Below are 115343 nucleotides of genomic sequence, written 5' to 3' on the forward strand. Positions count from 1 at the left end.
TCGGTCAGCTCGCCCCTGCGGGCCGCGAGGAGGGCCAGGCGCAGCGCCGCCCGGCCGTGCCCCGCGCGGGCCGCACGAGCCCACCACAGGGCCGCCTCGCGCTCATTTCCCTCGCGGGCCAGGAGCAGCCCGAGGTTGAAAGCGCCGTTGCGGCTGCCCGCCTCGGCGGCCTCCCGGTACCAGCGTGCGGCATCCGCCATGTCTCCGCGAGTCGCGGCGAGCATTCCCACCCGTACCTGGGCACGCCGGTGCCCCTGCTCTGCGGCACGCTCGTACCACTCCTCGCACTCGCTCTTCTCCGCCATCGGCTCACCGAGCGCGGGCGGGCCCGGCGGCGGCTGGCGGGAGTCGAGCACGGTGGCGAGCCGGAACGCGGCCTCGGCGCTGCCGCCTCCCGCCGCGCACCGCAGATGACGCTCGGCGGCCCGCTCGTCGCCGTCCCTGAGCAGCGCGATACCGACCTGGAGGGCTGCCTCGGTGTGCCCGGCGGCCGCTGCCCGCTCGTACCAGGACAGGGCCGTACGGTCGTCGTCCCGGCCGACGTAGAGGATGCCCAGGTTGAAGGCGGCGTCGACGCTTCCCGCCTCGGCGGCCTTGGAGAACCAGGGCTCGGCGCCGGTCGCGTCCCCGGCCTGCAGCAGCAGAACGGCAAGCGCGTTGGCGGCCTCGCGGTGGCCCGCGTAAGCGGCGCGGCGGTACCACTGCTCGGCCTGCGGCGTGCGGTCCTGCGCAGCGCAGAGCAGCCCCAGGTTGTACGCGCCGTTGACGTCACCCGCGTCCATGGCGGCGCGGTACCAGCGCTCGGCGGTCTGCTGCTCACCGCGGGCGGCGTGCAGCGCGCCGAGGGCGTTGGCGGCATTGCCGTCACCGTCCTGCGCGGCGCGCAGCCACCAGACGGCGGCGCTCTCCTCGTCACCGGCGTCGCGCAGCAGGAATCCGAGCGCGCAGGCGGCGCGGGCCTCACCGTCCTTGGCGGAGGTGAGGTACCAGCGACCGGCCTCCTTGAGCTCGCCGCGCTTCTCCAGGATCGCGCCGAGGTGCAGCGCGGCCCGCTGATGCCCACGCGCGGCGGCCTGCTGGTACCACTGAGCGGCCTCGTCGAGTACGGAGAGTTCTCCGCCCTCGCCCCCGGCGACGGGCGCGGCGACAGCGGATGCCGGGGCACCCGCAGCGGGACCGCCTGCGCCGCCGCCGACACCCGACGTGGCCGGCGTGGCCGGCGTGGCCGGCGTGGCCGGCGTGGCCGGCGTGGCCGGCGTGGCCGAAAGCGCGCCGACAGCCGGGACCGCGTCCCCGCCGCCCGCACGACCCTGCGCCTGCACGCGCGCCGCGTTCTCCGTGCGGCCCAGAACCAGGCCCATGTCCCCGCCCGCGCGTGCCTCTTCCGCCGCGCGGCGCTCCAACGCGCGGGCAAGCCGGTAGGCGGCCTCACGGTGTCCCTGCTCGGCCGCAGCGCGCAGCCAGCGCTCCGCGCCCACGTCGCTGCGGTGCTCCAGCAGGTCGGCGAGGGCGTAGGCCCCCAGCGCGTGCCCCTGCTCGGCGGACTGGCGCAGCCAGTACTCCGCGGCCGGCTCGTCGCCGCGCTCACGGAAGTGGCGCCCCAGCGCATGTGCCGCGGCCGCGGAACCGGCGACGGCGGCGATACGCCACCATCCGGCCGCCTCGTCGGCGTACCCGCGCTGGTGGAGCAGGACACCCAGGTTGTTGGCGGCGGCGCGGTCGCCCTCGGCAGTCGCGGCACGCAGGTACGGCTCGGCGCCGTCGAGGTCGCCCCGGCGCAGCAGCAGTGCGCCGAGCACGCTCATCGACGCGGTGTCGCCGCTTTCGGCCGCGCGCCGGTGCCGTGCCTCGGCCCCGGCGGTCTCCACCGAGTCGGCACTTCCACCACTGCCGGCACCGTCAACGTTGTCAGCGGCTACGGCAGAACTGGTCGCATCCGCCACGTCTCCGGCATGCCGCTGCACAAACCGCCCTGTCTCCAACAGAGTTGCCCTGTCCCCCATAAATTCCATCGTCGCACCACCTGCAACCCGCGTACACCTGGTATACCGCAGCCAGTGAGGTCACTTCAGCGTTTTGTCGACATGCCCACAGAGAGATAAGTCAAACACGCCGAACCTCAACTCGCGCCACGCGGCACACACTTCTCACCGGCAGCACATACGCACGAAGAGGGCCCGGATCCTCAAAGGATCCGGGCCCTCTTCATTTCAGTAGCGGGGACAGGATTTGAACCTGCGACCTCTGGGTTATGAGCCCAGCGAGCTACCGAGCTGCTCCACCCCGCGCCGTTGTGTTGCAACCGTACCACGGCGCGGGATGGTGCCTGCTCAGCCGCCTTCAGCCACGGTCAGCCACCCTTGGGCGGGGTGGCCGTCGGGCTGGGCTTGGACTGCGCCTCGGAGAGCCTGCGCAGCGCGTCGTCAAGAGCCTCCTGGGCCTTGCCGTACGCCTCCCAGTCCTTCGGGTCCTTCGACAGCGCCGCCTCGGCGTCCTGATGCGCCTTCAGGGCATCCGCGATGGCAGCCTTCGTCGCGGCGTCACCGGTCGCCGGTGGCTTGGTGCCCGGTGGCGGTGTCGTCGTCGGCGGTGGCTGCTCGGTACTGACCTGTCCGAAGGCCGCGTCAAGTGCTTCGGAGAGGCTGTCCTTGAAGACCGGCTTGCCTCCGCCGTAGGCGGCGGCAACCTTCTTCAGCAGCGGGTAGTTCGCGCTGCCGCCGCGTGCGTACACCGGCTCGATGTAGAGGAAGCCGCCGTCGAGCGGCACCGTGAGCAGGTTGCCGTACTCGATGTCCGAGTCGGTGCCTCTGAGGTTTCTCACGAACTCGGCGACATCGTCATTGCCGTTGAGCTCACTCTGCACCTGTTGTGGACCTTGAACGGTCTCGGTGACTCTCAACAGCCTTATCGTGCCGTACTTGTCGCTGTTGGCATCGGCGTCGACCGCCATGAACGCACCCAGGTTGGGGCGTCCGGCCGGCGTGAACGTCGTCGTCAGCGAGAACTTCTGCGTCTGATCGCCGGGCATCTTCAGGCTCAGGTAGTACGGCGGGACGGCGCTGGTGTCCTTGTTCGTCGGGTCGTCCGGCACCTGCCAGGCGTCCGAGCCGCTGTAGAACTGCTCGGGCTCGGTGACGTGGTACCGGGTGAGCAGCTCGCGCTGCACCTTGAACATGTCCTGCGGGTACCGCAGATGGGCCTTGAGCGAGGGCGAGATCTCGTTCTTCGCCTTCACCGTGCCCGGGAACGCCTTCATCCAGGTCTTGAGCACCGGGTCCTGAGTGTCCCACTGGTACAGGTTGACGGTGCCGTCGTACGCGTCGACGGTCGCCTTCACCGAATTGCGGATGTAGTTGACCTGGTTCTGCTGGGCGACGACCGCGCGCTGGTTGGTGGTCAGCGAGTCGGCAGTGGTCTCGCCCAGCGTCGTACGCGAGGCGTAGGGGTAGCCGTTGGTCGTGGTGTACGCGTCGACGATCCACTGGATCCGGCCGTCGACGACCGCCGGATAGGCGTCGCCGTCAATGGTCAGCCAGGGGGCGACCGCCTCGACGCGTTCCTTGGGCGTGCGGTTGTACAGAATCCGCGAGCCCTCGCCGACGGCTCCCGAATACAGTATCTGCGGCTCACTGAAGGCGACGGCGTATGCCGCGCGGTTGAGCGGGTTGGAGAGGTTGACCCCGCTCTTGCCCTTGTAGCTCGTGTACTTGGTGGGCCCGACGCTCGCCTCGTAGTCGAGCTCCTTCTGCGGGCCGCCGACGATGGAGTACTGCTCCGTCTTCTCGCCGTAGTAGATCCGCTGCTCGTACTTGCCGAGCTGACCGCCGGTCGGCATTCCGGCCTCGGTGAAGTCGGGCGAGCCGACGGTGCCCTTGTCCGGGTCCGTGATGGTGTTCGTGCCCTTGGCCGCGATCGCGCCGTAGCCATGGGTGTAGGTGAAGTGGTCGTTGATCCAGTTGCGCTTCTGGATGCCCTTGATGTTGAGCTCGCGCAGACCGATGACCGTGTCCTGCGGCTTGCCGTCGGGGCCGGTGTACCGGTCCACGTCGAGGGTCGCGGGGAACTGGTAGTACTTGCGCTCCTGTTGGAGCTGCTGGAAGGCGGGCGAGACCACGTTCGAGTCGACAAGTCGGTAACTCGCCGCCGAAGGCGCGGCAGCGCGCTGCTGGGCCTTCCGCTTGGGGTCACCCTTGCCGGAGTAGTCCTCAGGGTTGGCCTTGTCGATGCCGTACGCGTGACGCGTGGCCTCGATGTTCTTCTTGATGTACGGGCTTTCCTTGGCCTGCTCGTTCGGCTGGACCTGGAACTTCTGCACGATCGCCGGGTAGAGGCCGCCGATGAGGATCGCGGACAGGACCATCAGGCCGAAGCCGATCACCGGGAGCTGCCAGGTGCGGCGCCACAGCGTCGCGAAGAACAGCAGAGCGCAGATGACGGCGATGCAGAAAAGGATCGTTTTCGCCGGGAGATAGGCGTTGGCGTCGACGTACCGCAGGCCCGTCCAGTTGCCGGTGGCCTTGAAGTCGCTGGACTTCACCGCGAGGCCGTACCGGTCGAGCCAGTACGCCACGGCCTTGAGCGAGACGAAGACGCCCAGCAGCACCGACAGATGCCCGGTCGCCGCACCGGTGGCCCGCGCGCCGGGGCTGGTGATGCGCAGCCCGCCGTACAGGTAGTGCGTCAGGGCGGCGGCGATCAGCGAGAGCACGGCGGCCGCGAAGCCGAAGCCGAGCAGGAACCTGTACCAGGGCAGATCGAACGCGTAGAACGACACGTCCATGTGGAACTGCGGGTCCTTCTGGCCGAAGGGCACGCCATTGACCCACATCAGCCAGGTGCGCCACTGACCGGTGGCGGAGGCTCCGGAGATCAGCCCGACGAGAGCGGTGATCCCGAGGAGCACCCACTTCTTGTACGGCGCGATGCCCATCCGGTAGCGGTCGAGGCTCTGCTGCTCCAGCGACATCGCGCTCAGCGGCGGGCGCAGCCGGTGAGCGAGCCAGATGTTGACGCCGACGGCCGCGGCCATCAGCAGCCCGAAGACGGCGAACAGTCCGACCTTGGTCCACAGGGTGGTGGTGAAGACGGAGGAGTAGTGCACCGATCGGTACCAGAGCCAGTCGGTCCAGAACCCGGCGAACATGACGAACGCCATGGCCAGCACGGCCAGGACGCCCAGCGTCATGAGCAGGGTGCGGACCCGCCGGGACGGCCGGCCCACTCTGATCCGTGGCCCTGTCGGGCCTCCGCCGCGGTCCGGCATCTGGAAAGCCAACGTGCGCACCTCGAAGTTCGCGGTCGTGTGAAACGGGCCCCGCGATCGTAGAGCCCACTACTGCAACTTACTGAGGCTTTACCTAGTTCCCGTCTTGGGGCCGGAAGGAGGCAGGATATTGGCCATGCCCAACGTTTCCCCCTCCGGCCCCCCGATGGCCGCCAGCCCGCTGACCCGCGCCGTGCTCGAAATCGACGAGTACGCGTCCGGCCTCGGCTGGGACCAGCCGGCCAGGCTCTTCGCGCTCGTCGACACCGCACACCTGCGCTCCCACGAACCGGGCCTCGCGGCCCAGCTCGGCCTCGACGCCGACGAGGCGGCCGCGCCGCTGACACCGATCGAGCAGGACGAGATCCCGGCCGGCACGCCGCTGGACGAGTTCCTCGCAACGATCGCCTGGCCGGACGCGGTGGCGGGCTGCGCGCTGACGGTGGAGCGCCAGATGCTCCCGCCCTCGGCCGAGTCCTCGGTCCCGGCCGGCCTCGACGACAAAGCCCTCACCAAGTGGGTCTCGTCCCACCCCGACCGCCAGGAGGTCCGCATGACAGTCGCGGTGCTTCGCGACGGCACTCGCGAATCGGCGCTGCGCCTGCGCGAAAAGGACTCCCCGAAGGAGGTCCTGACGGGCTCCGCCCTGGTCCCGGGCCTGGCGGAGGCGCTCGCGGCGACGTTCGAGGCGTAATCAGCTCTGCGACACCGCCGTACCGGATCCCGGGGTCCGGATACGGCGGTGTCCCTCGTTGCGTGACGGGTCGGCGGCGACTCGAAGCGAGCGGGCGCTGGGGCCTCCCGTTTAGGGAAGGGGCGGGCCTGGGGGACAAACCCCCCGCTCAGCCCGCCGCGCAGCCCACCAACCCCGCCGTGTCCCCCGACCGAATCTTCTCCAGCGACTTCGTCGCATCGGCGATCGTGTTCACCTTCACCAGCGTCAGCCCGTCCGGAATGTCCGACGCCGCCGCCGCGCAGTTCTCGCTCGGCGTCAGGAAGTACTGCGCCCCAGCGTTCCGCGCCCCCACCAGCTTCATCTCGATCCCCCCGATCGGACCGACCTTCCCCCTGTCGTCGATCGTCCCGGTGCCCGCCACGAACTTCCCGCCCGTCAGGTCCGCCGGTGTCAGCTTGTCGACGATCCCGAGGGCGAACATCAGCCCCGCACTGGGTCCCCCGACATCCGCCAGGTTGATGTCGATGCTGAACGGAAACGTGTGGTCGGTACCCGCCTGGATGCCGACGATCGCCCGGTCGTCCTTGTCCGCCTTGACCGTGGTGATCGTGACCTTCTCCGTGGCGTCCGGCTCCTTGCCCGCCTTCTCCGCCGCGGCCGCCGCCTTCGCGGGCACGATCGTGAACACCACGTCCTGGCCGGGCTTGTGCTTCACGACCAGCTTCGCGACGTCGCCCGGCTCCTTCACCGCCGTACCGTCCACCGCGCGGATCACATCCCCCGCGTGCAGCCGGTTCTCCGAAGGCGTGTTCTTGAGAACCGTGGAGACCACGACCCGCGACTTCACCGGGATCTTCAGCTGCTGGAGTGCCGCGACCTTGGCGCTCTCCTGCGACTGGGAGAACTCCTCGGCGTTCTCCTGCGTCGACTGCTCTTCGGTCTTCCCGTCCGGGTAGAGCGTGTCGTGCGGCACCACCACGTTGTCGTGGGCCAGCCAGCCGTACACCGCCTCGACGAGGTTCATCTTGTAGTCCGCGCCGGTGACCCTGACCGTCGTCATATTGAGATGGCCACTCGTCGGGTACGTCTTGCGGCCGGAGATCTGCAGGACCGGCTCACCACCGGCCGCGCCGAGCGTGTTGACCGTCGGCCCGGGCGACATCTCCGAATACGGCACTGTAATGAACACCCCGGCGCAGAGCAGCGCGATGAAAATCAGGGTGGAAGCGAGCATCGTCGCGGTGCGGCGTGGCATGGAACGACAGTACGGGACGGGTCTGTCAGTGCACCGCCGGGGCCAGTCCGTACGTGGCATCTTGGCAACTGCGTACGGTCAGCGGCCGGGTCCCCCGGGTTACGCGGCGTCAGGCGGCGTCGGTACCGGAGCCCGCTCTCTCCATCGCATCGCGGAACCGCGCATATCCGGCAAGCTCGGCGACATCCCCCGACGTCCGGTTTCGTGAAGCCCAGCTTCCCCATATCGCAGCACCCACGGCAGCGAAAAACGGAATCAGCAGCCAAGCGAGTGCCGCCATCGCGACCCCCTTACCCCATGAACGTACGCAACTGAGTGATCAGCAGATTAGTGTCTGCGAGTTCAACACTCGTGGCAGGGGGGTGGTTACGCAAATCAGGCGCTTGGTAACGCTCCGGGTTTCAGCCGATCGCGCCTCAGCAGGCGCCGACCCACTCCTCCGTGCCGTCGGAAAACTTCTGGTGCTTCCAGATAGGCACTTCGTGCTTGAGGTCGTCGATCAGCTTCCGGCAGGCCTCGAAGGCCTCTCCCCGGTGCGGGCACGACACGGCGACAACGACCGCCAGATCGCCGACGGCCAGGTCACCCACACGATGGACAGCGGCAAGCGCCCGTACGGGAAAATCCGCCGTCACCTTCTCGGCGATACGGCGCATCTCCGCCTCCGCCGTGGGATGACAGGAGTACCCCAGCGTGTCCACATCCGCGCCGCCGTCGTGATTGCGCACGGTGCCGACGAAGAGCGCGGTGCCACCCGCCGCGTCGTCGCCGACGGCCGCGAAGACCTCGTCGACGGAGAGCGGGGTGTCGCGAATGGCGAGCAGACGGATGGGGTCCTGAGCCGCCTGTTCACCGGGGTGGTCGTACGTGCTTCCCATGCCGTCCATCGTGCCGTACGGCACTGACATCGCGAAATAGCCCATTCGACCGGCCGGGGCGGCATCGCCTTGGAGCCTCCTACATACGGCGCCTGGCCTTGCGCGCACGCCGCACCAGCGCGGCCGTGCCGAGCAGCGCCACCGTCGCACCCGCGGCGCCGGCCGCGGTCGCGTCCTTGCGGCCGAGGCGGCGGCCCGCGACCGTGTGGCGGCCCTCCACCTCCTCCAGCAGCGCAGCCAGGACCTCCTCGTTGGTCCACTGAGGACGCCAGCCCGCATCGTGGAGCCGGCTCACACTGACCACCCAGGGGTGCATCGTGTACGCCAGATCCCCGGCCGGAGACGGGGTGAGGCCGATCCGGTGGAGCCGAGCCGCAGCGCCCAGGGCGACGGCCGAGGGCAGCTCCATCCGGCGGATGCCGCTGAGCTCCTCGACCTCCTCCTGTTCGAGCCAGCCGTCGCAGCCGACCGCCAGCTCGCCGTCGACCTTCTCCAGCGCGGCGTACTCCAGGGCAGTCACCAGGTCCTCGACATGGCAGAACTGCCAGGTGGGACGGGATCCGGCGACCACGAGGAGGCGCGGCGACTCGAAGTAGCGGGTCAGCGCGGTGTCAGTACCGCCCACCAGGACAGCGGGCCTTACCACCGTGACGTTCAGACCTGGGTGGGCGCGCGGCGCACGGCGGCCCAGACGTTCGATCTCCAGCAGGTCACCGACGCCCGTGGCTTCGGCGGTGGCGCGCAGCTCCGCGTCCTCCGAGAGGGGGATGTCGTTCTCGGGCAGCGCCCCGTAGACCATTGCCGAGGTGCACAGGACGACCCGGTGGACGCCCGCCGCCGCGGCGGCGGTCAGCACAGTCTGTGTACCGCGCACGTTGTATGCCGTCCGGGCGGCCGAGTCGGTCTCCAGGTCGAGGTCGAGCGCCAGGTGCACGACCACGTCCGCGCCCCGCAGCTTCTCGGCGATGGCCGGGTCGCGTACGTCGAGAATGTGCCACTGCGCCTCGGAGACCTCGCCCCGGCGCTCGTCGATCGCGATGACCTGCTTGATCTCGTCGGACCCGGCGAGGCGCCGGGTGAGCAGGTCACCGACGCCCGTGGCGGCACCGGTGATCGCGACCACGGGGCCACGGCCGGCCGACCCGCGGCCCGCGGCCGAGGTCTGGGTTGAGTGGTTTCGCGCTGCGCGAACCTGCGGATCTGGGGAACTCACCAGGCGTCTCCAGCGGTTGTCTTCAGTACGTGAGCGAATGAACGCCTACGTACCAGGTGCGTCCATCCTGCCGCAGGCCAAAGGTCGGCGGAGCACTGAGCCCATATGCGACCCGCATGTCTACGCTGGGTGTGTAGTCGGGCAGCCGCCGCCGGCAGGAAGCCGGCGGCCCTACGAGCCGAGGAAACCCGTGAGTGACACCCCATTCGGATTCGGCCTTCCGCCGGAGGAGCCGGAGAACGGCGACGAGGGCAAGAAGAAGGATCCCGCCGGAGGTGGCCAGGGCTCCGGCGGGCCTTCGCCTGCCAATCCTTTCGGTTTTGGCTTTGGGGACGGCGCGGACAATCCGTTCGCCGCGATGTTCGGCTCCCTGAACCCGAACGACCTGGGTGCGGCCTTCCAGCAGCTCGGCCAGATGCTGAGCTACGAGGGCGGTCCCGTGAACTGGGACATGGCCAAGCAGATCGCGCGCCAGACGGTCTCCCAGGGCACGCCGGACGGCACCAAGGACCAGAGCGTCGGCCCGGCCGAGCGCACCGCGGTCGAGGAGGCCGTGCGCCTCGCCGACCTGTGGCTGGACGGAGCGACCTCGCTCCCCTCCGGCGCCGGCTCCGCCGTGGCGTGGAGCCGTGCCGAGTGGGTCGAGGCGACCCTCCCCGCGTGGCAGCAGCTCGTCGACCCGGTCGCCGAGCGCGTCGGTCTGGCCATGGGCGATGTGCTGCCCGAGGAGATGCAGGCCATGGCAGGCCCGCTGATCGGCATGATGCGTTCCATGGGCGGCGCAATGTTCGGCCAGCAGATCGGGCAGGCCGTGGGCGTGCTGGCGGGCGAAGTGGTCGGCTCGACCGACATCGGTCTGCCGCTCGGCCCGGCCGGCAAGGCCGCGCTCCTGCCGCTCAACGTCGAGGCGCTCGGCAAGGACCTTGGGGTGCCCAAGGAGGAGGTGCGGCTGTATCTCGCGCTGCGCGAGGCCGCCCACCAGCGACTCTTCGCGCATGTGCCGTGGCTGCGCTCGCATCTGTTCGGCGCGGTCGAGGCGTACGCACGCGGGATCAAGGTCGACACGTCCAAGCTTGAGGACGTGGTCGGCCAGTTCGACCCGCAGAATCCCGAGCAGCTTCAGGAAGCCCTCCAGCAGGGCATGTTCCAGCCGGAGGACACCCCCGAGCAGAAGGCGTCGCTGGCCCGTCTGGAGACCGCGCTCGCGCTCGTCGAGGGCTGGGTGGACGCGGTGGTCCACGAGGCCGCATCGACGCGGCTGACCTCCGCGGACGCCTTGCGCGAGACGCTGCGCCGGCGGCGGGCATCAGGCGGTCCCGCCGAGCAGACGTTCGCGACGCTGATCGGCCTTCAGCTCCGTCCGCGGCGGCTGCGGGACGCCTCGCGGCTGTGGGCATCGCTCACCGACGCCCGGGGCGTGGACGGGCGTGACGGCCTGTGGGCGCACCCGGACATGCTGCCGACGGCAAGCGATCTCGACGACCCCGACGGCTTCGTCCACCGTGAGCAGCTCGACTTCTCCGAGCTGGACAAGATGCTCGGCGAGGCCGCGGGCAGCAGCAGGCCGAGTCTCGACAAGGACCTCGGCAAGGACGACGACGAGGGCGACAAGGACAAGTGAGCCTGCACGACGACGCGGTCCTCGTACTGACGAGCTACGAGGAGCAGGAGGAGCTGCGCCGTCTCTATCTGGACCATCTGGCAGCGCATCCCGACGGAATGTGGAAGGCCTGCGGGGCGGGGCATGTCACGGCGAGCGCGCTGGTCGTCGACCCCGAGCGCGGGCGGGTGCTGCTGACCCTGCACAGGAAGCTGGGCATGTGGCTCCAGATGGGCGGGCACTGCGAGCCGGACGACACGACGTTGGCGGCCGCCGCGCTGCGCGAGGCCACGGAGGAGTCCGGGATCAGGGGCCTGACGCTGCTGCCCGGCGGCCCCGTACGGCTGGACCGGCATCCGATTCCGGCACCCTGCCACTGGCATCTCGATGTGCAGTACGCGGCGCTGGCTCCGTCCGGAGCGGTCGAGGAAATCAGCGAGGAGTCTCTGGATCTGCGCTGGTTCGCGTACGACGAGGTGGCGGAGGTGGCCGACAAGTCGGTCGTACGACTGCTTGAGATGACGCGCGCGGCTCTCTAGCGAGCCAAAATACGCAGCGAAGCGTAAGGGGCGGCCTCCATGGAGGCCGCCCCTTACCTGTGCTCTGTGGCGTCAGCTCCAGGCGTTGTTCTGGTTCTGGGCGTGGGCGCCGTGCTGGCCCATGCCGTACTGCGCACGCAGGCCCTGTCCGATCTCCGCGCTCTGCGGCGGCATGACCTCACTGGGCTGCACCAGCGCGAAGCCCTGGCCCAGGAAGCTCAGCTCCCAGCCCTCGCCTGTGTTTCCACGCCTGCGCCGTACACCGGAGGAGTGCGTCTGCGCCTGCATCTGCACCCGCAGCGCGGACGACCAGGCGACGATCGCATCGGCGTCGACATTGACGTACTTGTCGGGCGTCACCTGCATCATCAGCGGCTGGCCGGAGGTCATCAGCGCGACCTTGCCCCGGCCGGAGATATTGAGCTGGTACTTCCCGGAGCCGGAGATTCCGTACTGGCTGTCCACCGCGATGACTTCGGTGTGCAGCGTGGAGTCGAGCGCCAGGACATAGGCGCTGTCGACCGTCATGCCCTCCTGGTCGACGTCCACGACATGGATGTACTGCGCGAGGTTGGCGAAGTAGACGGTGCCCTGCCCGGAGCAGCGCATCAGATCGAGGCCCTCGCCGGTGTTGGCGCGGGCACGGCGCTGATTGCTCGTCTGGTACTCGCCGTCGAAGTCGACAAGGCCCTGGTACGCGACCATGGCGCCCTTGCGGGCGAGGACGTCGTCGTGGCCGGTGAGAGCGACCCGCAGGAGCTGCGGGTTCTGCACGACGTACCGGTCCTGGGACTGCTGTTCCGTGTTGCTGAAAAGCGGACTCTGCATGGTGTGTTCTCGCTCCCCCTCAGTTCCGGATCCGCAGGCGGTCGGTACTGTCCTCGCTCGGCTGTACGACGACGATGCCCTGGCCCGAGAAGGCCATCTGGTACGCCTCGCCGCTGCCCCGCCCGATCAGCGAGGAAGCCTTGAAGCTGCGCTTGCCCTTCACCTTCAGGTTCGGGGACCAGGCGACAAGGGCGTCCGGGTCGACATAGGTCTCGTCCTCGCCACGGCCGCAGTCGACGACGATCGGCGTGCCGCGCGACGTGAGGGCCACCCAGCCGGTGCCCGCCACCTCGACGTTCCACAGGCCCTGGCCGGCGAACTTGGCCAGGCCCTTGACCCGCTCGACGCCCCACTGGAGATGCGCGTCGAAGGCGAGCAGGTTGGTGCCGTTGACCGAGAGCGAGTCGTTGTTGAGGTTGATGACGACGACATCCGCGCCGTAGTCGGCGAGGTAGAGCAGTCCGTCGCCGGAGCACTTCATGATGGGCGCGCCCTCGCCGGTCACCCACTGGGAGGCGATCTGGCGGACGGCGGGCGGGTTCGGCTCGTACTGCACGAAGCCTTCGTAGGCGACCATCGAGCCGGTGCGCGCGTACAGGTCCTGGCCGCTGGACATGGCGACCTTGAGCATGGCGCGGCCGTGGTTCTCCATCCGGGCCGCCATCGGTGTCGGGGCGAAGCCCGCGAGTTGCTGGTTCATTTCTTCGGGCTCCCTCAGACCTCGTACGGCTGGACGACGATGAAGTTGCCGGGTGCGCCCCGGAACTGGAGGTTGACGGTCTCTCCGCTGTGTCCCGGGTACGCGTTGCGGCGAAGCCGGACCTGGCTGGAGAGGATCACCTGGGACGCTGCCGACCAGGCGACGACCGCGTTGCAGTCGGCGAAGGTCGTCGGCGTGACCGGGAGGACCACGGGGACGCCTTGGGTCTTCACGACGACCGTGCCGGTGCCCTGGAACATCATCGTGAACAGCGCGCCGCCGGGTATGCCGTGACCCTCGATCCTGCGGACTTCGTGCTGCAGGGACTCGTCGAAGGCGAGGACGTTCTCGGCGGAGACGCAAATGCCGTCGCCCTGCAGCTCGATGGAGTGCAGATGCGCGCCGTTCTCGGCGAGGAAGACCTGGCCGCGGCCGGAGCAGCGCATCAGCTGCATCTCCTGGCCGGTGGCGTTGCCGACGATGCGGCCGGCGAAACCGGCGCCCTTGTAGCTGAAGTCGACCTTGCCCTGGTACATCACCATGCTGCCCTGACGGGCCAGCACGGGCATGCCCCCCATGGTCAGATCGACCCGCATGAGCTGCTGATTCTGCGGGGTCCAGCGCTGGCCGGTGGCGGTCTCGCGGTACGGCTGGAGGGCGGCCTGGAGACCGGCCCCTGCCTGCGGGACGCCCTGGGGGACGCCCTGCGGAACCCCTTGCGGCATGCCCGGAGGCTGCTGTCCGTACGGGGTGGGTGCCTGTTGTCCGTACGGCGAGGGCGCACCCGGCGGGACCTGGCCGGGGACCTGACCCGGCATCTGTCCCGGGACCTGGCCGTACTGCGGCTGCTGGGGCGGCTGTCCGTACGGAGCCGGCGCAGGCGGCGGCACAGTGCCCGCGGGCGGGCTCATCGGGGCCGCGATGGTGGGCGCGGCGTGCATCTGCGGGTTCGGCTGAAGGGCCGGGGCAGGTGCCGGGGCCGCAGGGGCGCCGAACGAGGGCGCGGGCTGCGGGGCCTGAGGCGCCTGCGGTGCGGCCGGTGCGCCGAACGCCGGAGGCGCGGTGGCCTGCGGGGGCGGCGCGAACGACGGCCCGGCACCCTGGGGCTGCTGCGCAGCCGGCTGCTCCTCGGCGACCTCGCCGCCGAAGTTCTTGAGCAGTGCGTCGAGTCCGCCGTCGAAGCCCTGGCCGATGGCGGCGAAGCGCCAGACGTCCTTCAGATAGAAGTCGCCCAGCATCACCGCGCGCTCGGTGGTGAACTCCGAGCCGGTGAAGGCGTACCTGACGACCTCCTCGCCACCCGCGACGATTCGGATGTATCCGGGGCCGACCTGCGACATCTGTCCGGCGCCGTCGATCGTCGCGGTGAAAGAGAGCCGGTGGATGTTCGCCGGAATGCGGTCCAGAGTGACGCGGAATGACTCGGTGTCACCGGACTGCGCGCCAAGCAGCTGGATGGACTCCTCGGGTGACTTCGGCTGGTTGAAGAAGATGAAGTACCGGTCGTCCGAAAGCTGCTCGTTGGCGTCGAGTCCGAAGCAGCTGATGTCGAAGGTCAGCCCAGGAGCGGCAATCTGCACACCTACGTACAGATCCGTTCCCGGCGTGAGATCACTGATCTTGGCCTTGTGGCCGCGTTGGAATTCCCTGGCCATGCGTAACGACCGTCCCCCATCCCGAAATGTGAATCCGTCGCGCCAGGCTAACGGCTCAGTACGACATTGAGCCAAGCCGGTACAGATTCGGTACAGGAGGGCCGCCGGTCACTCTCCGCGTGCGGCCGGAAGGTGCGGCAGCCGGTCGGCCGCGACGACGCCCTCGAGGTAGCCCCGCGCGCGCTCGGTGCGCGGATACGCCTCAAGGAGTCGCCAGAAGCGCGGTCCGTGTCCCGGCACGAGGAGATGGGCCAGTTCATGGACGAGCACATAGTCGACGACGTACTCGGGCATCCCCTGCAGGCGGTGCGACAGGCGGATACTGCCTTCCGCCGGGGTGCAGGAGCCCCAGCGGGTGTTCTGATTCGTCACCCATCGCACGGATGTCGGTCTTGCGCGTCCGTCGAAGTACTGGGCGGACAAACGCTCGGCGCGCTCGGCCAGTTCACTGTCCCCGAGGATGCGCTTGCTCTCCTGAGCGGCGAGCTTGTCCAGCATCACGGTGACCCAGCGCCGCTCCTCCGCCTCGGACATCCGGGCGGGGATGAGGACAATGGTGCGGTCACCCTCGCGGTAGGCCGAGACCGTTCTGCTGCGCCGGGTGCTCCTTCGGACCTCGACCGCACTCGTCCCCGATCCGCGGGACGGTCGGCTTTTCGTGCTGCGCTGTGGGGTCTCCCCAGCGAAGCGAGGGGACGGGTCGACGGACACGCCCCGACGTTACCCGCTGTCAGTGGGGGAAGTCCCGCCTCCGGGACGGTTCGAGCTTGATCCACTCCATGGCTGCACCATTTGAACGACTAATACCCCATGCCTGTGGATAACTTTTCACATCCCGCGGAGCGGCCGTGCATTCTGACAACAGATCAGCGGAGAGATCCGACAGGACTTCAACGGGGAAGTGGGGAACGGGGGACGTGGAAATGCATCCGATGGTGAAGCCTGCCCTGAAGCGGGCATGGCGGGAGCGGCAAACGGTGCAGTTCGGGACGATGCCCGCGCATGCGGTGATGGTCGGCCCGGTGGACACGGCGACGGGAGCCCTGCTCGAGCTCTTCGACGGGACGCGAGGGCTGCCGCTGCTGCGTCAGGAGGCTCGGGAGATAGGGCTCCCGGAAGGACAAGTGGACGCGCTGGTGAAGCGCTTGACATCGGCCGGACTGCTCGACGATCCGACGGCGGGCGGGCCCGCGGCCGACGCCTTACGGAAACGGACGGGCGCGTTCGACCGGCTGCGCCCCGATCTGGCATCGCTGTCCGTGGTCGATCCGGAACCGGGCGGTGGGATACGGCGCCTGGCGGCCCGGCGCGCGATGCGCGTCCAGGTCCGGGGCGCGGGCCGTGTGGGTGCGACGGTCGCCGCGGTGCTGTCGGCCTCGGGGGTGGGCCGGGTCGAAGTGCTCGACGGCGGGTGCACAGAGCCATGGGACGTGGCGCCCGGCGGGCTGCCGGCCGAGGCTGTCGGTGAGCGGCGGGAGGCGTCGGCCCGGCAGCTGGTGCGGCGGACCGCTCCCGACCGCCCGCCGCGCGCGTCCGAGTACGCGACGGCACCGGGCTGCGGTGAGCCAGGTCTCTCTCTGGTTGTGGTGGCCCCACGGGACGGTCTCGCGGCATACGCACCCGACCCGGCCGGCGCCGCGGACTGGATCGTCGGCGGAACACCTCATATTTACGCGGGAGTTGTCGAAGCAACCGGCGTCGTCGGCCCGCTGGTGCTGCCCGGCGGCACGGCGTGCGCGAGCTGCCTGGAGCTGGACGGCGTGGAGCGGGATCCGGGCAGGGCGAGGCTGCTCGCGCAGTGGCGGTCGGGCCGCCGCGCACTACCGGCGTGCGATGTCGCCCTCGCCACCGCCGTTGCGGGGATGACGGCAGCGCACGCGCTGTCCTTGCTCGACGGGGAGCTGCCCACGAGCACGGGAGCGCGCTGGGAGGTTTCACTGCCGCTGCTGGAGTGGCGCTCGGAGACAATCACGCCGCATCTTCACTGTGCCTGCGGAGCGGGAGGGAAGAGTGAGGGGGGACACACCTCAGAGTTCGGGTCGCCGCACGAGACAATGGCCGGGTAACGGCCGTCAACGGAGCAATGCCGTAAGGCACACGCGGCACGGCTGTCTGGGATTTGGAGGGGCACATGTCTGATCTTCCCCGGAAAGCGGTCACCCGGACCGCCAAGCTGGCCGCGCTGCCACTGGGCTTCGCCGGGCGGGCCACTTGGGGTCTGGGAAAGCGGATCGGCGGGAAGTCCGCGGAGATCGTGGCCAGGGAACTGCAACAGCGCACGGCGGAGCAGCTGTTCAAGGTGCTCGGCGAGCTGAAGGGCGGTGCGATGAAGTTCGGGCAGGCCATGTCCGTCTTCGAGTCCGCCCTTCCCGAGGAGGTCGCGGGCCCTTACCGCGCGGCCCTCACCAAGCTCCAGGACGCCGCGCCCCCGATGCCGACGCGTACGGTCCACGCGGTCCTCGCCGAGCGGCTGGGCGAGGACTGGCGGGAGCTGTTCCTGAACTTCGAGGACAAGCCGTCGGCCGCCGCGTCCATCGGCCAGGTGCACCGGGCGGTGTGGCACGACGGGCGTGAGGTCGCGGTGAAGGTGCAGTACCCGGGGGCGGGCGACGCGTTGCTGTCCGACCTCACTCAGCTCAGCCGCTTCGCCCGGCTGCTCGGGCCGCTGATCCCGGGCATGGACATCAAGCCTCTGATCTCGGAACTCCGCGACCGGGTCTCGGAGGAGCTGGACTACGAGCTGGAGGCGCAGGCACAGCGGGAGCACGCCGCCGAGTTCGCCGACGATCCCGATGTGGTGGTGCCGGATGTGGTGCACCAGAGCGATCAGGTGCTGGTGACGGAGTGGATCGACGGGATCCCGCTGGCCGAGGTGATCGCCGACGGCACCGAGGAGCAGCGGAACCGCGCGGGGCAGCTGCTTGCCCGCTTCCTCTTCTCCGGCCCGGCGCGCACGGGACTGTTGCACGCCGATCCCCACCCGGGGAACTTCCGGCTGCTTCCGGAGGAGGACGGCAAGGGCTGGCGGCTCGGCGTACTGGACTTCGGCACGGTGGACAGGCTGCCCGGCGGGCTGCCGCAGACCATCGGCGACTGTCTGCGGATGACGCTGGAGGGCGAGGCCGAGGCGGTCTACGAGCTGCTGCGCGAGGCGGGCTTCGTCAAGGAGTCGATAGAGCTGGACCCGGACGCGGTGCTCGAGTATCTTCTGCCGATCATCGAGCCCGCCGAGGTCGGGGAGTTCACGTTCAGCCGCAGCTGGATGCGCAACCAGGCGGCCCGGATCGCCGACATCCGATCCCCCGCGCATCAGCTGGGCAAGCAGCTCAATCTGCCGCCCTCGTATCTGCTGATACACCGGGTGACGCTGAGCACGATCGGGGTGCTCTGCCAGCTGAACGCGGCGGTGCGGCTGCGGGACGAACTCGAGTCGTGGCTGCCCGGATTCCTGCCCGAGGACGAGGAGGACGGCACGGCGGTCGAGGCGGGGGCGTGAACGATCGCCGCCGGGCGCTCCGCCACCAGTAGCTCCGGCGGCCCGGTGTCAGGCGGCGTTCACCACCAGGCGGAGTCGAGCCTGCCCTCGATCGCCCTGATGTTGGCGCGTGCGCAGTCGTCGCAGAAGTAGTGACGGGTGCCGTTCTCCACGGAGCAGGTCCAGGTCGGCGGTGGTCCCTCGGCGACGGTGCCGCAGTGGGAACACACGATGCTCTCGGCACCCGCCTGCGCAGGGTGAGGAGTCTGCTGCTGGTCCACCTCGTGACGATAACCCCGTAACGGACGTGCCGCAGGGACAACGCACCGCGGGGCCCGGTCCGTTCGGACCGGGCCCCGCGGGTTCAGTGCCTACGTGGCGGAGCGCTTGCGCGATCAGTGCATGACGGCCATGGCCAGCGCGCGGCGGGCACGCAGCGAGGCGCGCTCGGCGCGGCGCTGCATCCGCCGGGCGGCGACCAGGCGCACGGCCTGGCTTTCGGCCTCGGCCTCGCGCAGGCGCTCGTGCATATGCGCACGAGCCATGGCTTCTGGGATGAGTTGCATTTCACGGGTCCTGTTCTGACGCGAGGCGTTCGCGCCGGTGGTGGTGACGTCTGGGGTGGCGGAGCCGGACGGCTCGCTGGTGGAAGAGGTCATGGGGGCCAGCTTCTGGGGATCGTGCGTGATGGGGCGGTCGATGGTTCCGATGACGGTCATGCCGCGACCGGGTTCTTGCGCGGGCGGCCACGCGGCCGCTTGCGGGCGACGACCACGCCCTGGACGAAGAGCTCTCCGCCCCAGACGCCCCACGGCTCACGCCGCTCCTTGGCGCCGGCGAGGCAGGCCTCCATCAGCGGGCAGGTGCGGCAGAGGGACTTGGCGTACTCGACGTCGGCCGGGGACTCGGCGAAGAAGACCTCCGGGTCGTAAGCACGGCAGGGGACGGGTACGCCGAGGTTCTCGATGGCGTCGTCGAGCGCGGAGAGCGCGGTGAGCGGAGTCAAGGTGGAGTCCTCCGTGAGGGCGGGCGGGGGGATCGTCTCGGAAGGCGGTACGGACGGGGCGTGCGCTTCGAGTTGCACGGTGGTGTCTTCCTCGTCTGGTCGGTTCCGGCCTGTTGGCCGGGTGTCGGCTGGTACCGGGTGTTGCTTGTCCCGAGGCCCCTTCGCTCTGTGGTCCCCGTTCGGGGAAAACAGAAGGGCCGCGGATCCCGGGTGGGGTTCCGCGGCCCTGAAGGCGCCGGCCTGATCTGGATCAGGCTGGATCACTCCAGGGTTCGAGCCCACGGAAGGCCCACATCGTGTGGTGCTGCGTCGTCTGCTTCTGGGTTTCGGCACTGGCCGCCGCAATGGCATAGGCCCGAGCCTCTGCCGCTGCTACTCCTGCTTCCAGTGCCTTGGTCGGTCGCTCATTGCGCTCCAGGACGGGGAGACCGCCCAGGCCGGACACCGGAAGCACGGCGGAGAAGCCGGACAGACCGGTGCCGTTGAACGCCGCGGAGAAGCCGAGCGTGCAGGCGGAGACGACCGAGCGATCGGTCACTTTGGTGCTGGTGAAGCGGGTCTTGGTGCTGATCACTGGAATCGCCTCCTCTCGGCGTCTAGAGGACCGGCCGGGGCCGATCGCGCGTATTCGGATAAGTACAGCACGAGGACAGGGCTTCAGAGAAGTCGCTGTTCCCGTGGTTAAGAACCTATGGGGCTGGCTGGGGCGCGCGCAAACTATTTTCTCGACGAGTTTGTATCAGTCCTCCTCGTCGCCCTCTCCAACTTCCTGACCTGCGCAGATGACCAGCACATCGGCTCCAAAGCGCTCAAGTTTGCGTCCGCCGACGCCGGAGATCTGGGCCAACTCCCCCTCGCTGCCCGGCACGGCCTCGGCGATCGCCATCAGCGTCTTGTCGGTGAACACGCAGTACGCGGGCTGGCCCAGCTCCTTCGCCTGCTCCGAGCGCCACTCCCGAAGGCGCTCGTACAGCGCCTCGTCCATGTCGGAGGGGCAGTCCTCACAGCGCATCAGCTTCATCTCGCCCGCGTCGGTGAGCGTCTTGCCGCAGACACGGCACAACACGGGTCCACGCCGCTTGCGCCGGCCGGCGCCGCGCTCGATGCCGCCTGAGCCGCCCGCGCCACGGGCGCCAGGGGCGCCAGGGGCGACCGATCCCGGGCGCATCCCGTTGAGGAAGCGCGTGGGGCGGCGGGAGGCGCGGCCGCCAGGGGAACGCGACAGCGCCCAGGACAGCGAGAGATGGAGCCGGGCCCGGGTCACGCCGACATAGAGCAGCCGGCGCTCCTCCTCGACCTGCTCGTCGGTCTTGGCGTAGGTGATCGGCATCATGCCCTCGGTGAGGCCGACCAGGAACACGGCGTCCCACTCCAGGCCCTTCGCCGAGTGGAGCGAGGCCAGGGTGACGCCCTGGACGGTGGGGGCGTGCTGGGCGGCGGCGCGTTCGTCGAGCTCGGCCACCAGATCGGAGAGGGTCGCCTCCGGCTTGACCCGCACATAGTCCTCGGCGAGGCGGACCAGCGCGGCCAGGGACTCCCAGCGGTCGCGCACCGCGCCCGATCCGGCGGGCGGCTCGGTGGTCCAGCCCTTCGTCGAGAGCACGGCCCGGACCTGGGACGGCAGATCCCCGGCGTCGTCGAGCAGGGCGTCATTGCCGCCGGCTCGGGCGGCGCCGCGCAGGGCGATGCCCGCCTCCCTGACCTCCTGGCGTTCGAAGAAGCGCTCGGCGCCACGCAACTGGTAGGGGACTCCGGCATCTGCCAGGGCCTGTTCGTAGACCTCCGACTGGGCGTTGACGCGGTAGAGCACGGCGATCTCCCCGGCCGGGACGCCCGCGGCGATGAGGTCGCGGATACGGCGGGCGGTGCCCTCGGCCTCGGCCGGTTCGTCGGCGTACTCGGTGTAGGCGGGCTCGGGGCCTGCCTCGCGCTGCGAGATCAGTTCGAGACGGTGCTCGGCGGCGCGGCCGTGGGCCTGGCTCAGCAGACCATTGGCGAGATGGACGACCTGTGGCGTGGAGCGGTAGTCGCGGACGAGCTTGACGACGGTCGCGCCGGGGTGGCGGGTGCGGAAGTTCAGCAGATGGTCGGGGGTCGCGCCGGTGAAGGAGTAGATCGTCTGGCTGGCGTCGCCGACGACACAGAGGCTGTCCCGGTCGCCCAGCCACAGATCGAGCAGTCGCTGCTGGAGAGGGCTGACGTCCTGGTACTCATCCACCACGAAGTGCTGGTACTGGCTGCGGATCTGGTCGGCGATGTCGTGCCGGTCCTGGAGGATGCCGACCGCGAGGAGCAGGACATCCTCGAAGTCGATCACCGAGCGGTCCCGCTTGAGCTGCTCGTACATCGCGTAGATCTGACTGATCTCCGCAGTGTCGCGAGGGGCGTCGCGATGCGATTTGGCGACCTCGGCCGGGTAGTCGGCGGGGACGGTCTGGGTGACCTTGGCCCACTCGATCTCGCTCGTCACATCCCGCAGCTCATTGCGGTCGAGCCGGATACGGCAGCGCGCGGCGGACTCGGCGACCAGCTGGATCTTGCGCTCGAGCAGCCGGGGCAGATCACCGCCGACCGCCTTCGGCCAGAAGTACTGGAGCTGGCGCAGCGCGGCGGAGTGGAAGGTGCGTGCCTGCACACCGCCCGCGCCGAGCTGGCGCAGCCGCCCGCGCATCTCGCCCGCGGCGCGGTTGGTGAAGGTGACGGCCAGCACACTGGCGGGCTGGAGTATGCCGGCGCGCACGCCGTACGCGATGCGGTGCGTGATCGCGCGTGTCTTGCCCGTGCCGGCGCCTGCCAGCACACACACCGGACCGTGCAGGGCCGTCGCCACTTCGCGCTGCTCGGGGTCGAGCCCGTCGAGCACCGCGTCCGCCGACTCGGGGACCTGCGGGAAAAGGGAGGAGTGCGTTGCTGCTGTCACACCGCCATGCTGCCAGGTCGCACGAGGCTGCCGTTGCCGTTGTCCACAGGGGCCCCTGGGCAGTCGTACTAATGCGGGAATGGTGGACAGGTCGCGTACGTTCAAGTACCCGGTGCGAAGACGCATCGAGCAAAGGGACCGGACTGCGAGACAGAGGAGCACGAGAGACGATGCAGGGCACTGTGACGATGTACAGCACCACGTGGTGTGGCTACTGCCGTCGGCTGAAGAGCCAGATGGACCGCGAGGGCATCGCGTACACCGAGATCAACATCGAGCAGGACCCGCAGTCCGCGGCCTTTGTCGAGAAGGCCAACGGGGGCAATCAGACCGTCCCCACCGTGCTCTTCCCGGACGGATCGACGCTGACCAACCCCTCGCTGGCGCAGGTCAAGCAGAAGATCGGCGTCTGAGCCGCAAGGCCTCTCAGCCGACATCACCGGGCTTGGGCAACGGCTTTCCGTACCAGAGCTCGATCAGGCGGGCCGCAATCGAGATCCCGTAGGGAGGCAGCACCTCCCCGGACTCGAAGGCGGCCCGCAGGTCGTCCCGGGAGAACCAGCGCGCCTCGTGGATCTCCTCGCCGTCCACGTTGATCTCCGCGGACGTCGCCCGCGCCACGAAGCCGAGCATCAGGCTGGAGGGGAAGGGCCAGGGCTGGCTGGCGATGTACTCGACGTCGCCGACCGTGACACCCGCCTCCTCGAAGACCTCCCGGCGCACCGACTGCTCGATCGACTCGCCCGGCTCGACGAAGCCCGCGAGCGTGGAGAAGCGTCCCTCCGGCCAGTGGACCTGGCGGCCCAGCAGCGCGCGGTCCTGCTCGTCGGTGACGAGCATGATCACGGCAGGGTCGGTACGGGGGTAGTGCTCGGCGCCGCAGGCGGGGCAGCGGCGGATGTGGCCCGCGGCCGCGATGACCGTGCGCTCGCCGCAGCGTGAGCAGAAGCGGTGCAGCCGCTGCCAGTTCTCCAGCGCGACGGCGTGCACCAGCAGCCCCGCGTCGCGCGGAGAAAGCAGCAGTCCGGCCTCGCGCAGGCCCGCGGGACGGGCCGACTGGTCCATACGCCCGGGAAGGGCGTCCTTCTGGAGCGCGAAGTAGCGCACGCCCTCTTCGTCCGTACCAAGGAAGTAGCGGTGGGTCTCGGTGACCGGGGCCTCGAAGGCCGGGATCATCACCAGTTCGGTACGGCCGTCGGGGGTGTCGTCGATCAGCGCCTGGCCCCCACAGACCACGAAGACCCGGGTCGTCGGGTGACTCCAGGCCGCCGCGAGCCATGCCTCGTCGAGGCGATGGTGCGCCTCGCGGTCGATGCCGGTCGGCGCGGTGAGAACGATCGGGCGGTCCGCGGTGGCGTAGCTGTTGGTGCTCACGGTATTTCCAACTCCCCCGGGTGGATTGGGTGTCGTGTCAGCGGAGTTCAGCGCAGGGCTTGGGCGAGGTCGCCCCACAGGTGGGCGGTGGTCTCGACGCCCTTGACGAGCAGGTCCAGTTCGACCTTCTCGTTCGGGGCGTGCCAGCCGTCGGACGGTACGGAGATGCCGAGGAACAGCACCGGGGCCGCCAGGACGTCCTGCAGGTCCGCAGCAGGTCCCGAGCCGCCCTCGCGCGTGAAACGGATCTTCTGCCCGTCGAAGGCGCGGCTCATGGCCCGCACGACCGACTGCAGGGCGGGGTGGTCCAGCGGGGTCAGACAGGGGCGGGTCGAGGCGCCGAAGCGGATCTCGTGGCGGATCCCGGCCGGAACGCGATCCGTGACCCATGCGTCGACGATCTTCTCGATGGTGTCCGGATCCTGTCCCGCGACAAGCCGGAACGTAAGCTTCAGCTGCGCCGACGACGGAATGATCGTCTTGCCGCCGGGGCCCTGGTAGCCGCCGCCGACGCCGTTGAGCTCGGCGGTCGGGCGGGCCCAGACGCGCTCCAGGGTCGTGTATCCGGCCTCGCCCAGGGTGCCGTGCGAATTGGCGGTTTTCAGCCAGGACGCCTCGTCGAAGGGAAGCTCGGCGAGCAGTTCGCGCTCGGCGCCGGTGAGCGGCGCGATGCCGTCGTAGAAGCCCGGGATCGTCACCTGCTCGTCGGCGTCGTGCAGCGCCGCGACGAGGCGGGCGGCGACGGTGGCCGGGTTCGGGACCGCGCCGCCGAAGGAGCCGGAGTGGATGTCCTGGTCCGGGCCGTACAGATCGATCTCGCAGTCCACCAGGCCGCGCATGCCGGTGCAGACGGTGGGGGTCGTCTCGGACCACATTCCGGTGTCCGAGACGATCACGGCGTCGGAGGCGAGACGTCCTGCGTTGGCTTCGACGAGTGCGCGGAAGTTCGGCGAACCCGACTCCTCCTCGCCCTCGATGAGCAGCTTGAGGTTGACCGCGGGGGCGGTACGGCCGGTGGCGGCGAGATGGGCCCGTACACCCAGGGTGTGGAAGAACACCTGGCCCTTGTCGTCGGCCGCGCCCCGCCCGTACATCCGGCCGTCGGCGATCAGCGGCTCGAACGGGTCGCTGTGCCAGCCATCCTCGCGGGCGGCGGGCTGGACGTCGTGGTGACCGTAGACGAGCACAGTGGGCGCGTCCGGGTCGCCGGAGGGCCACTCGGCGAAGACCGCGGGTGCGCCGGGCGTGGGCCAGACCTCGGTGACCGGGAAGCCGGTCTCCTTGAGCTTGGCCGCGAGCCAGTCGGCGCTGCGCCGTACGTCCGCGGCGTGATCGGGCTGGGCCGACACGGACGGGATACGCAGCCAGTCGGCGAGATCGTCGAGGAAGGCGGCGCGGTGCTGCTCGATGTACGTACGGACGGCGCTGTCCGGGGTGTCGCTCATGCAGGTGAGCCTAACGGGCCCCGGCTGCTCTCTCGTCGGCCGTCTCGCCCAGCAGGATGCGCTCAAGATCGGCCCGGCCGGGGAGGGCGGTGGGGCGCGCGATCTCGCCGCTGCGGACGTAGACGAACGCTGCTTTGACGGCTTCCGGAGGGAGGTCGTGCTGCTCGGCCCAGGCAAGGCGGTAGATGGCGAGCTGCAGCGGGTCCGCGGTGCGCGTGCGGCTGGTCTTCCAGTCGACGATCTCGTACGTGCCGTCCTCGTCGTCGCGGTAGACGGCGTCGATACGGCCCCGGATCACGCGGCCCGCGAGGGTGAGCTGGAACGGCGACTCGACGCGGTAGGGGGTGCGGCGGGCGTACGGGGTGCGCTCGAAGGCCTCCTTGAGTGCGGTCAGGTCGCGCTCGTCCACGATCCCGGGGTCGTCGGCGTCGCCCCCGGGGAGCTCGTCCGGGCCGAGCATCGGCAGCGGCAGCTCCTCGAACCGGGACTCCACCCAGGCGTGGAACCGGGTACCCCGGCGGGCGGCAGGCTGCGGAGGGCGGGGCATGGGGCGGGCCAGCTCATGGGCGAAGCCGTCGGGGTCGGCGGCGAGGCGCATGAGCTGGGAGGCGGACAGGGCGGGCGGCAGGGGTACGTCGCGGACGGTGGCGCGGGTACGGCGGAGTTCGCCGGTGAGGGCGGTGAGGTCGCGGTCCCAGGAGGCGATGGTGCGGATGTCCTCGGGCGTTGCCCCCACTCCCCCGGGAGCGCCGGTCTCGCGAGGCACGGACGGCTCGCTGCGCTGGTGCGGCAGGTCCGCCGACGGGGCGGCCTGTTCCCACTCCGGCTCCGGGGCGTCCTCGTCCCAGGGCGGCTCGTCGTCCCACAGCGGCTCGTCGTCCCCGGGCTCCGGCCCCTGTGGCTCGGCCGGGAGCAGCGTCAGCGCGTCCAGGTGCGACAGCACCGTGTCCGCCGCCTCACGGCGGCGGGACAGCGACACCGGGTCCAGCGGAAGCGGCCAGGCGTGGTCCTGCGCCGACTCCCGCAAGGACGGGTTCTGCGCGTCCTGTTCCGGTTCTTCCGCCCAGATCTCGATCTCGCCGAAGCCCTCCACGCAGTGGTCGTACAGCTCCTGCAGGAACGCCGACGGGCCCCGTCGGCGTTTCTGGCTCGGCCCCCACCAGTGGCCCGAGCCCAGGAGCAGGGAGCGGGGGCGCGTGAAGGTGACGTAGCCCAGGCGTAGTTCCTCCGTGTGCTGGTGGTCCTTCATGGCGTCCTTGAAGGCCTTGAGGCCCCTCGCGTCCCAGGACGGCACGTCGGGAAGCGTGCCCGCGTCGCCGCGCAGTGCGTGCGGCAGGACCTTGGACTGGGAGGTCCAGGCCTCGCGCGCCTGGTCGTTCGGGAAGTGTTTGGCGACCAGGCCGGGGACCGCCACGACGTCCCACTCCAGACCCTTGGACTTGTGGGCCGTCAGGACCTTGACGGTGTTCTCACCACCCGGCAGGGCGTTGTCGAGGCCCTTCTCGTACTGCGCGGCCGTACGCAGGAAGGCGAGGAAGGCCAGCAGCGAAGCCTCCCCGTCCAGAGCCGCGAAACCGGCGGCCGTGTCCAGGAAGTTGGCGAGGGTCTCGCGGCGGCGGGCGGCCAGGGCGTGCGGGGACGCCGAGAGTTCGACCTCCAGGCCGGTGGTGCCAAGGACGCGGTGCAGTACGTCCATCAGCGGGTCGGCCAGCGAGCGGCGCAGATCGCGCAGTTCGGCGGCGAGGCGGGCGAAACGGACCCGGGCCTGAGCCGAGAAGGGAAGGTCGTCGTCCTGACCGCCCGCCGACTCCAGGAAGGTGTCCAGCGCGTCGGCGAGCGAGATGACCTCCGCCGGATCGGTGCCCTCGACGGCTGCGGCCAGCCGTTCGTCCGGGTCCGTGCCGTCGGCCCGGGTGCGGTGGACGAGCAGCCGGGCCCGGCGGCCGAGGAGGGCCAGGTCGCGCGGGCCGATCCGCCAGCGCGGACCCGTGAGCAGTCGTACGAGCGAGGCATTGGCCCCCGGGTCCTGGAGGACTTCGCACACCGCGACCAGGTCGGCGACCTCGGGCAGGTGCAGCAGCCCGGACAGGCCGACGACCTCCACCGGGATGTCCCTGGCGACCAGCGCGCCCTGAATCTGGGGAAAGTCACCCGCCGTACGGCACAGGACCGCGATCTCGCCGGGCTCCTTGCCCGTACGCACCAGGTGGGCGATCGAGTCGGCCAGCCATTCGATCTCCTGCGCGTGGGTGTCGAGGAGGGCGATGCGTACGGATCCGTCGCGCTCGGCGCCGGGCGCGGGGCGCAGCGCCTCCACGCCCGCGTGCATGGCGCGCAGGGGCTCCGCCAGGCCATTGGCAAGGTGCAGCAGCCGGCCACCGCTGCGGCGGTTCTCACTGAGCGAGAAGCGCGTGGCCGGGCTGCCGTCGGCGTGTGCGAAGTGCACGGGGAAGTCGTCGAGGTTGGCGACGGAGGCTCCGCGCCACCCGTAGATGGCCTGGCAGGGATCGCCGACCGCGGTCACGGCATGACCGGTCCCCTGGCCGAACAGGCCGGACAGCAGCAGCCGTTGGGCCACCGAGGTGTCCTGGTACTCGTCGAGCAGAACGACCCGGAACTCGTCCCGCAGGATCGTCCCGACCTCGGGCCTGGTCAGCGCGAGCTCGGCGGAGAGCGCGATCTGGTCGCCGAAGTCGAGGAGGTCGCGGGCGCGTTTGGCCTCGCGGTAGCGGACGGTGAGATCGAGCAGCTCACGGCGGGCAGCCGCGGCCTCCGGGACCTTGCGCAGTTCGGCGTTGCTGAGCGGGGCGCTGTGAAGGGTGCGGAGCAGTTCCTCGTCGTACGCGGCGAGCTGCCCGGGGCGTACGAGATGCTCCGCCAGTTCCGCGTCGAGCGCCAGCAGGTCGCTGACCAGGGAGGGAAAGGACTTGGTCAGCGAGGGGTAGGGCCCAGGCGCTTCGCGCAGCACGCGCGCGGCGAGCTGATAGCGGGTCGCGTCGGCGAGCAGCCGGGCGCTCGGCTCCAGGCCTATCCGCAGCCCGTGGTCGGTCAGGAGCTGCCCGGCGAAAGCGTGGTAGGTGGAGATGCGCGGCTCGCCGGGCGGGTTGTCCGGGTCGATGACGTCGGGGTCCGTCACCCCGGCCCGTACGAGCGCGGTGCGCACGCGCTCGGCGAGTTCGCCCGCCGCCTTGTTGGTGAAGGTGAGACCGAGCACCTGCTCCGGGGCGACCTGGCCGGTCCCCACGAGCCACACCACCCGCGCGGCCATGACCGTCGTCTTCCCCGACCCGGCTCCGGCCACGATGACCTGCGGGGCAGGCGGCGCGGTGATACAGGCCGTCTGCTCCGGGGTGAAGGGGATGCCGAGGAGCTCCTTGAGCTGCTCGGGGTCGTTGATGCGTGCGGTCACCTCAGTGAGGCTAATGGCGACCACTGACAGCCATGGCCACCATCGGCCTCGACCGCGTCAGGCTCCCACGGCGGTACCGGAGCTGGAGCCTGACGCGCTTGAGGCCGAGAGCGCGCCGGCGGCGGCCGCGCCCAGGTTGTCCACGTCCACCACCTGGTCCGGCGGCGGGGCCACGGCCTTCACCGGCTTGTTGTAGTCCGAGAACGTCAGCGCCCCGGATTCGGCGCCGCCCGTCCTGACAACCTTGAGTACATAGGGTGCGCCCTGCTTGGCCACATACATGGTGAGCGTTTCGCCGCCCGGCTTCTTCTTCACCAGGGTCGCCACCGGCTTGCCGCCGACCACCGCGTCCGGCCCTTTGGCCATGCCCCGGAGCTCCGATTTGTCCTTGCCCATGTCGGCGATCATCGCCTTGAGGTCGCAGACCCCTTCCATGCTGGCGGCAGTGCCCTGCGGCACCTTCATCCAACGGCCCTTCAACAATTCGGTGATGGCGTCGGCCTGCGAACTGATCGCGGCCCTCCAGAACTTCTCGTCGCCCTTGATGTACATGACCTTGCCGACCTGGCGAAGCTGGGCATTGCCGCCCTTCATCCCGATCTTGCCGGTGCAGGAACCCTTGCTGTCCACCGCGAAGTCGACGGTCAGCAGCTCGCCGCCACTCGTGACCTTGCCCGCGATCCGCATGGACCGCGCGGACTTGGTGGCCGCGACCGCCTTGGCGGCGATCTGGTCGGCACTGAGGCCGCCGAACGGGTTACCCGAAGCCTTCGTGGCCGCGGCGTCCACGGCCTCGATCCTCTCGGTGCCGCTTTGGGCCTCGAGCTCGTCGCCGGTGGAGCAGCCCGCCGGTCCGGCGACCGCGGCCGCCCAGACCACCGCGATGACCAGGAACTTCCGCTTGGCCGCCATGTACTTCTCCTCGCAGTTCACGTGGTCCGTCGCACGGCTTTCGTGACCCGCGTCACCGCGCCGCTCACTCCACTATCTGGCGGCCCTCGGGCTGTGCGCTGCATGACGCGCGGAAGGCGCAGTGGGTGCAGTGCTGTCCGGCGGTCGGCGTGAAGCGCTCGTCGAGGACGCGGCCGGCGGCGGTGGCGAGCAACTCACCGACCCACTCCCCCGCCAGCGGCTCCTGCGCCTGGACCTTGGGCAGGTCCTCTCCGCCCTCCTTCTTCGCGGCGGCCTGTCGCAGCTGTACGAGCTCGGCGCCGCCCGGCTCGGGGCGGCGGCCGCCGAAGGCCTCGTCGAGCGCGCCCTCACGCACGGCGAGCTGGTAGACGGCGAGTTGGGGGTGGCGGGCGACCTCGTCGCGGGTGGGGGTCTGCTTGCCGGTCTTGAAGTCGACGACGTACGCGCGTCCTTCGGCGTCCTGCTCGACGCGGTCCATGGAGCCCCGGATGCGTACCTCGTACGCACCGGCCTCCAGGGTCACGTCGAAGCCGTGCTCGGTGGCGGCGGGAGTGCGGCCGCCACGGTCCATGACGTGCCACCGCAGGAAGCGTTCGAGCGCCACGCGCGCGTGCTCCTTCTCCTGCCGCGACTTCCATGGGGCGTCGAAAACGAGCGCGTTCCAGACCGAGTCGAGGCGTTCCATGAGGACGGCGAGATCGGCGGGCGTCTGTCCGGAAGCCACCTCGTCGGCCAGTACGTGCACGACATTGCCGAAGCCCTGGGCCGCGGTGGCCGGGGCGTCCGCCTTCACCTCGCGGCCCAGGAACCACTGCAGGGCACAGGTGTTGGCGAGCTGGTCCAGTGCGCTGCCGGAGAGGGTGAGGGGTTCGTTCCGGTCGCGCAGGGGCAGCCGGCTGTGGGTCGGCTCGTACAGGCCCCACCAGCGGAAGGGGTGCGCCGCGGGCACGAGCGGCTGACCCTCGTCGTCGGTGAGCGCGGCGAGGCGGGCGAGGCGGCGGGCGGCGGCGTCGCGCAGCACGGGACTCGCCTGCGGGTCCACCGTGGTGGCACGCAGCTCGGCGACGAGCGCGGCGACGGCGAGGGGGCGGCGGGGGCGGCCGGTGATGTCCTTCGGCTCGACGCCGAGTTCGGTGAGGAAACGGGAGGGCTGATCGCCGTCGTCGGCCGGAGCCTTGACGGCGGTGACGACGAGGCGCTCGCGGGCGCGGGAGGCCGCGACGTAGAAGAGCCTTCTCTCCTCGGCGAGGAGGGCGCCGGGGGTGAGGGGCTCGGCGAGGCCGTCGCGGCCGATGCGGTCGGCCTCCAGGAGTGAGCCGCGGCGGCGGAGGTCGGGCCACAGGCCCTCCTGTACGCCCGCCACGACGACAAGGCTCCATTCCAGGCCCTTGGAACGGTGGGCGGTCATCAGGCGTACGGCGTCGGAACGCACCTCTCTTTTGGAGAGGGTGTCGGCGGCGATGTCCTGGGCCTCGATCTCTTCGAGGAAGTTGAGGGCGCCGCGGCCGCCGGTGCGCTCTTCGGCGCGGGCGGCGGTGTCGAAGAGCGCACAGACGGCGTCGAGGTCGCGGTCGGCATTGCGGCCGGACGCGCCGCCGCGGAGGGCCGCGCGTTCCAGGCGCTGCGGCCAGGGGGTGCCGGCCCACAGCTCCCACAGCGCCTCCTCGGCGGTGCCGCCGCCTTCGAGGAGCTCGCGCGCCTTGCGCAGGAGCGCGCCGAGCCGCTGCGCGCCGCGGGCGTACGCGGGGTCGTGAGCGACGAGGCGCTCGGGCTCGGCGAGGGCGCGGGCGAGGAGCTCGTCGGAGGGCGGGGGGATCTTGTTGCCACCGGCGCGCTCCTCGTCACGCAGCGCGCGGCCGAGGCGGCGGAGGTCGGCGGTGTCCATGCCGCCGAGGGGGGAGGCGAGGAGTTCGAGGGCGGTCTCGGTGCGGAGCCAGGGGGTGGTGTTCTCCGCCGCGGATTCATGGCGGTCGGCGGCCACGCCGTCCGGCGACGCGCCCGGGCCGGCCACTGCGGCTCCCTCGGCGTCGGCAACGCTGTGCACCGGCGGAGCCGCACTCGGCCCGTCCGCATCGTCCGACGCGCCACGGCCCGGGCCCGGCTCGGCCGAAGCGTCCTCCGCTGCGACCGCCTCGACCGGCGAACCCGCAGTCGGCGCGACCTCCGCGCCGCCCCGTCCAATCGCCGCCTCCGCCACCGCGCGCAACGCCGTCAGCAGTGGCGTGACCGCCGGTTCGTGGCGGAGAGGGACGTCGTCGCCGTCTATGTCCAGGGGGACGCCCGCCGATGTCAGGGCGCGGCGGACCGAGGGGATCGTGCGGCCGCCCGCGCGGACCAGTACCGCCATGTCGCCCCAGGGGACGCCCTCCTCCAGGTGGGCCCGGCGCAGGATGTCCGCGATGTTGTCGAGTTCCGTGGAGGCCGTCGGGTAGGTGTACGTCTCGATCCGCCCTCCCTCGCGGACGGCGCCCAGTTCGCGGTGCGCCCGGACCTTCTCCGACGGGAGGCGGGGCAGCGGCATCCTGCGCGTCAGCAGGCGGGTCGCGTCCAGCAGTTTCGATCCGCTGCGGCGGGACGTCGTCAGCACCGCCACGCCCGCCGGGCTGCCGTCCGCGTGCGGGAAGGCGTCCGGGAAGTCGAGGATGCCGTTCACGTCCGCGCCGCGGAAGGCGTAGATCGACTGGTCCGGGTCGCCGAAGGCGACCAGCGTGCGGCCCCCGCCCGCCAGCGCCTGGAGCAGCCGGACCTGGGCCGGGTCGGTGTCCTGGTACTCGTCCACGAACACCGCGTCGTAGGGGAACCCGTACGGCAGACGCTCCGCCAGCAGGACAGCCCGGTGCACCAGTTCCGCGTAGTCGAGCACCCCCTGCATGTCCAGAACGTCCAGATATTCAGCGAGGAACGATGCGGCCGCCCCCCAGTCGGGGCGGCCGGTGCGGGCCGCGAAGCGGGCCAGGGAATCGGGTCCCAGGCCCAGCTCACGGCTCCGGGCGAGCACCGCGCGTACCTCGTCGGCGAAGCCGCGCGTGGTCAGACAGGCACGCAGTTCGTCGGGCCACTCGTTGCGCGCCAGCCCGTCCGCCTCCAGGTCGATCTGGCCCGCCAGGAGTTCGCGTACGGCGACGTCCTGCTCGGGACCTGACAGCAGCCGCAGCGGTTCGGAGAAAAGATCGGCGTCCTGGTGCGCGCGGACCAGTGCGTAACAGAAGGAGTGGAACGTCGTCGCCTGCGGTCCCTTCGTGCCGCCGAGCCGCAGCGCCATCCGGTCGCGCAGTTCCACCGCCGCCTTGCGGCTGAAGGTGAGCACCAGGATCCGTTCCGGATCTGCGCCCTTGGCCACGCGCGCGGCGACCGCCTCGACCAGCGTCGTGGTCTTGCCGGTGCCGGGACCTGCCAGAACCAGCAACGGACCGTGATCGTGGTCAACCACAGCGCGTTGCGTTGCGTCCAGGAGAGGGGGATCCACCGGGCCCGGAGGGGTACGCACCAGTCGGTACGCGCCGAGGGTCCCACGCCGTACCTGGTGCTGGTACGGCGTACGCCCTGTGGTGGAGGAGGAGCTCACGTGGATCGCCGGTCCTGGTGGGTGTGCTGGTGGTGATGGAGCGGTTCGTGCCGCGCGCTGACGACGCTACGCCAGCGCCTGGCGGGAACGCAGTGAGTCCGTCGCGTACCGCCTGTAGTCCCGGTACTCCGTACGGTCCTCCGATTCCCCGTGCCGCCCCCGATTGGCGGAAGCTGTCATATGTGAGCGCTGTCGCCGGCACCCTCGTCGCCGTCCCATCGCGCGCGCTTCATGTCGAGGCGCGGCACATGGCTGTCGGCGCTTCGTGCGGCCTCGCGCAGGGGAGTCCCCTCGCTGCGGTAGTGCGCCAGGGCGCTGAGCTCATGGCCGGGCAGCAACGTGCCGTCCGAGCGTACGACGCGCCACCAGGGCACCCCGCCCCCGTAAAGCGCCATGGCCCGGCCGACCTGCCTCGGGCCGCCCTCTTCGAGCCATTCGGCGATGTCGCCGTAGGTCATCACGCGGCCGGGCGGGATCAGCTCGGCGACCTCGAGCACCCGCTCCGCGTACTCCGGCAGCTCTTCCATCCGGCCCATCCTGCCGCACGCCACCGACAACGCCCCGCGCCGCGGGCACCGCGCGGGCGGCCGGCTCCGGCAGGCAAAGGGGCGTATCTCACGCACCTCCCGTCCCCGCGATGCACCCTGATGCCCCCCTCTGTCGTCCGGTCGTGCCACCATCATGCGGGCGGTGACTGGTGATACGAGATCAAGAAGAGACCGAGACGGCGAGGGAGCAGGGCGTGCAGCCTCCGAAGGTGGCAAGCACCCCTGAGGCCGAGCCGTACCCGGACGCGCCCACTTCGCAGCCGGACACGAGCGACGAGGCAGCTGCCGGTGCCGGTGCCGGTGCCGGTGCCGGTGCCGGGAAAGCGTCCGACGCCGCCGCGGACCAGACAGCCGCAGACACGACAGCCGCGGAGGAAGCAGCCGCAGAGAAGGCAGCCGGCAAGACGGTCGACCAGTCGCCGGACGCGGCCGAGGTGACCGACGTCGCCGGCGTCGACCGCGTCTCCGGGGACGAGCCGCTGCTGGCCGCCCGCGTCCACCGGCCCTCCGACCTGATGCGCCTGCTCATCGGCATCCTCGCGATCGCGATCGTCCTCGCCGTGGCCGCCTTCGCCCAGGGCACCACGACAGGCCTCGCACAGGACATCGACAAGGGCACCGACCAGGCCCCCGACCTGTTCGTCAAGATCGCCGGTCTGGTGTCCAGCATCGCCGTGCTGCTCGTCCCGGTCGCCTTCGCCATCGAGCGGCTGATCAAACGCGACGGTCTGCGGATCGCGGACGGCGTCCTGGCCGCCGTGCTCGCGCACGGAGCCACTCTCGCCACCGACCTCTGGGTCGCCAGGGCCGCGCCCGGCACCCTCCAGGAAGCCCTGACACAGGCACAGACCGGCGGCGGGCTGACCGATCCCGTTCACGGATATCTCGCGCCCGTCATCGCCTATATGACGGCCGTCGGCATGTCCCGAAGACCGCGATGGCGGGTGGTCCTGTGGGTGGTGCTGCTGCTCGACGCCTTCGCGATGCTGGTCGCCGGGTACACAACACCGTTCTCGATCATCCTCACCATTCTGCTCGGCTGGACCGTGGCGTACGGAACGCTCTACGCCGTCGGCTCGCCGAACGTACGCCCCACCGGCCAGACCCTGCTGGCCGGTCTGCGCCATGTCGGTTTCCGCCCGGTCACCGCAATGCGGGCCGAGGACATCCCCGACAGCGCCGACCAGGGCGACCGCGGCCGCCGCTACCTCGTCACGCTGGAAGAGGGCTCGCCGCTCGACGTCACCGTCGTTGACCGCGAGCAGCAGGCCCAGGGCTTCTTCTACCGCGTGTGGCGGCGCCTCACGCTGCGTTCCATCACCACCCGACGCTCCATCCAGTCGCTGCGCCAGGCGCTGGAGCAGGAGGCGCTGCTCGCGTACGCGGCGATCGCGGCCGGAGCCAACGCCCCGAAGCTGATCGCCACCTCCGAGCTCGGCCCGGACGCCGTGATGCTGGTCTACGAGCACCTGGGCGGCCATTCCCTCGACTCCATGGACGACGACGAGGTCACCGACGACGTGGTGCGCGGAGCCTGGCGACAGGTGAAGGCGCTCCAGTCGAGGCGCATCGCGCACCGGCGGCTGACCGGCGACGCGATTCTGGTGGATCGTTCCGGCAAGGTGATCCTCACGGATTTGCGCGGTGGCGAGATCGCGGCGAGCGACGTGGTGCTGCGTATGGACATCGCGCAGCTGCTCACCACCATCGGCCTGCGGGTCGGTGCCGAGCGTGCGGTGGCCACCGCGGTCGAGGTGCTCGGCCCGGACCAGGTCGCCGACTGCCTGCCGCTGCTTCAGCCCATCGCGCTCAGCCGCTCGACCAGGGCGACGCTGCGCAAGCTCGCGCGTGAGCGGTCCCAGCGGGAGCGGGAGGCCGTCCTCGAGGCGTCGGCCGCCGCCAAGCGGGCCCGTACGGAAGAGGCACACGCCGACCCCAAGGTCGTACGCAAGACGGAACGCGCGGAGAAGCAGGCCGACAAGAGGGCCATGGACGTGGCCATGGACGAGGCGCGCGAGGAGGATCTGCTCTCCCAGATCCGCGCCCAGATGCTGCTGATCAGGCCGCAGGCACCGGTCGAACCGGTCCGTCTGGAACGGATCAGGCCGCGCACGCTCGTCAGCTTCATCGCGGGCGCGGTCGCCGCCTACTTCCTGCTCTCGCAGCTCGCGGGCATCGACTTCGGTACGGTCTTCGGCCAGGCCCACTGGGGCTGGGTGGCGGCCGCTGTCGCCTTCTCCGCGCTCAGCTACTTCGCCGCGGCGATGAGCCTGCTGGGCTTCGTGCCCGAGCGGGTGGGATTCCTGCGGACCGTCGTCGCCCAGGTAGCCGGATCCTTCGTCAAGATCGTCGCCCCGGCGGCGGTCGGCGGTGTCGCGCTGAACACCCGCTTCCTGCAGCGCTCGGGAGTACGCCCCGGGCTCGCTGTGGCCAGTGTCGGCGCCTCCCAGCTCTTCGGGCTCGGCGCGCACGTCATGCTGCTGCTCGCCTTCGGCTATCTCACCGGTACGGAGCGGACGGCGTCGTTCACCCCGTCCAGGACTGTGATCGCGGGGCTGCTGACCGTCGCGGTGCTGGTGCTGGTGGTGACCGCGATCCCGTTCCTGCGGAAGTTCGTCTCGACGCGGCTGCGTTCGCTGTTCGCCGGGGTCGTGCCGCGCATGCTCGACGTGCTGCAGCGGCCGATGAAACTGATCACCGGCATCGGCGGGATGCTGCTGCTGACCGGTCTGTTCGTGATGTGTCTGGACGCGTCGATCCGTGCCTTCGACAACGGCAATCAGCCGCTGAGCTACGCCAGCATCGCCGTGGTGTTCCTCGCGGGCAACGCGCTGGGGTCGGCGGCGCCGACGCCGGGCGGTGTGGGTGCGGTGGAGGGTGCGCTGACCTTCGGTCTGATCGTGGCGGGGGTGCCGAAGGAGGTGGCGGCGCCGGCGGTGCTGCTGTACCGGATGATGACGCTGTGGCTGCCGGTGCTGCCGGGGTGGTTCGCGTTCAACCACCTGACGCGCAAGGGCGCGCTGTAGGGGTGACCGGGGGGTTTTCCCCTACCCGCCCTCCCCGAACTGGGGCTTCGCCCCAGACCCCGTGTGCGACCTTCGGCCGCATGTCCAACCACCCGCATGGACCGTCGTCGCGGGCGCAGCCCGCACCCGCGGCGCACGATGGGAGCATGCCCCGTTCCTCCGTCGTCCGCGCCGCCGCCACCAGCGCCTGTGCCGCCGTGCTGCTGGCCGCCGCCGGGTGTTCCGACGACGGCGGCGGCAAGGGCAAGGAGTCGGACCAGGACCGGGCGAAGGAGCTCGCCTCCCAGGAGCTGGACTGGCAGGCGTGCCCGGCCCCCTCGGACGCGGAAGGCGGCGGCACCGCGCCGTCACCGCTGCCCGGCGGCACGGTCTGGGAGTGCGCCTTCATGGACGCCCCGCTCGACTACGCCAAGCCGGGCGGCGACACCATCGAGCTCGCTCTCATACGCGCCAAAGCCCGCGACCAGTCCAAGCGCATCGGCTCCCTCATATTCAACTTCGGCGGACCCGGAGGCTCCGGGGTCGCCGGCCTGCCAGCAGCCGCGGCGGACTACGCAGCCCTGCACACCCGTTACGACCTGGTGAGCTTCGACCCGCGCGGGGTCGGCCGCAGCGCCGCGGTGGAGTGCAAGGACGACAAGCAGCTCGACGCGTACTACCAGCAGGATTCGACGCCCGACGACGCCTCTGAGGAGAAGACCTTCGCCGAGGGTCTGAAGTCCTTCGCAGCGGCCTGCGAGAAGAACTCCGGGGACCAGCTGCCCTACGTCGGAACCGTCAACGCCGCCCGCGACCTGGACCTGATGCGCCAAGTCCTCGGCGACGACAAGCTCTACTACTTCGGCATTTCGTACGGCACCGAACTGGGCGGCGTCTACGCCCACTTGTATCCCACCAAGGTCGGCCGGGCGGTCTTCGACGCCGTCGTGGACCCGACCAAGAACTCCGAAGAGGGCTCCCTCGGCCAGGCGAAGGGCTTCCAGCTGGCCCTCGACAACTTCGCCCAGGACTGCGTGAACCGCGGCGACAAGTGCCTGTTGCCCGGCTCCACCGCGAAGGAGGTCGAGGCCTGGATCATCGCCCTCCTCGACGAGCTCGAGAAGAAGCCGATCCCCGCCAGCGGCGACCGGATGCTCACCCAGAGCCAGGCCACCAGCGGCATCGCGCAGGCCCTGTACTCCAAGGAGTACTGGCAGTACCTGGAGCAGGGTCTCGACGAGGCCGACGGCGGCAACGGCGGGCTGCTGCTCGCACTCGCCGACTCGCTTAACGGGCGCGGCGACAACGGCCACTACAGCAATATCCAGGCGGCGAACGCGGCCATCAACTGCGTCGACTTCAAGGACCGCTGGACCCTGGAGCAGACGAAGGCGAAGCTCCCCGAGTTCCGCCAGGCGTCCCCCGTCTTCGGCGACTACCTCGGCTGGGGTCTGATGGGCTGCACGGAGTGGCCGCTGCCGGGCACTTGGGACACACCCGATGTGTCGGCCCCTGGCGCACCGCCCATCCTCGTCATCGGCAACACCGGCGACCCGGCGACCCCTTACGAGGGGGCGAAGGCGATGGCCGACGCCCTCGGCAAGGGGGTCGGCATCGAGCTCACCTACCGGGGTCAGGGACACGGCGCGTACAACGGCGGCAGCGCGTGCGTGCAGCGAGCGGTGAACTCCTACCTCCTGGAGGGCAAGGTGCCTGCCGCGGGCACGGTGTGTCAGTAGCCCTGCCCAGGATGCCGGCACGGTCTGTCAGTAGCCCCGCCTAGGATGTCGAAACAATCTTCGAAGCGCGGGGGCACGTATGACGATTCGGGTACGGGCGGGGGCACTGGCCGTGAGCGCGCTGCTGGTGGCCGGTCTGGCCGTCGGCTGTGACAGCGGTCAGGACAAGGCGGGCGACGACCGCAAGAACACGGCCGGGCCCTCCGCCTCGCATAACTCCCCGGGCGAGGCTGCTCCGAGCACTCCGCGCGAGCCGGTTCTGCCCGCCGCTCTCACCGGCCAGAAGCTCGACTGGAAGCGCTGCGAGGCGCCCGTGAAGGCCTCGGGCAGCAATGCGAAGAGACCGGGCGGACAGTGGCAGTGTGCCCGGCTCAAAGCCCCCCTCGACTACAGGAAGCCGACCGGCGAGACCATCGGGATCGCCCTGATCCGCTCGAAGGCCGAGGACGGGTCCAAGCGGATCGGTTCACTCCTGTTCAACTTCGGCGGTCCCGGCGGCTCGGGTGTCGGCGCGCTGCCCGGCGCGGCCGATCAGTTCAAGACGCTGCACAGCCGCTACGACCTGGTCAGCTTCGATCCGCGCGGTGTCGCCGAGAGCGCCGAGGTGGCCTGCCGGGGTGACAGGGAGATCGAGGCCGCGCACCGGCTGGACTTCACCCCCGACACCCCCGCGGAGGAGAAGGCGTACATCGACAACTCCGTGGCCTTCGGCGCCGGCTGCGCCAAGAAGTCCGGCCGGGTGCTGCCGCATGTCGGCACCACCAACGCTGCGCGCGACATGGATCTGATCCGCCAGGTCCTCGGCGACGCCAAGCTGCACTACCTCGGTTTCTCCTACGGCACCGAACTGGGCGGTGTCTACGCCCACTTGTTCCCCAGGAACGTCGGACGCCTCGTTCTGGACGCCGTGGTCGATCCCACCGCGGACTACGCCGGGCACTCGCGCGGCCAGGCGCTGGGCTTTCAACGTGCCCTGGAGAACTACTACAAGAGCCGGGGCATCAGCGCCAAGGACGGCACCGAGCGGGTCGTGAAGCTCCTCGACAGGCTGGACCGCAAGCCGCTGCCCACCGACGAGGGGCGCACGCTCACCCAGAGCCTGGCGCTCACGGGGATCGTCCTCCCGCTGTACTCGAAGGACAGCTGGCCCTACCTCACCCAGGCGCTGGACGAGGCGGAGAACGGCGACGGCACGCGTCTGCTGATCATGGCGGAGGCGTACAACAGCCGTGACCGGACAGGCCACTACAGCACCCAGGACCACTCCCAGCGCGCCATATCCTGCGCGGACACCAAGGGCCGGGTCACGGCCGCCGAGGTCAGGTCCCGTCATCTCGCCGAGTTCACCAGGGTGTCGCCGGTCTTCGGCCCGTATCTGGCCTGGGACCTGGCGGGCTGGTGCGCCGAGTGGCCTGTCCCCGGCGAGTCCGACACGCCCGAGGTGGCCGCCGCGGGCGCGGCGCCGATCCTGGTCGTGGGCACGACGGGCGATCCGGCGACTCCGTACGAGGGCGCGAAGAAGATGGCGGACGAGCTCGGTGCGGGCGTCGGAGTGCTGCTCACCAACAAGGGCGAGGGCCATGGCGCGTACGGCAACGGGGCGTGCGTGACGCGGACGGTGGACGCGTATCTGCTGGACGGCAAGGTCCCGGCGAACGGCAAGACCTGCTCGTAGCGGCGCAGCGAAAAGGCCCCGGACCAAGCGCTGCGGTCCGGGGCCCTGCACACATCCGCGTCAGTAGATCGGCTTGTCCGGCTCGATCTGGTTGACCCAGCCGATCACGCCGCCGCCGACGTGCACCGCGTCCGCGAAGCCCGCGGACTTGAGCACGGCGAGGACTTCCGCACTGCGGACACCGGTCTTGCAGTGCAGGACGATGCGCCTGTCCTGAGGCAGGTCCTGAAGGGCGGTGCCCATGAGGAACTCGTTCTTCGGGATCAGCCTGGCGCCGGGGATCGAGACGATCTCGTACTCGTTGATCTCACGGACATCGATGATGTCGATGCTCTCGCCGTCGTCGATCCACTCCTTGAGCTGCTTGGGAGTGATCGTCGAACCGGCCGCCGCCTCCTGGGCCTCCTCGGACACGACGCCGCAGAAGGCCTCGTAGTCGATGAGCTCGGTGACGGTGGGGTTCTCGCCGCAGACCGCGCAGTCCGGGTCCTTGCGGACCTTGACCTGGCGGTACTGCATCTCCAGCGCGTCGTAGATCATCAGTCGGCCGACCAGCGGCTCACCGATGCCCGCGAGCAGCTTGATGGCCTCGTTGACCTGGATGGAGCCGATGGACGCGCAGAGCACACCCAGCACGCCGCCCTCGGCGCAGCTGGGGACCATGCCCGGCGGCGGGGGCTCGGGGTAGAGGCAGCGGTAGCAGGGACCGTGCTCGGACCAGAAGACGGAGGCCTGTCCGTCGAAGCGGTAGATCGAGCCCCAGACGTACGGCTTGTTCAGGAGCACGCACGCGTCGTTGACCAGGTAGCGCGTCGCGAAGTTGTCCGTGCCGTCGACGATCAGGTCGTACTGGCTGAAGATGTCCATCACGTTCTCGGCCTCGAGCCGCTCTTCGTGCAGGACCACATTCACGTACGGGTTGATGCCGAGCACCGAGTCCTTGGCGGACTGCGCCTTGGAGCGGCCGATGTCGGCCTGGCTGTGGATGATCTGGCGCTGCAGGTTCGACTCGTCGACCTCGTCGAACTCCACGATGCCGAGCGTGCCGACACCGGCCGCGGCGAGGTACATCAGGGCCGGCGAACCCAGGCCGCCGGCGCCCACACACAGCACCTTGGCGTTCTTCAGCCGCTTCTGCCCGTCCATCCCGACATCGGGGATGATCAGGTGGCGGGAGTACCTGCGGACCTCGTCGACGGTGAGCTCAGCAGCTGGCTCTACCAGGGGTGGCAGCGACACGGGGACTCCGTTGCGTCGATAAGTCAGTACGGTTGTTCTCCCGGTAACACTGCCACGGCCCTCCTCATTCCGAGACACCCGGTCCGATCCGCGAGACGATTTCGTCCCAGTAGCCGGGCAGTGCCTCGAATGGGCTGGTTTGTCCCCACTGGTCCGTGCGATCGGTGAAGAAGATCGTCCCGGCGCCCTGCCAGCGGGCGATTCGGGTGGCTTCCTCCAGGTGCGTGCGCGGCACCCCGTGCACGAAGTGCACAAAGCGCTCCGCCGGATGGTCCGCCGTCCACTCCGCCACCTGTGACCAGCGGTAATCCGTCCACGGCCCGGAGAAGGTGACCAGCTGGTCGGCAGCTTCCGCGTAGCCCGGGTACGGATGCGAGCCGTGCCCGAGGACGAGATGGCCGCCGTCGAGAACGGCCTCCAGCGTCGCCGTCGTACGCCGCACCTCCTGCAGGTCGGCGCGGTCCGTGGGGCAGCGGTCCAGCAGGAAGCCGTCGACCCGGTACCACTCGAGGTAGAGATGCGCGTCGGAGACGAGATTGCCGAAGGAGCGCGAGCCGTGGGCCATGTCGAGATGGCCCAGAACTCGCACGCCCGCATTGCGCAGCTTGCCCGCGGCCTCCAGGCAGTGCGGGTCGGGGCGGTCCCCGGGCCCGCCGTCGACATTGAGGACGACCCAGTGCAGGGGGGTTCCCGGGCGGGTCAGTTCGGCCCATTCGACCGGGGCGAGCAGCGGGTGGGCATAGCCGGGGATGCCGAAGCCGAGCCTCTCCGCGCCGGTCGCGGAGAGCTTGGTGCCCGTGGTGGTCAGATGCGGCATGCCGCCTCCATCCAGATGTCGGCGAGGGACTCTTCGAGGTTGATGCGGGGGCGCCAGCCGAGGCGGTCGCGGGCGGTGCGCACATCCGCCTGCTGCCAGCTGCCACAGCCGTCGGGGTAGGGGGCCGGGTTCGCGGAGAGCTGCTCCAGCAACGCTTCGGAGCGGGGGGCTCCGATGGAGGGGCGGCCGGGGGGCGCGTCGAGCTCGTGCAGCGCGCCCGCGTAGCCCGCGACCCGGGCCAGGACCGCGGCCGCGTCGCGCAGTCGTACGGCACGTCCCGTACCGATGTTGACGACGCCCTGAGCGGCGGAGAGCGAGGCGGCGTGCACGGCGCGCGCCACGTCCCGCACGTCGACGAAGTCGCGCTGCACGCCGAGGCCGCTGAGCTTCAGCTCACCGTCGCCGGACTGCATCGCGCGGCGCATCGCCTCGGCGAGACGGCCGAGCGGTGAGCCGGCCGGGGTGCCTGGGCCGACGGGCGAGAAGACCCGCAGCACGACGGCGTCCAGGCCCGCGCCGAGTACCAGCTCGGTGGCGGCGAGCTTGCTGACGCCGTACGGGCCGCCCGGGCGCGGAATGGCATCCTCCGCGGTCGACGAACCCTGCTGGGACGGACCGTACTCGGAGGCGCAGCCGAGCTGGACGAGCCGGGCGCCGCAGCCGCTGCGTCGCAGGGCCTCGCAGACGGTGGCGACGGCGACGGTGTTGTGCCGGGTCAGCTCGCGGGCGCCGCCGCGGGTGGCGCCTGCGCAGTTGATGACGACGCCCGGATGGACGGCGCCCAGGAAGCGGGTGAGCGCGCCCGGGCTGCCTCCGGCGAGGTCGAAGCGTACGTCGGCGTCGTCACCGCGCCCGAGGGCGGTCAGGTGCACGGCGGGGTCGGCGAGCAGCCGGTCGGCGACGAAGCGGCCGAGGAATCCATTGGCACCGAGCAGGAGCACCCTCATCGCGCGGCCCCTGTGTGCCGACGGGCCTCTGTTGGGGGTTGAGGGGTCATGTCGCTTTCTCCTTAAAGGTGTTGCTGTCGGTGCGGAAGGGGTGTCGGAACCCGTGGCGACACGGGTGCCGGATGCGCCCGCGATGTCGGCTACGCGGGTGGTCAGACGGTGTGCGCCGAGGCCCGGGACAGGGCAGCGGTGGCATGGGCCAGCAGGCCGAGCACAGCGGCCGAGCAGGCGATGGCAGGTGGGGCACCGGCGCCCCAGGCGCCTACGGCCGCCTCGACGGGACGCGCCAGGACCTCGCAGCCGGGCAGGCGTCCGGCCAGCAGGAGCGCGGGGGCGAGGGCCTCGGCACCGCAGGCGACGGCGAGTCCCGCGGACGCGGACGCCGGGTAGCCGTGGACGATCAGCAGCCTGGCCAGGAAGAGCAGGGCGCCGAGGGCGACGGCGGGGACGAGGGCCTGATGGGGAAATACCAGGCCGGCCAGGACGAGGAGCGCGCCGAGGGCAGCGACGTACAGGGCGACGACTCCCAGCAGCAGCGGGCGCATCCCGGACGCGAACTCCTCCAGGCCCCGGCTGCCGTCCAGCCTGCGCCGTGCCTGTACGGAGAAGAGGCGGGCGCACCCGGCCGCGGGGGCGACGGCGAGGGCGAGCCCGACGAGCGGGGCGGCGCTCAAGGGCAGTGGGCCGTCCGGGCCCCCGGCGACGATCTCGTCGAGGAGGCCTTCTCCGTACGCCGCGTACGCCAGCAGCCAGAGCGTCCACAGGCGTACGGCGGGGACCGTGCGCCCCTCGGCGCGCAGGGGTCCGCGCCGCAGACACAGTGTGAGCGCGACGGCGACGCCGATCGCGCCAGCGGCGCCGACGGCGATCGGGGCACCTCCGTCCATCGCCTGCGCAACGGTGAGAGCGAGCGCGCAGACGGCGCCCGGCAGGATTGTGAGGAGTGCGCGCCCGGCGGCTCGGGGGCGGCGTCCGTCGCGCGCCTGGGCCGCGCGCGCCGGACGGCCGGCCCCGTCCGCCGGCTCCGCTCCCCGCGGCACGCGGGCGTACAGCTCCTCGGCGAGCGAGAAGACGTCCCGGTGACGGAAGCGGGCGGCGGTCCGGTCGGTGATGCCGTGGGCTTCGAGACCCGCGGCGATCTCCAGGGGGTCGACGGCACGCTCGCACAGTTCCCGGTGGCGGTGCATCAGCGCCTTGACGGGGTCGGCGGGGCCGCGGCGGGGGGCGGGAGGCTTGCGTGTCTTCGCCGGCTCGTCATCCCTGGTGTCGGCGAGGTGGGCGCCGCCACGGCTGTCCCGCGCGGCGGCGTCGGCAGCGGCGCCGACGGGCGGCCAGGCCCCGTCGAGGGCGGAGGGCTCCTTGGAGAGCCGGGCGGAAGACCCGCTGCCGGTGCCTGTGGTGGTCCCGGTCGTCCGTGAGCTGCCGGACGTTCCGGTGCTCGGATCGGGGCCGGCGGCGCGTGGAGGGCTGCCGGGGCCCCAGTCGTGCGCGGCGCCGAGGATGCTCACGTGCTCCTCTGCACGCCGGGTACTCACGTGCTCTCCTGTTTCCCGAGCGTCCGACGCGCCCCCCGCGCTCTCCGTGATCCGCGACGTACTCATGCGCGCGCCTCCTTCGGGGTCACGGCCGCGCCGACCAGGCCGCCGATCCCGTCCTGTCTGTCCGCCCAGCGCGGGGTGCGACCGCCGGACGCGATGCCGCCACCCGTCCAGTGGCCCGGGACATGCGCCTCGGCGGGGTGGGCGAAGGGCAGCGGCTCGCCGTCCTCGTCGACGGCTTCGCGTTTCACCGGGGAGTGCGAGATCAGCTCCAGGTAAATGCCGCGAAATGCCGTCAGGTTCTGCTCGATCGTGAACAGTTCGAGTGCGCGGGCGCGTGCGGCGGCGCCCAGCCGTTCCCGGCGCTCCGGGTCGCGCAGCAGCGCGAGGCAGGCGTCCGCGAGCGCTCGCGGATTGCGCGGGGGCACGACCAGGCCGGTACCGCCGATGACTTCGACGACTGCGCCGACGTCCGTCGACACCGTCGCGCGGCCGCAGAACATCGCCTCGACAAGGCTGATCGGGAAGCCCTCGACGACGCTGGACAGGACGACCACGCCGCCGGACGCGTAGGCGTCGGCGAGTTCGGGGGCCTCGGGCCCGCCGATCTCCTCGAACGAGACGGGGTTGTCGCCCACGGCGTGCGCGTCGGCGGCCTCGTCGGGGAAAAGCTGGGCGGCCAGCGCCTTGCAGTGGGCGAGATACGTCGCGGCCTCGGGCCCGTGCACCGGCGCCCCGAACATCCTCAGCCGCGCCTGCGGCTCCTCCTTGCGCACCTCGGCGAAGGCGTGGAGCAGCGCGATGAGGTCCTTGGCGGGCTCGAACCTGCCGACCCACACCAGGGTGTGCTCGTCACCACTGTCGTCGCCGTCGCCGACCGCGGCGAACCGATCCGCCTCCATGCCCGGGTAGACGGTCCGCAGCTTGGCGCGGTCGGCGCCGCACTTCTCCTGCCAGCGCCGGGCGTGCGTGTTGCCGGGGGTGATCACGGAGGCCTGGGCGTACACCTCGGCCGCGAGTCGGCCCTGGAAGGCGGCGAGCAGCGCGCGTACGGGCGCCGTCAGCTCGCCCTCGCTCGCGGCCAGATAGTGCGCGCGCAGCTGAACGCCGTACTCCGTGACCAGCAGCGGAACCCCGAAGAAGCGTTTGGCCAGCAGGCCGGACAGTGCCGCGGATCCGCCGGACGCGGCATGGCAGAGGTCGACGGCTCCGAGCCCGTCGTCGCCGTACCAGTCGAGCGAGAGCGGGCGCAGGGCGCGCTCCAGCTGGTCGGCGAAGGCAAGGTAGTCGGGGACGGTGGCGGCGTGTACGGTGCGGCGCGCGCCGGGGGCGCGGCAGGCGGCTTCGAGGGCGCGCACGGCCAGTTCGGAACGGAGCGCGGCGTAGAGGCCACCACGTTCGCGGGCGAGTTCGGCGAGGCCGTAGAGGCCGTCCGCGAAGCCTTCGCCCGGTCCGCAGATGGCCGCGGCAAGCTCCGTGAAGTGGCCGACGAAACGCCGTCGTTCGCGTCTGCCATATGTGTGCCCGTCGTCCTCGGGCGCCCAGAGCGGGGCGGTGCGCACGCGCTGCACCTGCGCCGGAAGCCGGATCCAGCCGTGGTCTTCCTGCTGTGCGCTGCGGCTCAGCGCGTAGATGTCGAACTCGTGCTGCGCCAGCCCGCGCACAAGCCTGTCGCACCACAGCCTGGATTCACCCGTCGCATACGGATAACCACCGTCCGTAAGCAGTCCGATCCGCACGAGCACACCCCCGATCTCCCTTGTGGGCGGCCGCCGTTGGTCCGGCGACTCGCAGCGTGACGACGTTAAGCCGGTACGACGGTGGCGCGACGGACGGTTGTCCATCGCGCCACCGGAAGGGGTGAATGCACGTAACTTTCGCGTGCCGGTTGCGTTCTGTCGCGCTACGGTGCGGTTTCAGTAAGGAACCCAGCTGCCTCTGCCGACGCGCCGGGCGCGGAGGGTGAGACACCGGTCCCGCACGGCGGACTCAACTGCCGGGGTACACCCAGGGGTTGGGCCTGCACTTGATGCCGTTGATGTCGAGCGACTTGGTCTGCTGCTGCATCACCGGCGCGAGCGCTCCCGGCGTACGGCAGTTCACATGGTCGTGTCCGAGCCGGTGCCCGACCTCGTGATTGATGAGCATCTGACGGTACGTGAGCATCGCCTGGGGGCCGTATGTCTCGGATCCCTGGGCCCAGCGGTACGCGTTGATCATCACGCGTTCGGTCTGCGCGGAATCGCAGGAGACATTGCCCTCGGCCGTATCAAGCCCGGATTTGTCGCACCACTCGTGCGTGGTGCCGGGACTGGCGAGCGTGATGACGAATTCGGGATCGCCGGAGGATATCCGCTCGAAGGTCATCTCCCCGTCGTGCGCCCAGCTGCGGTCGTCGTTCAGGGTTGCCTGGACCGCCTTGGCGAAGAGCGCTCCGTCGAGTCCGAGGCCTTGTTCGACATCAACCCGGTAGCGGATCTTGCGGCCCTTGCCGGGCGCCTCGTCGAAGCCGGGGACGGCCTCGAACTTTCCGCTCGCCTTCAGCTTGGGGGCCATCGCGAACCGTGTGGCCATCAGTTGCCCGTACGAGACCGGGGCCGCGGGAGCGGCGGCCCCGCCCTTCTGCGGGGCCTGCCGGTTCTCGGAACGGGAGGCCGGGCTCTCGGCGCCGCCGCGGTCCTGGTCCGCGGACCGGGCGCTGGAGTGGCCGTGATTGTCGGCCGCCACCTGGCCGGCCACGACGACCGCGAGCACGGTGGTCACCGCGGCGGCGGCGATCCCGGTGAACGTGCGCCCCTTGCCGCCCTTGGCGGGCCGCTCCTCGGACGCGCCGTCCTCGTCCGCGCCGTCCATGTACGCGTCGAAGGCCGGGTCGGGCTCGACGTCCCAGGACGTGGTCGCGGCGTACGGATCGCCCTGCGGCCTCCTGCCCTGCTGCCTGCCCACCTGGGGCTGGTCGAAGGCCTCGACGAACTCCCGTCGCGGGCCCGGTATTCGCGCCCCGCCGGCCACCGTACGAGGCGGCTGCGGCGTCTGCCCCCGCTGCCCGCCCGGGGCACCCTGCCAGTTCTGGTACTGCTGCAGTACGCCCCAGCCACCGCCCGGCTCGCGCTGCTCGGGGTGTCCGCCCCTGGCCTGCGGTATGCCGTAGCCGGAAGGGGTGTGCTGCTCGGCACCCGGCGCGGCGGGGCGGCCACGCCGCCCACCTGCCCGATCTGTCCCTATGCCGGATGTGCTGTCCGAATCGGAGCCCTTGGGTGCGGGGCCCTTGCGACTATGTCGTCCCACGCCCCGGATCAGCTCCCACCGCAGTCGTCGAGCAGCTCCCGGATGGCCAGGGCGACCGTTTCCGGGTACTCCATCATGGCGACGTGCCCCGCGTCCGGGAGTGTCAGCAGCCGGGAGTCCCGGAAAGCCGCCGCCGCTTTGCGCGCCATACGGTACGCGACGAGCTGGTCGCGTCCTCCGTACACCAGGAGCGTCGGCGCGAGCACCCGCTCCGCCTGCCGCCACAGTCCGTGCTGACCGCCCAGGGTGTACGCGTCGACGATTCCGCGCGCAGAGCGGGCCATGGCGTCCCAGAAGTACGGGAGCTGTATGCGCCGCTCCATCTCTTCCACAGCATTGCGCAGCGCCTCGTCGGTGACCCGCGTGGGGTCGCCGTAACACAGTTCGAGCACGCCTCTTGTGCGTTGCTCGGCCGACCACTCCTTGGTGAGCCTGGTGAAGAGCGAGACCACACCGGGCAGCGCCAGCAGCGCGGTGGGCACGGCCGAGCGCTGGACGCGCAGCTCGGGAAGAGCGGGCGAGATCAGGGTGAGCGTGCGCACCAGATCGGGTCTGACGGCAGCGACTCTGGTGGAGACCGCACCGCCCAGCGAGTTGCCGATCAGATGCACGGGCCCGTGCCCCGCGGCGTCCAGAAAACGGATCACGGCCCGGGCGTGTCCCGTGAGCGAGTAGTTGCCGTCGTCCGGCGGCGGGGAGTCCCCGAAACCGGGCAGATCCAGCGCCTCTCCGTCCACGACGTCCTCGAGCAGGGGCATCAGCGCGGACCAGTTGAGCGAGGAACCGCCCAGGCCGTGCACGTACAGCGCGTGCGGCAGCCCGGAACGTGCCGGGGGACGGGATCTGACGTTGAGCGTCAGACCGGGCAGCGTTACGGAGCGAAGCTCCTCCCCCTCGGCGACCCGTACGGTCGCGACCTTGGGGGCCACGGCAGCGGTCGCGGCGCGGACTCCCGGCAGCTCGGTCGAAGACATGCGGCAATGTTACGAGACGATCACGCCGTGGTTCGTGTGTTCGGCATCACACATCGCATAGCGCCGCGATTCAGTAGCTCCTACGCTCGTAGGAAAGGCGCTCTCCATGGAAAGCGGTGCCGCATGGCTGTCGATCCCACCGACCCGGAAACTTTCGAAGAAGACGACCAGGCCGCCGCACTCGACGAGGAGGTCCCGGAGGCCGATGCGGTGGAACAGCTCAAGGACCTGCAATCCGAGCAGGACGACCAGGTCAGCCCCAATGGGCTGGACTCGGCGAACGTGGCCGACGCCGTGGAACAGGCCCGGGTGGTGGCTCTCGACGAGGACGACTACCGGTGACCTGCCCCTGATTGCCCCCGAGTAGGGAGCTACCGCGACTGTCCGGTCCGTGAAATTCTGCGCTCGCAGCACGCACAGCCGGGTTACCCAAAAGTACGATGGCGGCGCTGCGCACAGCGCGCACGGAACGATTTTTGGGAGGCGGCGTGACAGCCATCGAGCAGACAGAGGCAGCGCGCCCACGGGGCACACGCCTGCCACGCCGAGCCCGCAGGAACCAGCTTCTGGGCGCTGCCCAGGAGGTTTTCGTGGCCCAGGGCTACCACTCGGCCGCCATGGACGACATCGCCGAACGGGCAGGCGTCAGCAAGCCGGTGCTCTACCAGCACTTCCCGGGCAAGCTCGAGCTCTATCTCGCGCTGCTCGACCAGCACTGCGAGTCGCTACTGCTCGCGGTCCGTACGGCGCTCGCGTCGACGACCGACAACAAGCTGCGCGTCGCCGCCACCATGGACGCCTATTTCGCGTACGTCGAGGACGAGGGTGGTGCCTTCCGGCTGGTCTTCGAGTCCGACCTGACCAACGAGCCCGCTGTCCGCGAGCGCGTGGACCGGGTCTCGCTCCAGTGCGCCGAGGCGATCTCGGACGTGATCGCCGAGGACACGGGGCTGTCCAAGGAGGAGTCCATGCTGCTGGCGGTGGGCCTCGGCGGGGTCTCGCAGGTGGTGGCCAGGTACTGGCTCTCCAGCGCTTCGGCCATTCCGCGCGAGACGGCCGTACAGCTGCTGACCTCGCTTGCGTGGCGGGGCATCGCGGGCTTCCCGCTGCACGGCACCGACCAGCACGCAGGGCAGGGCACGGACCAGCAGGGAGACTGACCGGCCGGTGTTCGCTCCTGGCGTTCACCTCGGACGCCTGCCGGGTCCGTTCGCCGGGCTAGTGTGTGCTGCGTACGGCGCGGCTGACCGCGCAACGCACTGACCGTTCGGAGGGACATAGCCGTGGAGGTCAAGATCGGCGTGCAGCACGCGCCCCGGGAGATCGTTCTGGAGAGCGGGCAGTCCGCCGAGGAGGTCGAGCGCGCGGTGGGCGACGCTCTGGCCGGCAAGGCGCAGCTGCTCAGCCTCTCGGACGACAAGGGCCGCAAGGTCCTGGTGCCGGCCGACCGGATCGCGTACGTCGAGATCGGCGAGCCGGCGGTACGGCGCGTTGGCTTCGGCGCGCTGTAGGGCGCCGGGACGTCACTGAAGCAGTACTACTGAAGCAGCACGAAGAGGGCCCGGCGGGAATTCCCGGCCGGGCCCTCTTCCGCTGCTCAGAGAGGGTTGTACTCCACGACGGCCGGGTAGTACGGGCTACGACCGATTTGCCCGCACCGGCATCCGTGAGGTGATCAGCAGTGCTGCTGGAAGCGCTCGGTTCAGTCCTGCTCGGACTCGCCCTCGCCTGGGCCGCTGTCCGGCAGCTGCCGGACCGTCTCCCGTCGCGCCGCGTGGTGCTCATCTCAGGTCCGCTCGGAGCCCTGTTCGGCGCGTACGTCACGCATGCGGCGCTCGGCCCGGGGCACACCCTGGCGGTGCTGGTGGGCGCGGTGGCCGTCGGAGCCGTACTGCTCTCACTGCTGATCAGGCCGTCGACGGGCCGGCTGCGCCGGGCGTTCCCTTTCTGAGGCCGCCCGAAGCGGCTTCCGCGAAGCCCGAGGAGCCGCGGAAGCCGCCGAAAGCTCCGGAGTCACCCGAGTCGCCGGAGTCCTCCGAGTCGAGCGAGCCACGCAAGCCGCCCGAGTCGACCGACAGTTAGGCCGCCAGCCCCAGCGCTGCCATGCGCTTGGTGTGCGCCTCGGTGATCCGGGAGAACATCCGGCCCACCTCCGCGAGGTCGAAGCCGCCCGCCACACCGCCCACGAGCATCGTGGAGAGCGCGTCGCGGTCAGCCACCACCCGCTGCGCCTGCGAGAGCGCCTCGCCCATCAGCCTGCGTGCCCACAGCGCGAGGCGCCCTCCGACGCGCGGCTCGGCCTCGATCGCGGCGCGCACCTTCTCGACCGCGAAGTTGCCGTGGCCCGTGTCGTCGAGCACGGCGAGCACCAGCCCGCGGGTGTCGGTGTCCAGGCGGGCCGCGACCTCGCGGTAGAAGTCGCTGGCGATCGAGTCGCCGACGTACGCCTTGACCAGGCCCTCGAGCCAGTCGGACGGCGCGGTCTGGCGGTGGAAGTCGTCCAGGGCCTGGGCGAAGGGCTCCATCGCGGCGGTCGGCTCGGCGTCGATGGCGGTGAGCCGGTCGCGCAGCTGCTCGAAGTGGTGGAACTCCGCGGAGGCCATCTTCGCCAGCTCCGCCTTGTCGCCGAGCGTCGGTGCGAGCTTGGCGTCCTCGGCGAGCCGCTCGAAGGCCGCCAGCTCGCCGTACGCGAGCGCGCCCAGCAGATCCACGACGGCGGCGCGGTACTGGGGGTCGGCGGACGCCGTTGCCCAGTCCTGGGCGGCGATTCCGGTGGGTTCAGTGGCGTTGTCAGGCGTCTCCATGAAGCGCACAATAGCCCGCTCACCGCAGGGCGGAAGGGCCTGGTCAGCCTTGCCCGTAGTGAGGTTCCTACGAATTCGCCCAACACACATGCGCGATTCCGGGGTACAGTGGTAATGCGCCTGTCGAGCGTTCTAGCTACTCGATGGGCGATCGCATGTATGACTGGGGAACTTGTTCCCCAGAGTCCCCTTGAGGATGCCCGGTCGGTGGCACGATCGGCTCCGAACCGACCGCCCTCCGCGCGGACCGTGCGCACAGTTGCGTACGACCGCAGATGAGGGGCCCCCTCAGCGGCATGACGCTCGAGCGACGGCAGTGGTCCCGCGCCATCCGGCCAACCCACGGCCGGCCCAGTACCCAGGTGCGGTACGACCCCCATCGTTCGCCTCGTGCCGCGTCTCACAGAAGAGGCAGCACCCTGACTACGACTTTCCGGGATCTTGGGATCCTCCCCGAGACCGCCGAGGCCCTTGAGGCCGTCGGCATCATGTCCCCCTTCCCCATCCAGGAGATGACGCTCCCCGTCGCCCTCACCGGCACTGATGTCATCGGCCAGGCCAAGACCGGCACGGGCAAGACCCTCGGTTTCGGCCTGCCGCTGCTTGAGCGCGTCACCGTCCCCGCGGACGTCGAGGCAGGCCGGGCGAAGCCCGAGCAGCTGACCGACGCCCCGCAGGCTCTGGTGGTCGTCCCCACCCGCGAGCTGTGCACACAGGTCACCAACGACCTGCTGACCGCCGGCAAGGTGCGTAACGTCCGCGTGCTCGCCATCTACGGCGGCCGTGCGTACGAACCCCAGGTCGAGGCGCTCAGGAAGGGCGTCGACGTGATCGTCGGCACCCCGGGCCGGCTGCTCGACCTGGCCGGCCAGAAGAAGCTCGACCTCTCGCACGTGCGCGCGCTCGTCCTCGACGAGGCCGACGAGATGCTCGACCTGGGCTTCCTGCCCGACGTCGAGAAGATCATCCAGCTGCTGCCGCCCAAGCGCCAGACGATGCTGTTCTCGGCGACCATGCCGGGTGCGGTCATCGGCCTCGCCCGCCGCTACATGTCGCAGCCCACACACATCCGCGCGACCTCGCCGGACGACGAGGGCGCGACCGTCGCGAACACCGCGCAGTACGTGTACCGCGCGCACTCCATGGACAAGCCGGAGATGGTCTCCCGCATACTGCAGGCCGACGGCCGCGGGCTGGCGATGATCTTCTGCCGCACCAAGCGCACCGCGGCCGACATCGCCGAGCAGCTGCAGACCCGCGGCTTCGCCTCCGGCGCGGTCCACGGCGACCTCGGCCAGGGCGCGCGCGAGCAGGCGCTCCGTGCCTTCCGCAACGGCAAGGTGGACGTCCTCGTCTGCACCGATGTCGCCGCGCGCGGCATCGACGTCGAGGGTGTGACGCATGTCATCAACTACCAGTCGCCCGAGGACGAGAAGACCTACCTCCACCGCATCGGCCGCACCGGCCGCGCGGGGGCCAAGGGCATCGCGATCACGCTGGTCGACTGGGACGACATCCCGCGCTGGCAGCTGATCAACAAGGCGCTGGACCTCGGCTTCAGCGACCCGGTCGAGACGTACTCGACGTCGCCGCACCTGTTCGAGGAGCTGAGCATCCCGGCGGGCACGAAGGGCGTCCTGCCGCGCGCCGAGCGCACCCGCGCCGGTCTTGCGGCGGAAGAGGTCGAGGACCTGGGCGAGACGGGCGGCCGCGGCCGCAAGTCCGCTCCGGCCACCGAGGAGCGTGGGCCGCGCGCGCCGCGCACTCCGCGACAGCGCCGCCGTACGCGCGGCGGCTCGACGCCGGAGACGGTGGAGCCGACGACCGAAGCGACGACCGAGACCGCGGAAGCCCCTGCGGAGCCCCGCACTCCGCGGCGCCGCCGCCGCACCCGGGTGGGAGCGGCAACGGCCGTGGACACGGTCGAGTCGGTCGACACGGTGGTCGAGGCCGAGCCCGAGGTCGTGGCGGAGACCAAGCCCCGTCGCCGGTCGCGTGCCGCGAAGCCGGTCGAGGCCGAGGTCGACTTCCAGATCGCACCCGCGACCGAGCCGGAGGCGGAAACCAAGCCCCGCCGCCGCACCCGCGCCGCCAAGCCGGTCGAAGCCGTCGAGGCTGTAGCAACCGAGGTCGAGGTGGAGACCAAGCCCCGCCGCCGCACCCGTGCCGTCAAGCCGGTCGAGGCCGAGGTCGACTTCCAGATCGCACCCGCGACCGAGCCGGAAGCGGAAACCAAGCCCCGCCGCCGCACCCGCGCCGCCAAGCCGGTCGAAGCCGTCGTGACGGCCGTGGCTCCGGACGCCCCCGAGGCCGTCGCGAAGCCCCGCCGCCGTACGCGCACGGTGAAGGCAGCCCAGCCCGAGAGCTGACGCACCAACCCGATGGCCCGGTCCCCTTGCGGGGGCCGGGCCATCGGCGTGTGAGACGCGGGGGCCGGGGCGGAGCACCTGTCGAGGGCGGGGCCCCGTTAGCCTCGTCGCATGAGCCGGCCGCCCACCTTCACCCCGCCCCCCTGCGCCCTCCCCCGCGATCTTTCCACCGCGCGCGGCGCGTTCGCCGTGCTCGACGCGCGGCCGAGCGGTCAGGCCCACAAGGGCACCGCCCTCCTCCTGCCCGGGTACACCGGGAGCAAGGAGGACTTCATCGCGCTGCTCGAGCCTCTCACCGTGGCCGGTTACCGCGCAGTCGCCGTCGACGGGCGCGGCCAGTACGAGACCGACGGCCCCGAGGACCAACAGGCTTACGCCCAGGCCGAGTTGGCTCGCGACGTGCTTGCCCAGGCCGAGGCGGTCCAGGACGGCCCGGTCCATCTCCTGGGGCACTCGCTCGGCGGACAGATCGCCCGCGCCGCCGTCCTGATCGCCCCCGCCCCCTTCCGCACCCTGACCCTCGTGTCCTCCGGGCCCGCACAGATCTCGCCCGCCCAGCAGCAGAAGGTGAAGATGCTCAGCGACGCGCTGTCGGTGATGAGCATGGACGAGGTGTGGCAGGCGATGAAGGCGCTCGACCCGCCCGAGGACGCGGACAGGGACCCCGCCAACGGCGAGGACCTGCGCCGCCGCTGGCTGCGGCACAACCCGTCCCAGTTGATCGCCACCGGCCGCGCCCTGACCGTTGAGCCCGACCGGATCGACGCCCTCGCCGCCGTACAGATGCCGAAACATGTGGTGTCGGGCGAGCGCGACGACACCTGGCCCCTGCCGCTGCTGGACGAGATGGCACGGCGTCTGGACGCCCGCCGGACGGTCATCGCCGGAGCCGAGCACTCACCGAACACCGGCCGTCCCGCCGAGACGGCGGCAGCCCTGGTGTCGTTCTGGGATCAGTACTGAGCCTGCAGGTGCTGCCAGAACCCGTCCCGCAGTGCCCGCCTCAGCACCGCATGCCCCCGTAGCGAGCGCTGCAGGACCCGCTCCGCCTCGATGAGCAGGTCCTGGTCCACCGGACCGGGCAGATAGGGATGGCCGGGCAGCAGCTCCGCCATCGGCTCCCGCCCCCGCTCCCCCAGCCATGTCGCCGCGATCTGCGCCCCCACGAAGCGCACCTCGTCGCGCGACGGCGGCGGAGCGCCCTCGTTCTCGTACGTCGTCACCGGGCGGCGGGTGATGTAGGGACGGCAGAAGTCGAGGTCGAACGTCCGCTGGCTGTCGACCTCCCACAGCAGCGGTTCGGCCTGATTGCGTCCCTCCCCCGCCTCGATGCCCCACAGATGGACCCGCGCCCCGTACCCCTGCGCCGCCTCGACCGCCGAGACCAGGTCCTCGTCTCCGCCCACGAGGGCCGCGTCGCTGATCGCACGGTGCCGGGCGAGTGACTCCAGGTCCGTACGGATGAGTGAGTCGACGCCCTTCTGCTGGTTGTTCGCGTTGAGATTGCCCAGGCGCACCTTGACGTCCGGCAGCTCGGCGATGGACTGCTGCTCGGGGGTGTGGATACGGCGGCGGGCGCCGTCGTACCAGTACACCCGCAGCAGTCTGCTGTCCGCGAAGATCGTGCGGGCCTTGTCGATGAAGGCCTCGATCAGCCCCTCGGCGTCCAGGTCGAAGGAGCGCCGGTCCTCGGTTCCCGCCACAAGCAACCCGGCCGCAGCATAGACGTAACCGGCGTCCACGAAGATGGCATGTGTCGAAGGGGTCTTGGCGACCTCGGCGAGCATGCGATGGAGCAGCTCGTTGGTGCGCTCCAGGCGGGCGCTGATCTCGGTGATCTCTGCATCGTTCATACGAGGCTCATTCTCCGTGGCCCCGCCTCTACCTGCCAGTAGTTAGGCATCCAAAAAATTTCCTTAGCGTAGGGAATGTTTGCAGGGTGCATACCGTTGAACCACTACAGAACGCCGACGGGCAACCGTCGCCATCAGTTCTCCAGCAGGAGGATCAGACGAAGGGAGAAGCCTTGCGCTTCGAAATCATGCGCCTCAACGACGTCGACGGCACCGCCGTGGACAGCACCGTCGTTGACGCCGCCTCCGTCAACCGGATCGTGCAGCAGGCCGCTTCGATCGGCCAGCGCATCTACATCCGACCCGCCGAAACCACGGCCTCGTAACGCTTCATGACGTTGTGATGTGACGCACCGCGCCCCCGTACGGATCGCCGTACGGGGGCGCACTGTGTTGTGGCGGCGGCTCAGGAGCTCTGGATCACCTGGGTGATGCCGTTGATGATCTGCTGCACGGCGATCGCGGACAGCATCATGCCCGCGAGCCGGGTCACCAGCACCACGCCGCCGTCCTTGATCAGCCGGATGATCAGCAGCGAGTAGCGCATGGTCAGCCAGAGCACCACATGCATCGCGACGATGGCCGCCCACACGGACACCTGCTGGGCGGCGCCGTCGGCATGCTGCACGGCCAGAATCACCGAGACGATCGCACCGGGCCCGGCGAGCAGCGGCATGCCCAGCGGTACGAGCGCGACATTGACGTCCTTCGTCTGCTGGGGCTCGTCCGTCTTGCCGGTCAGCAGGTCGAGCGCGATGAGCAGCAGGAGCAGACCTCCCGCGATCATCAGCGCGGGCACGGAGACATGCAGATAGTCCAGGATCTGCTGGCCGAGGATGCCGAAGACGGTGATCACGCCGAAGGCGACGGCGACGGCCTGCCAGGCCATGCGGCGCTGCACCTTGGCGGGCCGGCCGGAGGTCAGCGCGAGGAAGATCGGAGTGATCCCGGGGGGATCCATGATGACAAAAAGAGTCAGGAAGAGAGAGCCGAAAATGGCAGCGTCGAACACAGTGAGGGCCTAGCGAGAAGAGGAACAGAGGGAGGGCGAGGAGACTACGCGGAACGTCCGCCCGTGCCCGGCACCGGGAAGGCGCCCGTCGCGCGGCGCGTGATCTCGCCGTAGATCTCCGGGTCGGTGGTGAACTCCCCGAGCCGGCACGTCTTGCGGCTGCCGTGGTAGTCGCTGGATCCGGTGCCCAGCAGGCCGAGGTCGGCGGCCAGTGAGCGCAGCCGGGCGCGCGCCGCCTCGTCGTGGTCGATGTGGTCGATCTCGATGCCGTCGAGACCTGCCGCCGCCAGTTCCGCCATGGCGCTCTCGGGCACGGTACGGCCGCGCTTGACGGCGAGCGGGTGCGCGAAGACCGTGACGCCGCCGGCGGCCTTGACCAGCCGGATCGCCGTGAAGGGGTCCAGCTCGTGCTTGGTGATGTGCGCACGGCCGCCGTCGGCGATCCACTCCGTGGTGAAGGCGTCGGAGACGGTGGGCACGACGCCGAGCTCGACCAGCGCGGACGCGATGTGCGGGCGGCCGACCGAACCCTCTCCGGCGATACGGGCGACCTGCGACCACTCGACGGGGACACCCAGCTCCTGGAGCTTGGCCACCATCGCCCGGGCGCGCGGCACCCGGTCGTCCCGTACGAGCTCACGCTCGCGCAGCAGGTCCGGCTCGTCGGCGTCGAAGAGATAGGCCAGCAGATGCAGGCTCACCCCGTCGATACGGCAGGAGAGTTCGGCGCCGGTGACCAGGGTCAGGCCCTCGGGGAGCGCGGCGATCGCCTCGGCATGGCCGCGGGTGGTGTCGTGGTCGGTGAGCGCGACGACGTCGAGTCCGGCCGCTGCGGCATTGCGTACCAGCTCGGCCGGAGTGTCCGTGCCGTCCGATGCCGTGGAGTGGGTGTGCAGATCAATGCGCACGACGCGTGACTCCAGGGACGGAAGACGGACAGGGGACGGTCAAGTGTATCGGGGTTTCGAACGCCCCCGGTCAGCCCCGGTTCACGACAGCAGGCGGGGCGACAGCGCCCCACAGGGCAGCAGTTCCACCTCTGCGCCCGCGTCCCGCAGATCCGTCAGCACCAGCTCGTCGTACATGAGCAGCCCGGACTGCTCGGGCCAGACGATCGCCCAAAGCCACAGCCCGCGCGCCTCGCCGGCGAACACCGCGCGGTCGTCGGGCGCATCGGCGACATGCCACAGCGGGGTGGGGCGGCCGGCGGCAAGGACCTTGGCCTGTGACGGCTTGTCGACGCAGATGTGCGGGCCGGGGTCGGGGCCGTCCATCCCCGCGTAACGCGCTCCGAGGCCGACGCCCAGTTCCTCGGCGACCAGCAGGAGTTCACCTATGCCGCCGAGGGGGCCGGGGCCCGAGCAGGCCACCGCGGTCGCGCGGCCTCCGCTGCGGTCGTCGCCCGCGTAGGCGACACCGGTGTACAGCCAGCCGACGGGTAGCGGCCAGGGCATCCAGACAGGGACTTTCGCGCGGTGCACGACGACACCGAGGGCCTCGACGCTGGGCGGGATCACCGGCTGCAGCGGGTGCACGGCACCGTGCACGTCGCACTGCCAGGAGTCGGCAAAGAGACCGGGCGCCCTGACCCGGCCACCGCACTTCGGGCAACTGGGTTCGCCCCTCATAGCGCCCCACGGTCCTCCCCGGCCGTCGTCGCGTCAAGGACGATCACCCGTCCGGCGTGTGCTCCCATCGGCTTTCGGCAGTCCGGCGTTCAGTCGGAGGTTCAGTCCAGAGTGACGGACCTGCGCAGCGGATCGCGCAGGTCCATGCCGTGCGTCAGCCAGCGCTCCTGGAGCTCCTGCGCGCCGTGCACCCGCTTCCAGGCCGCCTCGTTCGACGTCATCGGCAGCAGCGGCAGAAAGCGCACCGGGTCCATCGGGGCATCCAGTTCCAGATCCTCGACAAGGCCGCCCGGCTCCGCGACGAGCACCGAGCTGAAGGGCGCGGACGGCCACAGCGGATCTCCGACGTCCAGCGAGGCGCCGGGGGCCACCACCACGCCCTCGACCTGTGGTGACGCGGCGAGCACGGCGAGCGGACGCAGCACCTTGTCGGTGTCGGCGAGCCCGCCCCGTACGGAGAGGACCAGCTCCGCGCGCGGACCCTTCACCGGGTCGGCGAGGGCTGACGTGGGGTCCGTCATCGGGTGCGCGGACATGCCAAGAGTGGCGAAGCGAACGATGTCCCCGTCGCCGTCGCGGTCCATGAACCGCAGCACCTCGATGCGGTCCGTACCGAGGAAGGTCACCGCGGCGCGCGCGTCCGGTTCGCCAAGTGCCGTGCGCAGCCTGGCCTCGACCAGAGCAAGAACATCTTCCATGTCGCGAGCATAAAGCGCGTATGGAACGGGCAAAACAAGGGATTGACCCTCTGTCGGCTGATAGTCTTGGCCGCTGGTCGGGACGGCACGCTGATGGGGACACCCCCAGGCGGAGCTCTGGGGGAGTCGCTCTTAAGTCCCGACGACACGTCATCCCCTACGGGGGACCGGCCGGAGGAGGTGGGGTCTGCGGTGGATCGAAGTCGACCGTGCAGTACCAACCGCTCTTCCGCACAACACCTCTCTTGGTGATCTGAGGCCTTCCCGCACGGGGCCCGCGGCTTTTCGCACGACGGAAGAGCACTTCGTTTTTGCCTGTCTGTAGCGAACGCCGTCACCGCGAATCCCGCGGTGCCGCCCGCTTTGCGGACGTATGCATCACGTCCCCATTCCGGGCTGTGCCACGCCACTCGCCGACGGCCTCTCCGTGAAGGAGCCCGCCATGTCGATGATCCGTGACCTGCGCGCAGCAGTGCGCCCGGCCCTGCGCAAGAGCAGCACCCCGTACAACACGTACGACACCACCCGCGACCCCTCCGCCTCCAGCGCCGTCGTCGACTGCGCGGTCTACCGCGACGGGAAGCGGCTGGACACCGGCGTCTGCCAGACGCCGCACGAGGCGATGCTGCGGGTGCGCGAGGCGGGCGGCTTCGCGTGGATCGGGCTGCACGAGCCGACGGAAGCCGAATTCGCGGGTATCGCGGCGGAGTTCGGGCTGCACCCGCTGGCCGTCGAGGATGCGGTCCACGCCCATCAGCGGCCCAAGCTGGAGCGGTACGACGACACGCTGTTCACCGTCTTCAAGACGATCCACTACGTCGAGCACGCCGAGCTCACGGCGACGAGCGAGGTCGTCGAGACCGGTGAGGTGATGTGCTTCACCGGCCGGGACTTCGTCATCACGGTGCGGCACGGCGGCAAGGGCTCGCTGCGGGCACTGCGGCACGGGCTGCAGAAGGACACCGAACTGCTCGCCAAAGGGCCGTCGGCGGTGCTGCACGCCATCGCGGACCATGTCGTAGACGGCTACATCGCGGTGGCCGCGGCGGTGCAGGACGACATCGACGAGGTCGAGATCGATGTCTTCTCCGCGCCCGCGAAAGGCAGCCCGCGGGGCAGCGACGCCGGCCGGATCTACCAGCTCAAGCGTGAGGTGCTGGAGTTCAAGCGGGCCGTGTCTCCGCTGCTGCGGCCGATGCAGCTGCTGAGCGAGCGGCCGATGCGGCTGGTCGACCCGGACATCCAGAAGTACTTCCGCGATGTCGCCGACCACCTTGCCCGGGTGCAGGAAGAGGTCATCGGCTTCGACGAGCTGCTCAACTCCATCCTCCAGGCAAATCTGGCGCAGGCGACGGTCGCGCAGAACGAGGACATGCGCAAGATCACCTCCTGGGCGGCGATCATCGCGGTGCCGACGGCGGTCTGCGGCGTGTACGGCATGAACTTCGACCACATGCCGGAGCTGCACTGGAAGTACGGCTATCCCATGGTGCTCACCGGCATCATCGGGCTCTGCCTTGCGATCCACCGCACACTCAAGCGCAACGGCTGGCTGTAGATAGGCTGCCCGCATGACAGAACAGCTGCTCGGCCAGGCGCTCGTCGAGGAGGCCACGAAGAAGTCCGGCCTCATCTGGGTGCGCGGCGGGGGTCCCGCGCGGGCCCTGTGGCACGTCTGGCACGAGGGCGCCGCGCATGTCGTGGGCGACGGGCCGGGCGAGCAGCCCCTGCCTGAGCTGGCGAACGGCGCGACGGCCGAGGTCACGGTCCGCAGCAAGGACAAGGGCGGCCGCCTGATCGCCTGGACGGCGACGGTGAGCGAGCTGGAGCCGCACTCCGAGGCCTGGGAGTCGGCCGTCGCCGAACTGAAGGGCAAGCGGCTGAACGCGCCGGACGCCGAGCAGATGACGGAGCGCTGGGCACGTGAGTGCCGGGTGCTGCGCCTGGAGCCGCAGGACGCGAAGACCGACTTCCCGTCCGGCTCGGGAGCGGCGGCGCCGCTGCCGACGACGGCGACGACGCGCCTCCCGGTGCCTGCGGGGCTGCCGCGGCTGCTCCTGAAGCGCAAGCGGAAGAGCGGCTAGCCGGCCAGGCGCGGGCGGCTAGGCGCGGGCGGCTAGGCCGTGTTTGAGAACTCCCGCCCGGCCCGCGACGCCTGGCACGCACACTCGCTGCGTTGTCGGAGTCATCCAAGTACGTCCAGTACGAGGATGATCCTCCGCCTTGCGATTGCACGCACCAGACGCCGCGAGCCCCGCCCTACGGGCGGACGGCGCTAGTCCTAAAACACGGCCTAGTCGCTCGTCTTCGGGAGCTTCTGGCCGTAGTCGACCGTCTCGTCCTTCGACGGCGCCGCCAGCGCGAACTCCTTGTCCCAGTCCCCCAGCGTCAGCACACCCGCCCCGCCCGCCCGCGCGAACTGCAGCGGATACGGCTTGCCCTCCAGCGAGACATCGAGCGTGCCGCCCGTGCCCTCGCCCGCCAGGACCTTGATCGTGCGCACGCCGCCCACCTGCGTACGGTCGCCCTTGCTGAGGTCGCCCTGCATCCCGAGCAGGCCCTCCAGCAGCACATCCATGTCCGTGAAGCCACGGAACTGCTTGTACGCCGGGTCCCCCTTCGGGACCTTCACGTACTTGTCGTTGAGCTTGCCCGCCGCCTCCGAGTCCGTGGTGCCCGGCTTCTCGTCGCTCTCGCCGTCCACGTGGGTCCAGAAGCCCGCGTCGGCCTTGAGATAGAGCGCGTCCCCGATCCGCAGCAGCTCGAAGGTGTTGTCCTTCGAGGTGACCGAGCCGGTGCCGCCGTCGTGCTTGAGGCGCATGTTGAGCTTGTACGTGCCGCCCTTGCTGACCAGCGTCCCGGAGAGCCGCACCGACGTGGCCGCGTCCGCCGTCGCGCGCGCCTTCGTCTCGATCTCGGCCGCGGAGAGCTTGGCGATGCCGTTGGTCCCCGCGTCCGGGTCCTCGCCGCACGCCGTGAGTACCGCGGTCAGCACGGCGCAGAGCGCCACGGAGAGCGCGGCCCGGCGGGCCCGGAGAACCGGAGGGAGGGGAGTCACAAGCGCACTGCCTCTCATCTGCTTGTCGTGGTGGCAGGTCGCAGCGTACCCGTGCCGAGGGCATCGATCGGAAGGGTCCCGTCCGGACGTCCAGCCAGGGCGGCGCGGAACGGTACGGGCTAGCCTGAAGCCCTCAAACAGCGGTATTCACGGGCAAAGAAGGAGGTGCGGAGCATGGCAGCGGGCGCCCCTCGGATCTTTGTCTCCCACCTCGCCGGTGTGCCTGTGTTCGACCCCCACGGAGACCAGGTGGGACGCGTGCGCGACCTGGTCGCGATGCTGCGCGTGGGCAGCCGCCCGCCACGGCTGCTCGGCATGGTCGTCGAAGTGCTCAGCCGTCGCCGGATCTTCCTCCCCATGACCCGGGTCACCGGCGTGGAGTCGGGCCAGGTCATCACCACCGGCGTACTGAACATGCGCCGTTTCGAGCAGCGCCCCACCGAGCGGCTGGTGCTGGGCGAACTGCTGGACCGGCGCGTACGGATCGTGGAAACCGGCGAGGAGGTGGCCGTCCTCGACGTCTCGATCCAGCAGCTGCCCGCCCGCCGCGACTGGGAGATCGACAAGGTCTTCGTACGCAAGGGAAAGCCCGGGGCGCTGCGCCGCAAGGGCGAGACCCTGACCGTCGAGTGGTCGGCCGTGACCGGCTTCTCGCTGGAGGAGAACGGACAGGGCGCCGAGAGCCTGCTGGCGACCTTCGAGCAACTGCGCCCCGCCGACCTCGCCAACGTGCTGCACCACCTGTCCCCGAAGCGCCGTGCCGAGGTCGCGGCCGCGCTCGACGACGACCGGCTCGCGGACGTCATGGAGGAACTGCCCGACGACGACCAGGTGGAGATCCTCGGCAAGCTCAAGGAGGATCGGGCCGCGGACGTCCTGGAGGCGATGGACCCCGACGATGCGGCCGACCTGCTCTCGGAGCTTCCCGAGGAGGACAAGGAGCGGCTGCTTGCGCTGATGCGGCCGGACGATGCCGCCGATGTGCGGCGCCTGCTGTCGTACGAGGAGCGGACGGCGGGCGGTCTGATGACCACCGAGCCGATCGTGCTGCGGCCGGACGCGACGGTCGCGGACGCGCTGGCGCGCGTACGCCAGCAGGACCTCTCCCCCGCGCTCGCCGCGCAGGTGTACGTGTGCAGGCCGCCCGACGAGACGCCGACCGGCAAGTACCTGGGCACGGTGCATTTCCAGCGGCTGCTCAGGGACCCGCCGTTCACACTGGTCAGCTCGATCGTGGACAGCGATCTGCCACCGCTCGCGCCGGACACCCCGCTGCCCGAGGTGACCAGCTATCTGGCGGCGTACAACATGGTGGCGGCGCCCGTCGTCGACGAGGGGGGATCGCTGCTGGGGGCCGTGACCGTCGACGACGTACTCGATCACCTGCTGCCGGAGGACTGGCGGGAGACGGACTTCGAGGAGTCCGCCCACGAGGACACCGCCCGCGCCGAGTCCGCCCCCGAGGGGTCCGCACATGGGTAGCGGCAGCGAGCACGGAGCGGGCGAGCGCGGCGAGCACAGGGAGCGGACGCCCGCCGGGGCGAGTGCCCTGCCGCGTCACCGCGTACGGCTCGACCAGCCGCGCGCGCCGCGGCGCAGGCTGCTGCCGCAGTACGACCCCGAGGCCTTCGGCAGGTTCTCCGAGCGGTTCGCCCGATTCCTCGGGACGGGGCGGTTCATCGTCTGGATGACGGTGATCATCATCGTGTGGCTCCTCTGGAACGTCTTCGCGCCCAAGGGTCTGCGCTTCGACGAGTTCCCGTTCATCTTTCTGACGCTGATGCTGTCGCTTCAGGCGTCCTACGCGGCCCCGTTGATCCTGCTGGCGCAGAACCGGCAGGACGACCGGGACCGGGTCACCTACGAGCAGGACCGCAAGCAGGGCGAGCGCTCCATCGCGGACACGGAGTATCTGACGCGGGAGATCGCCGCGCTCCGGATGGGCCTCGGCGAAGTCGCGACCCGGGACTGGATCCGCTCCGAATTCCAGGATCTGATGAAGGAGATGGACGAGCGGCGGCTATTCCCGTACGAGCGCCGGGACCGGAGTGACGAAGGCGACCGCTGACAGGGCTTACCGCGGGTGGCACCCCGCGCCGTACCATCGTCCGTATGGCTACACAAGACGCGGTGCTTGAGGCACTGGCGACGGTGAACGACCCCGAGATCAACCGCCCGATCACCGACCTCGGCATGGTCAAATCCGTCGAGATCGGGGCGGACGGCGCGGTCGCCGTCACGGTGTATCTCACCGTCTCCGGCTGCCCGATGCGCGAGACGATCACCCAGAATGTGACCGACGCCGTCGCGCGCGTCGAGGGCGTCACGCGCGTCGACGTCACGCTGGATGTGATGGGCGACGAGCAGCGGCGCGAACTGGCGGCCTCGCTGCGCGGCGGCACCGCCGAGCGTGAGGTGCCGTTCGCCAAGCCGGGCTCGCTGACCAGGGTGTACGCGGTCGCCTCGGGCAAGGGCGGCGTCGGCAAGTCCTCCGTGACCGTGAACCTGGCGGCCGCCATGGCGGCCGACGGGCTGAAGGTCGGCGTCGTGGACGCGGACATCTACGGCCACAGCGTGCCGCGCATGCTCGGTGTGGACGGCCGTCCCACCCAGGTCGAGAACATGATCATGCCGCCGTCCGCGAACGGCGTGAAGGTCATCTCGATCGGGATGTTCACCCCTGGCAACGCCCCGGTGGTCTGGCGCGGCCCGATGCTGCACCGCGCGCTCCAGCAGTTCCTCGCGGATGTGTACTGGGGCGACCTGGACGTGCTGCTGCTCGACCTGCCGCCGGGCACCGGAGACATCGCGATCTCTGTGGCGCAGCTGGTGCCGAACGCCGAGATCCTGGTGGTCACGACCCCGCAGCAGGCCGCGGCCGAGGTGGCCGAGCGGGCCGGCTCGATCGCCGTACAGACCCACCAGAAGATCGTCGGCGTCGTCGAGAACATGTCGGGCATGCCGTGCCCGCACTGCGACGAGATCGTCGACGTCTTCGGCTCGGGCGGCGGCAGTCGGGTCGCCGAGGGGCTCACGAAGACGACCGGCGCGAATGTGCCGGTGCTGGGCTCGATCCCGATCGACGTCCGGCTGCGCGAGGGCGGCGACGAGGGCAAGCCGGTCGTCCTGACCGACCCGGACTCCCCGGCGGGCGCGGCGCTGCGGGCGATCGCGGACAAGCTGGGCGGCCGGGCGCGCGGGCTGTCGGGCATGTCGCTGGGTATCACACCGCGCAACAAGTTCTGAGGCGGTTCCGGGGGTCCGGGGGTCCGGGGACAGTGTCCCCCGACCCCCGGCTCCGGTCAGGCGTACGCGCCCAGGTCCTTGACCACGGAAAAGGCCAGCCCGTACGCGCTCATCCCCCGCCCGTACGCGCCGATGTGGACGCCCGCCCGCGTCGATCCCGCCAGCACCCAGCCGAACTCCGACTCGCGGTAGTGGAAGGACGTCGGCACACCGTCCACCGGCAGCGAGAGCACCGACCAGGCCGGTCCGTGCAGATCGTCGGCCAGCTCGAACGCGGTCTCCGTCTGCTGGTCCAGCCAGTCGTCGCGCAACGAGTGGTCCATCTGGGCGGGCCAGGTGTAGGCCAGCAGTCCTGAGCCGGCCAGCCAGGCCGCCGAGGAGACCGAGGTGGCGTCCAGGACACCCGTGCCGTCACCGCTGCCGCGCACCGGGCTCGCCACGACGGTGATGACCGCCGCGAACCGCTCCCTCTCCGCGCCGCCGGCCTCCGACCGTATCGACGGCTCGGTGCCATGGCCGATCGCGCCGTGCTGGACCGTACCGTCCGCCGCGGCGCCGACCTGCATCAGCCAGCGCGGACCGGTGAAGGCCTCGTCGAGGCCGTACCAGGGGAAGGACGCCCGCAGGTATCCGTCGACCGCGCGCCGGGCCGGCGTCCCCGCGGGTGCCGCCGCGAGCGGGCGCTGCCCGCCGGGGGCAGGGGAATCGCTGACCGTGCCTTGCGCCGCCAGCCGACTTGTCGTCTCCATCTACCCGGCCGCCTCCTCTGTGTCCGAGGCCCGGAGCGGACCCGCCCCCCTCGGGCGTCCTCACTGCCGGACAGATGGAGAATAGCCACCCTGTCCCGGCTCGCAGGGATTGACGGTACTCAGGTGGCGTCTGCGTCGAAGGGCGGGCGCTCGTCCTGATCGAGCTTTTCGCGCTTCTTGAGCAGGTCGGGAGTGCCGGGCGAGCCGTTGACGGCGGCAGGGACCGAGGTGCTGGATTCGTTGCTGTTCACCGCGTCCGCGACCTCGTTCATCTCCTTCTTGAGGTCGAAGCTGCTGCGGAGGTCCTTCAGTTCCTTCAGGTCCTCGTTCTCGTTCAGCTGCTTGCGGATGAACGCCTTCGGGTTGAGGTCCTCGAACTCGAAGTCCTTGAACTCCGGCCCCAGTTCGCTGCGGATGTCCTGCTTCGCACTCTCGGAGAACTCGCGGATCTTCCGGATGAAGCGGGTGACGTCCTGGATGACTTTCGGCAGCTTGTCCGGGCCGAAGATGAGCACGGCGAGCACCACGAGCGCCACCAGCTCCAGTGCGCCTATGTCATTGAACACCCTGCTGCTCCTCGTGTTCTGTGCGGCCCGCAGGTCGGATGGGGTCCGGGCCCGATCCACGGTACCCGCCCGAACTGTCCGCGCGGTACCTTCCCGCGGCCCGCGCCAGGGCCTGTGCCCCGGGCGTTTCGCTGTACGTCATGTGCCGGACGCGGAGCCGAGTGTGAGCGTCAGCGTCCGTTCACGCCCGCCCCGGACCAGGGTCAGTTCGAGCCGGTCGCCGGGGCGGTGGGAGCGGATCTTGACTATCAGTTCCTCGCCGCTGTGGACGCGCTGGCCGTCGACCTTGGTGATGACGTCGCCGGGCTTGATACCGGCCTTGGCGCTGGGACCCTTGGGGGTGACGGACGGGGTGCCGTCCTTGCCCTTCTCGCCGACCCGCGCGCCGTCGCCGGTGTACTTCATGTCCAGGCTGACGCCGATCACCGGATGGGTTGCCTTGCCGGTGTTGATCAGTTCTTCGGCGACGCGCTTGCCCTGGTTGATGGGGATGGCGAAGCCGAGTCCGATGGAGCCCGCCTGGCCGCCCTCGGGGCCCGAGCCGGTGTCGGCGGCGCGGATGGCGCTGTTGATACCGATGACACGGGCTTTGGTGTCCACCAGCGGTCCGCCCGAATTGCCGGGGTTTATCGGGGCGTCGGTCTGGAGCGCGTCGACATAGCTGACATCGCTGCCGTCGCCCTTCTCGCCGCCCGCCGTGATGGGGCGCTCCTTGGCGCTGATGATCCCCGAGGTCACGGTGTTCTGGAGGTCGAAGGGGGCGCCGATGGCCACGACCGGGTCGCCGACCTGGACGCTGTCGGAGTTGCCGAGGGGCAGCGGCTTGAGGTGGGAGACACCGGTGACCTTGACGACTGCGAGGTCGTAGCCGCTGTCCTTGCCGACGAGGGTCGCCTTGGCGGTCTCGCCGCCGCTGAACGTGACGGAGATCTCCCCGGCGGAGCCTGCCGGGTCCACGACATGGTTGTTGGTCAGGATGTGGCCCTGCTGGTCGAGTACGAAGCCGGTGCCGGTGCCCTGTTCGCCGCTGCCGCTGACATGGAGGGTGACGACGCTCGGCAGCGCACTGGCGGCGATGCTCGCGATGCTGTCGGGTGCGCGATGGCCGTTGTCCTTGGACGCCTGCGGGAGTTCGATGTCGGTGATGCCGCCGTTGCGTTCGATGTACGCGCCGATGCCGCCGCCGATACCGCCGGCGACCAGCGCCAGCAGGACGGCTCCGACGAGCAGCGATCCACGGCGCTTCTTCTTGGCGGGCTCGCCGACGTGGGTCAGCGGCCCGCCGGGGGTGCTCCACGGGTCGTACTGCAGCCACAGCGAGGGCCCCGGCTGAGCGGGGACCAGGGGCTGGTGGTGCGCATGCGGCTGGGGCTGGGGGGCGTATCCGCCGCCCGACGCCGGTGCCGGGGCGTTCGGTGCGCCGTACTGCGGCGGAATGGGCGTGCCGTGTGCCGGGGTCGGCACCGGCCGCTGTACGGGCGGTGCCGGCGCCCACGGGCCCGGACCGCCGTACGGCGGGGTGCTGTACTCGTCGGGCTCGTGCAGCGGTTTGGGCCTGGACGGCGGGGCAGTGGCCGACGCAGAAGTGTCCGACGCAGAAGTCGGCGACGGAGAAGTGGGCGGAAGCTCCGCTGTGACCTCGGTGTCCGGTACCTCCTCGGGCGCGGTCACCAGAGCAGGTTCGGGAATCGTCACCGGCTCCTGAACCTGCGCCTCGGGGTGGTTCGCACGTCCCGCGCTGGGCCGGCTCCACCACTTCGCCTTGGGTCCGGTGGGCTTCCCGTCGTCCATGCTCTCCCCGCAAACTGCCGGCCACTGCGCACCCCTGTGGGGCACCCCTCAGAGGATTCAACCAGGTTTGCGAATCTCCGCGCAGGTCGCCGTCACTGGCGGGGTGAGCGGGGCTCAGCAGGATGTGCCGGAGCAGCGATATGTGAGGGAACGGGTGTGGCCGAGGGGGTGAGCCCGGGCGCGGTGGCGAGCTGGATCGCCGAGCCCGTGGGACGTATCAGCGGGGGCCCGGAGAACGAGGTGTCCGTCAGCATCGGTGCGGAGAAGGGGTGGTTCGGCGGCGCGGCCGGGGCCGGCAGGCTGGGCTGCGCGGCGACGGCCGGCCGACTGTCGGGTCTGCCAAGGCCGTTGCCGCCGCCGCTGCGGCGGCGCTCGGCCTCCGTGGTCCTGATACCGGTCACCCCGGAACCCGAACCGGTGGACGTACGCAGTGGCGTGACGTTGTTCCCCGAGCCCTCGCCTCGGGGGCCTGCCTGGAGTGGAGCGTCCAGCGGCACGGCCCCGCCGAGGGCGATCGCCGCGAACGAGACGGCGCTCGCGGCCGCGAAAGCGAACCTGCGTCCGCGCCAGGGCGAGCGCTCCGCTTCCGAACGCCCCACGTCATGGATCCGGAAGCCGCCGGACCTGCCGGGAAGCACGGAGGCGTGCGGGCCCTCGGGGACGTACCCGAAGGTCTGGGTGCGGGGGTCGCGGGCTTGTCCCGACGAGGGGTTCAGCGCTCCGAAAACGGAGTCGGCGATCCGCCCCCCGTCGAAAGGACCCCCCCGGTCGTCGTCACCTCCGGGGCCGGCGGGCAGCCCTTGGAGCCGCGCGAGCAGCCCCTCGGAGGGCGGCGGCGGCGCGGTGTGCGCGAAGACGTTCTTCAGTCGGCGCTGGGCATCGGCCTCGGCCTTGCACTTGGGACAGGTCGCGAGATGGGCCAGCACCCGGTCCCGTACGTCATGTTTCAGCTCACCGTCGACAAGCGCGGCAAGCCGGTCCCCCAGGTGCTGCTCCGCGGGGGTGGGACTTGAGCCAGTCACGCCGGTCCGCCCTCCCCTGCCAGGCTCACCGCGGCCGTCAGCGTGCGCTGCTGCTCCGCACGGGCCTCCGGGGAACGGTGCTGCAGGGCCTTGCGTAGATGTGACCGGCCGCGGTGGATGCGGCTGCGGACGGTACCGAGCTTGACGCCGAGGGTCGCCGCGATCTCCTCGTAGCTCAGCCCCTCGATGTCACAAAGGACCACGGCGGCGCGGAATTCCGGGGCGAGGGTGTCCAGCGCCTGCTGCACATCGGCGTCGAAGTGGGTGTCGTTGAAGACCTGCTGCGGGGACGGCTCACGGCTGGGCAGCCGCTCGGCCGCGTCGTCGCCGAGCGCGTCGAAGCGGATGCGCTGCTTGCGGCGGACCATGTCCAGGAACAGGTTCGTGGTGATCCGGTGCAGCCAGCCCTCGAAGGTGCCGGGGGTGTACGTCGACAAGGAGCGGAAGACGCGGACGAAGACTTCCTGAGTGAGGTCCTCGGCGTCGTGCTGGTTGCCCGTCAGTCGGTAAGCGAGGCGGTAGACCCGGCCGCTGTGCGTGCTGACGATCTCCTCCCAGGAGGGAGGGGTCCACGCCTGCGATTCCGCATCCGATGCGAACGTCGCGGTTGGTGCGGAGTCGTGGGTGCGGGACTGGTCAGCAATGTCGGTCACGGATCTCGGCTCACCCGACGACCTGAGAAAGCGCCTCAGCACTCCTCTCCGATCCGCAGGTGCAGCCGCACCTCCCCTGTCGGCTCTGGTGGTGTCCAGCGGAGCCCCTACCATAGCCACCTCGCCCGTTAGCTCCGGATAAGAATCTTTACGCGAATTTGGGTGCTGCTTCCGGTCTTGATCCATGCGCTTACCCCCGTCCTTCATAACGCCTGGTCCCATCTGCGGGTTCCCGGGCGCAGCGGATACAGTCAGCGTCGCGCCAACTACGGGGACAGGAGAGGGTCATTACCGCAAACCGGCAGACGAGCTGGGCGTTCGCCGACGCCTTTGTCGCCGAGGACGACGCGCTGCGCTGGGCCCGTGACCGGTCCCGGGAGTCAGGGCTCCCCTCGGTGTCACCAGGCACGGGTGCCGCGCTGCGACTGCTGACTGCCACGGCTGACGCGAAAGCGGTGGCCGAAATCGGTACGGGGACGGGTGTCTCCGGGATCTATCTGCTGCAGGGCATGCGGCCCGACGGCGTGCTGACCACGGTGGACCCCGAGCCGGACCGTCAGCAGTTCGCCAAGCAGGCGTTCCGCGCGGCGGGCTTCGCGGGGAACCGGGCCCGGTTCATCCCGGGCCGGGCGCTGGACGTCCTTCCGCGCCTGGCCGACGGCGGGTACGACCTCGTGTTCTGCGACGGCGACCGGATGGAGTCGCTGGACTATCTCGCTGAATCGTTGCGCCTGCTGCGACCTGGCGGTCTGGTCTGCTTCGAGGGCGTCTTCTCGGAGGGCCGCACGGTCGACTCCGCGGCCCAGCCGGCGGAGGTGCTGCGCGTACGGGAACTGCTGCGGGCGGTCCGCGAGAGCCAGGAGCTGCTGTCGTCCCTGCTCCCGGTGGGCGACGGTCTCCTCTGCGCGGTCCGGCGCGGCTGACGCCCCGCCGGGGCGCCCCGCCGGAGCTGCGCCCCCGAAAACCGCATGGTCCCGGAAAACAGCATTGCCCCGGCACGTCAGTGCCGGGGCAATGAAAAGTGTGGGCGCTTCCGCGTCAGCCGACGACCTTCTTCAGGGCGTCGCCGAGGGCATCGGCTTCGTCCGGAGTCAGCTCGACAACAAGCCGACCGCCGCCTTCGAGCGGAACGCGCATGACGATGCCCCGCCCCTCCTTGGTCACCTCGAGCGGGCCGTCGCCCGTCCGCGGCTTCATGGCCGCCATGCTCGTTCCCCTTCCTGAAACCAGCTCATCGCAGCCGACAACCCAGGTGTCACCGGCATCGAACACATTGCTTCCAGGTCATTATCCCGCATGGCGGGACCCGATGACCAACATCGGTCGGCATCGCTTGCGCAACGCGCTCTCTCAAAACCACTCAATTCGGCGATCCGCCTGCGATACTTCGCCGCCGCGCACCGGACCGGGCCCGAAGATTGTTTGACGCAGGTCACATGTTCGGTCCCGGCGATCTCCGCCATGCTGGGCCTGAACACTCACCGAAGATGCCTGAACAACGCCGTTTGAGCCGCAAAGGGGACCCTGCCATGGCCGACTCCGTGCTGTACGAGGTGAGCGACGGACTCGCGACGATCACGATCAACCGGCCCGAGGCCATGAACGCGATGAACACCGAGGCCAAAGTCGCCCTCCGGGACGCGGCCCAGGAAGCCGCCGCGGACCCCGCCGTACGGGCGGTACTGCTCACCGCGGCCGGGCGCGCCTTCTGTGTGGGCCAGGACCTCAAGGAGCACATCGGGACCCTCGCCGCCGCCCGCGAAGCGGGCAGCGGCGAGGTCATGACCACCGTGCGCGAGCACTACAACCCCATCGTGCGGGCCCTGACCGAGATGCCGAAGCCGGTCGTGGCCGGGGTCAACGGCGTCGCCGCGGGCGCGGGTCTCGGTTTCGCACTCGCCGCGGACTACCGGGTCGTCGCCGACACCGCCAAATTCACGACATCCTTCGCGGGTGTCGCACTGACCGCGGACTCCGGGGTGTCCTGGACGCTGCCCCGGCTGATCGGCCAGAGCCGCGCCGCCGACCTGCTGCTCTTCCCGCGGTCGTTCTCCGCGCGCGAGGCGTACGAGTGGGGCATCGCGAACAAGCTGGTCCCCGCCGACGACCTGGCCGCGGAGGCTGCCGCCGTGGCCCGTGCCCTCGCCGAGGGGCCGACCGTGGCGTACGCGGCGCTCAAGGAGTCCCTGGCCTACGGCGCGGGTCACACGCTCGGCGAGACCCTGGAGAAGGAGGACGAGCTCCAGACGCGGGCGGGCGCCTCGGAGGACCACGCGATCGCGGTCCAGGCGTTCATCGGCAAGGAGAAGCCGAAGTACCTCGGCCGTTAGCAGGCCAGGAGCCTAGGACGCCGGGGAGGCGGCTCCACGGGCGACGCAGTCGCTCAGATGGTCGTCGACGAGGCCGCACGCCTGCATCAGGGCATACGCTGTGGTCGGCCCGATGAAGCGCAGACCGCGTTTCTTCAGGGCCTTCGCCAGCGCCGTGGACTCGTCGGTGACCGCGGGCACGTCGGCGATCGTGCGCGGAGCCGGCCGCTTCGCCGCATCCGGGGCGTACGACCAGATCAGCGTGTCCAGCTCGTCGGCCGGCCAGTCGGCGAGCACACGCGCGTTGGCGAGGGTCGCCTCGACCTTGGCGCGGTTGCGGATGATCCCGGGGTCGGCGAGCAGTCGCTCCTTGTCGGCGTCGGTGAACGCCGCCACGGATGCGATCTTGAAGTCGTCGAAGGCGGTACGGAAGCTGTCCCGGCGGCGCAGAATGGTGATCCAGGACAGGCCCGACTGGAACGCCTCCAGGCAGAGCCGTTCGAACAGCGCGTCGTCGCCGTGGACCGGGCGGCCCCACTCCTCGTCGTGGTACGTGACGTACTCGTCGGCGGACAGGCCCCAGGGGCAGCGCAGCTTCCCGTCGGGCCCGGGGACGGCGCCGCCCGTCACTGCTCGGGCTCCTCGCCGGGCTTGGTGAACAGGTCGCGCCTGCCCCCCGCGGTGGCCTGCGCACCGGCCAGCGCGGACTCCAATTCGGCGATGCGCGCGTCCCGCTCGGCGAGCTCCGCGCCGAGGCGGCCCAGCACATCGTCCACATCGGCCATCCGGTAGCCACGGGGGGCGACCGGCAGCCGCAGCGCGTCGACGTCGGCCCGGCCGACGGGGCGGGAGACCGGCAGCGGATCCACGAGCTGCTCGGGCGCCACCTCCGGCAGAGCCGCACTGTCGCCGCCGCCGACCACGGCGAGTGTGACCGCGGCGACGACCACGACCATCGCGATCAGCAAGAACAAGAACACGAGCGACCCTCTCCCCGGAGCGGAAACTGTCCGGTGCTGATCGTGCCACGACCCTCTGACAGTTAGGGTCGCAGGCGGACGACCTGAGGAGGAAACCGCTGATGCTGCGGCTGGGACGGCGCGAATTCGACGCGCACGAGCCGGTGATCATGGCGATCGTGAACCGTACGCCTGACTCCTTCTACGACCAGGGCGCGACGTTCCGCGACGAGCCCGCGCTCGCCCGCGTCGAGCAGGCCGTGGCAGAGGGCGCCGCCATCATCGACATCGGTGGCGTGAAGGCCGGCCCCGGCGAGGAGGTCACCGCCGAGGAGGAAGCCCGGCGGACGGTCGGCTTCGTGGCCGAGGTCCGCAGGCGGCACCCGGACGTCGTGATCAGCGTCGACACCTGGCGGCACGAAGTGGGCGAGGCGGTCTGCGAGGCCGGCGCGGATCTGCTCAACGACGCGTGGGGCGGCGTCGACCCGAAGCTGGCGGAGGTGGCCGCGCGGTATGGCGTCGGCCTGGTGTGCACCCACGCGGGCGGCGCGGAACCGCGGACGCGGCCGCACCGGATCGCGTACGACGACGTGGTCGCGGACATTCTGCGGGTGACGCTGTCGCTGGCCGAGCGGGCGGTAGGGCTGGGGGTACGCCGGGACGGGATCATGATCGATCCGGGGCACGACTTCGGGAAGAACACACGCCATTCGCTGGAGGCGACACGGCGGCTCGGGGAGCTCGTCGAAACGGGATGGCCGGTGCTGGTCTCGCTCTCGAACAAGGACTTCGTCGGCGAGACGCTCGACAAGCCGGTGAAGGAGCGCGTGATCGGGACGCTGGCGACGACGGCGGTGTCGGCGTGGCTGGGGGCGCAGGTCTACCGGGTGCACGAGGTGGCGGAGACGCGGCAGGTGCTGGACATGGTGTCGACGATCGCGGGGCGCAGGGGGCCGGCGGTGGCGAGGCGGGGGCTGGCGTAAGGGGGGCGATGCGGGTGCGGTACCGGGTGCGGTGGTGCGGGTGCGGGGCGCCTGCGGCGGGCCTGTTCCCCACCCCGCCCCTTCCCGAACCGGGGGCAAGCCCCCAGACCCCCGTATGCGACCTTCGGCCGCATGTCCTCAAACGCCGGACGGGCTGAATTTCCGCCGGCGATTGAGGCGCGGGGGTCCGGGGGCAGCGCCCCCGCCTACCGGCCCGTCTCCTTCGTCACCATCGAGACCGCCTCCTCCACGTCGTCCGTCACATGGAACAGCAGCAGATCGTGCTCCGACGCCTTCCCCTGCGCCACCACCGTGTTCCGCAGCCAGTCCACCAGGCCGCTCCAGTACTCCGTACCGAACAGCACGATCGGGAAGCGCGTGACCTTCCGCGTCTGGACCAGGGTGAGCGCCTCGAACAGTTCGTCCAGCGTGCCGAGGCCGCCCGGCAGGACCACGAAGCCCTGCGCGTACTTCACGAACATCGTCTTGCGGACGAAGAAGTAGCGGAAGTTCACGCCGATGTCGACGTGCTGGTTGAGCCCCTGCTCGAAGGGGAGCTCGATGCCCAGGCCTACCGAGATGCCCTCCGCCTCCCGCGCGCCCTTGTTCGCCGCCTCCATCGCGCCCGGGCCGCCGCCCGTGATCACCGCGAAGCCGGCGTCGACGAGGGCCTTGCCGATGCGGACACCCGTCTCGTACTCGGGGGTTCCCGGCGCCGTGCGGGCCGAGCCGAAGACGCTGATCGCGCTGGGCAGTTCGGCGAGCGCGCCGAAGCCCTCAACGAACTCCGACTGGATGCGCATGACCCGCCAGGGGTCGGTGTGCACCCACTCGGAGTCGCCCTCGGTGTCCAGCAGCCGCTGATCGGTGGTGCCGGGCTGGACCTGCTGCCTGCGGCGCAGCACCGGTCCCAGTCGCTGTTCCGCCAGCGCCCGCAAACCCTCGGGTCCCTCGGGGTTGCCCATGACCTGCTCCCTCCGCCGAACATCAATGCTTCGGCCCAGGGTAGGTCGGCGAACGTTACGACATGTGAAATCAGGGCTGTCGGGCAGTGAGCCAGTCGCGGAGCCGGGTCTCGCAGTGCGTGATCTTCTCCACGGCGACGTGCTCGTCCCGCTTGTGGGCGAAGAGCGCGTCGCCCGGTCCGTAGTTGACCGCGGGCACCCCCAGCCCGCTGAAGCGTGAGACGTCCGTCCAGCCGAACTTGGGCTGCGCGCTGCCGCCGACGGCCTCCATGAACGCGGCCGCGGCCGGGTGCGAGAGCCCCGGCAGCGCTCCGCCCGAGTGGTCATCCACCACGAACTCCTCGACGCCGCAGTCCGCGAAGACCTCGTGGACATGCGCCAGGGCCTGTTCCTCGGTGAGGTCGGGTGCGTAGCGGTAGTTGACGACGACGGTGCACTGGTCGGGGATGACGTTGCTGGCGACGCCGCCCTCGATCCCTACGGCGTTGAGCCCCTCCCGGTACTCGAGGCCGTCGATCACCGGCCGCCTCGGCTTGTACGCGGCGAGGCGGGCCAGGATCGGGGCCGCGGCGTGAATGGCATTGGACCCCATCCAGCTGCGCGCGGAGTGTGCCCGCTCCCCCGTCGTACGGAGAAAGACCCGCAGCGTGCCCTGGCAGCCGCCCTCGACCTGGGCGTCGGAGGGCTCCAGGAGGACCGCGAAGTCACCCTCCAGCCAGTCGGGGTGGGCTTCGGCCACATGACCCAGACCGTTGAGGTGTGCGGCGACCTCTTCGTTGTCGTAGAAGACGAAGGTGAGATCGCGGTTGGGCTCGGGGACGGTCGCGGCGATGCGCAGCTGGAGCGCGACGCCCGACTTCATGTCGCTCGTGCCGCAGCCCCAGAGCACGCCGTTCTCGTCCAGCCGGGAGGGCACGTTGTCCGCGATCGGGACGGTGTCGATGTGCCCGGCGAGGATGACCCGCTCGCTGTGCCCGAGGTAGGTGCGGGCGACGACGTTGTTCCCGTGCCGGTCGACGGTGAGGTGCGGCAGGTCGCGCAATGCCTCTTCGATGGCGTCGGCCAGGGGCTTCTCGGTGCCGCTGACCGACGGGAAGTCGACGAGGGCGGCGGTGAGCGCCGGGGCATCAAGAGTGAGGTCAAGCACGGTGTCGGGCATGGCTCCGACCTTAACGCGGGCTCCAGTACGGTGGGCACCGTGTCCGAGACCGCCTCCCCAGTCCGGCGCGGCCGCCTCCTGCGTATCGCGGCCGCGTTCGCCGTGCTGCTGGCACTGATCGGTTACGTCGTCGTGCAGTACGTCACCGGCGGGGGCGCTGCGCGCTGCACGGTCCGGACCCACGGCGAGGACGGCGGCCCCAGGTACGAACTCAGCGCCGAGCAGGCCGCGAACGCCGCGACGATCTCCGCGGTCGGCACCACCCGCGGCATGCCGGAGCGTGCGGTCACCATCGCGCTCGCGACGGCTCTCCAGGAGTCGGGGCTGCGCAACCTCGGGCACGGCGACCGGGACTCGCTCGGCCTCTTCCAGCAGCGCCCGTCGAAGGGGTGGGGCACGGCCGCCCAGATCCTCGACCCCGTCTACTCCGCCGGGAAGTTCTACGAGCATCTCGCCGAGGTCCCCGGCTATTCGCGGCTCCCGCTGACGGTCGCCGCACAGCGCGTCCAGCGCAGTGGTTTCCCACAGGCGTACGCGAAGCACGAGCCCGATGCGACGCTGCTGGCCGCGGCCCTGACCGGTCGCGCGGGCGGGGCTCTGACCTGCGAGTCGCGCCAGGACCACACGGCGGGCGACACGGCGGGCGACCCGGGGAAGGTCCGGGCCGAGCTGGTGCGGGCGTTCGGTCCCGAGGTGCTGCCGAAGGCACGGGCCTCCGGCCGGACGGGAGCGCCCGGCCCGCGCGAGGTGTCCGTACCGGTGCCGTCGACGGCCGGGACGTACGGCGGCGGGGCCACCCAGCGGGGCTGGGAGCTGGCGCACTGGGCGGTGGCGCGGGCGGACGGGCTGCGCATCGCGGAGGTCTCGTACCGGGGCCGGGTGTGGAGCGCGCGGAATTCCGACAAGGGCTGGCATTCCGCCGGCAAGAACGCGCCGTCGGAGGGGTCCACGGCGGATTCCGGTGCCACCGACGTACGAATTCGCCTCGCACGCTGATCCGGGCACTCCCCCGAACGAGGCACTCCACTCATCTCGGGACGAGAAGCACTCGCGGCTGTTCGGCCCAGGAGCGACCGATCCTCCAATTCCCTTGCAAGGAACGGGAAGTGACGGTTCGGCAGGCGGTTGCGCAATGGAATGTTTGCCCGTCTTTATCCGAAGCCGATAATGCGACGCATTGCAAACTCTTTACCTCGGGGCACCGCAACTTCTCCCGCCCTTCCGGCGGTTGTCACTGCGTCCGAACCACAGTCCTTCTCGTCTCTAGGAGCATCATGTCCCTCCCCCTGACCCGTCGGATCGCCCGTGCCGCGCTGATCGTCGCGGCGGGAGCAGCCCCCGTGGTCGGTGCGGCCGGCTCCGCAGGCGCCGTGGAACTTCCGCAGGCTCCGGTGGGCGGCCTGACCGCGCTCGACACGGACGAACTCGGCGACACGGTCGACGGTGCGTCGCACAAGGCCACCGACCTGGCGGGCAAGACCGGCGGCAACGCGGTCAAGAAGGCCGTTCCGACCGCGGGCAAGGCCGTCGACAAGGCCGGCAAGACCGTCGGAACGGCCGGCAAGTCGGCGCCCGGCACCGCCCAGGAGATGGCCGGTGACACCGCGGGCAGCGCCGGCGAGGTCGTGGGCGGCACCGCCGGCACCGCGACGCAGTCGCTCGGCGGTCTCCCCGTCGGCAGCGGCCTGCCCGGCGGAGGCGACCTCCCCGTCGGCGGCGGTCTGCCCACCGAGCAGCTGCCCTTGGGGTCCCCGCTCGGCTAGTCCGTACACACCGAAGGGGCCCAGGGAGTCTGTACTCCCGGGGCCCCTTCGCACGTGCTCGGCCCGACTCAGCCCAGGCGCTTGACCGCGGCCTCGACGCGCTCGTCGGTCGCCGTGAAGGCCACCCGTACGAAATGCTCACCTGCAGTCCCGTAGAAGTCGCCCGGCGCCACCAGAATGCCGCGCTCCGCCAGGTGTGCCACCGTGTCCCAGCACGGCTCGTCGCGCGTCGCCCACAGATAGAGGCTGGCCTCGCTGTGCTCGATCCGGAAGCCGTGCGCCTCCAGTGCGGTGCGCAGAGCGGTACGCCGGGCCGCGTACCGCGCCCTCTGCTCGCCGACATGGACGTCGTCGCCGAGCGCCACGACCGTGGCGGCCTGCACCGGCGCGGGCGTCATCATGCCGCCGTGCTTGCGGATCTGCAGCAGCTCGCCCAGCACGCTCTCGTCACCGGCGATGAAGGCCGCGCGATAGCCGGCCAGGTTGGAGCGCTTGGAGAGCGAGTGGACGGCGACGACACCCTCGTACGTACCGCCGCAGACATCAGGGTGCAGCACCGAGACCGGCTCCGCCTCCCAGCCCAGCTCCAGATAGCACTCGTCGCTGAAGACCAGCACGCCGTGCTCGCGGGCCCAGGCGACGATACGGGTCAGCTCGTCCTTGGCCAGCACGCGGCCGGTCGGGTTGGAGGGCGAGTTGAGCCAGAGCAGCTTGAGTCCGGCCGGGTCGAGCTCGGTCGGGTCGTCGTAGACGACGGCCTCCGCGCGGGCCAGCCGCGCGCCGACCTCGTACGTCGGATACGCGAGCCGGGGGTGGGCGATCCTGTCGCCCGGGCCCAGACCCAGCTGGGTCGGCAGCCAGGCCACCAGCTCCTTGGAGCCGACGACGGGCAGGACATTCGCGTGCGCGACGTCGACCGCGCCGAGGCGCCGCTCGACCCAGCCGGTCAGCGCGTTCCGCAGCTCGACCGTGCCCCACACCGTCGGATAGCCGGGCGAGTCGGCGGCCGCGACCAGGGCCTTTTGGATCAGGTACGGGACGGGGTCGACCGGAGTGCCGACGGAGAGGTCCACGATGCCGTCGGGGTGGGCGGCAGCCGTCGCCTTGTACGGCTCGAGCTTGTCCCAGGGGAAGACGGGAAGGCGCGAAGAGACTGCGGACACGGGCTTCTCTTTCTGTCTTTCCGGGTTGAACGCTTCGGTCCCGTACGGACGACGAAGCCGTACGGGACCGGGGGAGCACCCGCCGCGTGTCCTACTGGTTCTGCGGCGGAAGTGCGGCGATGAAGGGGTGGTCGCGCTCGATCAGGCCGAGCTTGGAAGCACCACCGGGCGAACCGAGATCGTCGAAGAACTCGACGTTCGCCTTGTAGTAGTCCTTCCACTCCTCGGGGGTGTCGTCCTCGTAGAAGATCGCCTCGACCGGGCAGACCGGCTCACAAGCACCACAGTCGACGCATTCGTCCGGGTGGATGTACAAGGACCGGGAGCCCTCGTAGATGCAGTCGACGGGGCACTCCTCGATGCACGCCTTGTCCTTGACGTCGACACAAGGCTGCGCGATGACGTAGGTCACGCTGTCGTTCCTCCTCGGTAGGGCTGGCATTGCGCGGGAGCGCGGCGTCGTCGATGCCCGCCCCTAGTATCTCCGTTCTTGGGGACGATCCGAACAGGAGGGGCGCGCAGACCTGTGGAATTCACCGGCGGCGGACGGCTCGAGGTCCGTATTACACCTGCTGACGTGGGCAAACGTGTATCAGTCCGGCGCCTGACCGATGCTGACAGCGAGCTGACGAAGTTCACCGACACGGTCGGCGTTCTCACATCCTGGAAGCATGGTGTGCTGCTGATCACACGACGGACCGGAGAGAGCGTCCGTATCGCGGAATCGTCCCTGGTCGCGGGCAAGGTCGTCCCTGCCGCGCCGGCTCGTCGGCGGGGTCCGGCGGCGGACTTCGAGGAGCTCGCGCGGGTCACGGCGCGCGCCTGGCAGCCGGTGGAGAGCGAGCAGCTGGGCGAGTGGGAGCTGCGGGCGTCGTCCGGCTTCACCCGGCGGGCCAACTCGGTGCTGCCGCTCGGCGACCCGGGGCTGCCTCTCGGCGAGGCGCTGGCGCAGGTGCGTGCCTGGTACGAGCACCGGGGACTGCCGTCTTACATACAGACCGCGACCGGCGCGGCGGGCTCCCAGGAGGAGCTCTGCGCGCAGCTGGAGGCGCGCGGCTGGCTGCGCGAGGTGTCGGCGGAGGTGCGGATCGGGGGCCTGGCGCCCATCGGCGACCTGGACGCGGACGTCGAGCGGGTGCGGCTCGCGCGCTCCGTCGACGAGGCGTGGCTGCGGCGCTACCAGCGGTTCGGTGTGCCCGGGCCACATGTGCTTCACGTCCTGGAAAGCGGCCCTTCCGTGTGGTTCGCAACCGTACCCGGCGAAGGTGAGGTACCTGCGGCCATCGGGCGGTGTGTGGTCGACGGACGCTGGGCGGGCTTCATGGCTGTGGAGGTGGACCCCGCGTACCGGCGTCAGGGCCTGGCCACCAAGGTGATGACCGCGCTCGCGCGGCGCGCGCTGGAGGAGGGCGCGTCGGCCGCGTGGCTGCAGGTGGAGACCGACAACGACGCGGCTCGTGCGCTGTACGAGGGGATGGGCTTCGCGACCCATCACCGCTATCACCACTTCCGGCCCGCGTAGGCGGGTACGAAACGCGTATGCACGACGAATCCCCCGACATGCCCGCCGAACGGTCCGCCGACCGGCGGCAGCAGTTCGCCGAGGAAGCCCGCTCCGAGCGACCCGACCTCGCGGCGCTGTGCCTGCTGGTGGGCGCGGTGGCGGACCCGGCCGTCGACGACCCCGCCCTGGACGCGGCCCAGATCGAACTGGACCGGCTGGCCGGACTGCTCCCCTTCGGTCTCTCCACTCCCCGCGCCTGGGCGGCGGCGCTGGCCGATCTCCTCGGCGGACGGCTCGGCTTCAGGGGCTCACCCGGCGACTACCAGCGCCTGGAGTCCTCCCTCCTGCACGAGGTCCTGCGGCGCCGCCGGGGCCTGCCCATCCTGCTGTCGGTGGTCTGGATCGAGGTCGCCCGCCGTGCCGGGGCGCCGGTGTACGGGGTCGCCCTGCCCGGCCACTTCGTGGTCGGCTTCGGCGACCCGGCCGCTACGGACGAGCAGGTCCTCGTGGACCCGTTCGCGGGCGGCCGGTCACTGACGGGTTCGGACGCGGAACTGCTGGTCGCGGGCGCGACGGGTGCGCCGCTCGACCCGTCGATGCTGACGGCGGCGGATCCGCTGGACGTGGTGCTGCGCATCCTCAACAACATCCGCGCCTGGGCGGCGACCCGCCCGGAACGCTCGGACGTCGCCCTGTGGGCGGTCGACCTGTCCCTGCTGCTGCCCTCGCATCCGGCACGGCTGCGCTACGAGCGGGCGCAACTGCTCGTCCAGCGTGGGGAGTTCCTCACCGGCGCGGCGGAACTGGACGCGTACGCGGACCTGGTGGCGGCGGTGGACCGGGCCGCGGCGGACACGATCAAGGGGCGGGCACGGGCGGCGCGGGCGATGCTGAACTGAGTCCCGGTGGCCGCACGGCGTGAAGTCACCTTGATCGTTTCCACGCCCCCATGAGACGGTATTCGCACATGCATTCTGCGAACGGCGTCTCATACGGGGGGACTTCGAGCCGTGGCTGTCACCGTGCCGGACTGGGCGGACACTCTGCTGGACCTCATCGGCGTCTCCTGGCCGAACGTCGATGAGGACGCGTACCGGGACATGGCGGACTCCTTGCGGGAGTTCGCCGAGGACCTCGAGGACGACGGCCAGCTGGCCAACAATCACGTACAGCGCCTGCTCTCGTCGGGGCACGGCGAGGCCCTCGACGCGCTGAACGAGCACTGGGGCAAGGTCAAGGACAAGCACATCAAGGACATCGCCTCGGCGGCGCGCACGATCGCCGGGGCGCTGGACACCGCCGCCGGGGCGATCGAAGTCATGAAGGGCGCGGCGCTGGTCCAGCTCGGCTATCTGGCCACCGAGGCCGGTATCGCCCTGTCCCTGATTCCGGTCACGGGTGGCCTGTCCGCGCTCATAGGCGCCGGGGCCATGCGCGCGACTCAGGAAGTCGTCAAGCGCCTGATCAAGGAGTGCTTGGAGGAGGCGGTCGGCTATGTCGTCGCCGCGATGACCGAACCGGCCGTCGCCGCGCTCGAGAACCTCGCCGCCGACCTTGTCGTCCAACTCGGCGCCACCGCCCTGGGCTTGCAGGACGGCGTCGACCTCGACCAGGCCAAGCAGGCGGGCAAGGACGGCTTCAAGGAAGGCGTGCAGGGCTCGAAGGAGGCCATGCACCTGGCCTCCGCGGGCGGCTCGGGCGGTGGCGGCGGCAAGGGCCCGGGCAAGGGTTTCCACATCGAGCACGGCGAACACGACCACGCCTCCACCCAGCTCAACGGCGTCAGCGTCAACATCCACGGCAAGACCGCCGGCAAACTCACCAAGGCCAAGTCCCACCACGGCCGCACCCGAGGCCGCGACAGCATCGCCGAGGCCATCGACCCGGTCGCGGACAAGGCGATGGACGCCCTGGAGAAGGCCGTCAAGACGATGGGCGACCACGTCGGCGAGCGCCTTCCCAAGGCGGTCAAGCAGATCTCCAAGGACCACAAGAACAACGACGCCGATATTCGCGCCCGTCTCGCGAAAGAGCGCAAGGGCGACCGCCCTGGCGACAGGAAGAGGGGCCAGAGCGACGGCCCCTCGTCGCGCAAGAAGCCGGACTCGCTGCGCAAGGCCAAGGACGAGACGCGCCGGAACGGCGTCTCGCTCGAGAAGAAAAAGTGCGAGAACGACCCGATCGACGTCGCGACGGGCGAGATGACGCTCCCGCAGACAGACCTGTCTCTGCCGGGAGTCCTCCCCCTCGTCCTGCGCCGCACCCATCTGTCGGAATACCGCTACGGCCAGTGGTTCGGCCGAAGCTGGGCATCCACCGTCGACGAGCGCATCGAACTCGACCAACAGGGCGTCGGCGCGATCTGGGCACGCGAGGACGGTTCGCTCCTCGTCTACCCCGAACTCCCTCGTCCCGACGGCGAACCCGTCCTCCCCGTGGAGGGCCCGCGCCTGCCTCTCGTCCACGGCGGACAGCACGACGACGAGACCACCTACTCGATCACCGACCCGCGCTCCGGCCTCACCCGCTCATTCACCGGCAGCCCGTACCGCACGTCAGCCGCGTACTGGCTCACCGGCCTCAGCGACCGCAACGGCAACCGCATCACGTTCTCCCGCCGCCCCGACGGCTCCCCCGCCGCCGTCACCCACGACGGCGGCTACACCGTCCAGCTGACAGCCGAGGACCAGCGCGTCACCGCTCTCTCCCTGCGCACACCGGACGGCCCGGTCACCGTCATGCGCTACGGCTACGACGACCTGGGCAACCTCACCGAGGTCATCAACTCCTCAGACCTGCCGCAGCGCTTCACCTACGACACCGACGCTCGCATCACTTCGTGGACCGACCGCAACGACTCCACGTTCCGGTATGTGTACGACGCCGGGGGCCGCGTCGTCCGTACGGTCGGTCCGGACGGCTACCTCTCCTCGACGTTCGCGTACGACGTCCACGCGGAGACCGGCGACCGAATCACCCGCTACACGGACTCGACGGGCGCGACGAAGGTCTACCACCTCAACGCCCACCTCCAGGTCGTGGCAGAGACGGATCCCCTGGGCAACACGGTCCGCCAGGCATGGGACCGGTACGACCGCCTGCTCTCCCGCACCGACGCGCTCGGCCGGACCACCACGTACACCTACGACGACCGGGGCAATCTCACCGGCGTCGCGCACCCGGACGGCACGTCGGCAACGGTTGAGTACAACGAGCTGAACCAGCTCACGTCCGTAACCGGCCCGGACGGCTCCGTGTCGCGTCAGGACTACGACGAGCGCGGCAATCCGACCGTCTTCACCCGCCCCAACGGGACGACGACCCGGCTCTCGCACGACACGAGGGGCCACCTCACCGGAGTCGACGACTCCCTGGGTGCCCTGGACCGGCTCTCCTGCGATGCGGCGGGTCTTCCGCTCGCGATCCGAGGTCAGCTCGGCGCTGTCACGCGTTACAAGCGTGACGCGTTCGGCCGCGCGGCCCGCATCACCGATCCGCAGGGCCGCGTCACCGAGTTGGAGTGGACGGTCGAGGGCAAGCTCGCGCGCCGGACCGATCCGGACGGGTCACAGCAGTCCTGGACGTACGACGGCGAAGGCAACTGCCTCGTCCACACGGACGCGATGGGCGGCGAGACCCGCTTCGAGTACACCCACTTCGACCTGGTGGCAGCCCGCACTACACCGGACGGGGCACGCCACGAGTTCGCTCACGACACCGAACTGCGCGTCTCACGCGTCACCAATCCCCAGGGTCTCACCTGGAGTTACGAATACGACCACGCAAGCCGCCTGTCGTCCGAGACAGACTTCGACGGCCGCACCCTCACGTACACGCACGACGCACTCGGCCGTTTGGCGAGCCGGAGCAACGGTCTCGGACAGACGGTCCGGTATGAGCGCGACACGGCCGGACGCGTGGTCCTCAAGGATGCCGAGGGCGCGGTCACGCGCTTCACGTACGACGGCGGTCGGCTGGCCCGCGCGATCGGCCCGGACGCCGAGCTGTTGTACGTGCGCGACGAACCCGGCCGGATCCTGCGGGAGATCTGCAACGGCCGGGAACTGACCCATGTCTACGACGAGGCCGGTCGTCGGACGCAGCGCACCACCCCTACGGGGGCGGTCAGCTCATGGACCTACCCGGAGGACCGACGCGCCCAACTGGACGCGTCGGGGCATCAGGTGGTCTTCGAGTTCGACGAGGCGGGCCGGGAGACCACTCGGCGCATCGGCGAGACGCTGACGATCGACCACGCCTACGACGCCGTGGGACGCCTCACTGACCAGCTGGTACGGGGCGCCGACGACCTGACCGTCCAGCGCCGCACGTACACCTATCGCCCCGACGGCCACCTCACCTCGGTCGACGACCACCTCGGCGGCCGGCGGCAGCTCGAACTGACCCGGGAGGGCCGGGTCACGGGCGTCACCGCCGAGAACTGGAGCGAGCGCTACGCGTACGACGAAGCCGGCAATCAGACGGAGGCGTCCTGGCCCAAGGGGGACACCGCCGGGGGCCGGCGCGAGTACGCCGGCACCCGCATCACCCGCGCGGGCAGGGTCCGCTACGAACACGATGCGCAGGGCCGGGTGGTGCTGCGCCAGAAGGCACGCCTCTCCCGCAAACCGGACACCTGGCACTACGGCTGGGACGCGGAGGACCGCCTGGTATCGGTCACCACCCCGGACGGCACGCGCTGGCGGTACCTGTACGACCCGCTGGGCCGCCGTATCGCGAAGCAGCGCCTGTCACGGGACGGGCTGTCGGTCACCGAGGAGGTGACCTTCACCTGGGACGGCGACACCCTTGTCGAGCAGACGACCCACACCCCCGGCTCCCCGGAGACCGTCGCCCTGACCTGGGACCACGACGGCGTGAAGCCGGTCACCCAGGTCGAGCGCAGGCTCCTCGACCAGGCCGAGGTCGACCGCCGCTTCTTCGCAATCGTCACGGACCTGATCGGTACCCCGCGCGAACTCGTCGACGAGCAGGGCGAGGTGGCCTGGCACACCCGCGCCACCCTGTGGGGCACGACGACCTGGAACCGCGGGGCGACGGCGTATACGCCGCTGCGCTTCCCGGGCCAGTACTTCGACCCCGAGTCGCAGCTCCACTACAACCGGCACCGGCACTACGACCCGGAGTCCGGGCGCTATGTGTCCCCGGACCCGCTGGGGTTGGTGCCGGCGCCGAACGCGGTGGCGTACGTGGACAACCCGACGAGGTGGATCGACCCGCTGGGGTTGGCGGGGTGCCCGCACAGATCGAGTGGAGAGCACAAGCACAGCGTGGTGCTGGGCCTGAACCAGGATCCGACCGACGCGTCGGACACGCTGGCCAGGCACTTGCGTGAGCGCCCCGACGATCCGGACCTGGGAGCGCACACCTACAACGGGCCGGACTACGGCGGCATCGAAGGTGGCGCGCCCGTGTGGATGACGAACGTCATGGCCGCGGTGGGCGACCGTAACACCACCTTGTCGATCACTCTGGACGGTATGCCGAACAGCGACGGCGTCAGAGGAAACTGGAACACGCCAGAAAGCATCGTGGCCGCGTTCCAGCAGGCAGTCCAGGACGGCGAGGGGTACAGCACCAAGGAAGGGAACCGTCCGCTCGGTGCCGGGACAGCCTGGGAGATGAACGTCGTCGCCCGCAATGTGCGCATGCACGAAGGCGGCATCGCACACGGCGACTCGGAGGACGAGCTTCTCGGAAGGTCGTGGGAGTCGATCCACTGGTACTCGAACAACGAGCGAATTGACGTGCCCAGACCTGACATCCCGGAACTCGATCCCCCGCCCAAGCCCAAGAGAAGGTGAACCCACCACATGACGAATGACGAGACCTCCCGGGACGCCGCGGACATCGTGTCCGCCAAGTGGCAGACGGTCCTGGCGTACGCCGACCACAAGATCAATCCCGCGACGACCCGCGCGGCGTACGCGCAGCCGCGGCTGCGGGAGCTGTTCCCCGTAGTCAGCCATGGCGTGCTGTACCTCAACCGATGCACCGGGTTCCCTGCGCCCGCGGACGTGCCCGTGGTGTACCGCCTGTCCGGCGGCGGTTTCCAGGTCGTTCGCGAGTCCGACGGAGTCAACCTGGGCGAGCCGACCACCCTGGAGGAGGCATTCGCACTGGTGGTGGCGAACCTTCCTGAAGGCTGCGGACCGGCCATCATCGGCACGGCGGACGACCTGTGAGCTCGGCCTCAGACATGGTGGCCGCGGGATGGCTGAGCATCCTGGCGTACGACGACGAACTGATCGACTCCCGGGCGGTCCGTGCCGCGTACGCACAGCCCCGACTGCGGGAGCTGTTCCCCAGCGTTAGTCACGGCACCTTGTACCTCAGCCGGTGCACCGGCTATCCGGGTTCCTTTGTGCCCGTTGTGTATCGCCTGGTCGGAGGCGGCTTCAAGGTGAGGGCCCGATCCATAGGCAGCCTCGGCGAGGTCGACACCGTCGAAGAGGCGTACGCGCTCGTCGTTGCAAACCTCCCGGAAGGCTGCGGGCCGGCCATCATCGGCACGGCGGACGACGTGCCTAGTTGAGGTCGCTGTTCTGGACGGCGGCGGCAAACGTGGTCCAGGCAGCGCTGCCAAAGACAACTACTGGGCCCTTGGGGTTCTTGCTGTCGCGGACGGGGATGTGGGTGGGGTGGGCGTCGTTCACTTCGAGGCAGCTGCCCTCACTCGCGCCGCTGTAGCTGGACTTGCGCCACAGCGGCGGCACCGAAGCATCCCGGATGACGTGCTCACTGTGATTCACGCTCGTACTCCTCTGCAACGGACCTGATAAGGGCCAGCGACTCACGGTGCGACAGCGCGTCGCCCAGAGCGAGATCGTAGGCAGCCATGCCCTGTTGCACCACCGATGGAAGGTCCCAGACCTTGCCCGTATTCCAGCCCTCCACGTACACAACCGGCGGCAGGTCCTCGAACCACATCAGCGAGACCATGCTCTCCATCAGGGCGTGGGCACCCGCTCCGAATGGCAGTACGTGAACACGGACACGGCGTCGCTCGCCCAACTCCACGATATGCCACAACTGTTCAGCCATGGTGTTCGGACCACCGACGCGGCGCCGGAACACCGCCTCGTCCAGCAGCGCCCACACCACGGGTGACCTTGGGTTCTCAAGGATGTGGGCGCGGCCCAGGCGCGTGACGAGCGCCTTGTCACACTCCTCATCCGTCTTCAGCGGGAAGCCCGACTGGAACACCGCGCGCGCATAGCCCTCGGTCTGCAGGATCCCCGGCACGAGGGCAGCCGCGTACTCTCGAATCAACGACGCCTGCTGCTCCATCTCCTTCGCGGCCTCGAAGTGTTCGGCCACCCTCCGGCCGTCCAGCGTCGGCAGAAACCGTTCGAAGATCCCACCCGTCCCCAGCACCTGATCAAGCCGCCGCGCGTCGTCCGCCGACGGTCTGCGCCTGCCCGCCTCGATGTGCGCGATGTGGGTGCGGGTCATGATCGCCCGCTGGCTCAGCTCCTCCTGGGTGAGCCCGGCCGCTTCGCGCCGGGAGCGCAGCTCCTCGCCGTACCTCTCGCGCGACTGCGGGTTGTCCTCGATCGCCATGCCCAACTCCCCCGCGTGCGTTGTCCGGTGTCACGTGCGAACCCCTACCGAGCGTAGCCATCGCGACCTCATTCTGTGAGCAGTTCCGCACACAGAGCGAGAGGCCCGCCCATGCCCGACACCCCCCACGCCCCCGGCGCATTCGTCGCCCACACCGGCACCGACGTCTACGGCCCCGGCAAGGTCCTCGCCGTCGAGGGCGATCACCGGCGCGTCAGATTCGTCCACTTCGTCGCGACCATCCGCGCGCACGACCTGCGCGCCGCCTCGCCCGATGAGACCGCGCAGGTGACGCAGTGGCTGCGGCAGAAGCAGAAGCAGAAGCAGAAGCAGCAAGGTGGCCAGTGGTGATGACTCTTCGCGTATCGCGCGACGGTGGCCGCACGTGGGGTCCTGCCGTCACCGTCCGGCCCAAGCCGGGGACCGTACCGATCGAGTCCGGGGTGCGCTATCCGCCGTGCGCCTGCCCGCGGTGCGCTCACTCGAAGTGGCAGGTCCCGCGGCTTACAGCCAGCCCTTCTCCCGCGCCACCCGCACCGCCTCCGCCCTGTTCCTGACCGCGAGCTTCTGGATCGCTGTCGAAAGGTAGTTGCGCACCGTCCCCTGGGACAGGTGCAGCCGCGCCGCCAGTTCCGCGTTCGTCGCGCCGTCCCCCGACGCCCGCAGGACCTCGCGCTCGCGGTCGGTGAGCGGGTTCGCGCCCTCCGCCAGGGCCGCGGCGGCGAGGGTCGGGTCGATGACGCGTTCGCCGGCGAGCACCTTGCGTACCGCGTCGGCCAGTTGGGCCGCGGGGGCGTCCTTGACCAGGAAGGCGTCGGCGCCCGCTTCCATGGCCGTACGGAGATAGCCGGGGCGGCCGAAGGTCGTGAGGATGACGATCTTCACCGCGGGGAACTCCGCGTGGAGTTCGCGCGCCGCCTCGATGCCCGTCCTGCCCGGCATCTCGATGTCGAGCAGCGCGACGTCCACCTCGTGGGCGCGCGCCGCCGCCAACACCTCGTCGCCGCGTGCCACTTGGGCGACCACCTCGAAGTCCGGGTCCAGGCCGAGCAGTGCCGCAAGGGCCTCGCGGACCATCGACTGGTCTTCGGCCAGGAGGAGTCGGATCATGAGGCGGATCCTAGAGGGACCCGCACGGTGAGCGTGAAGCCGCCTTGGGAGCCTCGGCCGGAGCCGGTGTCCACCGTGCCGCCGACGTCCGTGATGCGTTCGCTCAGCCCCGTCAGACCGTTGCCGAACGGCGCGCTGCCGCCACGGCCGTTGTCCTGAACCATCAGCTCCAGGACCGGGCCGTCCAGCGTCTGGCGCGGGGTCAGCGCGACGACGCAGCGCTGCGCGCCGCTGTGGCGTACGACATTGGTCACCGCCTCCCGCAGCGACCAGGCCAGTGCCGCCTCCTGCTGCTCGGCGATCTCCGGGGCGTCGGCGGGAACCTCAGCCGTGATTCCGGCCGCGGCCAGCGCGGTGCGCGCGCCGGCCAGCTCGCCCGGCAGCGTGGGCCGCCGGTAGCCGGTGACCGCTTCCCGTACGTCGACGAGTGCCTGGCGGCTGACCTTCTCGATGTCGGCGATCTGCTGGGCGGCACGCTCCGGCTGGTCCGGCAGCATCCGCCCGGCGAGCTCGCTCTTGAGGGTGATCAGCGACAGGGAGTGGCCGAGCAGATCGTGCAGGTCCCGGGCCAGCCGCAGCCGTTCCTCGTTCGCCGCGAGCTGGGCCACCGTGGCGCGGGCCTCGCGCAGTGCCTTGGTCGTCACGACCATCTGGCGCACTCCCGTCAGCGCGAAGCCGCCGAGCAGGGCCGGGATGACGACGGCCGGGAGGACGTCCCCCGGGTTGTCGGTCTTCAGGCCGATGAGGACCATTGCCGCGGTGATGCCCGGGATGACCACGCGGGCCTGGTTCAGCGGCAGTGTCGCTCCGGCCGAGACCGAGACGTACACGAACAGCACCAGCCACGCGGAGCCGAGGCTCAGAGTGAGGACCGCCGCGAGGGAGAACAGCACGGCGAGCGTGACATGCACGATGGTCCTGGTCACCGGCTTGGAGGTGTGGCGGAAGACGAGGACCAGATAGACGGCGACGAAGGTCACGAGGCCGAGCCACCCAAGTGCGGTGGTTCGGCTCGTGTGTTCGCCACGGAGCAGGTCGCTTACAGGGGCGCCCATGAAGGCCAGCCAGATACATATCCAGAGCAGTTTCACTGCGGCCTGGCGGCGCGTGGTCGGCGGGCGCCCGATCCTGGCGAAGGTTTCCTCGTTCACGCCTTCAGTGTGTCCTTCCGGTACAGCCAGGCCGCGCCTCCCGCGAAGAGTACGAAGTACACCCCGAGGATGGCGATGTCCTTCAGATGGGGGGAGTTGCCGAGCTCGATGGCCTGGCCGAGCCCCGCGTACGCGTGCGTGGGCAGCCATTCCGCGATGTTCTGCAGCCACTGCGGGTAGACCGTGGTGGGCATCCACAGACCGCCGAGGATCGAGAGCCCGAAGTAGAGCATCATCGTGACGGGCCGGACCGCGTCTCCGCTCGCGACATAGCCGACGGCCACGCCCAGCGCGGCGAAGACCAGGCTGCCGGCCCAGATGGAACCCGTGAGCGCGAGCCACTGCCAGGTCTCCAGGCGTACGCCCTTGGCCAGGGCGGCGACGGCGAAGACGATCAGGATCGAAGGCAGGGTGACCACGGCCGCACCGGCGATCTTCGCCAGGACATAGCCGCGGCCGGGCAGCGAGGTGAGCCGCAGCTGGCGGACCCAGCCCTTCTCACGCTCCTTGGCGATGCGTTCGCTGTTGCCCATCAGGACAGCGGTCAGCGCGCCGAACGAGGCCATGGCGACCATGTAGAAGGCGGGCATCGTCAATTCGGTGTGCGGGACCTTTGCCGCGGAGTCCTGGGTGCCCGCGATCATCAGGAACAGCGCGGAGGGATAGATCACCGAGAAGAACATGAACTTCTTGTTCCGCAGGGTGCGGGTGATCTCCAGCTTGATGAGAGTGTTCACAGCGCCTTGGCCTCCTCGGCCTCCGTGATGGCGACGAAAGCCTGCTCCAGGCCCAGTCCTGCGACTTCGAGATTGCGGGGGTAGACCCCGAGTCCGTACAGCGCGTGGACGGTCGCGTCCGCGTCGTGCGACTGGATGCGGACCGTGCGGCCGGACACGGAGAACGTGGACAGGAACGGCAGTCGACGCAGCGCGACCTCGTCGAGCGGGCCCTGAAGATCGAAGGAGATCCGCCGCGCCCCCGCCTTGGCCTTGATCTCGGCGGCTGTGCCGTCGGCGAGGAGACGCCCCCGGTGCAGGACGAGCACCCGGTCGGCGATCGCGTCGGCCTCTTCCAGATAGTGCGTGGCGAAAAGGACCGTACGTCCCTGCTCGGTCTGTTCGCGCATGGTGGCCCAGAAGGAGTGCCTGGCCTGGACGTCCATGCCTGTGGTCGGCTCGTCGAGGACGATCAGATCGTTGGCACCGGCCGTCGCGAGCGCGAACCGCACGCGCTGCTCCTGGCCGCCGGAGAGCTTGTTGACCATACGGTCGGCGATCTGACCGATCCCGGCCTGGGCGAGCACCTGGTCGACGGGGTACGGCCTGGGGTGCAGCGCGCAGGCGAGCTTCACCAGTTCGCGGACCCTGACCTCCTCCATCAGGCCGCCGCTCTGGAGCATCGCGCCGACCCGGCCGGCCGCGACGGCCTGCTGCGGGGTCGTGCCGAAGAGCCGTACGGAGCCGGTGTCGGCGGGGCGCAGGCCGAGGAGCAGATCGAGCGTGGAGGACTTGCCCGCGCCGTTGGGGCCGAGGAGGGCGACGGTCTCGCCGGGGTGGAGCGTCAGCGAGAGGTCGGCCACGGCGCGGACCGTGCCGTAGCTCTTGTTCACATTCTCGAAGCTCACCACCGGAGTTGTGCGGGTGGGAGGGGCTGTCGTCGTCATGTGTTCAGACTGGCCGCCGGACCGGGTCCGCCGTCAGTGTCGTCGGTCGTGACTCCGGGATGACAGATGTCATGGCCCGCACCATGACCCCGGCTCTGATCCCGACCGGGATGCCGAGTGTGATGCCGACGGTGATGCCGACGGCGACAAGAGCCCCCGCCCGGGTCCGGGCAGGGGCTCTGATCAGCGACGAAGCGGCCGGCAGCTAGCTCGGGTCGAGCTCGATGACCGTGGTGCGCTCCTCGGGCGTCTTGCCGCGCAGCGCCGTGCCCATGGCCTGCGCGACATCGTCGGCGGAGACCTCGTGCTTCTTGCCGTCGCCCTTGGTGATCATGACGCCGTCGAAGACGCCGTCCAGGAGTTCCTCGATCGCCTTCTTGTCGTAGACCTCGACGAGCTTGCCGTCGATCGCCTTCATGGAAAGGATCTTCGGCAGCGACCTGGCGGGGCCGAACTGGATCTGCTTGTCACCCGCCTTGATCGTGATCAGGCCGGACATCGCGGGCTCCGCGAAGGCCTTCATCGCCCGGTCGAGCTCCGTCTGGCTTATCGCCGGCTCGCGGGTGGCGACGGGCAGCTCCACGAGGTTCGGCCTGCCCGTCTCGACCTGGGCGCGGTACGCGTCCTTGACCGAGAGCATGGAGCGTCCGACGTCCAGCGCCTTGCCCGACTTGCCCGGTACGGCCACGGCCTTGCCCGGCTCGAACCTGATCGTGCCCTCGGTGGCCGAGCCCGAGACGCCCGCGAGGTCGGTGAGCGCGACGCTCAGCTTCTCCTCGTCGACCAGGATCACCGGCTCGGCGACGCGCTCGCCGCCGAAGAGGGAGCCGATCACCGAGAACGGGTTGTAATCGCTGCCCGCGGCGTTACGGACGGTGGCCTGGCTGTCCAGCGAGAGCCCGGCCTTGTCCGGGGCGAGCTGCTCCTTCTTGCCGCCGACCGAGAGCTGCAGCGGGGTGGCCGCGCGCTTGCCGAGAGCGGCGTCGAGCTTGCCGACGGCGTCCTCCTTGGTGCCGCCGCCGATGTCGACACCGAGGACGGTGGTGCTCTTCGGTACGTCGGAGTGGTTCATCAGCAGGCCCGCGCCGTACGCGATGCCGAGCAGGACAAACACTCCAGCGCCGGCGAGCACCAGCTTGGAGCGGCCCTTCTTGGCGGGCGCGGAACGGGGGGCCGGGGCGGGCCGGGCCGCGGCCGGCGCGGCAACGGGGGCCACCGGGCCACCCGGGGTACCGCTCGTACCGGCCGGGAACTCGGGCGCCGAGAAACCGGCGTCGGGTTCCTGCGGGCCCGGGCCACCGATGATCGGGGTCGCGAGCGGGTTCGGCCCGGTGCCAGGTCCGGTCGCGGGTCCGGCGCCGGCGAAGGGCGGGAACGGCGAGCGGTGCTCCGGCGGGACCACGGGGATCCCGCTGGTGAGCGTGTCGCCGGAGACATGACCACCGGGGGGCTCGGCGGCCGGTCCTGCGGGCTTCTGCGGGGTCAGTACGGCGGTGTCGTCCGACATCAGAGGAACGCCGGAGCCAGGTCCTCCCGGGCCGGGTGCGACGGGGCCGGGTACGCCCGGGCCCTGCCCGGGAACGCCGTGGCTGGGGCCCTGAGGCGCGCCCTGGCCGCCCGTACGCGGACGGATCGGCATGCTGCCCTTGACCGGGCCCCCTGTCGGGCCGGTCGGCGGCCGTACACCCGTTGGAGGCGTGCTGCCCCCTGGAGCCCCAGAGGCGAAGCCGTTCGCACCCGCGGGCGGCGCGTCGGCGTTCGCCGCCAGGTCGCTGATCGCGCTGCGCGGGCGCGGCGCGGACGTCTCGGGACCGGGGCCGGAACCGGGAGGGGCCTGGCCCGGGCCCGGCGGACGCCCGCCGGACTGCTGCCCGTCGGAGAAGTACGGAAGCCCCGCCCCGGGACCACCGCCGTTCGCAGCCGCGCCGGACCCGCCGGACGCACCGGCCGGACCCGCGGGCGCCGCGGAAGCGGACGACTGGGCGCCCGGTACCGAAAGCCCCGCCCCGTTCGTACTCGTCGACGAGGACTTCCGCGGCGCGAACCAGTCGCTCGCCGGGGCCTTCTCCTCGGCCTGCGGCTCCGCCGCCGCGGCGTCCTGCGCCACGTCCGGCCGGGGCGTGCTGCCCGTGCGCTCGCTGTCGTGGCCACCGGTTGCGGCCGCGTGGGCGTCCGCCTCCGCCTCGCTCATCGGCGTACGCATGACGACCGGCGGGATCGGCCGCGAACCCGGGATGTTGATCCGGATGCGGGTGGTCAGCGTGGTCTCGGTCCTGGGCTCGTCCGGCTGCGGCTCGGCGGGCGCGGCAGCGGTCTCGTCCGGAGCGTCCTGCGTGGGGTGCAGCGACGGATACTGGCGGGATCCGTACGGCGGTGTTCCCGAGGGGTACGCGGCTCCACCGCGCCCCTGGGGGCCGGAGGACGAACTGTCAGTTTCACGACTCAAAGCAGGTTCTCCCGGTTGGCTCCACCGCCCGTTTCTTACAAGTGCGTGCTCTGCTGCGGGCGGCTCGGCGGCGCGCACCACCATACTGGCCGCCGCCGACAGACACCCCGGGACTGTGGAAAGCGACATTCCGCCGACCGTACGGGCATGGTCAGTTCAGTGCCTTCCCACCCCCTGGGGGCGACCCACCATAGGGGCCCGCAGCGCGGCGTGTGCGTCGGGGGTCCCGCCCGAGGTGAGAGCGGTGTGCGGCACATTGGCCCCGGACCGGCACACAACCGTGGAAGAGGTACCTCGCGTTGCCGTTACTTGCCAAGTCGGCCGGGGGCGCCGCCCGGTTGCGCGAGCCGCGGCAGGGTGGCGCACATCACAGCAATCGCCATTCCGCCGAGCATGAAGACGAGCGGCCCCACGCCGGCGCCGAACAGGCCGTCGCCCTCCGGGCGGCCGATGCTCAGCGCCACGATCGCCAGCAGCCAGCCCACGGCGGGGGACAGCACGCCGAGCTGGGTGCCGGTCAGCAGCAGCGCGCCGTAGAACAGCCCGGCCGTGGCGAGCAGCGCGAGCACCAACCCGGCCGGGAGCCAGGCCCCTTGGACCAGTGAGCCCGCGATGCCGACGAGCGCGCCGAACACCGCGAGAGAGAGATAGCCGGCGATCCGGCCGCCGCTGACGCTCATGTCGCCACTCCCGCGAAGAGATCGTGCTCACGCTCTCCGGGCGGCGCGCCCGGCTCGCCCCGCACCAACTGGTAGTACTCCGTCACGAAGATCGGTTGCCCCAGATCGTTGGAGAGTGCGAAGAACGGGCCGTCCACGGCGATTTGGGAGGCATGGGCGCGCATGGCCGCCGCCTTTTGTTCCGCGTACGGCCTGCCGTCGATCTCCGCGGTGATCTCGGAGTCGTCGACCACACCCGGAATGTCGTCGATCTCCGCGATGCCCGGGAAGTCCACTCCGGCGGCGCGCAGTCGCGCGAAGCCTTCCGCGGCCACCGAGCGCGGTACCCGGTTCCAGTAGATCTTGGCGATGGAGTGCGCTTCGCCGAGATCGGGCCGGAAGGCGGGATCGCCGGCCAGCTCCGCGGCGCGCATCGCGACCCGATGGGCCTGGATGTGGTCGGGATGTCCGTAACCGCCGTTGGGGTCGTACGTCACAAGGACCTGGGGGCGCACCGAGCGGATGATCTCGACGAGATACGCAGCGGCCTCGTCCACGTCGGTGTTCCAGAACGCTCCCGCGCGACGGTTCTGCGGGAGGCCCATCATCCCGGAGTCCCGGAAGCGGCCGGGCCCGCCCAGGAAACGGTGGTCGGTGACGCCCAGCTCCTTCATCGCGGCGGCCAGTTCGCCGATGCGATGCGGCCCGAGGCGGTCGTCCCGGTCGGGCGCGAGGTGGGCGAGGTCCGGCGGAATGACCTCGCCCTCCTCCCCGAGGGTGCAGGTCACCAGCGTGACCCGGGCGTCGTCGGCCGCGTACCTGGCCATCGTCGCGCCATTGTTGATCGACTCGTCGTCCGGGTGCGCGTGCACCAGCAGCAGACGGCGGGCGGGAAGATCCTTCATACGGGACAGCCTACGAGGCCGGACAGCCCCTGCGGCCGGGCCGCGGCTCTAGAACTTGATGCCCCCGATCATCCCGGCCACATTCGTGGTCAGTTCGTTGATGGTGGGAGCGATGGACGAACTGGCCAGATAGAACCCGAGCAACACGCAGACCACCGCATGCCCACCCTTCAGCCCGGATTTCCGGACCAGCAGGAAGACGACGATCGCCAGCAGCACCACCGCCGAAATCGAGAGTGCCACGGCGGTTCACCTCCACAGATATTCGGTCGGGACGGGCAGCTTGCATGTGCCAGGGGGTTCTATACCCACCTTGCGCTACGGATCATAACTATCCGTTCCCACGCATCGATCGGTGCACGGCAGCACATGGGGGCGCACGAACGCTAGGTTCGGTCGCATGACGACGAAGCCGCAGCTCTCCTTCCCGCGTCAGTACGCCAGGACCCAGCGCTTCACTCTCGGCGCACCGCGCGCCTTCACGGTGTCGCCGGACGGCTCCCGGGTGGTGTTCCTCCGGTCGCCCTCGGGGACCGACCGGACCGGCCGGCTCTGGGTGCTGGATCTCGACGGCGAGTCACGCAGGCCGCAGGAGCGGCTCGCCGCCGATCCGCAGGCGCTGCTCGGCGGGGCGAAGGAGAAGCTCTCGGCCGAGGAGCGGGCCCGGCGGGAGCGCAGCCGCGAAGGTTCGGCGGGCATCGTCGGCTACGCGGTGGACCAGGCGGTCGAGTTGGCGGCATTCACCCTTTCCGGGCGGTTGTACGCGGCCGAGCTGCGAGCAGGGACCGCCCGCGAACTGCCCGTGCCCGGACCGGTGATCGACCCCCGGCCCTCCCCCGACGGCCGGCACATCGCCTATGTGGCCCGTGGCGCGCTGCGGCTGACCGGCGCGGAGGGCGAAGGGGACAGGGCGCTGGCCGAGCCGGAGATCGAGCACACGACGTACGGCCTGGCGGAGTTCATCGCGGCCGAGGAGATGGACCGCTCACGGGGCTTTTGGTGGGCGCCCGAGTCGGACCGGCTGCTGGTCGCGCGCGTGGACGAAAGGGACGTACGGCGCTGGTGGATCTCCGACCCCGCCCATCCGGAACGGGAGCCGGAGCAGGTGCGGTATCCGGCGGCGGGCACGCCCAATGCCGAGGTGCGGCTGTTCCTGCTCACGCTGGACGGGGAGCGTACGGAGGTGAGCTGGGACCGGTCGCGCTATCCGTATCTGGCACGGGTGCACTGGTCGGCGGCGGGCGCTCCGCTGCTGCTCGTCCAGGCGCGCGACCAGCGGACCCAGCTGTATCTGGCGGTGGACCCGGAGACGGGCAAGACCCGCACGGTGCATGTCGACGAGGACGCGGTGTGGCTGGATCTGTTCCCCGGGGTGCCGGCCTGGGCGCCGGACGGGCGCCTGGTGCGGATCGCGGACGAGGGCGGCGCCCGGGTGCTCGCGGTCGGCGACCGGACGCTGACGGGGGCGCAGTTGCAGCTGCGGGCGGTACTCGACATCGGCGAGAACGATGTTCTGGTGTCCGCGGCCGCGGGCGAGGAAGCCGCGGATCCGGAGATCGGCGAGATCCATGTGTACCGGGTCAACGAGCTGGGGATCGAGCGCGTCTCGGAAGGGGCCGGGGTGCACTCGGCCGTACGCTCCGGCGGGGTGACGGTACTGGCCTCCTCACGCACGGAGGTGAGCGGCACGTCCGTGCAGGTGCTGCGGGACGGCAAACCGGTCGCGACGGTGGCCTCGTACGCAGAGCAGCCCGTGCTGTCCGCGCGGGTGCGGCTGGTGGAGGGCGGGCGGCGGCGGATTCCCTGCGCGGTGCTGCTGCCGACCGGCTACCGGGAGGCGGACGGGCCGCTGCCCGTACTGATGGATCCGTACGGGGGACCCCACGGCCAGCGTGTGTACGCGGCACACAATCCGTATCTCACCTCCCAGTGGTTCGCCGACCAGGGCTTCGCGGTGATCGTCGCGGACGGCCGGGGGGCTCCCGGGCGCTCGCCCGGCTGGGAGAAGGCGATCAAGGACAACTTCCCGCTGACCCTCGACGACCAGATCGAGGCCCTGCACTCGCTCGCCGGAACGTTCCCGCTCGACCTGGACCGCGTCTCGATCCGCGGCTGGTCGTACGGCGGCTACCTGGCGGCGCTCGCGGTCCTTCGCCGCCCCGACGTCTTCCACGCGGCGGTGGCGGGTGCGCCGGTGACGGACCTGCGGCTGTACGACACGCACTACACCGAGCGCTATCTCGGCGATCCGGCGAAGCAGCCGGAGGTGTACGCGGCGAACTCCCTTGTCACGGACGACGGGTTGACGGCGCCGGAGAACCCGGCGAGGCCGCTGATGATCATTCACGGTCTGGCGGACGACAATGTGGTGATGGCGCATACGTTGCGGTTGTCGTCGGCGTTGCTGGCGGCGGGGCGGCCGCATGAGGTGCTGCCGCTGAGCGGGGTGACGCATATGACTCCGCAGGAACAGATCGCGGAGAACCGGCTTCTGCTGGAGGTGGACTTCTTGAAGCGCGCGCTGGGTCTGCGGTAGGCGGTGCCGCTGCGCGGGGCGTGTTCCCCACCCCGCCCTCCCCCAGACTCCGTCCGGGGGGACCCCCAACCTCCTGGCGCCCGCTTCGCGGCGCGAACCGGGGGCTCCGCCCCGGACCCCTTGCGGGGGCGCTGCCCCCGGACCCCCGCTCCTCAAACGCCGGAGGGGCTGAGTGTGCGGCTCTGCCGCACAATTTCAGCCCGTCCGGCGATTGAGGACATGCGGCCGAAGGTCGCATACGGGGTCCGGGGCGAAGCCCCGGTTCGGGAACCCCCGCTACCACCCCGGCGGTGGCGAGCTCGGCGGTGGCGGGCCGAACACCCCCGTCGGCGCCGCCCGCCGCGCACCCGTCACGCCGTTCCCCTCCCCCCGCCGCCCCAGCGCAACCAGCAGCGTCAATCCCGCCGCCACCTCGAACAGCCAGGACAGCACCAGCAGTTGGTCCCGCGTCGGCAGATCGCCGAGCCGGGTGAAGAGGTCGTTCCGTACCGCGATGTCAACTCCCCGACCGCCCGTGCCGAGCACAAGGGCCCCCGCCACCAGGCCCAGTGGCCGCGAGTGGACCGCGTGGAAGAGCGCTCCGATCGCCGCGACCAGCGCGAGCGTCACGGTCACGGCCGTCAGCCATCCCGGCGGTGTCCCGAGCAGCGGCATCAGGACCGTGTCGTCGCCGGTGAAGCGGTCGAGAGAGCGCGAGCCGCCGATCTCCCTCGCCGTGTAGACCTCCCAGGCCGCCAGGACCGCCGCCGCCGTGCCGAGGAGCAGAAAGGCGAGGACGGACACACCCTGCGTGGGCCTGGTCGGCGTCCGTTCGTGGGCCGCCGGGGAGCCATGCACGGTGTACGGGTCGTACGCAGCGGGCGCCCGCCGTCCCGCCGCGGCCGTGATGATCAGCCCCAGGCCGAGCCCCAGTGCGGCGAAGGCGCAGTACAGCGCCCTGGTGCGCAGTTCGTCGGTGGCTCGCTGTCCCATCCAGGAGGAGCTGAGCACCCACAGCCCGGGGAGCCGGACGGCGAGGGTGACCACTCCGGCTGCCACCAGCGCGGCGGCCGCGACCGGTGAGCGCAGAGCGGCGACGGCCACGGTGAGGTACACCGCGAGCAGCACCAGATCCTCAAGGGTGGTCGTCATCGGGGCGGAGGCACTGACGCCGCCCGCGTTCCCGGTCCAGAACCGCCACAGGTCGAGCGGGTCGTCCACGGTGGTGAGATCACGGGCGATCCACACACCGACGAGGATCGCGAGGGCGGCGCACAGCACGGAGCCGGTGATCCGGGCCCCCCGCGTAAAAGTCACAGTGCGATGTTGCATCGCTCCACTGCGCCGAACAAGGGCCCGCACGGCGCGGGCGACCGGCCGGAGCCACATGGCGAGCCCCAGCCGGTCTACGGCACCCGCACGGCCGTACGCTGTTCAGCGTGGCGCGTTCGTATATCGGTGTTGCGACAGTCAAGTTGCCTGCATGTTAACGAATTTGATGGGCATTTATTGAGCTATGTCGCCCACCTCGGCCGACTGTCAAGCACGTCGCCACCTCGATCTGCACAACGTTCGCTCAAGAAGCGCACCGACATCACGCCTTTCGCCTCCTGGCTCTTGACTGGCACTGACAACGATTGCCACAGTCCGCTCAACCAGCAGCGTTTTCCGAGCTCTTGACGGCACGTCAGTACGTCAGTCATGAACCGCGAGTCATGAATTGCGGGGGCGAGCAGAAACGTGACGACATCCCGTGGCGAGTTAGCCGAACAGGCCACCGATCCGGCCACCGCGGCCGGTCCGCTCCCTGCCGCCCCGCCCGGGCAGGAGCAGACCCTGGTCGGCCGGTCCCCCGGCCGGCTGGCATGGCGCCGCTTCAGACGCGACCGTACCGGCGTACTCGCCGCGTACATCGTGCTGTTCTTCTTCGTCGTCGCGGCTCTCGCCCCGGTGATCGGCTGGCTGTACGGGAAGGATCCGTACACCACCTACGGCCTCGACCGACCCGAACTGCTCGATCCGATCACCAGCTATCCGGTGAAACCCAATGGCGGCATCGACGGTGAATTCTGGTTCGGAATCGAACCGAGGCTGGGCCGCGACGTCCTCATGCAGCTGGTGTACGGAATCCGCACCTCGCTGCTGATCGGTGTTGCCGCGACCATTCTCTCCACCGTCACCGGAATCCTCGTCGGAGTGACCGCCGGCTATATGGGCGGCCGTACCGACTACTTCCTGGGCCGGTTCATCGATCTGCTGCTCTCCTTCCCGCAGCAGCTCTTCTTCGTGGCTTTCATGCCGGTGGTGACCGCGCTGTTCGTCAGCCCGCAGAAGGAGACCCCGACCTACTTCCGGGTCACCGCGCTGGTCCTCGTGCTCTGGCTGCTGGGCTGGATGACGCTCGCGCGGCTGCTGAGAGCCCAGGTGCTGAGCCTGCGCGAAAGGGAGTTCATCGAAGCGGCCAAAGTCACAGGGGCCCCGCCCTGGCGCATCATCCGCAAGGAGCTGCTGCCGAATGTGACGACGCCGATCCTGGTGCAGTCCACGCTCATGCTGCCCAACTTCGTGACCCTGGAGGCAGGTCTCTCCTTCCTCGGCGTGGGCCTGGTGGAGCCGACGCCCGACTGGGGCCGGATGTTCGCCAAGGGCGCCGACTTCTACGAGGGCGACATCACCTACATGTTCTTCCCCGGCATCGCGATGGTGATCTTCGTGGTCGCCTTCAACCTGCTCGGGGACTCGGTCCGGGACGCCATCGACCCGAAGACCAGGCTCTGACGCCCATCCCCGGGCACGTGGCGAGGCACAGCGCAAGGCACGTCGTAAGGCACTGAGTGTTCCGTCCGACGAGGCAGGTGCATGGAGACCATGACGTCCACCATTCAGCGAAGAGTGCGGATCTCGGCCCTTTCGGTCGCCGCCGGAGCGCTTGTGCTGTCCGCATGCAGCAGCGGCGGCGGGGGTGACAGCAAGGACAAACAGTCCAAGGAACCCGAGCTCAAGCAGCAGACCATCAGCATCGGCACCGCTCAGGACTCCACCGGGCCCGCCCCGGACCTCCCGGGCGCCAAGCCCGGCGGCACGGTCTCCGTGCTCCAGCGTGACGCCTTCGAGCATCTGGACCCCGGCCAGATCTATGTCAGCGACGAGCTGATCATGCAGACGCTGTTCAATCGCACCCTCACCACCTACAAGATCGACGACAAGACCGGGAAGGTGACGCTGGTCGGCGACCTCGCCACGGACACCGGAAAGTCGTCGGACGGCGGCAAGACCTGGACGTACACCCTCAAGGACGGGCTGAAGTTCGAGGACGGCACGCCGATCACCTCGAAGGACATACGGCACGGCGTGGAGCGGTTGTACGCCAAGTACCAGGTCAGCGGGCCGACTTATCTGCAGCAGTGGCTCTCGGGGTCCGGGCAGACCTTCCGGAAGGCGTTGCCGGACGGCCCGTACAAGGGCAAGCATCTGCCCGACAGCGTGCTTGCCACGCCGGACGACAAGACGGTCGTCTTCCACTTCACTCAGCCGCGGGCCGAAGTGCCCTTCGCGGTCGCCATGCCGAACATCACAGCGGTGCCTGCAGCCAAGGACACCCAGGAGAAGTACGACAAGGCGCCGGTGGCCTCGGGCCCGTACAAGATCCAGAACTTCAAGCCCGACAAGAGCATCGAGTTCGTCAGGAACAGCAACTGGGACCCGAAGACGGACGCGGTACGCCATCAGTACGCGGACAAGTTCTCGGTCACCTTCGGGCACCAGTGGGTGGACTCCACGCGCCGGCTCGTCGCCGGGCAGGGCGCCGACAAGACGGGCATGACCTTCACCAACGCGGTCGACCCGTCGCTGATCTCCACGGTGCTGGGGAACAAGGAGGCGATGGCGAGGTCGTTCACCAAGACCCAGCCCTACGTGGACGTCGTCAGCTTCAACATGGACCGGCTGGGGGACAAGCGGGTACGTCAGGCGCTGGCCTGGGCCTGGCCGTCAGGGCAGGTGCTCCAGCAGTACGGCGGCGTGAAGGCCGGCGAGGTCGCGGGCGGCCTGGTCGGCCCGACCCTCAAGGGCTACCAGCCCTTTGATCCGTTTGAGAAGAAGAAGTACCCGGCGGGCAACCCGGAGAAGGCCAAGGCGCTGCTGAAGGAGGCCGGCCAGGAGGGCAAAACGATCGTCTACGCCTACGCCAACACCGGTCCCGCCCAGAACGCCGCGGTGGTCGTGGAACGGGCGCTGGAGAAGGCCGGATTCCAGGTGGAGAAGAAGGAGATCGACTCCACCACGTACTACACACAGATCGGCAAGGTGAAGAACCAGTTCGACGCCTACCGCTCCTCGTGGGGCGCCGACTGGCCGTCCGCTTCGACGGTCGTGCCGCCGCTGTACGACGGCAAGAACATCTACGACGACTCGGCGAACTACTCGCACCTCAACGCCCCGGCCGTCAACGCCGACATCGCCAAGGCGGAGAAGATCGGCGACATCGACCAGGCCGGCAACGAGTGGATCAAGATCAGCCAGAAGATTCTCACCGACGAGGTGCCGCAGGTGCCGATCTTCTACAACCGGCTGTTCACGCTGTGGGGCTCGGGCCTCGGCGGGGTGAAGTTCCACGAGCCGTACGGGGCCGTGGACCCGACCGCCGTCTTCGTCAAGTAACCCGCCGGAACACCGGATCGGCTCCCCGCCCGCTTCTGGGGGCGGGGGCCGGTCCCTCTCACCGGAAGCCCGCGAAGCCATGCTGAGATTCCTCGTCCGCCGCACGCTCGGTGCCCTCGTCATCCTTCTGGTGATCAGCGCGGTCACCTTCTTCCTCTTCTTCGCGCTGCCGGCCGAGCCGGCCCGGCTGGCCTGCGGAAAGAACTGCGATCCCGCCGCGCTCGCCCTGATCAACAGCAACCTCGGCCTCGACAAGCCGGTTCCCGTGCAGTACTGGGACTTCATGGTGGGGATCTTCGCGGGCCGCGACTTCTCCGTCGGGCACTGCGACGCGCCCTGCTTCGGCTACTCGTTCGTCAATCAGGAATCGGTGTGGGGCACGATCCTCGACCGCTTCCCCACCACGCTCTCGCTGGCCTTCGGCGGCGCGGCCGTCTTCCTCACCGTAGGCGTGGGTATCGGTCTGCTGGCCGCCGCGCGCCGCGGCACCTGGGTCGACAAGTTCTTCAGCTCACTGTCGCTGCTCGGCTCGTCGCTGCAGATCTACTTCGTCGGCGTGCTCGCTCTGGCGCTGTTCGTCTCCAACCTGGGCTGGCTGGACCAGCCCGAGTACCGCCCGATCACCGAGGACCCGGCCGGGTGGTTCACCGGGATGATCCTGCCCTGGCTGGTGCTCTCCATGATCTTCGTCGCCAACTACAGCCGACTGGCACGGTCGTTGATGGTCGAGCAGTTGCAGGAGGAACATGTCCGGGCGGCCCGCGCGAAGGGGCTCGCCGGCCGGACGGTGTTCTTCCGGTACGCCATGCGGGGCGCGGTCGCCCCGGTGCTGACCATCTTCGGCATGGACCTCGGCTCACTGCTGGGCGGCGCGATGATCACCGAGGTCACCTTCACGCTGCACGGCATCGGCCGGCTGGCCGTGCAGTCCGTCCAGCTCACCGATCTGCCCATGCTGATGGGCGTGATGCTGGTGAGCGCGGCGGCCATCGTCTTCTTCAACATCGTCGTGGACGCCGTCTACGCCCTGCTCGATCCGCGTGTGCGGCTGGCATAGGAGTCTTCAGTGACCACGCTGACCAAGACCGATCAGCCGGCTTCCCCGGCGGCGGACGGCCCTTTTCTCTCCGTACGCGATCTGCACGTCCACTTCTCCACGGAGGACGGCATCGTCAAGGCGGCCGACGGGATCTCGTTCGATCTGGAGCGAGGCAAGACGCTCGGCATCGTCGGTGAGTCCGGCTCCGGGAAGTCCGTCACCAATCTCTCCATCCTCGGTCTGCACGACCCCAAGTTCACCGAGACCTGGGGCGAGATCGTGCTGGACGGCGAGGAGTTGACCGGAGCAGGGGAACGGACGCTGGAGCGGCTGCGCGGCAACAAGGCCGCGATGATCTTCCAGGACTCGCTCACCGCGCTCTCGCCGTACTACACGATCGGACGGCAGGTCTCGGAGCCGTACCGCAAGCACACCGGGGCCTCCAAGCGCGAGGCATGGGCCCGGGCGGTTCAGATGCTGGAGAAGGTCGGCATTCCACAGGCAAAACTGCGGGCGCACGACTATCCGCACCAGTTCAGCGGTGGCATGCGGCAGCGGGCGATGATCGCGATGTCGCTGGTGTGCAATCCGGCGCTGCTGATCGCCGACGAACCGACTACGGCGCTGGACGTCACCGTGCAGGCGCAGATTCTGGATCTGCTGCGCGATCTCCAGCAGGAGTTCGGCTCGGCGATCATCCTGATCACACACGACCTGGGCGTGGTGGCCAATGTCGCCGACGATCTCCTGGTCATGTACGCCGGGCGGGCGGTCGAGCGGGGTTCGGTACGGGAGATTCTGCGCGATCCTCAGCATCCGTACACCTGGGGCCTGCTGGGGTCGATGCCGCGGCTCGGCTCGGACGTCTCGGAGCTGCTGACGCCGATTCCGGGAGCGCCGCCGAGTCTGCTCGCGCCGCCGCCGGGCTGTCCGTTCCATCCGCGCTGCGGCTACCCGTCGACGGTCGGTAGCGCGAGGTGCGAGGAGGAACGGCCGGAGCTGCCCCCGGGACGAGGCTCCGCCTGCCATCTGACGGGCGAGCAGAAGCGAACGGTCTTCATCGAGCAGATCAAGCCCCGGCTGGGATAGGGAGAGACGCGACATGGCGCACGAAACCACCATCCCGGCCCCGCGTGACCGGGCGCCCGCGGGCGGCGACGTCCTGATGACGGCACAGGGCCTGACCAAGCACTTCCCGATCCTCGGCGGGTTTCCGTTCAAGCGGCGGATCGGGTCGGTACAGGCGGTCGACGGCATCGATCTGACGCTGTACGAGGGCGAGAGCTTCGGGCTCGTCGGCGAGTCGGGGTGCGGCAAGTCGACGACGGGCCGTCTGCTGACCCGTCTCCTCGAGCCGACCGCAGGGAAGATCACCTACCGGGGCCAGGACATCAGTCACGCGGACCGCAGACAGCTGGCACCGGTCCGCTCCGAGATCCAGATGATCTTCCAGGATCCGTACTCCTCGCTGAACCCCCGCCAGACGGTCGGCAAGATCATCTCCGGCCCCATGGAGATCAACGGCATCCGGCCGCGGGGCGGCCGCGAGAACAGGGTGCGGGAGCTGCTGGAGACCGTCGGCCTCAATCCCGAGCACTACAACCGCTTCCCGCACGAATTCTCCGGCGGTCAGCGCCAGCGGATCGGCGTCGCGCGGGCGCTGGCGCTGGAGCCGAAGCTGATCGTGGCGGACGAGCCGGTGTCCGCGCTGGATGTCTCCATCCAGGCGCAGGTCGTCAATCTGCTTCAGGAACTCCAGCGGGAGCTGGGGATCGCGTTCCTCTTCATCGCCCACGACCTGGCGGTGGTACGGCACTTCTCGCAGCGGGTCGCGGTGATGTACCTGGGCAAGGTGGTCGAGGTGGGCGACCGTGAGTCGATCTACTACCGCCCCCGCCATCCGTACACCCATGCGCTGCTCTCGGCGGTCCCGGAGGCGGCACTGACGGACGAGGCGGAGGCGCGTACGCACGAGCGGATCCGGCTGGCGGGCGACGTCCCGTCACCGATCGAACCTCCGTCGGGCTGCCGCTTCCGCACGCGATGCTGGAAGGCTCAGCATAAGTGCGCGGCCGAGGAGCCGCCGCTGGTGCGGATCGAGGGAAGCCACGACGGCCACCTGACGGCCTGCCACTTCCCGGAGGACCCGACGCGGGAACGGGAGGAGGAGGTCATCCTCGACCCGGCGCTGCGCGCGGCGGAGGACCTTGCCGACGGCTGAGCGGAACCCGCGGCCATACGGCCCACGGCGGCCGTCGGCCCGCCTCACTCCCCGCCCGGCTCCTCCTCCCCCGGCACGACGCGTTTCTCCTCCGCGAAGTGGCACGCCGACGCATGCTTCGCCGGCCCCTCCTGGAGCCGGAACACCGCGGGCACCTCCAGCAGCGGCACCTCCAGCTCGCACCTCTCCTGCGCCTTCCAGCAGCGCGTACGGAACCGGCAGCCCGAGGGGATGTTCGCCGGTGACGGGACGTCGCCGTACAGGATGATCCGCTCGCGGTGCTCGCGCGCCTCCGGGTCCGGCACCGGGACCGCGGACAGCAGCGCCTGCGTGTAGGGGTGGGTCGGATGGTCGTAGATCTCCTCGTCCCTGCCGATCTCCACCACCCGCCCCAGATACATCACGCCGACCCGGTCCGAGATGTGCCGCACGATCGACAGGTCGTGCGCGATGAAGACATAGCTCAGGCTGAACTCGCTCTGCAGACTGTCCAGCAGGTTGATCACCTGCGCCTGCACGGACACGTCGAGCGCCGAGACGGGCTCGTCGGCCACGATGATCTCCGGCTGGAGCGCGAGGCCGCGTGCGATGCCGATGCGCTGGCGCTGACCGCCGCTGAACTGGTGCGGATAGCGGTTGATGTACTCGGGGTTGAGCCCGACGACATCGAGCAGATCCTGGACCTTGCGCCGCCGGTCGCCCTTCGGCGCCACCTCGGGATGGATCTCGTACGGCTCACCGATGATGTCCCCGACCGTCATCCGCGGATTGAGCGAGGTGTACGGATCCTGGAAGATCATCTGGATGTTCCGCCGGACCGCCTTCAGCGCGCGGCCGGACAGCTTGGTGACGTCCTCGCCCTTGTACCGGATCGTCCCTGCCGTCGGCTCCTCCAGATGCACCAGCATCTTGGCGAGCGTGGACTTTCCGCAGCCCGACTCACCCACGATGCCGAGGGTTTCGCCCGCCACCAGGTCGAGGTCGACGCCGTCCACCGCCTTGACCGCGCCCACCTGCTTCTTGAAGAGGATGCCCTGGGTGAGCGGATAGTGCTTGACCAGGTCGCGGACCTCGAGGATCGCCTCAGCCATTGAGCTGCTCCTGCCAGAAGTGGCAGGCGCTCCTGCGGGTCTCGGACACCTGGTACAGCGGCGGCTCGTCGGTCCGGCACACGTCCCGGGCCAGCGGACAGCGCGGATTGAAGGCACAGCCGGGCGGGATCCTCATCAGGTTCGGCGGCAGGCCCTTGATCGCGTACAGCTGCTCGCCCTTCTGGTCCAGGCGCGGGATCGAGTCGAGCAGCCCCCTGGTGTACGGATGGGCGGGGGCCTTGTAGATGTCGTGGACCGGGGCGGTCTCGACGATCCGTCCCGCGTACATCACCGCGATCTTGTCCGCGACGTCCGCGACGACACCGAGGTCGTGGGTGATCAGGATGAGCCCCATGTTGAGCTCGCTCTGGAGCGTGGCCAGCAGATCCATCACCTGTGCCTGGACGGTGACGTCCAGCGCGGTCGTCGGCTCGTCCGCGATGATCAGCGAAGGCTCCAGCGCGAGCGCCATGGCGATCATGATGCGCTGGCGCATACCGCCGCTGAACTGGTGCGGATACTGCCCCACCCGCTCCCTGGCCCCGGGGATGCCCACCCGCTCCATCAGCTCGACCGCCTTGGCGCGTGCGTTCTTCCTCGACATCCCGCGATGGACGGTGAACATCTCGCCGAGCTGGTCGCCCACGCTCAGCACCGGGTTCAGGGACGAGAGCGCGTCCTGGAAGATCATGGCCATCCCGGCCCCGCGGATCTTGCGTCGCTCGTCCTCCTTGAGCTTCAGCAGATCCTGTCCCTGGAAGAGGACCTCGCCGCCGGTGATCTTCCCCGGGGGCATGTCCAGGATGCCCATGACCGCCTGTGCGGTGACGGATTTGCCGGAGCCCGACTCGCCCAGCACGGCAAGGGTCTCCCCCTCGTCCACCGTGTAGTGAACGCCGTTGACGGCCTTGGCCACCCCGTCCTGAGTACGGAACTCCACGTGCAGATCGCGCACTTCGAGCAACATGGCGGGCTCCTCAGCGCAGCTTGGGATCGAGGGCGTCGCGCACCGCGTCGCCGAGCATGATGAACGCGAGCACGGTGATCGCCAGTGCGCCGGCCGGCCAGAGCAGCATGTGCGGGGCGTTGCGGATGTACGGCGACGCGGAGGAGATGTCGATGCCCCAGGACACGGTCGGCGGCTTGAGGCCGACACCGAGGAACGACAGGGTCGCCTCCAGGGAGATGTAGGTGCCGAGCGCGATGGTCGCCACGACGATCACGGGAGCGACGGCGTTGGGGCCGATGTGCCGCAGCAGCATGCGGGAGTTGGATGCGCCGAGCGCCCGCGCCGCCTGGACGTAGTCGTTCTGCTTCGCGGTGATGACCGAGCCGCGCGCGATACGGGAGAGCTGGGGCCAGCCGAGCAGCACCATGAAGCCGACGACCGGCCAGATGGTGGAGTTGGAGACGACGGAGAGGAAGACCAGTCCGCCCAGGACCACCGGGATACCGAAGAAGATGTCGGTGAGCCGCGACACGACCCCGTCCCGTGCCCCGCCGTAGAAGCCGGCGATACCGCCCAGGACGGAACCGATCAGCGCGACACCGACGGTGGCGCAGACGCCGACCGTGACCGAAGCCCGGGCGCCGTAGACCGTACGCGTGTACACGTCACAGCCCTGCCCGTTGAAGCCGAAGGGGTGACCTGGCTGGGAACCCTGCTGGGCCTTGGCGAGGTCGCAGTGGAGTGGACTCTGCGTCGTGATCAGCGAAGGCCAGATGGAGATGATCACCAGGAAGATGATGATCAGGCTGGAGATGATGAAGATCGGGTTGGTCCGCAGATCGCGCCAGGCGTCGGACCACAGACTGCGGGGCTTCTCGGCGGGCCCGGTGCCCATCGGGCCGCCTGGAGTCTTCTCCAGCGTCTCACCCTCGGTGGTCGCGAGGTCCATCGTGCCACCCGCGCCGGTGCCTGCCATGGCCCCGCCGTTGGAGTACGGCTGCTTCGGCTCAGGCATACCGGATCCTCGGGTCGAGTACGGCGTACAGAAGGTCGACCAGCAGATTCGCCACCAGGAAGATGATGACGAGCACGGTCACAAAGCCGACGACGGTCTGGGTGTTCTGGCGCACGATGCCCTGGTAGAGCTCGTAGCCGACGCCGTGGATGTTGAAGATGCGCTCGGTGACGATCGCGCCGCCCATCAAGGCGCCCACATCCGCGCCGATGAAGGTGACCACCGGGATCAGTGAGTTCCGCAGCAGATGGCGGCGGATGACCCGCCCTGGAGGGAGCCCCTTCGCTTTCGCGGTCCGGACGTAGTCGGAGCGGGCGTTCTCGGCGATCGAGGTCCGGGTCAGCCGGGTGACATAGGCGAGCGAGACCGAGGCGAGTACAAGTCCGGGGATCAGCAGCTCACTGAGCGGCGCCTGAGGTGAGACGGCGGGCTCGATGATGTCCCACTCGACGCCCAGCAGGAGTTGGAGAACAAGACCCATGACAAAGGTCGGGATCGAGATGACCACCAGAGTGAGCAGCAGCACGCCGGAGTCGACGGGACGGCCGCGCTTCAGACCGGTGATCACACCCAGGGTGATGCCGATGACGATCTCGAAGAAGATCGCGACGAGGGTGAGCCGGATGGTGACCGGGAAGGCCTCGGCCATCAGCTCGGTGACCTCCTGGCCGTTGAACGCGGTGCCGAAGTCGCCGGTGAAGACATTGCCCATGTACGTCAGGTACTGCTGCCACACCGGCTTATCGAGGCCGAACTCCTTGCGCAGCTGTGCGGCCGTCGCGGGGTCGCACTGCCGGTCGCCGCAGAGGCCCGCGATGGGGTCGCCCATGACGTTCACCATGAGGAAGATCAGCAGCGTGGTGCCGAAGAAGACCGGAATCATCTGCAGCAGACGCCGGATCACATAACGTCCCATGAGGGCTCCGGGGGTCGTGGGAAGAGGGACGGCCCGGCGCGCAGGGGACGCCGGGCCGGTTTCCTTCCGCCGTCAGCTGACCTTGATCTCGTTGTAGACAGGCACGCTGAAGGGGTTCAGCGCGACATTGGAGACACGTTCCGAGTAGCCGGCGCTGCCGTTCTGGTACCAGAGCGGGATGGCGGCCATCTGGTCGCGTACGACCTCCTCGGCCTGCTGGAAGGTCTGGACGGCCTTCGCCGTGTCGGTCTCGGCGTTGGCCTGGTCGACGAGCTTGTCGAACTCCGCATTGGTCCACAGGCCGTCGTTGGACGAGGCGTTGGTGTAGTAGAGCGGCTGCAGGAAGTTCTGGATGAGCGGGTAGTCCATCTGCCAGCCGGCCCGGAATGGACCGGGCATCTTGTGCTGCCCGATCTGGTTGCGGAAGTCGGCGAAGGTGCCGATGGGGTTGCCGACGCAGGCCTGGTCGTTGCCCAGCGCGTTGTTGATGCTGTTGCAGAGGGCGTCGACCCACTCCTTGTGCGAGCCGGTGTCCGCGTTGTACGAGACCTTCAGCTGGCCGCCCGGGATGCCGCCGCCCTCGGTGACGAGCTTCTTCGCCTCGGTGGGGTTGTACTCACAGGCCGTACCGCACAGGGTCTCGCTGAAGCCGCCGTCCGCGCCGAGCACGGGCGAGGTCCAGTCCTTCGCGGGCGTACGTGTCTTCATGAAGATCGTGTCGGTGATCTGCTGGCGGTTGATCGCCATGGACAGGCCCGTGCGGACCTTGGCGGCGTTCGGGGTGTCCCAGGCCTTGTCGTAGTACGGGAACGCGATGGTCTGGATGATGCCGGCGGGGGTGTTGATGTACCGGTCTCCGAGGTCCGCCTGCACATTCTTGAGCTGCGCGGCCGGCACATCGTCGACGAGGTCGAGGTTGCCGGCGGTCAGGTCGGTGTAGGCGGTGTTGTTGTCGGTGTAGACAATCAGGTCGATGCCGCCGTTCTGCGCCTTGTCGGTGCCCGGGTAGGCGTCCCACGTGCGCATGGACAGCTGCGAGCCCTTGGCGTACGACGCGACGGTGTACGGGCCGTTGCCGATGGGCTTGGAGAGCCAGGCGTCGTGGTTGTCGAAGAACGCCTGGGGCAGTGGCGAGAAGGCGGAGTAGCCGAGGGTGTCGGGGAACGTGGAGAACTTCTGGTTCAGCTTGACCGTGAAGGTCTGGTCGTTGACAACCTTGAGCCCGGAGAGCGTCTGGGCGGTGGCCTGCCCCGTGTCCGGGTGGACCTGGGCGTAGCCGTCGATGTAGCCGAAGAAGTAGGCGTTCTTCTGGTTGTTCTTGAGCTGGGCGCCGTAGTTCCAGGCGTCCACGAAGGACTTCGCCGTGACCTTCTCGCCGTTGCTGAAGGTCCAGCCGTCCTTGACGGTGATCGTGAAGTTGACCGAGTCCGTGGTGACGATCTTCTCGGCGAGCATGTCCTCGGCCGCGCCGGTCTTCGCGTTGTACCGCTTGAGTCCGCGGAAGAGCATGTCGAGGACCTTGCCGCCCTGCACCTCGTTGGTGTTCGCGGGCTCCAGCGGGTTCTGCGGATCACCCCATGAGGACTTCACGATCCCGTCGGCGCCACCGCCGCCGCCGCTGTCGCTGTCGCCGCCGCAGGCCGTCGCCGCGAGGGCGACAGCCACCGCGCATGCGGCGAATCTGGCGTGCGTGGCTCCACGCATGGAGTGCCTCCCGAGTCCTGAGCCTTACTTAGGACCGAATATCACGCCATGCGCGACTTAACGCACTTTCAGGGCATCCAGGTGGATGGTAAAGCTGCCGGTCGAGTGACCTTCCGCGTGTCGACGGCGTACACATGACTTCTCGGGCCGTACGCAACGAAGGGCGCCCGGACCATATGGTCCGGGCGCCCTTCGTTCATGCACAGCGCACTACGCCGCGTGGACGACGTCCTTCTCCTCGGCGAAGTGGCACGCGGACTCGTGTGCCGCCGGGGTGTCGGCGCCCTTGAAGCGCTCGGGGATCGCCAGCAGCGGGACCTCCGTGGAGCACTTCTCCTCGGCCTTCCAGCAACGGGTGCGGAAGCGGCAGCCGGACGGCGGGTTCGCCGGCGACGGCACATCACCGACGAGGATGATCCGCTCGCGGCCCTCACGGGCGGCCGGGTCGGGAACCGGGACCGCCGACAGCAGCGCCTGGGTGTAGGGGTGCGTCGGGTGGTCGTAGATCTGCGTGTCCGTACCGATCTCGGCCATCTTGCCGAGGTACATCACGCCGACCCGGTCCGAGATGTGACGGACGATCGACAGGTCGTGGGCGATGAAGAGGTAGGAGAGGTTGAACTCGTCCTGCAGCTTCTCCATCAGGTTGATGACCTGCGCCTGGACCGAGACGTCCAGGGCCGAGACCGGCTCGTCGCAGATGATGATCTCCGGGTTGAGCGCGAGGCCGCGGGCGATGCCGATGCGCTGGCGCTGGCCGCCGGAGAACTGGTGCGGGTACCGGTTGATGTACTCCGGGTTGAGACCCACGACGTCCAGGAGCTCCTGGACCTTGCGGCGGCGGTCACCCTTGGGCGCCACCTCGGGGTGGATGTCGAAGGGCTCCCCGATGATGTCGCCGACCGTCATGCGCGGGTTCAGCGAGGTGTACGGGTCCTGGAACACCATCTGGATGTTGCGGCGTACGGCCTTCAGCGCGCGGCCGGACAGCCTGGTGATGTCCTGGCCCTTGTAGAAGACCTCGCCGGCGGTCGCCCGCTCCAGCGTCATCAGCAGCTTGGCGACCGTGGACTTGCCACAGCCGGACTCGCCGACGATGCCGAGCGTCTCACCCTGGTAGAGATCGAAGGAGATCCCGTCCACGGCCTTGACCGCACCGACGTTCTTCTTGAACAGAATGCCCTGGGTCAGCGGGAAGTGCTTGACCAGGTTGCGGACCTGAAGGATCGGCTCACCCTGCGAAATGGGCGCCTCGATGGCGGCGACCGCCTCGGCCTCGGTGGCGGCATCGACCGTCTCGACGTCGGTGACGTTCGGGGTGGCGTCCATGGGCTCGTCGGACTTGTTGAGCTCAGCCATGGATCGTCTCCTTCCAGAAGTGGCACGCGCTGCCGCGGCCGACCAGTTCCGTGCCGTCCTGCTCGGAGACCGGAAGCAGTGCCGGGATCTCGGAGCGGCAGATGTCCTCCGCCATGGTGCAGCGCGGGTTGAACGCACAACCGGACGGTACGCGCAGCAGGTTGGGCGGCAGACCCTTGATGGCGAAGAGCTCCTGGCCCTTCTGGTCCAGGCGCGGAATCGAATCGAGAAGGCCGCGGGTGTACGGGTGCGCGGGGCGCTTGTAGAGCTCGTGCACCGGCGCGGTCTCGACGATCCGCCCCGCGTACATGACCGCGATCTTGTCCGCGACGTCGGCGACCACGCCGAGGTCGTGGGTGATCAGGATCAGACCCATGTTGTACTCGCGCTGGAGTTCCGCGAGCAGGTCCATGACCTGAGCCTGGACCGTCACGTCAAGAGCCGTGGTGGGCTCGTCGGCGATGATCAGGTCCGGCTCCAGGGCCAGCGCCATGGCGATCATGATGCGCTGGCGCATACCGCCGGAGAACTGGTGGGCGTAGTCGTTGACCCGGGCCGCGGCGGCCGGGATCTTGACCCTGTCCATCAGCTCGATGGCCTTGGCCTTGGCCTCCTTCTTGGACAGGCCCTCGTGGACCCGGAACATCTCGGCGAGCTGGTAGCCCACGGTGAGGACCGGGTTCAGCGAGGAGAGCGCGTCCTGGAAGATCATGGCGATCTTGCGGCCACGGATCTGCCGGCGCTCCTCGTAGGACATCTTGAGCATGTCCTGGCCGCGGAAGAAGATCTCTCCCTGCGGGATCCTGCCGGGCGGCATGTCCAGGATGCCCATGATCGCCTGCGCGGTCACGGACTTGCCGGAGCCGGACTCGCCGAGCACGGCGAGCGTCTCACCGGCGTTCACGCTGTAGTTGACACCGTTGACCGCCTTGGCCACACCGTCACGGGTGTGGAACTCCACATGCAGGTCACGGACTTCGAGGAGCGAGCCCTCGTAGTCGTTGCCGTCGCGCGGGGCGGGGACAGACGCGGTCTTGTCAATGATGGTCATGTCGTACGCCCTCCTCAGCGCAGCTTGGGGTCGAGGGCGTTGCGGACGGCTTCGCCGAGCATGATGAACGCCAGAACGGTGATGCTCAGCATGATCGAGGGGTACAGCAGGATGTGCTGCGCCGTACGGATCTGCTGGACACCGGAGGATACGTCTACGCCCCAGGAAACGATGGGCGAGGACAGGCCCAGACCCAGGTACGACAGGGTCGCCTCGGCCGAGATGTAGCCACCGAGGGAGATGGTGGCGACGACGATCACCGGAGCCATGGCGTTCGGCAGGATGTGCCGGAACAGGATCCGGGTGGTGCCGGCGCCGAGGGCCTTGGCGGCCTGGACGTAGTCGGCCTGCTTGATGGTGATCACCGCACCGCGCATGACGCGGGTGATCTGGGTCCAGCCGAGGAACGCGAGGGCGAAGACGACCACCCAGATGGTGCGCTCGGTGAAGGACTGCAGCACGACCATGGCGCCGAGCAGGAACGGGATACCGAAGAAGATGTCGGTGACCCGCGAGAGGATCGCGTCGATGATGCCGCCGAAGTAGCCGGCGAGCATGCCGATGACGCC

Annotated in this window: 103 protein-coding genes and 1 tRNA gene (2 of these 104 cut by a window edge); 38 read left to right on the top strand and 66 right to left on the bottom strand. The window is 69.9% G+C overall.

Features of this window, described 5'->3' with window-relative positions; all coding sequences use genetic code 11:
- From OHA61_RS12440 to OHA61_RS12450, 3 genes are all read right to left on the bottom strand, one after another.
- A protein-coding gene (locus tag OHA61_RS12440; RefSeq protein WP_406303127.1) for a sel1 repeat family protein crosses the window boundary here: on the bottom strand, positions 1–2012 show its 5' portion. It extends 103 nt beyond the left edge of the window; 2012 of the gene's 2115 nt are visible here — the first part of the coding sequence; it begins with the start codon at positions 2010–2012; the stop codon falls past the left edge of the window.
- A gap of 202 nt (positions 2013–2214) precedes the next feature.
- Positions 2215–2288 (bottom strand) — tRNA-Met (locus OHA61_RS12445).
- A gap of 62 nt (positions 2289–2350) precedes the next feature.
- Positions 2351–5263: a UPF0182 family protein gene (locus OHA61_RS12450; protein ID WP_406307331.1), complete on the bottom strand. Its 2913-nt coding sequence runs from the start codon at positions 5261–5263 to the stop codon at positions 2351–2353.
- A gap of 136 nt (positions 5264–5399) precedes the next feature.
- On the opposite strand from OHA61_RS12450, the gene OHA61_RS12455 reads away from it, so the two are divergent.
- Entirely contained in the window at positions 5400–5957 is a 558-nt protein-coding gene (locus tag OHA61_RS12455) for a PPA1309 family protein (protein WP_324982818.1), read from the top strand.
- 148 nt (positions 5958–6105) lie between these two features.
- Here OHA61_RS12455 and OHA61_RS12460 read toward each other — a convergent pair whose 3' ends face one another.
- From OHA61_RS12460 to OHA61_RS12470, 3 genes are all read right to left on the bottom strand, one after another.
- Positions 6106–7194, bottom strand: a complete 1089-nt coding sequence (locus OHA61_RS12460) for a PDZ domain-containing protein (RefSeq protein ID WP_406303128.1) — start codon at positions 7192–7194, stop codon at positions 6106–6108.
- A gap of 416 nt (positions 7195–7610) precedes the next feature.
- Entirely contained in the window at positions 7611–8072 is a 462-nt protein-coding gene (locus OHA61_RS12465) for a molybdenum cofactor biosynthesis protein MoaE (protein ID WP_406303129.1), read from the bottom strand.
- Positions 8073–8151: 79 nt separating this feature from the next.
- Complete coding sequence (locus OHA61_RS12470; protein WP_324982827.1) at positions 8152–9285, bottom strand: SDR family oxidoreductase; 1134 nt, start codon at positions 9283–9285, stop codon at positions 8152–8154.
- A 190-nt stretch (positions 9286–9475) separates the two neighbouring features.
- Between OHA61_RS12470 and OHA61_RS12475 the strand changes: the two genes are divergently transcribed.
- Together OHA61_RS12475 and OHA61_RS12480 are read left to right on the top strand one after the other, a co-directional pair.
- Positions 9476–10906: a zinc-dependent metalloprotease gene (locus tag OHA61_RS12475; protein WP_406303130.1), complete on the top strand. Its 1431-nt coding sequence runs from the start codon at positions 9476–9478 to the stop codon at positions 10904–10906.
- Positions 10903–11424, top strand: a complete 522-nt coding sequence (locus OHA61_RS12480) for an NUDIX hydrolase (RefSeq protein WP_406303131.1) — start codon at positions 10903–10905, stop codon at positions 11422–11424. Before OHA61_RS12475 ends, OHA61_RS12480 begins: the two co-directional genes overlap by 4 nt.
- Positions 11425–11496: 72 nt before the next feature.
- Here the strand turns inward: OHA61_RS12480 and OHA61_RS12485 are convergent, their stop codons facing one another.
- From OHA61_RS12485 to OHA61_RS12500, 4 genes are all read right to left on the bottom strand, one after another.
- A complete protein-coding gene (locus tag OHA61_RS12485; RefSeq protein WP_406303132.1) occupies positions 11497–12252 on the bottom strand; it encodes an AIM24 family protein in 756 nt (251 codons plus the stop codon).
- Between the two features lie 19 nt (positions 12253–12271).
- A complete protein-coding gene (locus OHA61_RS12490) occupies positions 12272–12952 on the bottom strand; it encodes an AIM24 family protein (RefSeq protein WP_266487198.1) in 681 nt (226 codons plus the stop codon).
- 14 nt (positions 12953–12966) lie between these two features.
- On the bottom strand, positions 12967–14607 hold the full coding sequence (locus OHA61_RS12495) for a TerD family protein (RefSeq protein WP_406303133.1): 1641 nt from the start codon (positions 14605–14607) through the stop codon (positions 12967–12969).
- A 108-nt stretch (positions 14608–14715) separates the two neighbouring features.
- Positions 14716–15318 carry a M48 family metallopeptidase gene (locus OHA61_RS12500; RefSeq protein WP_324982845.1) on the bottom strand — a complete coding sequence of 201 codons (603 nt, stop codon included), beginning with the start codon at positions 15316–15318 and terminating at the stop codon, positions 14716–14718.
- Positions 15319–15530: 212 nt separating this feature from the next.
- On the opposite strand from OHA61_RS12500, the gene OHA61_RS12505 reads away from it, so the two are divergent.
- Both OHA61_RS12505 and OHA61_RS12510 read left to right on the top strand, forming a co-directional pair.
- On the top strand, positions 15531–16673 hold the full coding sequence (locus OHA61_RS12505; RefSeq protein WP_406307332.1) for a ThiF family adenylyltransferase: 1143 nt from the start codon (positions 15531–15533) through the stop codon (positions 16671–16673).
- Positions 16674–16738: 65 nt separating this feature from the next.
- Positions 16739–18103, top strand: coding sequence for an ABC1 kinase family protein (locus OHA61_RS12510; RefSeq protein WP_406303134.1), 1365 nt, complete (start codon positions 16739–16741; stop codon positions 18101–18103).
- A 59-nt stretch (positions 18104–18162) separates the two neighbouring features.
- Here OHA61_RS12510 and OHA61_RS12515 read toward each other — a convergent pair whose 3' ends face one another.
- The 5 genes from OHA61_RS12515 to OHA61_RS12535 all read right to left on the bottom strand — a co-directional run bounded on the left by OHA61_RS12515 (position 18163) and on the right by OHA61_RS12535 (position 22134).
- On the bottom strand, positions 18163–18363 hold the full coding sequence (locus tag OHA61_RS12515; protein WP_266487192.1) for a hypothetical protein: 201 nt from the start codon (positions 18361–18363) through the stop codon (positions 18163–18165).
- 114 nt (positions 18364–18477) lie between these two features.
- On the bottom strand, positions 18478–18801 hold the full coding sequence (locus tag OHA61_RS12520; RefSeq protein ID WP_361911310.1) for a hypothetical protein: 324 nt from the start codon (positions 18799–18801) through the stop codon (positions 18478–18480).
- Positions 18798–19166, bottom strand: coding sequence for a WhiB family transcriptional regulator (locus tag OHA61_RS12525; protein WP_142213804.1), 369 nt, complete (start codon positions 19164–19166; stop codon positions 18798–18800). Before OHA61_RS12525 ends, OHA61_RS12520 begins: the two co-directional genes overlap by 4 nt.
- A 172-nt stretch (positions 19167–19338) precedes the next feature.
- A complete protein-coding gene (locus OHA61_RS12530) occupies positions 19339–19668 on the bottom strand; it encodes a hypothetical protein (protein WP_406307333.1) in 330 nt (109 codons plus the stop codon).
- Positions 19669–19827: 159 nt separating this feature from the next.
- Positions 19828–22134, bottom strand: coding sequence for an ATP-dependent DNA helicase UvrD2 (locus OHA61_RS12535; RefSeq protein WP_406303135.1), 2307 nt, complete (start codon positions 22132–22134; stop codon positions 19828–19830).
- Between the two features lie 44 nt (positions 22135–22178).
- On the opposite strand from OHA61_RS12535, the gene OHA61_RS12540 reads away from it, so the two are divergent.
- Complete coding sequence (locus tag OHA61_RS12540) at positions 22179–22421, top strand: mycoredoxin (RefSeq protein ID WP_095936509.1); 243 nt, start codon at positions 22179–22181, stop codon at positions 22419–22421.
- A 13-nt stretch (positions 22422–22434) separates the two neighbouring features.
- Here OHA61_RS12540 and nudC read toward each other — a convergent pair whose 3' ends face one another.
- The 6 genes from nudC to OHA61_RS12570 form a co-directional block, all read right to left on the bottom strand.
- A complete protein-coding gene (gene nudC, locus OHA61_RS12545; protein ID WP_361914805.1) occupies positions 22435–23382 on the bottom strand; it encodes an NAD(+) diphosphatase in 948 nt (315 codons plus the stop codon).
- Positions 23383–23429: 47 nt separating this feature from the next.
- Positions 23430–24827: a dipeptidase gene (locus tag OHA61_RS12550; protein WP_406303136.1), complete on the bottom strand. Its 1398-nt coding sequence runs from the start codon at positions 24825–24827 to the stop codon at positions 23430–23432.
- A 10-nt stretch (positions 24828–24837) separates the two neighbouring features.
- Positions 24838–28236 (bottom strand): ATP-dependent helicase, encoded by a 3399-nt coding sequence (locus OHA61_RS12555; protein WP_406303137.1) that lies wholly within the window; start codon positions 28234–28236, stop codon positions 24838–24840.
- 57 nt (positions 28237–28293) lie between these two features.
- Positions 28294–29148, bottom strand: coding sequence for a hypothetical protein (locus tag OHA61_RS12560; protein ID WP_406303138.1), 855 nt, complete (start codon positions 29146–29148; stop codon positions 28294–28296).
- A 64-nt stretch (positions 29149–29212) separates the two neighbouring features.
- Complete coding sequence (locus OHA61_RS12565) at positions 29213–32713, bottom strand: UvrD-helicase domain-containing protein (protein WP_406303139.1); 3501 nt, start codon at positions 32711–32713, stop codon at positions 29213–29215.
- Between the two features lie 176 nt (positions 32714–32889).
- A complete protein-coding gene (locus OHA61_RS12570; RefSeq protein ID WP_361914790.1) occupies positions 32890–33240 on the bottom strand; it encodes an MGMT family protein in 351 nt (116 codons plus the stop codon).
- Positions 33241–33470: 230 nt separating this feature from the next.
- Between OHA61_RS12570 and OHA61_RS12575 the strand changes: the two genes are divergently transcribed.
- The 3 genes from OHA61_RS12575 to OHA61_RS12585 all read left to right on the top strand — a co-directional run bounded on the left by OHA61_RS12575 (position 33471) and on the right by OHA61_RS12585 (position 39680).
- Positions 33471–36287: a lysylphosphatidylglycerol synthase domain-containing protein gene (locus OHA61_RS12575; protein WP_406303140.1), complete on the top strand. Its 2817-nt coding sequence runs from the start codon at positions 33471–33473 to the stop codon at positions 36285–36287.
- A 146-nt stretch (positions 36288–36433) separates the two neighbouring features.
- Positions 36434–38005 (top strand): alpha/beta hydrolase, encoded by a 1572-nt coding sequence (locus OHA61_RS12580; protein ID WP_406303141.1) that lies wholly within the window; start codon positions 36434–36436, stop codon positions 38003–38005.
- 79 nt (positions 38006–38084) lie between these two features.
- Complete coding sequence (locus tag OHA61_RS12585) at positions 38085–39680, top strand: alpha/beta hydrolase (protein ID WP_406303142.1); 1596 nt, start codon at positions 38085–38087, stop codon at positions 39678–39680.
- A 60-nt stretch (positions 39681–39740) separates the two neighbouring features.
- Here OHA61_RS12585 and moeZ read toward each other — a convergent pair whose 3' ends face one another.
- From moeZ to OHA61_RS12620, 7 genes are all read right to left on the bottom strand, one after another.
- A complete protein-coding gene (moeZ, locus tag OHA61_RS12590; RefSeq protein WP_361914778.1) occupies positions 39741–40919 on the bottom strand; it encodes an adenylyltransferase/sulfurtransferase MoeZ in 1179 nt (392 codons plus the stop codon).
- Positions 40920–40983: 64 nt separating this feature from the next.
- A complete protein-coding gene (locus OHA61_RS12595) occupies positions 40984–41736 on the bottom strand; it encodes a spherulation-specific family 4 protein (RefSeq protein ID WP_406303143.1) in 753 nt (250 codons plus the stop codon).
- Complete coding sequence (locus OHA61_RS12600) at positions 41724–42683, bottom strand: NAD-dependent epimerase/dehydratase family protein (RefSeq protein ID WP_406303144.1); 960 nt, start codon at positions 42681–42683, stop codon at positions 41724–41726. Before OHA61_RS12600 ends, OHA61_RS12595 begins: the two co-directional genes overlap by 13 nt.
- 152 nt (positions 42684–42835) lie before the next feature.
- Complete coding sequence (locus tag OHA61_RS12605) at positions 42836–44218, bottom strand: hypothetical protein (protein ID WP_406303145.1); 1383 nt, start codon at positions 44216–44218, stop codon at positions 42836–42838.
- A 62-nt stretch (positions 44219–44280) separates the two neighbouring features.
- On the bottom strand, positions 44281–45960 hold the full coding sequence (locus OHA61_RS12610; RefSeq protein ID WP_406307334.1) for a DUF3492 domain-containing protein: 1680 nt from the start codon (positions 45958–45960) through the stop codon (positions 44281–44283).
- A 250-nt stretch (positions 45961–46210) separates the two neighbouring features.
- Positions 46211–47509, bottom strand: coding sequence for a DUF3152 domain-containing protein (locus OHA61_RS12615; protein ID WP_406303146.1), 1299 nt, complete (start codon positions 47507–47509; stop codon positions 46211–46213).
- An 8-nt stretch (positions 47510–47517) separates the two neighbouring features.
- Positions 47518–48483, bottom strand: a complete 966-nt coding sequence (locus OHA61_RS12620; protein WP_406303147.1) for an alpha/beta fold hydrolase — start codon at positions 48481–48483, stop codon at positions 47518–47520.
- Between the two features lie 123 nt (positions 48484–48606).
- Between OHA61_RS12620 and OHA61_RS12625 the strand changes: the two genes are divergently transcribed.
- From OHA61_RS12625 to OHA61_RS12640, 4 genes are all read left to right on the top strand, one after another.
- Positions 48607–48825 carry a hypothetical protein gene (locus OHA61_RS12625; RefSeq protein WP_324983529.1) on the top strand — a complete coding sequence of 73 codons (219 nt, stop codon included), beginning with the start codon at positions 48607–48609 and terminating at the stop codon, positions 48823–48825.
- A 146-nt stretch (positions 48826–48971) separates the two neighbouring features.
- On the top strand, positions 48972–49643 hold the full coding sequence (locus tag OHA61_RS12630; protein ID WP_324983526.1) for a TetR/AcrR family transcriptional regulator: 672 nt from the start codon (positions 48972–48974) through the stop codon (positions 49641–49643).
- 123 nt (positions 49644–49766) lie between these two features.
- A complete protein-coding gene (locus OHA61_RS12635) occupies positions 49767–49994 on the top strand; it encodes a DUF3107 domain-containing protein (protein ID WP_142213842.1) in 228 nt (75 codons plus the stop codon).
- 170 nt (positions 49995–50164) lie between these two features.
- The gene (locus tag OHA61_RS12640; protein ID WP_324983521.1) at positions 50165–50434 is read left to right on the top strand and encodes a hypothetical protein; all 270 of its coding nucleotides are present in this window, start codon (positions 50165–50167) and stop codon (positions 50432–50434) included.
- A gap of 127 nt (positions 50435–50561) precedes the next feature.
- On the opposite strand, the gene OHA61_RS12645 is transcribed toward OHA61_RS12640, so the two are convergent.
- The gene (locus tag OHA61_RS12645; protein ID WP_266487158.1) at positions 50562–51287 is read right to left on the bottom strand and encodes a ferritin-like fold-containing protein; all 726 of its coding nucleotides are present in this window, start codon (positions 51285–51287) and stop codon (positions 50562–50564) included.
- 488 nt (positions 51288–51775) lie between these two features.
- On the opposite strand from OHA61_RS12645, the gene OHA61_RS12650 reads away from it, so the two are divergent.
- Together OHA61_RS12650 and OHA61_RS12655 are read left to right on the top strand one after the other, a co-directional pair.
- Positions 51776–53656, top strand: a complete 1881-nt coding sequence (locus tag OHA61_RS12650; protein WP_406303148.1) for a DEAD/DEAH box helicase — start codon at positions 51776–51778, stop codon at positions 53654–53656.
- 111 nt (positions 53657–53767) lie between these two features.
- The gene (locus OHA61_RS12655) at positions 53768–54619 is read left to right on the top strand and encodes an alpha/beta fold hydrolase (protein WP_406303149.1); all 852 of its coding nucleotides are present in this window, start codon (positions 53768–53770) and stop codon (positions 54617–54619) included.
- Here the strand turns inward: OHA61_RS12655 and OHA61_RS12660 are convergent.
- Entirely contained in the window at positions 54610–55509 is a 900-nt protein-coding gene (locus OHA61_RS12660) for an NYN domain-containing protein (RefSeq protein WP_406303150.1), read from the bottom strand. The genes OHA61_RS12655 and OHA61_RS12660 overlap by 10 nt on opposite strands.
- Positions 55510–55682: 173 nt before the next feature.
- On the opposite strand from OHA61_RS12660, the gene OHA61_RS12665 reads away from it, so the two are divergent.
- Positions 55683–55835, top strand: a complete 153-nt coding sequence (locus tag OHA61_RS12665) for a hypothetical protein (protein ID WP_186356920.1) — start codon at positions 55683–55685, stop codon at positions 55833–55835.
- Positions 55836–55915: 80 nt separating this feature from the next.
- Here the strand turns inward: OHA61_RS12665 and OHA61_RS12670 are convergent, their stop codons facing one another.
- The 4 genes from OHA61_RS12670 to OHA61_RS12685 all read right to left on the bottom strand — a co-directional run bounded on the left by OHA61_RS12670 (position 55916) and on the right by OHA61_RS12685 (position 58847).
- Entirely contained in the window at positions 55916–56521 is a 606-nt protein-coding gene (locus tag OHA61_RS12670; RefSeq protein ID WP_266487152.1) for a MarC family protein, read from the bottom strand.
- A 44-nt stretch (positions 56522–56565) separates the two neighbouring features.
- The gene (locus OHA61_RS12675) at positions 56566–57429 is read right to left on the bottom strand and encodes a PHP domain-containing protein (protein ID WP_406303151.1); all 864 of its coding nucleotides are present in this window, start codon (positions 57427–57429) and stop codon (positions 56566–56568) included.
- Between the two features lie 81 nt (positions 57430–57510).
- A complete protein-coding gene (locus OHA61_RS12680) occupies positions 57511–58149 on the bottom strand; it encodes a DUF6758 family protein (protein ID WP_324983508.1) in 639 nt (212 codons plus the stop codon).
- Between the two features lie 101 nt (positions 58150–58250).
- The gene (locus OHA61_RS12685; protein ID WP_406303152.1) at positions 58251–58847 is read right to left on the bottom strand and encodes a suppressor of fused domain protein; all 597 of its coding nucleotides are present in this window, start codon (positions 58845–58847) and stop codon (positions 58251–58253) included.
- A gap of 442 nt (positions 58848–59289) precedes the next feature.
- Here OHA61_RS12685 and OHA61_RS12690 point away from each other — a divergent pair, with 442 nt between their 5' ends.
- Positions 59290–60405, top strand: coding sequence for a magnesium and cobalt transport protein CorA (locus OHA61_RS12690; protein ID WP_361908922.1), 1116 nt, complete (start codon positions 59290–59292; stop codon positions 60403–60405).
- Between the two features lie 13 nt (positions 60406–60418).
- Entirely contained in the window at positions 60419–60931 is a 513-nt protein-coding gene (locus tag OHA61_RS12695) for a hypothetical protein (protein WP_324983499.1), read from the top strand.
- A 209-nt stretch (positions 60932–61140) separates the two neighbouring features.
- Here the strand turns inward: OHA61_RS12695 and OHA61_RS12700 are convergent, their stop codons facing one another.
- A complete protein-coding gene (locus OHA61_RS12700) occupies positions 61141–61905 on the bottom strand; it encodes a hypothetical protein (RefSeq protein WP_406303153.1) in 765 nt (254 codons plus the stop codon).
- Between the two features lie 174 nt (positions 61906–62079).
- Here OHA61_RS12700 and OHA61_RS12705 point away from each other — a divergent pair, with 174 nt between their 5' ends.
- From OHA61_RS12705 to OHA61_RS12715, 3 genes are read left to right on the top strand one after another with little or no spacing between them, the layout of a single operon-like run.
- Positions 62080–63387, top strand: a complete 1308-nt coding sequence (locus tag OHA61_RS12705; protein ID WP_406303154.1) for a magnesium transporter MgtE N-terminal domain-containing protein — start codon at positions 62080–62082, stop codon at positions 63385–63387.
- A complete protein-coding gene (locus tag OHA61_RS12710; RefSeq protein WP_406303155.1) occupies positions 63380–63973 on the top strand; it encodes a DUF1003 domain-containing protein in 594 nt (197 codons plus the stop codon). The genes OHA61_RS12705 and OHA61_RS12710 overlap by 8 nt, the downstream gene beginning before the upstream one ends.
- Positions 63974–64017: 44 nt before the next feature.
- The gene (locus OHA61_RS12715) at positions 64018–65151 is read left to right on the top strand and encodes an Mrp/NBP35 family ATP-binding protein (protein ID WP_406303156.1); all 1134 of its coding nucleotides are present in this window, start codon (positions 64018–64020) and stop codon (positions 65149–65151) included.
- A 56-nt stretch (positions 65152–65207) separates the two neighbouring features.
- Here the strand turns inward: OHA61_RS12715 and OHA61_RS12720 are convergent, their stop codons facing one another.
- From OHA61_RS12720 to sigE, 5 genes are all read right to left on the bottom strand, one after another.
- Positions 65208–65900, bottom strand: a complete 693-nt coding sequence (locus OHA61_RS12720) for a hypothetical protein (RefSeq protein ID WP_324983485.1) — start codon at positions 65898–65900, stop codon at positions 65208–65210.
- Positions 65901–66019: 119 nt separating this feature from the next.
- Entirely contained in the window at positions 66020–66466 is a 447-nt protein-coding gene (locus OHA61_RS12725; protein WP_324983482.1) for a sec-independent translocase, read from the bottom strand.
- Between the two features lie 138 nt (positions 66467–66604).
- Positions 66605–68257 carry a trypsin-like peptidase domain-containing protein gene (locus OHA61_RS12730; RefSeq protein WP_406303157.1) on the bottom strand — a complete coding sequence of 551 codons (1653 nt, stop codon included), beginning with the start codon at positions 68255–68257 and terminating at the stop codon, positions 66605–66607.
- Positions 68258–68349: 92 nt separating this feature from the next.
- Positions 68350–69279, bottom strand: coding sequence for an anti-sigma factor family protein (locus tag OHA61_RS12735; protein ID WP_406303158.1), 930 nt, complete (start codon positions 69277–69279; stop codon positions 68350–68352).
- On the bottom strand, positions 69276–70046 hold the full coding sequence (sigE, locus tag OHA61_RS12740) for an RNA polymerase sigma factor SigE (RefSeq protein WP_266487131.1): 771 nt from the start codon (positions 70044–70046) through the stop codon (positions 69276–69278). Before sigE ends, OHA61_RS12735 begins: the two co-directional genes overlap by 4 nt.
- Positions 70047–70177: 131 nt before the next feature.
- On the opposite strand from sigE, the gene OHA61_RS12745 reads away from it, so the two are divergent.
- The gene (locus tag OHA61_RS12745; RefSeq protein WP_406307335.1) at positions 70178–70855 is read left to right on the top strand and encodes an O-methyltransferase; all 678 of its coding nucleotides are present in this window, start codon (positions 70178–70180) and stop codon (positions 70853–70855) included.
- Positions 70856–70970: 115 nt separating this feature from the next.
- Here the strand turns inward: OHA61_RS12745 and OHA61_RS12750 are convergent, their stop codons facing one another.
- Positions 70971–71138: a DUF3117 domain-containing protein gene (locus tag OHA61_RS12750; protein ID WP_003966491.1), complete on the bottom strand. Its 168-nt coding sequence runs from the start codon at positions 71136–71138 to the stop codon at positions 70971–70973.
- Between the two features lie 323 nt (positions 71139–71461).
- Here OHA61_RS12750 and OHA61_RS12755 point away from each other — a divergent pair, with 323 nt between their 5' ends.
- On the top strand, positions 71462–72262 hold the full coding sequence (locus OHA61_RS12755; RefSeq protein ID WP_406303159.1) for an enoyl-CoA hydratase/isomerase family protein: 801 nt from the start codon (positions 71462–71464) through the stop codon (positions 72260–72262).
- A 12-nt stretch (positions 72263–72274) separates the two neighbouring features.
- Here the strand turns inward: OHA61_RS12755 and OHA61_RS12760 are convergent, their stop codons facing one another.
- Both OHA61_RS12760 and OHA61_RS12765 read right to left on the bottom strand, forming a co-directional pair.
- Positions 72275–72871, bottom strand: a complete 597-nt coding sequence (locus OHA61_RS12760; protein ID WP_406303160.1) for a DNA-3-methyladenine glycosylase I — start codon at positions 72869–72871, stop codon at positions 72275–72277.
- On the bottom strand, positions 72868–73221 hold the full coding sequence (locus tag OHA61_RS12765) for a DivIVA domain-containing protein (protein WP_361908950.1): 354 nt from the start codon (positions 73219–73221) through the stop codon (positions 72868–72870). The genes OHA61_RS12760 and OHA61_RS12765 overlap by 4 nt, the downstream gene beginning before the upstream one ends.
- A 101-nt stretch (positions 73222–73322) precedes the next feature.
- On the opposite strand from OHA61_RS12765, the gene folP reads away from it, so the two are divergent.
- On the top strand, positions 73323–74183 hold the full coding sequence (gene folP / locus OHA61_RS12770) for a dihydropteroate synthase (RefSeq protein ID WP_406303161.1): 861 nt from the start codon (positions 73323–73325) through the stop codon (positions 74181–74183).
- Positions 74184–74389: 206 nt separating this feature from the next.
- Here folP and OHA61_RS12775 read toward each other — a convergent pair whose 3' ends face one another.
- Together OHA61_RS12775 and dapE are read right to left on the bottom strand one after the other, a co-directional pair.
- Positions 74390–75148 carry a TIGR00730 family Rossman fold protein gene (locus OHA61_RS12775; RefSeq protein WP_266487127.1) on the bottom strand — a complete coding sequence of 253 codons (759 nt, stop codon included), beginning with the start codon at positions 75146–75148 and terminating at the stop codon, positions 74390–74392.
- 70 nt (positions 75149–75218) lie between these two features.
- Entirely contained in the window at positions 75219–76307 is a 1089-nt protein-coding gene (dapE, locus tag OHA61_RS12780; protein WP_406303162.1) for a succinyl-diaminopimelate desuccinylase, read from the bottom strand.
- A gap of 39 nt (positions 76308–76346) precedes the next feature.
- On the opposite strand from dapE, the gene OHA61_RS12785 reads away from it, so the two are divergent.
- A complete protein-coding gene (locus OHA61_RS12785; RefSeq protein ID WP_406303163.1) occupies positions 76347–77303 on the top strand; it encodes a hypothetical protein in 957 nt (318 codons plus the stop codon).
- Positions 77304–77581: 278 nt separating this feature from the next.
- Positions 77582–78070 carry an ATP-binding protein gene (locus tag OHA61_RS12790; protein WP_406303164.1) on the top strand — a complete coding sequence of 163 codons (489 nt, stop codon included), beginning with the start codon at positions 77582–77584 and terminating at the stop codon, positions 78068–78070.
- 68 nt (positions 78071–78138) lie between these two features.
- Here the strand turns inward: OHA61_RS12790 and OHA61_RS12795 are convergent, their stop codons facing one another.
- A complete protein-coding gene (locus tag OHA61_RS12795; protein ID WP_406303165.1) occupies positions 78139–79233 on the bottom strand; it encodes a bifunctional succinyldiaminopimelate transaminase/glutamate-prephenate aminotransferase in 1095 nt (364 codons plus the stop codon).
- A gap of 91 nt (positions 79234–79324) precedes the next feature.
- Positions 79325–79645, bottom strand: a complete 321-nt coding sequence (fdxA, locus tag OHA61_RS12800) for a ferredoxin (RefSeq protein ID WP_266487120.1) — start codon at positions 79643–79645, stop codon at positions 79325–79327.
- Between the two features lie 114 nt (positions 79646–79759).
- Between fdxA and OHA61_RS12805 the strand changes: the two genes are divergently transcribed.
- From OHA61_RS12805 to OHA61_RS12825, 5 genes are all read left to right on the top strand, one after another.
- The gene (locus OHA61_RS12805; RefSeq protein WP_406303166.1) at positions 79760–80755 is read left to right on the top strand and encodes a GNAT family N-acetyltransferase; all 996 of its coding nucleotides are present in this window, start codon (positions 79760–79762) and stop codon (positions 80753–80755) included.
- 17 nt (positions 80756–80772) lie between these two features.
- Entirely contained in the window at positions 80773–81636 is an 864-nt protein-coding gene (locus OHA61_RS12810) for a transglutaminase-like domain-containing protein (RefSeq protein WP_406303167.1), read from the top strand.
- A 111-nt stretch (positions 81637–81747) separates the two neighbouring features.
- A complete protein-coding gene (locus OHA61_RS12815; protein WP_406303168.1) occupies positions 81748–86562 on the top strand; it encodes an RHS repeat-associated core domain-containing protein in 4815 nt (1604 codons plus the stop codon).
- 9 nt (positions 86563–86571) lie between these two features.
- Positions 86572–86943, top strand: coding sequence for a DUF6193 family natural product biosynthesis protein (locus OHA61_RS12820; RefSeq protein ID WP_406303169.1), 372 nt, complete (start codon positions 86572–86574; stop codon positions 86941–86943).
- Positions 86940–87293, top strand: coding sequence for a DUF6193 family natural product biosynthesis protein (locus OHA61_RS12825; RefSeq protein WP_406303170.1), 354 nt, complete (start codon positions 86940–86942; stop codon positions 87291–87293). Before OHA61_RS12820 ends, OHA61_RS12825 begins: the two co-directional genes overlap by 4 nt.
- On the opposite strand, the gene OHA61_RS12830 is transcribed toward OHA61_RS12825, so the two are convergent.
- Together OHA61_RS12830 and OHA61_RS12835 are read right to left on the bottom strand one after the other, a co-directional pair.
- Complete coding sequence (locus OHA61_RS12830) at positions 87286–87510, bottom strand: DUF397 domain-containing protein (RefSeq protein ID WP_406303171.1); 225 nt, start codon at positions 87508–87510, stop codon at positions 87286–87288. The two genes, OHA61_RS12825 and OHA61_RS12830, sit on opposite strands and share 8 nt — an antisense overlap.
- Positions 87497–88321 (bottom strand): Scr1 family TA system antitoxin-like transcriptional regulator, encoded by an 825-nt coding sequence (locus OHA61_RS12835; RefSeq protein ID WP_406303172.1) that lies wholly within the window; start codon positions 88319–88321, stop codon positions 87497–87499. Before OHA61_RS12835 ends, OHA61_RS12830 begins: the two co-directional genes overlap by 14 nt.
- Positions 88322–88432: 111 nt before the next feature.
- Between OHA61_RS12835 and OHA61_RS12840 the strand changes: the two genes are divergently transcribed.
- A complete protein-coding gene (locus tag OHA61_RS12840) occupies positions 88433–88672 on the top strand; it encodes a hypothetical protein (RefSeq protein ID WP_406303173.1) in 240 nt (79 codons plus the stop codon).
- Positions 88673–88825: 153 nt separating this feature from the next.
- Here OHA61_RS12840 and OHA61_RS12845 read toward each other — a convergent pair whose 3' ends face one another.
- The 8 genes from OHA61_RS12845 to OHA61_RS12880 all read right to left on the bottom strand — a co-directional run bounded on the left by OHA61_RS12845 (position 88826) and on the right by OHA61_RS12880 (position 96498).
- The gene (locus OHA61_RS12845; protein ID WP_406303174.1) at positions 88826–89431 is read right to left on the bottom strand and encodes a response regulator transcription factor; all 606 of its coding nucleotides are present in this window, start codon (positions 89429–89431) and stop codon (positions 88826–88828) included.
- Positions 89428–90582 (bottom strand): sensor histidine kinase, encoded by a 1155-nt coding sequence (locus tag OHA61_RS12850; protein ID WP_406303175.1) that lies wholly within the window; start codon positions 90580–90582, stop codon positions 89428–89430. Before OHA61_RS12850 ends, OHA61_RS12845 begins: the two co-directional genes overlap by 4 nt.
- On the bottom strand, positions 90579–91319 hold the full coding sequence (locus OHA61_RS12855) for an ABC transporter permease (RefSeq protein ID WP_406303176.1): 741 nt from the start codon (positions 91317–91319) through the stop codon (positions 90579–90581). The genes OHA61_RS12850 and OHA61_RS12855 overlap by 4 nt, the downstream gene beginning before the upstream one ends.
- Positions 91316–92245: an ABC transporter ATP-binding protein gene (locus OHA61_RS12860; RefSeq protein ID WP_406303177.1), complete on the bottom strand. Its 930-nt coding sequence runs from the start codon at positions 92243–92245 to the stop codon at positions 91316–91318. Before OHA61_RS12860 ends, OHA61_RS12855 begins: the two co-directional genes overlap by 4 nt.
- A 205-nt stretch (positions 92246–92450) precedes the next feature.
- The gene (locus OHA61_RS12865) at positions 92451–94691 is read right to left on the bottom strand and encodes a hypothetical protein (RefSeq protein WP_406303178.1); all 2241 of its coding nucleotides are present in this window, start codon (positions 94689–94691) and stop codon (positions 92451–92453) included.
- Positions 94692–94996: 305 nt separating this feature from the next.
- Positions 94997–95371, bottom strand: a complete 375-nt coding sequence (locus OHA61_RS12870) for a DUF6113 family protein (protein ID WP_389371657.1) — start codon at positions 95369–95371, stop codon at positions 94997–94999.
- Positions 95368–96255 (bottom strand): N-acetyl-1-D-myo-inositol-2-amino-2-deoxy-alpha-D-glucopyranoside deacetylase, encoded by an 888-nt coding sequence (gene mshB / locus OHA61_RS12875; RefSeq protein WP_406303179.1) that lies wholly within the window; start codon positions 96253–96255, stop codon positions 95368–95370. The genes OHA61_RS12870 and mshB overlap by 4 nt, the downstream gene beginning before the upstream one ends.
- A 48-nt stretch (positions 96256–96303) precedes the next feature.
- Positions 96304–96498: a hypothetical protein gene (locus tag OHA61_RS12880; RefSeq protein ID WP_324986400.1), complete on the bottom strand. Its 195-nt coding sequence runs from the start codon at positions 96496–96498 to the stop codon at positions 96304–96306.
- A 157-nt stretch (positions 96499–96655) separates the two neighbouring features.
- Here OHA61_RS12880 and OHA61_RS12885 point away from each other — a divergent pair, with 157 nt between their 5' ends.
- A complete protein-coding gene (locus OHA61_RS12885; protein WP_406303180.1) occupies positions 96656–98791 on the top strand; it encodes a prolyl oligopeptidase family serine peptidase in 2136 nt (711 codons plus the stop codon).
- Positions 98792–99067: 276 nt separating this feature from the next.
- On the opposite strand, the gene OHA61_RS12890 is transcribed toward OHA61_RS12885, so the two are convergent.
- On the bottom strand, positions 99068–100087 hold the full coding sequence (locus OHA61_RS12890; protein WP_406303181.1) for a hypothetical protein: 1020 nt from the start codon (positions 100085–100087) through the stop codon (positions 99068–99070).
- 423 nt (positions 100088–100510) lie between these two features.
- On the opposite strand from OHA61_RS12890, the gene OHA61_RS12895 reads away from it, so the two are divergent.
- The 5 genes from OHA61_RS12895 (at position 100511) to OHA61_RS12915 (ending at position 106689) form a co-directional block, all read left to right on the top strand.
- Positions 100511–101548, top strand: a complete 1038-nt coding sequence (locus OHA61_RS12895; protein ID WP_406303182.1) for an ABC transporter permease — start codon at positions 100511–100513, stop codon at positions 101546–101548.
- A 90-nt stretch (positions 101549–101638) separates the two neighbouring features.
- The gene (locus OHA61_RS12900; protein WP_406303183.1) at positions 101639–103429 is read left to right on the top strand and encodes an ABC transporter substrate-binding protein; all 1791 of its coding nucleotides are present in this window, start codon (positions 101639–101641) and stop codon (positions 103427–103429) included.
- 79 nt (positions 103430–103508) lie between these two features.
- Positions 103509–104486, top strand: a complete 978-nt coding sequence (locus OHA61_RS12905) for an ABC transporter permease (protein WP_324986387.1) — start codon at positions 103509–103511, stop codon at positions 104484–104486.
- A 9-nt stretch (positions 104487–104495) separates the two neighbouring features.
- Positions 104496–105557, top strand: coding sequence for an ABC transporter ATP-binding protein (locus OHA61_RS12910; RefSeq protein WP_406303184.1), 1062 nt, complete (start codon positions 104496–104498; stop codon positions 105555–105557).
- A 13-nt stretch (positions 105558–105570) separates the two neighbouring features.
- Positions 105571–106689 carry an ABC transporter ATP-binding protein gene (locus OHA61_RS12915; protein WP_406303185.1) on the top strand — a complete coding sequence of 373 codons (1119 nt, stop codon included), beginning with the start codon at positions 105571–105573 and terminating at the stop codon, positions 106687–106689.
- 44 nt (positions 106690–106733) lie between these two features.
- Here the strand turns inward: OHA61_RS12915 and OHA61_RS12920 are convergent, their stop codons facing one another.
- The 8 genes from OHA61_RS12920 to OHA61_RS12955 all read right to left on the bottom strand — a co-directional run.
- Entirely contained in the window at positions 106734–107780 is a 1047-nt protein-coding gene (locus OHA61_RS12920) for an ABC transporter ATP-binding protein (RefSeq protein WP_406303186.1), read from the bottom strand.
- Entirely contained in the window at positions 107773–108747 is a 975-nt protein-coding gene (locus OHA61_RS12925; protein ID WP_406303187.1) for an ABC transporter ATP-binding protein, read from the bottom strand. Before OHA61_RS12925 ends, OHA61_RS12920 begins: the two co-directional genes overlap by 8 nt.
- A gap of 10 nt (positions 108748–108757) precedes the next feature.
- Positions 108758–109744 (bottom strand): ABC transporter permease, encoded by a 987-nt coding sequence (locus tag OHA61_RS12930; protein ID WP_406303188.1) that lies wholly within the window; start codon positions 109742–109744, stop codon positions 108758–108760.
- Positions 109737–110660 (bottom strand): ABC transporter permease, encoded by a 924-nt coding sequence (locus tag OHA61_RS12935; protein ID WP_406303189.1) that lies wholly within the window; start codon positions 110658–110660, stop codon positions 109737–109739. Before OHA61_RS12935 ends, OHA61_RS12930 begins: the two co-directional genes overlap by 8 nt.
- Before the next feature lie 72 nt (positions 110661–110732).
- Positions 110733–112364 carry an ABC transporter substrate-binding protein gene (locus OHA61_RS12940; protein ID WP_406303190.1) on the bottom strand — a complete coding sequence of 544 codons (1632 nt, stop codon included), beginning with the start codon at positions 112362–112364 and terminating at the stop codon, positions 110733–110735.
- A 210-nt stretch (positions 112365–112574) separates the two neighbouring features.
- On the bottom strand, positions 112575–113723 hold the full coding sequence (locus OHA61_RS12945; protein ID WP_406303191.1) for an ABC transporter ATP-binding protein: 1149 nt from the start codon (positions 113721–113723) through the stop codon (positions 112575–112577).
- Positions 113716–114774 carry an ABC transporter ATP-binding protein gene (locus OHA61_RS12950; protein ID WP_406303192.1) on the bottom strand — a complete coding sequence of 353 codons (1059 nt, stop codon included), beginning with the start codon at positions 114772–114774 and terminating at the stop codon, positions 113716–113718. Before OHA61_RS12950 ends, OHA61_RS12945 begins: the two co-directional genes overlap by 8 nt.
- A gap of 14 nt (positions 114775–114788) precedes the next feature.
- Positions 114789–115343 carry the 3' portion of an ABC transporter permease gene (locus OHA61_RS12955; protein WP_406303193.1) on the bottom strand. Its footprint extends 396 nt past the window's final position, so 555 of the gene's 951 nt are visible here — the last part of the coding sequence; its start codon lies off the right edge, out of view; its stop codon occupies positions 114789–114791.

The organism is Streptomyces sp. NBC_00885, assembly GCF_045207475.1.
Taxonomy (GTDB): domain Bacteria; phylum Actinomycetota; class Actinomycetes; order Streptomycetales; family Streptomycetaceae; genus Streptomyces.

Excerpts from the sequence above, each read along its gene's own strand:
- OHA61_RS12450 (WP_406307331.1), bottom strand. The coding sequence starts at position 5,263 with ATGCCGGACCGCGGCGGAGGCCCGACAGGGCCACGGATCAGAGTGGGC.
- OHA61_RS12455 (WP_324982818.1), top strand. The coding sequence starts at position 5,400 with ATGCCCAACGTTTCCCCCTCCGGCCCCCCGATGGCCGCCAGCCCGCTG.
- OHA61_RS12460 (WP_406303128.1), bottom strand. The coding sequence starts at position 7,194 with ATGCCACGCCGCACCGCGACGATGCTCGCTTCCACCCTGATTTTCATC.
- OHA61_RS12465 (WP_406303129.1), bottom strand. The coding sequence starts at position 8,072 with ATGGGAAGCACGTACGACCACCCCGGTGAACAGGCGGCTCAGGACCCC.
- OHA61_RS12485 (WP_406303132.1), bottom strand. The coding sequence starts at position 12,252 with ATGCAGAGTCCGCTTTTCAGCAACACGGAACAGCAGTCCCAGGACCGG.
- OHA61_RS12490 (WP_266487198.1), bottom strand. The coding sequence starts at position 12,952 with ATGAACCAGCAACTCGCGGGCTTCGCCCCGACACCGATGGCGGCCCGG.
- OHA61_RS12495 (WP_406303133.1), bottom strand. The coding sequence starts at position 14,607 with ATGGCCAGGGAATTCCAACGCGGCCACAAGGCCAAGATCAGTGATCTC.
- OHA61_RS12505 (WP_406307332.1), top strand. The coding sequence starts at position 15,531 with ATGCATCCGATGGTGAAGCCTGCCCTGAAGCGGGCATGGCGGGAGCGG.
- OHA61_RS12510 (WP_406303134.1), top strand. The coding sequence starts at position 16,739 with ATGTCTGATCTTCCCCGGAAAGCGGTCACCCGGACCGCCAAGCTGGCC.
- OHA61_RS12520 (WP_361911310.1), bottom strand. The coding sequence starts at position 18,801 with ATGACCGTCATCGGAACCATCGACCGCCCCATCACGCACGATCCCCAG.
- OHA61_RS12535 (WP_406303135.1), bottom strand. The coding sequence starts at position 22,134 with ATGCGTCTTCGCACCGGGTACTTGAACGTACGCGACCTGTCCACCATT.
- OHA61_RS12540 (WP_095936509.1), top strand. The coding sequence starts at position 22,179 with ATGCAGGGCACTGTGACGATGTACAGCACCACGTGGTGTGGCTACTGC.
- OHA61_RS12550 (WP_406303136.1), bottom strand. The coding sequence starts at position 24,827 with ATGAGCGACACCCCGGACAGCGCCGTCCGTACGTACATCGAGCAGCAC.
- OHA61_RS12560 (WP_406303138.1), bottom strand. The coding sequence starts at position 29,148 with ATGGCGGCCAAGCGGAAGTTCCTGGTCATCGCGGTGGTCTGGGCGGCC.
- OHA61_RS12570 (WP_361914790.1), bottom strand. The coding sequence starts at position 33,240 with ATGGAAGAGCTGCCGGAGTACGCGGAGCGGGTGCTCGAGGTCGCCGAG.
- OHA61_RS12580 (WP_406303141.1), top strand. The coding sequence starts at position 36,434 with ATGCCCCGTTCCTCCGTCGTCCGCGCCGCCGCCACCAGCGCCTGTGCC.
- OHA61_RS12585 (WP_406303142.1), top strand. The coding sequence starts at position 38,085 with ATGACGATTCGGGTACGGGCGGGGGCACTGGCCGTGAGCGCGCTGCTG.
- OHA61_RS12595 (WP_406303143.1), bottom strand. The coding sequence starts at position 41,736 with ATGCCGCATCTGACCACCACGGGCACCAAGCTCTCCGCGACCGGCGCG.
- OHA61_RS12600 (WP_406303144.1), bottom strand. The coding sequence starts at position 42,683 with ATGAGGGTGCTCCTGCTCGGTGCCAATGGATTCCTCGGCCGCTTCGTC.
- OHA61_RS12620 (WP_406303147.1), bottom strand. The coding sequence starts at position 48,483 with ATGTCTTCGACCGAGCTGCCGGGAGTCCGCGCCGCGACCGCTGCCGTG.
- OHA61_RS12625 (WP_324983529.1), top strand. The coding sequence starts at position 48,607 with ATGGCTGTCGATCCCACCGACCCGGAAACTTTCGAAGAAGACGACCAG.
- OHA61_RS12645 (WP_266487158.1), bottom strand. The coding sequence starts at position 51,287 with ATGGAGACGCCTGACAACGCCACTGAACCCACCGGAATCGCCGCCCAG.
- OHA61_RS12650 (WP_406303148.1), top strand. The coding sequence starts at position 51,776 with ATGTCCCCCTTCCCCATCCAGGAGATGACGCTCCCCGTCGCCCTCACC.
- OHA61_RS12655 (WP_406303149.1), top strand. The coding sequence starts at position 53,768 with ATGAGCCGGCCGCCCACCTTCACCCCGCCCCCCTGCGCCCTCCCCCGC.
- OHA61_RS12660 (WP_406303150.1), bottom strand. The coding sequence starts at position 55,509 with ATGAACGATGCAGAGATCACCGAGATCAGCGCCCGCCTGGAGCGCACC.
- OHA61_RS12680 (WP_324983508.1), bottom strand. The coding sequence starts at position 58,149 with ATGAGGGGCGAACCCAGTTGCCCGAAGTGCGGTGGCCGGGTCAGGGCG.
- OHA61_RS12685 (WP_406303152.1), bottom strand. The coding sequence starts at position 58,847 with ATGGAAGATGTTCTTGCTCTGGTCGAGGCCAGGCTGCGCACGGCACTT.
- OHA61_RS12690 (WP_361908922.1), top strand. The coding sequence starts at position 59,290 with ATGTCGATGATCCGTGACCTGCGCGCAGCAGTGCGCCCGGCCCTGCGC.
- OHA61_RS12695 (WP_324983499.1), top strand. The coding sequence starts at position 60,419 with ATGACAGAACAGCTGCTCGGCCAGGCGCTCGTCGAGGAGGCCACGAAG.
- OHA61_RS12705 (WP_406303154.1), top strand. The coding sequence starts at position 62,080 with ATGGCAGCGGGCGCCCCTCGGATCTTTGTCTCCCACCTCGCCGGTGTG.
- OHA61_RS12710 (WP_406303155.1), top strand. The coding sequence starts at position 63,380 with ATGGGTAGCGGCAGCGAGCACGGAGCGGGCGAGCGCGGCGAGCACAGG.
- OHA61_RS12715 (WP_406303156.1), top strand. The coding sequence starts at position 64,018 with ATGGCTACACAAGACGCGGTGCTTGAGGCACTGGCGACGGTGAACGAC.
- OHA61_RS12720 (WP_324983485.1), bottom strand. The coding sequence starts at position 65,900 with ATGGAGACGACAAGTCGGCTGGCGGCGCAAGGCACGGTCAGCGATTCC.
- OHA61_RS12730 (WP_406303157.1), bottom strand. The coding sequence starts at position 68,257 with ATGGACGACGGGAAGCCCACCGGACCCAAGGCGAAGTGGTGGAGCCGG.
- sigE (WP_266487131.1), bottom strand. The coding sequence starts at position 70,046 with ATGGTAGGGGCTCCGCTGGACACCACCAGAGCCGACAGGGGAGGTGCG.
- OHA61_RS12750 (WP_003966491.1), bottom strand. The coding sequence starts at position 71,138 with ATGGCGGCCATGAAGCCGCGGACGGGCGACGGCCCGCTCGAGGTGACC.
- OHA61_RS12755 (WP_406303159.1), top strand. The coding sequence starts at position 71,462 with ATGGCCGACTCCGTGCTGTACGAGGTGAGCGACGGACTCGCGACGATC.
- folP (WP_406303161.1), top strand. The coding sequence starts at position 73,323 with ATGCTGCGGCTGGGACGGCGCGAATTCGACGCGCACGAGCCGGTGATC.
- OHA61_RS12775 (WP_266487127.1), bottom strand. The coding sequence starts at position 75,148 with ATGGGCAACCCCGAGGGACCCGAGGGTTTGCGGGCGCTGGCGGAACAG.
- dapE (WP_406303162.1), bottom strand. The coding sequence starts at position 76,307 with ATGCCCGACACCGTGCTTGACCTCACTCTTGATGCCCCGGCGCTCACC.
- OHA61_RS12790 (WP_406303164.1), top strand. The coding sequence starts at position 77,582 with ATGTCCCTCCCCCTGACCCGTCGGATCGCCCGTGCCGCGCTGATCGTC.
- OHA61_RS12810 (WP_406303167.1), top strand. The coding sequence starts at position 80,773 with ATGCACGACGAATCCCCCGACATGCCCGCCGAACGGTCCGCCGACCGG.
- OHA61_RS12820 (WP_406303169.1), top strand. The coding sequence starts at position 86,572 with ATGACGAATGACGAGACCTCCCGGGACGCCGCGGACATCGTGTCCGCC.
- OHA61_RS12835 (WP_406303172.1), bottom strand. The coding sequence starts at position 88,321 with ATGGCGATCGAGGACAACCCGCAGTCGCGCGAGAGGTACGGCGAGGAG.
- OHA61_RS12840 (WP_406303173.1), top strand. The coding sequence starts at position 88,433 with ATGCCCGACACCCCCCACGCCCCCGGCGCATTCGTCGCCCACACCGGC.
- OHA61_RS12845 (WP_406303174.1), bottom strand. The coding sequence starts at position 89,431 with ATGATCCGACTCCTCCTGGCCGAAGACCAGTCGATGGTCCGCGAGGCC.
- OHA61_RS12860 (WP_406303177.1), bottom strand. The coding sequence starts at position 92,245 with ATGACGACGACAGCCCCTCCCACCCGCACAACTCCGGTGGTGAGCTTC.
- OHA61_RS12870 (WP_389371657.1), bottom strand. The coding sequence starts at position 95,371 with ATGAGCGTCAGCGGCGGCCGGATCGCCGGCTATCTCTCTCTCGCGGTG.
- mshB (WP_406303179.1), bottom strand. The coding sequence starts at position 96,255 with ATGAAGGATCTTCCCGCCCGCCGTCTGCTGCTGGTGCACGCGCACCCG.
- OHA61_RS12885 (WP_406303180.1), top strand. The coding sequence starts at position 96,656 with ATGACGACGAAGCCGCAGCTCTCCTTCCCGCGTCAGTACGCCAGGACC.
- OHA61_RS12900 (WP_406303183.1), top strand. The coding sequence starts at position 101,639 with ATGACGTCCACCATTCAGCGAAGAGTGCGGATCTCGGCCCTTTCGGTC.
- OHA61_RS12905 (WP_324986387.1), top strand. The coding sequence starts at position 103,509 with ATGCTGAGATTCCTCGTCCGCCGCACGCTCGGTGCCCTCGTCATCCTT.
- OHA61_RS12915 (WP_406303185.1), top strand. The coding sequence starts at position 105,571 with ATGGCGCACGAAACCACCATCCCGGCCCCGCGTGACCGGGCGCCCGCG.
- OHA61_RS12920 (WP_406303186.1), bottom strand. The coding sequence starts at position 107,780 with ATGGCTGAGGCGATCCTCGAGGTCCGCGACCTGGTCAAGCACTATCCG.
- OHA61_RS12925 (WP_406303187.1), bottom strand. The coding sequence starts at position 108,747 with ATGTTGCTCGAAGTGCGCGATCTGCACGTGGAGTTCCGTACTCAGGAC.
- OHA61_RS12930 (WP_406303188.1), bottom strand. The coding sequence starts at position 109,744 with ATGCCTGAGCCGAAGCAGCCGTACTCCAACGGCGGGGCCATGGCAGGC.
- OHA61_RS12935 (WP_406303189.1), bottom strand. The coding sequence starts at position 110,660 with ATGGGACGTTATGTGATCCGGCGTCTGCTGCAGATGATTCCGGTCTTC.
- OHA61_RS12940 (WP_406303190.1), bottom strand. The coding sequence starts at position 112,364 with ATGCGTGGAGCCACGCACGCCAGATTCGCCGCATGCGCGGTGGCTGTC.
- OHA61_RS12945 (WP_406303191.1), bottom strand. The coding sequence starts at position 113,723 with ATGGCTGAGCTCAACAAGTCCGACGAGCCCATGGACGCCACCCCGAAC.
- OHA61_RS12950 (WP_406303192.1), bottom strand. The coding sequence starts at position 114,774 with ATGACCATCATTGACAAGACCGCGTCTGTCCCCGCCCCGCGCGACGGC.